This window comes from Treponema vincentii (assembly GCF_010365865.1).
Lineage (GTDB): Bacteria > Spirochaetota > Spirochaetia > Treponematales > Treponemataceae > Treponema.
Genome location: NZ_CP048020.1, coordinates 1,438,693 through 1,554,035 on the forward strand (window position 1 = coordinate 1,438,693; position 115,343 = coordinate 1,554,035).

Consider the following 115,343-nt stretch of genomic DNA (forward strand, 5'->3'; position numbering starts at 1 on the left):
CGGCTGCGCCGCTGGTTGCCATACCTTTGTTGGCTCCTACTGCTTCCGATGCAGGCGTTCTTTTTTGCCGTTGGGATACGGTCGCGCCGGATACGGTATCGATTGTCGCACCCGATACCGCATCGGGCTGCATTGCCGGTTTTGTCGGCTGCGGAGACATTGTATTGTCGGTGTGAGAATCCGCTTCTACAGCGGGTTGTTCCTGCCGCGAAGGGGTATCCTGCGGCTTTTCCGCAGCGGTCTTTGTCGTACAGGCGGTAACCGGCACGAGGAGTAATACGAGAAGGATAAGGCAGGGCGGATAGATCGATTTTTTCACGGAACACTCTCCCATAATTTGTTCATTTGCCGCTCATTTATATCGTGCAGTTTTTGCATCTGCTCCGCATCGGGAATCGTATACCAATACTGCAAATCCGAATCAGTCCAGATTTTCTTTTGTTTGCGCGAATATTGTACCGGCGGAAGTTCAAGCGGCTCGTCGGGAAGCATAAAAATCACCGGATCGATTGAAATCATTACTTCATCAGGATCGACACTCGGCTTTTTTGTTCCGCTTAGTAAAATAATCACGGAAATAATCAACATGATAATCAGTAAACCGAGTGCAGAAGCTAGAACGATGAGCTTATGCGTCCGAATCGTTTCTATGATGTTCATCCGGCTGTTCCTCCTGAATTGTATGTCGTCGTTTCGGCGGCCGCGACGGAATGTAGATACCTTCTTCAGGTTCTACATCCTCTTCTATAAAAGTATCGGCATCTTCTTCCGCTTTCTCCTGCTTTAATAACTCAATATCATTATCCAATTTGATTGCAATGAGTTTGGAGACGCCTGATTCCTCCATCGTAACACCGAGCATGGTGTTTGCGCCGAGTACCGTTTTTTTGTTATGGGTGATGACGATATATTGGCTGACATTCGCAAAGCCGGACAGGGCAGTAACGAAGCGGCTGACGTTCTGCTCGTCAAGCGCAGCATCTATCTCGTCCAAGAGACAGAACGGGGATGGTTTAACCATGTATGTTGCAAAAAGGAGCGCCACCGCCGTCATGGATTTTTCTCCGCCCGATAATAGACCGATATTCTCCAGCTTTTTCCCCGGAGGCTGCGCGAAAATCTCGATGCCCGATTCCAATACCTGCTTGGGATCGGTTAGCTTAATTTCCGCCCTGCCGCCGCCGAAGAGCCGCCTAAACATATTGTGAAAGTTCTTTTTGATCTTATTATAGGTTACAAGAAACAGCTCCGTAGACTCCGCCTTTATTTCATCCGTAATCCGCTGCAAATCCGAACGGGCTTTATCAAGGTCGTTGATTTGTCCGGTCAAAAAATCAAATCGGGTCTTTACTTCTTGGAATTCCTCCGGAGCCATCAGGTTGACACTGCCGAGGTCTTTCAGCTGTTTGCGCAACTCGGCAAGTTCCGTCCGTAAATCCATCGGGGAAGCGGTGATTTTATACATCCGCTCTTCAAATTCCATCAATTCACGCGAATGGGTTTCTCTAAAGTTGTCTTTGACGTTTTTGATTTCGATTTCAAGAGTTGCCGTATCGACATAATACTTTTCGATGAGTGAATTATGCTTGGCAAGTTCCGCATTGAGCGTTTTCAGCGTCCCTTCGTTGCTCGAAAGCTCGTTGTTGCGGGAGGTGATTTCTTTTTCCAGCTGCTCGAGCGCTTCGGTCAACTGCCGCCCCTTGCGGTCAATCGACGCAATTTCTCCTTCAATTTCGAGGAGCTGTTCTTTTACCTCGTCAAAGCGTTTTTGCTCCGTATACAGCTCGTTTTCAAGATCGCGGAGCGCGTTTTGCTGTACCGTCAATTCTTTCCGCAAAAACGCCGCTTGCTGCTCGGCAGCGTCTGATTCAGCCTTCATCTTGGTTTTATGGATACGGAGATCTTCCAACGTTTTCCGGTACTCGTTTATTTTTACTGCGAGCTGCTCGTTTTCGGTATGTAGACTTGCTATCTTTTTTCGTTTTTCTTCTATTGTATTTCGATTTGCTTCGATTGCCGCATCAATACTGCGCTTTTGAGTGATAATACCTTCCGGTGCTAAAAAATCGTCGATAAAACTTGCAGAAGATTTTTTGTACTCCTGCAAATATGTTTCCAGCGATTCGGTTAAGCCGAGCAGCTCGGTAAACGACTGTACGGCATTGTCGGCAAACAGCGCAGTCTCTTTTTCAGTATGATCGCTGAGTGCGGCAAAGTCCGAAAAGATATTCTTGCGGCCGTTTAACAGCACCTTGATTTGACTGATGCAGTCAAAAACCTGTTGTTCCAGCTTGCCGCGTCCCTGCGCCGAATAACCTGCTGCGGAAAGGTTCTTATCCAGTTCCGTAACGATGTCTTCGGTGATGGCGCGGAGCTCGGTTTCCATACCGGCGCGTTTTTTATCGAGGTCTTCAATCTGTTCCTGCAGCGTCATACGGGCGGTGTCGTTATCGGTAATTTTTTGCGACGCAAGCCGGAGACTTTCTTCAAAGTCATCGATATTTTTTTGAATATCCTGCACTTTCTTTTTAAAGTCGTGCACCTTCGCATCCTGCTCTCCGGCGTCCTCTTCAAGGTTTTCGATACGCTCTTCAAGCCCCGTCTTGCGCAGCTCCAGCTGACCGAGTTTGGTTTTAAGCTCGGTTTGCCGCTCTGCCTGTAAACGCGCCTGATTTTCCTTTCCGCGCTTTTCGATGGCAAGTCCGTAAATCTCTTTTTGATGTTCGTCGAGCTTTTTTTCCAAGCTGTTGACTTCGTCCATGTTCTCGGAAAGCATTGTATGGATGGAATCGATTTTGGTCTGTACATCATCGCGCTTAGCTTTGGCTTCTTTTATGCTTTCCTCGCGTTGTGCGTAGTCGTCGGTGAATTTTTTAAGGCGCAACAGCTGGATATCGAGGTCGTGTTCAAAGATGGCATCCCGCAGCGACCGGTGCTTGACGGTTTTTTCCGCCTGTACTTTCAGAACATCGTAGGAGCGGCGTACCTCTCCCAATACGCCTTCCACTTGACGCATATTTTCTTCGGTCTTTTGCAGTTTTCGCTCCGCTTCGGCACGGCGTACTTTAAATCGCGTAATACCGGCGGCTTCTTCAAACAAATAGCGGCGGTCTTCCGGCTTGCTGGAAAGAATTTGGTCGATCTTTCCCTGCTCCATGACTGAATACGCCGCCTTTCCGACACCCGTATCCCAAAAAAGCTCCCGCAGCTCTTTGAGCCGCACCGGCGTATTATTGATAAAATATTCGCTTTCTCCCGACCGGTAGAGCCTGCGCTTTATGGCAATTTCACTTACTTCAAGATTTAACAATCCGTTTTCGTTGCTGATAGTCAGCGTAACTTCCGCCACATTGAGCGCCTTCCGCGACTCGGTGCCGTTAAAGATAACGTCTTCCATCTTCTCCGCACGGAGCGTTTTTGACGCCTGCTCACCCAACACCCACTTCATCGCATCGACGACATTGCTTTTACCGCAGCCGTTCGGGCCGAGCAAGGCGGTAATACCTTCCGCAAATTCTATCCGCGTCCTATCCGCAAACGATTTAAATCCGAATATTTCAAGACTTTTAAGAAACACCCTGTCTATTAACTCCTCAAGAACTTGCCGTTTCCCATTCATTCAAGATAATCGGCAATCTTTTGTATTTTATACTTTTTTGAGGATATTGTGAACATCCGGCCGAAGGAAATTTTATGCTGTTATGGAAAATAGATCTAAAGGGCATCTCTAAAAACCTCAGTTTTTAGAGATGCCCTAAACTCTTACTAAGCAGGTCAAAAAGAAGTATAGTGAATATGGACGTTTATTTTCAGCCGCTGAAATAGCGCGGCTGAAAAACACTGCGAGTTTGCCATTCGGCAAACATCGTAGATTATATGTGCGCTATCGCGCACTAATTGAACAACTTCCAAAATTGACACTTTGTTCAGTTGTTCAATTTTAAGGGAGGATAGAAAGCAGCAGATGCGGAAAAAAGTACTCGGAGGGATAGGTTTTGTGTGTCTGATTTTGATGCTCTTTTTATTTGCATTCGGACGATCTTTTCCTTCGTATATACGAATAGATACACCTACATATCCGAATAGTTTCGTTTTGAACCTTGACGATAATTTATTTTACCGGCAAACACTGAATAATTGCAGCCCTTATTCGGTGATGGCTGTAATTAACGTTTTAAAAAGCGAAGTAATCTCTCCTGAACTGCTTGCAAAGGAAATGAGATGGCGAATGCATAAAAATTTAACATTCCCTATAGGATTAATAGAACTCCTACATAGATACGGTATAGGGGCAACAGAGTATATTTTAAACGGTAAAACAAGTGATACAAAGATTCATTGGATAAAAGAAACGATTGCAAAAGGTTCTCCCATAATTATGCTCATAAAAATCAATCATGTTCAACATTATGTGACAGTCTTAGGGTATGATGAGCATGGTTTTATGTTGTATGATTCACTGCAAAAGAAAAATATTGAAAATGGACGAAAAACTTTTATTGATGAAGGCTGTCTTGTTGGTAATAGATATTATTCGCATGAAGAATTAATCGATTTATGGAATAATGGCGGATATAAAATATTTTTCAAGAACTGGGCTATAGTTTGTAATCGGTATTAAATCGCTTTTTATAACGCTTACAGTGAAGATAATAATAAGTAAAAGCAAGCAAGAAAATCAACATACAGAGGCAGAACACACGATATAAAAACAATTTTCCCAAGAACTAATTGTAAGTACGGGGAGTACCCGATTTACAGTCCTCCGAGGAAGATGCCGGCAATAACTAAAATCAGGCATACGGGCACAAAGACATATTGCATATAGGGGGCGTACCACTTACCGACCTTATGCTTGGCATGAAGGTTGATATCCTCAAGTGTTCGCTGTGCCCCATATACCCAAAAGATAACAAAGGCCGCCGTAACTGCTGCGAGCGGAAAAATGATGATGGCAATGGTGTCGGTAAAGGTGCCGAATACCCTCATGTCAAAGTTGAGGGGTACGGCGATACCGGCTGCTAACACGGTGATAATAATCGCAGCCTTTTTTCTGCCGATTCTGAATTTTGACATCAGCGACTCAACCGGGACTTCAAGCATAACAATTGAAGAGGTGAGGGCGGCAAACAGTGCGCAGAGGAAGAAGAGGATGCCGAAGATATAGCCTGCCGGCATGTGTGCGATAATGTTAGGTACGGCAATAAAGAGGAGCGCGGCTCCCGCCTGCGGATTGATTCCAAGCGAATATGCGACCGGAACGGTAAACAGGGCGCACATTATCGAAGCAAGAAAATCCAAGCCTGCCGTTTGGCGGGCGGTACGAGGAACATCGGAACCCTCCGGCATATAGCTTCCGTATACAAGCATTGCAGCTCCGCCGAGACTGAGGGTAAAGAATGCCATGCCCAGCGCATATATCCAGATTCTGAAATGACCGAATACTTCCCACTTAGGTCTCAGCATTATGGCAACTCCGCGTAACGCTCCCGGCAGGGTGAGTGCACGGATAACCATCACGGTAACAACGATGTAAAAAGTTGCCATCATCACGGTGGTAAAGCGTTCGATGCCTTTTTGAATGCCGAGACTGACGATCAGCGCCGTTGCAACAAGGGCTGCGAGCGTCCACGGAATATTGGCGGGCGTTCCTGCAAAGGATTCGAAAAAAGCAGGATGCAGCACTGGAAATGTATTGGTAATCGCCAATACAAGATAACGCAGTATCCATCCGATGATAACGGTGTAGAACGATAAAATGCCGATAAGGGCTACGACCGGAAACCAGCCGATACCGCGGAGTAGGGGATTCACGGTTTTTTGCGCAATAACCGATTCAAAGGCAAGTACCGGCCCCTTACGCATCTTGCGTCCGAATGCATATTCTCCCATCAACCCAAAGGCGGAAAAGCCGAATAAAAAAATGAGGTACGGAATAAGAAACGTGATGCCGCCGAACTCCGCTAAGCGGGCGGGAAACATCCAAATATTTGCTAAGCCCATTGCCGAGCCTACGCAGGCAAGGAGCATTCCAATGTTTGTTTTAAAAAGTTCTCGTTTTTGTTTCATCCGTAACCTCAATCGGGTAAACACATCAGGCAGAGTCAAATAAATTCTACATAATAATATAGGCAATGAGACCATTTGAGCCGCGAAGTGGTTCAAATTTGGTTGAACAGCCTATATTATTATGCGGGGATAGTCAAAAGCAGCCCGATGCGTTTACCTTGCTTCTTTAAAAGCGGCGCCTACCGCATTCATATCCTCGATAAACCGAGGGTAGGATATTCTTACACAATCAAAATCTTCTATACAAGAGGTTTCGGAAAATTTTTCGGTATTTTCTCTCGTTGTATCCGATTGTTGTTCGCTGTGATAACGTGCGGCAATTCCACAGGCTGCGACGGCGAGCATCATCGCGATGCGGTGATCACCACGGCTCCGTACCCGTGCGGGATGGAGTTTCTGTCTGCCGCTGCCGTTTGCAGTGCTGCTATTTCCACCACTGCCGTCGATGCCGCCGATGCGGAGAAAATCTTCCCCTTGGGTGATATCCGCTCCTAATTTTGCGAGTTCTTCCACCGAGGCAGCAAGCCGGTCGCATTCTTTAAAGCGGCACACACCGGCGTTGAGCAGCCGTGTTTCTCCCGTACAAAACACGGCGGCAGCGGCGAGGATGGGAACCGCATCGGGGATATCCGCACAGTCGAAGCGTCCGCCTTTTAGTGTGCCGGATATGGGAAATACCGAAACCGTGCGGCGCTCCGTATCGCAGCGGATGTCCGCTCCCATTGCTTTGAGGATCGAAAGCGCCTGTGAATCTCCCTGCGTGTCTGCGGGGTCGAGGTTGGTCAACGTAAGCGCCGCATTGCAGATGACGGCTGCTGTCAGAGGAAAGAGGGCGGACGACCAATCGCCTGGTATCGTTTGCGTAAAGGCACGATAGCGCTGTCCGCCTGCAACCTCAAAATAGCAATCGCCGCGGTTTAGTACCTCGATACCGGCAACACGCAGCCAAGCACAGGTCATCCTGAGATACGGCCGTTCCCCGGCCTTGTTAAAGGTAATGCGGCTCATCCCGTTTAAAAGCGGTGCTGCAAGGAGGAGCCCCGTTACGGGTTGGGAAAAGGGGCCGTCGAGTTGATATGCTCCGGCCGGCAGCGGGCCGCAAAAACGAAGCGGCGGGACTTCCATGCTGCCTGTACCGTTTTTAATACTTGCCGCCGAGTACGGGATACCCGCCTGCCGGTATACCGAAAGGAGCGGTTCTACGGGGCGGCTCCGAAGGGATTCATCTCCAGTGAGACACACCGGGATATCAGTGGCGGCAAGGATCATGCCTAAAAAGTAGAGGAGGGAACCAGAATTGCCGAGGTCGAGGACGAGTTCTGTTGGTTTGTCACTTTGCTCGCTGTGTCCGATGTTTGTGCCAGCTGCATCGCGCTCTGCGGAGGCGAGGAGACCGCCGGATGGCGGCGTAACTTTGAGTACAAGCGGATTATTCGATACTTCCGTAATGGTAACGCCAAGCTGACGCAGTACCTGCACGGCGCTTTCCATGTCTCCGCTGATAAGGGGTGCGGTAATAAACGAAGTATCGTCCGCTAAAGAGGCGCAGATGAGGGCGCGGATCGTATGGCTTTTGGAAGAAGGCGCCGTCATCGTTCCACAAAAAGACGGCGTACTTACTCTGAGATTCATTATGGTATAGTTCGTTCCGTTATTCAGCTGTTTTCTTTGTTCGAGGCTTTTTTACCGCCGCTTTTTCGGTTTTTGTATCGGTCGTCTCTTCTGCAGCAGGCTCAGTCGCTGCTGTTCTTTTTTTGCTTACAGCGGACTTGGCTCTTGCAGGAGCCTTCGTGTCCGCAGCAGACTTAGCAGATGCAGCTTTTTTTGCCTTGGTGCTTGTAGCGGGTTTTGTTGCATCTGCTCCTTCTTCGCCTGCAATAGACTTGGCGCTTGCCCTTTTTTTTGTCTTGGTACTGCTAACGGGTTCTTCTGCATCCGCGGCGGATTTGGAAGCTCTGCTTGTTTTTTTTGCCGAGGATGTCTTCTTGGGTTTTTGTTCAGCGTTTTGCTCTGAGGCAGGCTGATCGGTTGTGCCGGTATCCTGCAAGAGGGCTTGTTCAAGCGCCTCGACACGTTCCGACGTTTCGTACTGTTTAAGCTGTACAACCTGCGCTTGTGCCTGCTCGAACCGTTTTGTGTTGCGGTACACACAGGCAAGGTCGTAATGCAGGTCGGGGCTGTCGGCAAAGGCTTCAAGTCCTGTCCGCAGTGTTACCTCTGCACGGGCATAGTCGCCTTTTTGAACGGATATGGATGCAATCAGCTGATATATCCGTACGGACGGCTGAATATCGAGCGCCTTAACCAAACCGTCATCGGCTTCGTTTAGAAGGAAGAGCGCATAGTCGTTTTCAGCCTTATCGGTGAGAAGCTCGGGATTTTTCGGATCGAGTTTTAATGCCTTATAGTACCACTGCTGCGCTTCTTCGCGGGCATCGTCGTCGGCAAATGCATTCGCTAAGGCATGGAACGCAGCTGCCCGATTCCGTTCTACCGCAAGGTCGGCAGTTCCGTTTTCAATATCGAAGAGCGGCAGGCACTTTGCAAGCTGTCCTTTCCTGCGTTGTACTTCAAGGTAGTTTACCAACAGGGATACCTCATCGGGCAGCAGCCTGCGCGCTTCCGCAACTGCCGCTTCCGCCTGTTCAATATCGTTTTCGCTCAATGCTGCTAATGCACGTAAATTATGCACCCAACCGTTTTGAGGATCGGCGGCGAGCGCTTGTTCCAATACCGGTTGATATTTTCCATTACTTAAATAGAGCGCTTCCGCTAACCGGAACTGATATAATCCGTATTCGGGTTCAAGGTCACACGCTTTTTTAAATGCTTTGACCGCCTCTTTCGGTTCATCTGTTTTGAGCAGCAGTCCGTACAGGTACCAGTCAGCGGAATCTTTTGAACCTTTTTTGCACGCCGTTTTTAATTTGAGCAAGGCATCATCGTATCTGCCCACTGCGTAAGCATATTTTCCGGCAATCGAAAGCGTTCGGGGATCATTCGGCGCTATACGTTCCAATATCGTAATAACTTCCGAGAGGTCATCGTAGGCTTCCTGCTGTAAAAACGCGCGCGCAGCCTGCATATATGCATCTACCGCTTCCGGCTTTTTCCCGCAATCGTAGAGTTCATTCGCCTGATGGAAGGCAAAAAGCCCCTGATTGGGACTGATTGTGAAAGCTCGCCGGTATGCTTCGGCCGCTTCTTGGTGCTTTCCCAGCGCATGGTATAAATGTCCTTCAAGGTTTGAGAGGAATGAGGATTGCGCCACCATCGGCTTTGGAACTTTTTGCAGTAAACGCTGTAAATCTTCATACCGTTCAGCCCGATAGTAAATGCCGCCGAGCTCCGCAAAAGCTTCCTCGTTGGAGGAATTCGCTTCCAAGACCGATTGAAATTCCCGCTCGGCTTCGTCAAGCATCCGCTGCGCAAAATAAATGCGGCCTGCCAGTATCCGATCCGCTTCTTCCGGCTCCTTTAACCGCGCTGCAGCCCGGAGCTGGAGCAGGGCAGGGACATACCGCCCCATCGCATAGAGCGTTTTTGCAAGGCTGATGCGGGCATCCGGCGGCACAGCAGAAAATTCGTTCGCTTCCGTGTATGCCGTTTCTACCGTCATCGGGATGGAGTTTAGTGAAAAGCGAGAAAGCTGCGCGGTAACCTGCGGGTAGCTTTCCCAGTTTTGAATCGCAAAGGCAATTTTTCCCGCTGCCTGAATGGTGTCATCCTCGCAGCAGGCAACCCAATGGCCGTTTATCAAAATGGTGATGGTCGTATTATTCGCGATCAGTTTTATTGAGTATGCACGTTTTGTATCCGTCTCTTCTTTATGATTTGAATGGTCTGAATAGGAATGATCTGGATCGGAGTGATCTGAACCATGATGATCGGCGTCGGAATGAGCGGAACCGGGGATTTTTACCCATCCTAGGAGGGGCATCGGAGTGCTGTTGACGACCGCATCGAGCCTTACCCATCCCGCATTGGAGATCATCAGCGCATAAAAGGTACTTTGGCTGATATAACGGAACAGGATTCCGGCAGCGAATCCTCCCGCCTTATCGGTTGGTGTATTCGACCCATCCGGCTTTTTTGCGGGTTCCGGCAAACGGATATCCGCTTCGATAATCACATCCTTATAGCGGAATACCGGATTGACCGTCCACGCATAGAGATGCTTCCGCTGCGCTTCGAGCGTGATGCTGCCCGTATTGTTTCCGGCAGGCTCAGGCGGTGTGAAAGCTGCCGTATATCCGTCACCCGTTTCAGCAGCAAACCGGCAGTTTTCAGGCTTGGAAAAATCTGCCTGCCATTGTTCTTCAACGATTTCTTCATAATCAATCGGAATTTCTTCTTTAGGCTTCCGCAGATTTTTAATCTTACTTTTAAAATAATCGATGTAAAGTTTGAACATCCCCATACATTAAAAATAGCGAAAAAGAGAAAAAAAGTCTATCGAAGAAATAAATCAGAGCAATCCCAGCAGTTATTTTTATTGGTAAATGCCTTTCATGTAAAACTTAGTCCGGTGTTTAAGTTCTAATATTTCTCAATATATTTTGCTAACAAGCGAGGTGTAATAAAAAGAAATGTACTGCCACAAGACGGAAGCCGGTCATTCCTTTTTGTTTTCTATACATCCGGTACCGAACATATTCTTTTTTTAGGAAACCTCGGGAATGGCGAAAAAGTAATAACTTTTGAGCCATCCCCTTATCAGTTAAAATTCAACTTTAGGTGCCGTTGCTGCTTGCTCATCAGCCTTAAAATATGCCTTTTCTCTAAAGCCGAACATATTGGCGAGAAACGCTTGCGGGAAACGCCTAATCTGTAGATTATATGTCTGTACCGCCTCATTAAAACGCTTTCGTTCTACGGCAATGCGGTTTTCGGTTCCTTCAAGCTGGCTTTGCAAGTCGCGGAAGTTTTCATTCGCTTTCAATTCAGGGTAATTTTCCGCAATGGCAAGCAGCCGCTGCAGTGCCCCGCCTAACTCGTTCTGTGCTTTTTGGAATTTTTCAAACGATTCGGGATTGTTGAGTACTTCGTCCGAAACATTGATAACGCCGCCTGCTCTGGAGCGCATTTCCGCAATTTCGGTAAAGACTTTTTCCTCATGGCTTGCATAGCCTTTTACGGTGTTAACAAGGTTGGGGATTAAATCAAAACGGCGCTGGTATACGTTTTCTACCTGACTCCATGCCGCTTTAACGTTTTCATCCGCCGCTACCATCGAATTATACGAACTGGTTACACAACCGTACAGCGAAAAAATAATCAGCACAATAATGCCGAGAATAATGAGTCCTGTTTTTAATCCTTTGCTCATAACCGGATGCTCCTATCAAAAAATTTAAAGTATTATTTGGCACACTGATGCATGCCAAATAATCAACGGCGAAGTATAGAGCATTTAGCGAAAAGAAACAACGTTCCGAAGTCTATAAGTGTAGGGCTTCAGCATGAAAGAAAGGCTGTAACGGCAGACGGTTTCGCCGGTACAGGTGGAAGACTGTACAGTTAAGAGGGATTCCGAAGGAGATTGGGAGGAGCTTGAATTTGCTGGGGAATAAGCAAATAGCTTTCAAATTGCATTTTAAGGAATAATCTGTTTGCATAATCAACAACCCCGACGCAAGCGTCGGGGTATTAAACCCTCCGCACGAATAAAAGTAATCCACGCTTGACATTCATTCTCCTTTTTAGTAACATTGTTATTGATTAATAGAAGAGTTATTAGAATATGAACAAGTATACGGAAAAAATATTGGCCGATAAGGATGAGCTCAACACACGGGCAAAGATTTTGCGCGCTGCAAAACAGGAGTTTTTTACCAATGGCTTTGCAGATACTAACGTGCGCGCCATTGCAGAGAAAGCAGGGGTTACAACAGGGGCGCTGTATAATCTTTTTGATAACAAGGACGGCATATTCGAAGCTCTGGTAAGCGGTGTGTTCGATGAATTTTTAGACATCGTAACGCATCACGATATATTCGATGCTGAAAATTTTGGCATGAAAACAAGCGATCTTTCTGCAATTACCGAACTATCACAACATCGGTTCTTAAAAATGGTGGATTTTTTTTATGATAATTGGGATGCGATGAAATTGATTGTCTGCTGTTCGAAGGGAAGCTCCTACGAGCATATTTTCGATAAAGCAATCGATGTAACTGAAAGAGAAACACTTCAATGGCTGAAACAAGACGGCGTTAAAATGTCGCGGCGCATACGTTTTTTTATTCATGTCATGGTAACGTCTCACTTTGAAAATCTAAAAGAAATTTTTTATCATAACTTAAAAAAATCGGAAGCAGTGGAATATATACTCGACTTTAACGTATACCATTGTGCCGGCTGGAAACAATATTGGATGGAACAAGTAAAGGGTTAAAGGTTAATGGAATAAACATTTTTGAAAATAGGTGGAGCAGATGCAAGGCGCAAGCAAAAATTAACCGGAGCCGTACTTTGTGTACGGTGAGGATTAATTTTTGTGAAGCAACGCAGCAGATGCCCGCATATTTTCAAAAAATAAAGGAGTTTATTTTATATGGATACATATAAAAGGTTGTTTAAATATACGCCGGAGAAAATACACTGTGCGTATATTTCGGTGGTGTGTGCTACGCTGGGAGTTGCTTCTCAGATGGGGGCATTTTGGTTTTTATGGAAGTTCTTGTACGCGCTTTTGGTTACCAAAAACGTTACGGACGGGTCGATGTACGCAACGGTGATTGTTTCGCTGTTGGCGGGCTATTCGGTTGTATACTTTTGTGCTTTGTGGGCGTCGCACGTGCTTGGGTTCCGGCTTGAATCGAATTTACGCAAAACGGCAATCAACCATTTGATGAATGCATCGTTTGCTTTTTTTGATATGAACCCGTCGGGAAAAATTCGTAAGCTCATTGACGACAATGCACAAGAGACGCACATGCTGGTTGCGCATTTAATTCCCGATAATATTTCCGCATTGTTTACGCCGATTTTTATGTTTATCATTGTATTTGCAGTTGATGTAAAACTCGGGCTTTTGCTGCTTGCCGTTGCTCTTATCGGTGGTGCGCAGATGATGTTTATGATGGGCAATAAAGATTTTATGCGGAAGTATCAAGCGGCGTTGGAACGGATGAATGCCGAAGCAGTTGAATATGTCCGCGGTATGCAGATTGTAAAAATCTTTAGAAGCACGGTTGAATCTTTTAAAGCGTTTTACGAAGCAATTACCGGCTATTCCGATTTAGCATATAAGTACACGCTCAGCTGCCGTACGCCGTATGTGATGTTTCAAGTGCTGTTTAACCTGTTTGCGGTGTTCACCATTCCAGCTGCTATTTATTTTATGAACAAGGGGGCGGACGCTAACCTCATCATTGCAAAGCTCGTCTTTTTTGTCTGTATCGCCGGTGTGCTTTTTTCGGCATTTATGCGCGTGATGTATGTCGGTATGTATAACTTTCAAGCAAAAAGCGTTGTAGATAAACTCGAAAATCTTTTTGCAGATATGGAAAAGGATAACCTTGAACACGGTACGGAAGAAACCTTTGAGAACTTCGGTATTGAATTTAAAAACGTATCGTTCGGTTACACGGAAGAAAAGATTTTAAATGATGTCAGTTTTACATTGGAACCGAATAAAACATACGCACTGGTCGGATCATCAGGCGGAGGAAAAAGTACAATAGCAAAATTGATTTCGGGCTTTTATAAAATAAATTCGGGTAAAATTTTAATCGGCGGAAAAAATATTTCGTCATATTCAAAAAATGCGCTGATGCGCAGTATCGCCTTTGTGTTCCAAACCTCGAAGCTCTTTAAAACAAGTATTTTTGAAAATGTTAAAATGGGGAATAAAAATGCAAGTGATGAAGAAGTGATGAATGCGCTTCGGCTTGCCCGCTGCGAAGATATTTTAGCAAAATTCCCTGAACGTGAAAAAACGATTATCGGTTCAAAGGGTGTACACTTATCTGGCGGAGAAATTCAGCGTGTTGCGATTGCCCGCGCTATTTTGAAAAATGCGGATATTATCATTCTTGATGAAGCCTCCGCCGCTGCCGACCCGGAAAATGAATACGAAATTCAGCAGGCGTTTTCCAATTTGATGAAAAACAAAACGGTTATTATGATTGCGCACCGGTTAAGCTCGATTAAAAATGTCGATGAAATCTTGGTTGTCGAAGACGGAAATATCGTTGAACGCGGCAGCGATGCGGAGCTGATGCAGAAGGGCGGAAAATACAGCCGATTGCAAAATCTATATTCTAAAGCGAATGAGTGGAGAGTATAACAATGACTAAATTACAAAAATGGTTCGGGGTAACCGAATCGGGGGCAAAAGGGATTGTTACGGCATCGGTATGGTCGATGCTTGCGGATGTCGCATTTATTCTACCGATGTTTGTGATGATGTTTTTTTTGCAAAGTTATTTTGACGGGACGCTGCAGTCGGCGGGATTTTATATCGGTATTATTGCTGCGCTTGCAGTTGTGATGTATGTGCTTGTGCATATCAATTACAATACGCTCTACACCGCGACATTCAAAGAATGTAAAGAACTGCGCGTGAATATTGCAGACCGGCTCAAGGCGCTGCCGCTTGCGTATTTTTCCAAACACGATGTTTCCGACTTATCGCAAACGGTGATGACTGATGTTGCTGCAATCGAACATGCGCTGAGCCACGCAATTCCGCAAACAATCGGTCTTGTGTTCTATTTGACTATACTTGGCGTCGTGATGATTGCAGCCCATCCGGGATTGGGCTTATGCGTATTTGTTCCGATTATTATCAGCTTTATTCTCTTAATCCTGTCGAAAAAAATTCAGATACGGGAGACAACGCGGGACTTTCATAAACAGCGTGAGCGCACGGAATTTTTTCAAGAAGCGATAGAACTGCAACAGGAAATTAAAAGCTATGGGCTGACGGAAGACACGGCTGAAAAACTAAACCGCAATGTCGATGAAGCGGAGAAATTGCACTTAACTGTGGAAGCACATCAAGCGATCCCTCTCAACATTGCACTGCTGTTTTTAAAGTTTTCCATCGGCGTTACCGTATTTTTCGGACTCAAAATGTATCTTGCAGGAACAGCCCCGCTTTTGTATCTTATCGGATATATTATTGCCGCTGCCCGTATTGTAGATGCCGTTGCAGGTGTAGAAATGAATCTTGCAGAGCTGATGTATATCGATGCACGGGTTAAACGCATAAACGAGCTGCGCGAAACAAAAACGCAGGAAGGCGAACCTGCTTCTTTGCAGCATTATGGTATTCAATTTAAAGATGTGGAGTTTTCGTATAACGATGGACAAAAGATTATCGACGGTATTTCGTTTACGGCGGAACAAAATAAAGTTACCGCGCTTGTCAGTCCCTCCGGCTGCGGAAAAACAACCGTACTCCGGCTTGCATCCCGTCTTTATGATTACGGCAAGGGACAAATCCTCATCGACGGCAAAGACATTGCAACAATTGATACCGACAGCCTTTTCGATAAAATTTCGATTGTCTTTCAGGATGTCGGGCTTTTTAATACCTCGATTATGGAAAATATCCGCGTCGGAAATAAAAACGCAAGCGATAACGACGTAAAAGAAGCTGCCCGTCTTGCAAACTGCGCCGAGTTTATCGAAGCGCTGCCGGACGGCTACAATACAGTCATCGGCGAAAACGGCAGCAGGCTTTCCGGCGGAGAGCGTCAGCGTCTTTCCATTGCGCGCGCCCTTTTGAAAAATGCGCCGATTATCATCCTTGACGAAATCAGCGCCTCGCTCGATGTTGAAAACGAAATGAAAATACAGGAGAGTCTTAACACGCTCATAAAAGGTAAAACGGTGATTATCATTTCGCACCGCTTAAAGTCAATCGAAAACGCTGATAAAATCATCGTAATGAATCAGGGCAAAGTTGATGCAGAAGGTACGCACGCAGAGCTGTTACAAAAATCGGCGCTGTACCGAAATATGATTGAGAAATCAGGGTTGACTGAACACTATACCTATTGAAAATATACGGCATATCTACTTCGCCGCTCGTTCAACGAAGTACGTTCGTGTACTTCGCTGAGCACAAGTTTGCCCTTGCAAACTTGTAGCCCAAAAATGTACACAGATGTACATTTTTTTAGCGATGGCATCCATGCCGCTGATTTCATGCAGCAGGGAGTTCGCCTAGCGAACTCGTAGCCCAAGGATGTGCAAAGACGCTTGACACAAAGGTAAAAGTGCGTATAATAATGAATGAATTATATGAAATATTCATTCATATCAACAACAGGATACAGAGATGGACGACAAAAAAGAACGGCTGACATCCGCAGCACATTCATTATTTTTAAAAAACGGCTATAAAAACACCAATATTGCTCAAATTGCAAAAAAAGCAGGTGTTGCCGTCGGATCATTCTATAACTACTATGCTTCAAAAGAAGATATATTTTTAGCGGTCTATATAGAAGAAAATGAGACGATGCGAAGTCATCTAATACAACAGATTGATTGGAAAGGGGATGTCGAGCAAATTATTGATGAGCTTTTCTCATACAGTTTTAAAAATATTATGAATAATAAAATTCTGATCGAGTGGAATAATGGCGCTGTTTCACAAATGCTGCATAGCTACTATTATTCAAAAACAGGCATAAAAAATAATTCTTTTCATCATTTTTTACAGAAAATTTTTACTAAATGGATGAGAGAACGAAGTCTCACTTCTGATGCAATCGAGAAAATATTAAAAGTATTTGATTTCATCTACTACATAGACTGTCATGTTACAGGGGATGAGTTTACGGGTTATGGCGAAGCGCTGCAAACATTTGTAAAGTATTTTGTCAAAGGCATTTTGTCGGAAGTCTCATCTAATACATAGCGGCTTAAGCCTTATTCTAAAAGATGAAAGAGAATCCTGTGTTTTTTATATCAGAAAATGAATGAATTTTAAAATTTATTCATTCATACTTAAAAAGGAGATCTGTGTGCGCAACGGAGATAAAAATTATACGGCAAGTATTTTGGTTAATTGTTTAACTATGGGAAGAATACCGCTTTCTGTTTTGGCATATATACTCGTATCTGCAGAGGAAATCAAAATGCTATCGTATCTATTCCTATTTACGGCTATTGCCGCAAGCGATTTTTTTGACGGAAAAGCTGCGCGGGCATTCCATGTGCAAAGCAATCTTGGTGCGGCAGCAGATGTGTTTTGCGATTTTTTTTATATCATAACTTCTTGCTATGCACTCTATCGAAAAGGGTTATTTCCATTATGGATGATAGCACTCATTGCACTCAAGCTAGTGGAATTTATCATGACATCCCTAGCAATACAAAATAGAAACAGCTGTCGGCATATTTTTTGCTTTGATTATATTGGGCGATATATCGCAGTTGTTTTTTATGCATTGCCGTCAATGATTATCATCTTTGATCGATTTATGCCCGCATATATCTTTTATCGCACGTCATATGTGCTATACGTTACATTGTTATTTTTTTCTATTTTTTCAAGCATCAAACGAATCAGGCTACTAGCATAATGAACATTTTCTCAGATGATCTGTTTGTAAACAGTTCCTATTTTTCTGCTATTATTCGTGCGGGGGTAATACCCCGACGGTTGCGTCGTAACAAAGGGTATTAAAGCCGACTGTAACCACCTTATGAGAACAACATACCTACAGAGTAGATTAGTATAGCCTTTTATCGCATATACGACACTACAGGATATCTTTATCATTGAATATTTTATTCAACGTTCGTTTATATGAATTGATCAAATGTTTTCTGATCATTCGTTTTGCTTTATCGGGATCGTTCTTTTTAATTGCTTCTGCAATAGCAAGATGTTCATTAAATACGGTTTGCGCATCGATCGAATTATTGTACACGGATTTATTTTCAAAGCGGAGATAGTTATCCAAGATCAATTCCGTTTCCCTATAAAGCCATTTATTGTTTGTTGCCTTTGCTATTGCTCTGTGAAATGTATGATCCAATCGATAGAGTTTTATTCCGTCTCTTGTTTCCAGTTGATCTTCAAGATTCTGTAAGCAATTAAAAATATCTTTTACACTCTGATCATTTGCCCGTGCTGCTGCGAGGTATGCATTATTCTGTTCCGTTAATAACCGTATCTCTAAAATATCTTTGGCGATTTCATCGGTAACCGGAACAACTTTTACGCCTCTCCCTCGTGCAAAAGCAACATAGCCTTCTTTTTGTAATTCTAACAAGGCTTCCCGTACAGGCGTTCTGCTGATACCGAGCTCTTCGCATATTTCATCTTGCGAGTATATGGCTCCGACTCTAAACCGGTTAAATAAAACAGCATCTTTTATAAGTTCATAAGCTTGTTCTTTGTATGTCAAAGTTTTTACAACTACACCGCCTATCAAAGACTCTTTTTTATCAGACATATAATCTCCTTCCGGAATTTTTTCACGGTTTCTCTATTTCTCCGTTGAGTTCACTATCTACGTTGAACTTAAATTGACAATCGCAGTACGGAATAACTCTTCTTCTTTTGCAGCGGGATCAATACCTTTCGCACGCATGGATTGCGCAACCGATTCTACCGTTTCTGCAGCACGCTTTCGATCGTATCCCATATTGATAAGAGCCGTGATGATATCCTCAAACTCCGATTTTTTTGCGGTTTCCGCCCGTCCCGTGTCGTGTAATCCGGTGAGTTGTCCTTTCAGAGCAAGCACCATCTTTTGCGCTGTTTTCTTGCCGATACCGGGGATGCTTTGCAGCCGTGCAACATTCCCTGCCTCAAGAGCCGCTTCCAGCGCTGCGCTGTCAAGGCCGGAAAGAATTTTCAGCGCTTGCTTCGGGCCAATCCCGTCAACCTTTGTTAAATCCAAAAAAAGACTCCGCTCCGCCGGTGTTAAAAAACCGAACAGCCTCATCTGATCTTCCCGATGATAGAGCCATGTATAGACCCGTACCGTGCTCCCCGCAGTTCCGAATCGGTCTGCACTCAGGGCAGATACAAAAACTTCCCATTCAATGCCATTGGTTTCTATGTAGATGGATTCCGCCGTTTTACCGGTCAGTGTTCCGCTGATGCTGTTAAACATAGGTTTCTCCTTTGGAAATATATCCGCTTTTAGAGATGCTCTATTCTGAAAATTGCACCGCGGAAGCGCCCTTGGTGATTTCCGTAACAAGCTGAGCAAGCTCATTGCAATATTCAAGTGGAATTGACCCGCTCAGCCGGACGGTTTGTGCAAATTCCGTTTGTGCAAAGCTGATCGGCAGGTGTGCGGCGGCGCGGAGCAGCGGGTTGTGATTCTCATAGCTGCATTCGCAGGTGAACTCCGCTTTTTGAATAAGCGGCTCCGTGTGTACTTTAGCGAGCGCCTCTTTTGCCGCCGTAGAATAGGCTTTGACTAAGCCGCCTGTTCCCAATAGAGTACCGCCGAACCAGCGGGTAACGGTTACAAGAATATTGGTAATTCCGCTTCCTTTTAAGACGGCAAGAACCGGCTGTCCCGCCGTGCCTGGCGGCTCTCCGTCATCGCTGCAACCGAGTACCGCGCCGCTTTCGCCGATAACAAAGGCGTGTACCACGTGCCGGGCATCGCGGTATTGGTCTTTTTGCCGCTTTACGGTCTCTTTAGCTTCCTGCGCATCGTCCGTATAAAACACCTCGGCACGGAACACCGATTTTTTTACGGTAAGTTCCGCCGCAGCTTCGGGTATGGGCATCGATGCTTCGGGGATAGATATCAATATGTCGGGCATAACCGCCGGTTTATCCGTTACTCCTGCGTCCGGCACTACAGTGGGTTCGTGTCGAGTGGCTTGCTCCCGGCTGCGGCTGAGAACTAGCATCCGGCGGCGCCTGTGTTAGCCTGTGCTCCGGTTTCCATTTCCGGCAAGCAGCCGTGCCGGAGCTGCGCGGCACGCAGGGTATTCCGCAACACCATTGCTACGGTTAACGGATCGACACCGCCGGGAACCGGGGTAATCCAGCCGGCTTGTTCAGCGGCGCTTTCAAAGTCAACATCGCCGGTCAGCCTGCTGCTTTTGGGTGCAGTAGGATCGGGGACGCGGTTAATCCCCACGTCGATAACTGTGGCGCCTTTTTTTATCATGCTACCGGTAATGAGCGCCGGATGTCCCGCAGCCGCAATCAAAATATCAGCCTGCCGTGTCAGTGCGGCAAGGTCTTTCGTTTTACTGTGGCAGAGTGTAACGGTTGCATCCGCTGCAGTGAGCAGGGCGGCAAGTGGTTTCCCGACAATCGCAGAGCGCCCGACAATAACCGCATGAGCGCCGCTGAGCAGTATGCCATATTGCCGCAGTGCATACATAATTCCCTGCGGTGTACAGGGGATAAAGCCTGAACTACCGGTAAGCAATCGTCCCAAATTCTCCGGTGTAAAGCCATCGACGTCTTTAGCCGGATCGAGCGGCGCTAGTATCCGTTTGCTGTCCAGCGGGTAGGGAAGGGGCAGCTGAATTAAAATGCCGTCAACGGTATCGTCAGCATTCAGGTTTTGTACGCACGCTGCCAACTCCCGCTCACTTATTGTTTCGGAATACGGAATAATCCTGCTCTGCATTCCCGCTTTTTCCAATGCCCGTACCTTCGTTTTAATGTAGACCTGTGAGGCGGGATCGCTTCCCGATGATACAATCGCAAGGCAGGGCTGCGGATGCTTTTTACAATATGCGGCATTTTCTTGTGTTACCGCTTCGGTCAATGCTTCGGCTAATTTTTTGCCGTCTATAATCTGTGCCATAATCAAGTTCTCTTATTGTAGTATATTAAAATCGCTTTGGGAATATCCGGCGCATTGTATGACGGTCTTTTTTCTGGTATACTTGCCGAGTTATGAGCTGTGTTATATTTACCGGCGGCGGTACCGGAGGGCATATATTCCCCGGTATTGCCGTTGCAGAAGTGTTAAAAAAAGAAACAGGGATACCGATTATCTGGATAGGTTCCAATAACGGCACCGATCGATCGTATGTGTGTAGTGCTGATATTCCGTTTTACGGAATACCGGCAGGAAAGCTCCGACGATATTTCAGCCTCGAAAACCTCATCGATGTGTTTAAAATTATCGGAGGATTCTTCGCTTCGTTGATTATCCTGTTAAGGCTTAAGCCCCGCTTTGTGTTTTCCAAAGGAGGCTTTGTGTCAGTGCCGCCGTGCGTTGCCGCACGGTGTTTAAAAATTCCGGTTATTACGCACGAATGTGATTTTTCACCGGGACTTGCCACAAAAATCAATATGCGGTTTGCCGATCAAGTACTCATCTCTTATGCAAAAACAGCTGAATTTTTTCCGGTTACCGTGCAGAAGAAGCTTATCGTTACCGGAAACCCTGTCCGAATGCGTTTTTATGCAGCCGATGCGGAATCTGGCAAAACTTTTATTCAATATACCGGTGATAAGCCGATCCTATTTGTACAAGGAGGAAGCCTCGGTGCACTCCAGATCAATGTATTGGTAGAGCAAACAATTTTATTTCTTGCGGAATCTTTTTTTGTTGTGCACCAAACCGGCGCTCAGCACCGTGCGCAAGGGGAACGGATTAAGCAGCGTCTAAAGGAAGAACGGCCGGATTTAAGCAGTTGCTATAAACCCTTCCCGTTCATCGTCGAGCAAATGCCCGATGTTCTTGCCGCTTCCGATCTCGTGATGTCGCGTGCAGGTGCTAATACTATCTGGGAAGCGGCTGCAGCCGGAAAGCCGATGCTCTTATTGCCGCTCGAAAAAGGCAGCAGCCGCGGTGATCAAATTGAAAATGCGGAATTTTTTACAGCGCAAGGAGCAGCTATTACACTTCATGCTAAAGATGCATCACCCACTGCGCTTTGCAGTGCATTAACTCATCTTGTAGAGAATCCGGAAAAGTTAAAAGCGATGGCTCAAGCCTCTTCCGCTCTTGCCGGAGAAAAACCTGCTGTTAAAATTGCCCGTCTATTACAACAATGGATGGCAAAATGAGCATCAATATACTTGATACCGTTCTATTGCTTTTCAGTATTGTTGTCATCATAAAAGTTACCATCCGAGGTTTTATCGACGAGTTTTTTTCAATGGCTGCCTTTTTGCTTGCAATTGCCGTCGCCTTTTGGTTTTATCGCCCGCTTTCTTTGCACACAAAGGTGAGCGGACTTTCCCCGGCGGCGATGAAGCTTATCGCTTTTTTTATGATATTTATCGTAGTATTTATAGCGGTTAAACTTTTACAATTATTGATATCTGCCGTTTTCAATAATGAAATTCTCAATAGTCTTGATCATGCGCTCGGGTTTTTTTTAGGTGTATTTGAAGCATATATCGTGCTTATTATTATAATCGCTATCCTACAGCTTCAGCCGTTTTTTAATGTTGATGAGCTTATTGCCCACAGTATTGTTGTGCGAGTACTGGTACCGCTTCCGATAGATAGCGATAATGTCTTACAGATGATCAGAAGCGGTATCTAAGGTGAGAGGCATATATGTTTGAAAATGTACTCGGGCAACCGGTTATCCAGCTGCTCAGCGATGAATCACAGCACGGTAACGTACCACCGGCATTGCTTTTTGCAGGGCCGGAAGCAAGCGGTAAACTCACCGCCGCATTGGAAACAGCACGTATTCTTTCATGTGCTACAGACGGCAGTTGGACATGTACCTGTGAATCCTGCAAACGGCATAAAGACCTATCGGCAAGCGATCTGTTAATCCTCGGAACACGGGATACCGTGCTTGAAACGAAAGCAGCTGCCCGTGCGCTCTGCACCACAAAGACTGCGGCTGCACGGTACCTTTTTATCCGTGCCATACGCAAGCTTACGTCCCGATTTGATTCTCGGTTGTGGGAAACGGACGAACCGCGGTTTGTTAAAGCGGCGCCGATCCTTGCCGACATAGAGGAAGCCTTATCAGACCTTATCAGTCAATATGATAATATGGAAAACCTATCGGGCGAAGAAGACAAAAAACTGGAAAAGCAAACAATAAAAATTGCCGATTTCTGCCAAAAGCTACAAGAAGATTGTATGTATGACACACTTCCCGTTAATCAGGTACGCAAAGCTTCCGCATGGGTGCGTTTAATGCCGGTAGGTAAAAAAAAGGTACTCATTGTCGAAAACGCTGATAAAATGCAAGAATCTGCCCGAAACGCATTTCTCAAGATATTGGAGGAGCCTCCTGAATATGCAGTTTTTATTTTAACGACAACACGCAGAGCCGCTGTTATCCCCACTATTTTATCCCGCGTACGAACCTACCCGTTTATTGAACGGGAAGCTAAGCACCAACAGGCAGTAATCGAACGGGTATTTCGCGATACGCATTTTTGTGTGGCGCTATCTCCATCGCAACCGGTTCGTATCGTTTCATACTTGCAAAGTTTTTTACCGGTTGTCCCCGAATATTTTCGGGAAGCTGCCGCGGCCTTTTGGGAGTATTGCTTAAATAGGGGAGAGCAACAAAAAAGACAATTTACAGTTCTTATTCAAAAACTTACGGCTTATCGGTCCGAACATCCGTCAACCTACGAACCGTCGATTACAGTTATACTGAAACTGCTCAATAATTGTAAACCGCGCCGAATATATATGCTTTTCTTAGAAGCGGCTATCGCTTTTTTGCAGGAAAGTATTCACACCGGCACATGCACGCCGCAGGAATTAGAGCAATACGCTGCTGTTTCTCGTTTTATCCACACGGCGATGCAGTCAGTCGATATTTTTAATGGTGCACCGCAAGCAGCACTGGAAACACTGAGCGAGCAGATTGCCTTTGCCTAAGGATGATCAAGGCAAGCATATCAAATTGGACATTTTAGATTTCCAGTGCAGGTTGCCTCGATGAGTAGGTATCTATAAAGAGGTCAGGGGGAGTTTTTAAAGATTCCCAAGCATTATAACCCGAAGGTGTTTGCCGGATTTACGCCTGCATAAAAATATAACGGATGCTTATCTTCAGGGAAGACTCCTTTCAACCGTTTAGCTTCTTCAACCAGTGCAGGAGCATCCTTAATCACGGTAGTCAGTGCATTGAGGTTCGCAAGATTTTTATTGATAATCAGTTCCGACTTGCGAGCAAGTCCCTGTAGTCGGCATGCAAGGTTGATGCCATAACCGACATAGTCGCGATATTTTAAGGCAGACGCTTCAGCAGATATCTCATACTTATATACTTTTTCCATTACTAAAGCACCGCCAAGCCCTAATTCGGGGTAGGGACTGAAAAGTTCTTCTCCGAGAAACTCGGTATAGGTTTGAAATACCATAATCGCTTCGCCTAATGTTGTCGGGGTTGTCTCGTCCCAAATAACTAAAGCACCGTCCCCAAGGAGCTTATAGTATGAGCATCCGTATCCGAATTGATTTACACAGGATAAAAAGTTTGAAGTGAACGAGGTGATAAGCGAAAACACAGCCTTTTCATCATGTGAGCAAAGAAAGTTGCTGAATCCGCGTACGTCGACACAAAGGATAAGCGCATGAGGTTTTACGTCACCGACATATACGTTATCGAATATATCGACAGGCATCTTTTTCAAACCGGCAAGAGTTGATGCATCCAGCTCAACAGATCCGTTTTCAGCATTAGAAAATACAAGGTTATTAAGCGATACTGTATCCATTTGTACAAAATTTAACATATTTTATTCAAAAAGACAAGGTAAAAATATCTTGTCTTGAATATTTTTAATATTCCTCGCATATTAATAGGGGAGGAGTAATCATATATGCGCCGAATCTCTGTTTTTATGTTTCTGTTGCCTGTATTCTGTTCATGCTGTGTAGTTGCCGACTCACTGCAAGTTATTATTCCGGCTGTTGTAGAGGAAGATGCTGTCCCTATAGACGATGGCAATCTCCTTTTTATGGGAAGCAATCCTTATAGTCCTCCTCTCGTGCTCACTTTCGCAGGAGATCTTATGGCTCATACTGTGAATTTTAATATGAAGTCGTATGATTTAATATACACTGATGTCGAAAAAATATTACATAATGATGATTTAAGTTTTGTAAATGTTGAAACACCGGTCTGCGATGTACTACCGCTTTCGACCTACCCCAGTTTTAATGTGCATACACCTTATGTGCGTGCTGCTGTTCAAGCAGGGTTTGACGTATTGAGTCTCGCGAATAATCACACCAATGATCATGGTAAGATCGGTATTGATGGAACACTTACTGCGATACGGACAGTACAGAAAGAGCGCCTCACTTCCGGCATACTTCCTTCGTTTTTGATATTTTCCGGCTTAAAAGATTCCGAGAATGACCCTATACAGGTAACACCTCTTTTTTATAAGGGATGGAATATCCTATTTTGCTCCGTTACCGAAATTTTGAATTCCTACGATTCATCAAAAGCTCGGCTGTATTACAGTGCACCGACAAAGCAGGGGAGAGAGGCGCTCCTTTCAGTCATTAAAGAGGCACGCAACAGATATCCCTGCGATCTATTTGTCTTAGGGCTCCATCTCAATGAACCTGAATACGGTAGGATTGTTTCGAAAGCGAAAAAGGCGTGGTTTAAACAGCTTGGCGAAGCAGGAGTTGATATTATTTGGGCGCATCATCCGCATGTTATGCAGACATGGGAGACAATTACGGTCGAACGACCTGCACCTTTGCAAGAAGCCACCATGACCGATAACACAACCAATCAAAAAACTTCTGATACCGATATGGCAATTGATGCTAGACATACCGACATATCCGATGTGAAAGAAATCGTTGCCTCAGAACAGTGCAAGGTCTTTTGTATGTATTCTATGGGGAATTTTATTTCTGGGCAACGCTGGCATACACGGTATGATGATCCCGCATTCTATCGTGAATATACCGGAGACGCCGTATTGCTGCAATTAACATGTACGCGAAATAAAGCGGGTAGGGCGGATTTTTCGGTTTTGCCGCTGCTTATAACGCAATACAATGAATCGGCATATCCGGTTGTCAAGCGTTTTACACAGGAATGGCTAGATACGCTCAGCGAAAAGGAAAAGAATTATTTTACGAAGCGGCTTGAACTTATGGAGGCATATCTTCCGATAAATCTAACTACCGAATAAAACACGAGCTTTAGAGCCTTGCCGTTTTCAGTTATTATTCGTTCCGCGCCTTAGAAACAAAACGGGTACATTCGCTGATAAACTCAAGGTTGACGGTAGCAACCGGTCCGTTACGTTGTTTTGCAACGATCAGCTCGGTATCAGGGCTCTCGCGTTTTTCGCGATGTAAGAACATAACGACATCAGCATCCTGTTCGATTGCGCCTGATTCCCGCAAATTTGCAAGTGTCGGAGCTGTACCTTCAGCATCACGCCCTACCTGCGATAGCGCTATGACGGGAATATTAAGTTCGCGGGCGAGGCTTTTAAGCGATTGAGAAATTTCTGCAAAGCGTTCATGGCGCGGAATAGCGTTATTTTCCGAAGCGATTAAACCGAGGTAATCGATAAAGATAATCTTTACCCCCTCTTGCAAGCAGAGTTGCCGCGCCATCGCCCGTAAATCGAGCAGCTTCATATTGGGCATATCGACGATATAGAGCGGTGCTTCATAGAGTCTGCCTGCTGCATCTTGAATTTTTTGAAAATCGGCAAGCTGCAAATTCCCGGAACGGATTTTGGAAGAGGAAACTCGCGATTCCAGAGAGAACAGTCGATGTATCAGCTGCATATTTGACATTTCAAGCGAAAAGAAAGCGGAAGGTATTTTTTTTGTTACCGAAATATAGTCGGCAATGGTAAGTGCCAGCGCAGTTTTTCCGATTGAAGGGCGTGCCCCGATGATAATAAGTTCGGAATTTTGAAAACCGCTGGTAAGGCTATCTAAAAATTCAAAGCCGGAAGGAATCCCAGAAAACTCGTCGCGATGTTGTGTACGCGCTTGGATAATCTCGATTGCTTCCAAAATAAGATCTTTCGGTGTATGAAAGGTCGCCGATTGCCCCGCATCGGTTAAATCAAAGATATTCTTCTGTGCCTGTTCCAGCACGGAAGAGTATGCAACGGTTTGGTCAAAGACATCGGCATAAATCTGCTGCGAAACTCGTAAGAGTGAACGACGAATAGCAGCATCGAGGACAATTTTTGCATAATAGGCAACGTTTGCAGTGCTTGGGACGGTATCGGTGAGTGAGGCGATATAAGCCATACCGCCTACAGAATCAAGCAAACCTTCTTGCCGCAGATGTTCGCTGATAACAAGAAGATCAACCCGATGACCTCCGTTATAAAGATCAACAACAGCTTGGAAGATTTTTTGATGGGCAATTGTATAAAAACTTTCCGCACGAACATACTGCAAAACCGTCCCGATAGAATCCGAGTCAAGCAAGATAGCTCCGAGCACAGCTTGTTCTGCTTCCGTATTATTCGGCGGTATTTTATCCTTTAATGAAGAAAGCTGCTTTATCATGTCTGACATTCTATTTTCCCTGATAATTTTTATATATGAGCATCTATAAAAACCGGCGAGTTTTTATAGATACCCTAAAAATTAAAAGAGAAGCCCCCTAATAGAACTTCTCTTTTATGATGGGTGACACACCGTTTCCTTCTCTGATAAATCAATATAAGAGAAGTAGGCTATTCTTGCGTTTTGGCAGATTCTTCTGCTTTTACTTCTTCTTGGGTAGCTTCAGCTTGCTGTCCTTCAGTTGCTTCTGCCCGAGTCTCAGCTTCGTCCCCTTCATGGTGGCGGCGAGAGCGTTTCTCCGGTTTTGCCTCGGCCGTTTTTTCAGCCTCAGGCTGTGCCTCTACCACGATGGGAAGCACCGCAACAGCCGCTTCATACAGTTTGAGGGTCGCGTTATAATGCCCCACACTTTTAAAGGTAAGGCCGGGCAATTCAATACGCTTCCGTTCAATTTCGAATCCAAGTTTCTGCAGTTCATCGGAAACGGTTTGGTTGGTAACCGCACCGTACAGCTTCCCATTGGGACCTGCGGGCATTACGATAGTCAGTGTGAGGTTTTCAAGCTGCTCTTTTAAGCCTGCTGCATTCTGCCGTTTCACCGCTTTCCGCTGCTCTATCTCCTCTTTACGGCTTTCAAAATGGGCAAGGGTAAAAGAATTGCAGGGAACTGCTAAATTCCGCGGAAACAAATAGTTACGGGCATACCCTTTGGCAACGTCCTTAATATCCCCCTCTTCTCCGAGGTGTTTGACATCTTCATTTAAAATTACTTTCATTTCAAGCTCCTTATAGGCGTACCGTTACAACGGTACATAATGATAAAACGATAGCTGACCGGTATTCCAGGAGTTGGAATCCGGCAGCAGACAATTTAAATACTCCTAAAAACCGTGTTTTTAGGAGTGTATCAACTCTTAGTCTACAACGTAAGGAAGTAACGCTAATGCGCGCGCACGCTTGATTTCAAGCGCAAGCTTACGCTGATGCTTCGCACAAGTTCCGGTAATACGGCGTGGTAAAATCTTTCCGCGTTCGGTAATAAAGCGCCGCAAAGAATCAGGGTCTTTATAATCGATTTTTGCCTTTTGCGAACAGAATCGACAAACCTTTTTACGGAAAAACATTTTTCCTTTTTTATTTACCTGGCGTTCTTCGTTTCCTCCTCCTTCGCGAGGATTTTCCTGTGTATTTGTGTCCGCTTCAACGGTATTCAGTGTCTCGTCCGACATGTTTTGTTCTCCTTAAAATGGAATATTGTCATAATTAGCATTATCAAAATCAGCTTCATAACCGTCATTAGCCGGTGACATATTTTGCCGAGCCTGATATGCCGAAGGCGCATTTGATCGCTGATATGCTTCCCGATTGCCGCTACTTGTCTGCTGACCGCTTCCGGAACCGCCTCCTAAAAGCTGAAGATTATTCGCGATAATTTCTACTTTACTGCGGGATTGCCCGTCCTGTTCCCATCGGTTTTGCCGAAGTTCACCGTCAACAGCAACCTGTTTTCCTTTCACAAGGTATTGGTTAAGCGCTTCACCCTGTCTGCCCCAAAGTACGATGTCGAAATAGTTTACTTCTTCAACCCATTCTTCACCGTTTTTCCGCCGTCGGTTAATTGCAATCGAAAACTTGCATACGGCAGCTCCTCCTTGAGTATATTTTAATTCCGCATCACGGGTAAGTCTGCCGACAAGTACGACATGGTTTATATCTGCCATCAATATCCTCCCGAATTATTCATCAATTTTGATAAATAAAAAAGTCAAAAGGTTTTGATTTAGTTTAAACTTGCGGTCTATTTCGATAATCTTATCCGGTTCGGCATGGATATTGAACAATACATAGCGCCCCTTTGTCTTTTTTTTGATTTCATACGTTAATTCACGGTCTCCGAATGGGTCTTCGGAATCAATTTGGACGTTGAAGTCCCCCAGAACGGATCGGGCTTCTTCAATCCCCTGTTTGAACTGTGCTTCCTCAATAGGAAAGACAGTCATCAACTCATACTTTCTCATGTGCCCTCCTGATGGCCATTAGCCCCGTATTTACTACGGGATGGAGTTTATTTATCGGGCTTTAAACCCCGATATAGCGTTTACCTCATCTTAGATGAATAGCAATAAAACCCATTCATAGAGAGGTAAAGCATAGATTTCAGTATAGTATAAAAAGACTTGTTCAGTCAATGCTGCATTTCATAATTAAAGAATTAACCATCATCTGATGTTAAGCGTTATGATTTTAGTTTTGTTTGCGTATTTCCTTAATCCGCTCCCAATAAAAGTCAAGTTCATCGGCTTTAAGGAGCGGTTCAGGCGGTGGCCGTTTGAGACTATTATGCCGTTTTATTTCTCCCTGCAAGTCTGAAATTGATGATCGGATTAAAAAAAGGCTCGCCAAATGCAAAGGCGGTATCCGTTTCACTATAATATAACGGGAGCGATTGTACCTTCGGATATTTTTGATTCGGATACACATCTCCAATTGCATAAGTTCCCGGTCCGCCCCCCTGTGGTATAAGCGTCAGCTGGCGCATACCATTTTTGCCATTGCTGATCGATACGGCGCCTTTTTCATAGTTTTTTAAGCCTAGACCCGTTATCGGTTACGCAGCTGTATATGGCATCATATTGCCGGATAAACTTTGGTACGGTTACTTGTAATCCGTCATCGAATGCAAACCCTGCATATTTTTCTTTGTACTCAAAATCGCCTATCCAATAGCGAAATTTGATATACTGTGTCCCATTGAAGAAAAAGGCATCAAAAAAAGCAGGAGCCTCTTGCTGATATATCAAGATGCCGTTTCGGAACCCCTGTTCAACCCAAAAACCATCCAAAATCGCTGTTTCCGGTGTAAGTACCGGTTGCAAATGGGCATCCGTTTCTGCAGACACAGAAGAAGAGAGGCTTTCTCGTCTATCGGTAACAAGATTATAAGGTCTCTTTTTATAAAATGAGGAAAATAATCCGTTATCATACACCCATACGCTTGTTGTTATCGGAGTTCTGAATCCCTGGTAACGGATATTCAGTGAATAAATATTCCTTCGATCTTCTTGTTTTACCTTGACGGGGTAGCTACCCATATCCTCATACACAAAGCGATAATGAGTCTTGAGAACTATCCGCAATGTATCTTCTGCAGCTTCGTCTGCCTTCCCGATATATTCAATAAAACGTTCCGAATTTTCCCAAATACCGGCAAGCGGCTGAGCAGGGCAGGGGAGCGAAAGAATAAAAAATAAAATGATATAAAGGTATTTAATATATCTCACAGCAACAATAGTATATCATATAGCTTGTATTTTGTTTAGCCGTCATCATAACCAATAAAACCCTTTAATGCCCTCATATTGAACACTTTAATAGCACTTTAAGAATTATCCTAGACATAACCTCATTTATATAGTAAATTGAGGAAATTTAATAAAGTTGCTGTACTTAGAATACGACAGTGTCAAGAATTAAAGGATTAATTAATTGTGAAAATTAAAGGTATAGCGTCCATTATTATACTATTTGCGCTAAGTCTTTATACCATGTCTTGTACAAAGGTCGAGCAATTGTATGTTTCAAATGGTATTTATGATATTTCGGATATTGATAAAGATATAGTTTATTCGTTAAAAGGTTCATGGGCATATGCGGAAAAAGAGTTTGTTTCTCCGATTATGCCGCTCGAGATATATACACATTTTCAGCCGATCGAATTCGGCTGGACAACATATACACCTCCACAACCGGTACAAGGATATGCTTCGTATGCAGTAAGAATCCGCGGTTTTGAGCCTCAAAAGGTATATGCGATCCATTTTACTCGTACATCGTCAGCTTTTACGGTATATCTGAATGGTAACCTATTCTATACATCTGGAACGCCCGGAAAAAATTTTAAAGAAGAAATATTTGATTGGCACGCTGATACGGTTATCTTGCCGCTTAATAATGAAACCGAAGCAACCATTGTTGTTCATTTATCGAATTTTCATGATAGAAACCCGGGGGTAGAAACACCTTTTCTTTTTGGCCTTTATTCAACATTACAAACAAAAATAGTATTGGATAAGCTTGTTTCCTCCGGCATATTTTCTATCTTATTCAGTATGGCTACTTTCTTTATTTCTTTATTTCTGTTTTATAGGAGAGAAACCACTGCAGGCCTCTTTGGATTGCTTTGCTATAGCTTTGCCATTAGGACACTTTGTTACAATGACTTTTTGTTAAGAGATTTCTTTCCGAACGTATCGACGAATATTATGTATCGACTCGGATACTTCACCTTTCCGTTTTGTGCTGTATTTACATTTCTCTTTATTCTTAATCTGTTCATCAAAAAACCGCCAAAGGTTTTTTATTTTTTAACTATTCCATTGATCTTGTATGGTTTAATAACACTCATCACTCCAATACCGGTATTCGTCGGAATATTACTTATTGTACAACTTTATATCTTATTTCTTTCGGTGATTGCATGTATAGTGGTTGCTTATGCATTAATTAAACGAAAACCATTTGCGTTAACATTTTTAATTTCATTTTTATTATTCATCAGCGCAGCAATATTTGACGGTTTAATTTCGAACGGTCTTATTAATGCCCCGTTTATTTCTCATTTTGGAGTATTACTGCTGATGATTCCGATGGCATTTATTGTCATTCGGCATTTTTCTGCAGCTTTTAAGACACAAGAGCAGATGATCGAATCGATCCAAAAGACAAATATATCTTTTCAACGATTCTTTCCAAATGAATTTTTACAATTTTTGAATAAGAAAAATGTTACGGATATTTCACTTGGTGATAATATTCATAAAAATATGTTTATTGCCTTTATCCATCTTGGTATTAAAGCAAAACTTTCATCAAGCAGTGCGCGTGAAGAACTGTTGATTTTATATAATACCGTTATCCAAGCAGCTAATCCTATTATTAAAAAATATAACGGATTCATTGATAAGTATTTAACAGATGGATTAATGGTTCTTTTTTACGGCACTGCAGAAGACACGGTGGATTGTATTATTGAGATTACACAGCTCATTAAAAAAATTAATATACATAGGCAGGAGCAATCCTTACCGCCGCTTCACATCTCTTCAGGAATTCATTATGGGAAATTAATGATGGGGACTATCGGGGAACCGGAGCGAATGGATACAACAGTTATTTCCGATGTGGTGAATATTTCTTCTCGAATGTATAGTTATGCGACTGAAAAGAATGTTAATATCATTATCAGTGAAACCGTTAGAGAACAGCTTCTTGAAAGTTATTGGCGTACACATACCTGCTTTTATTACGGAAAAATAAAATTCCACGGTAAAAGAAATTTAATAAATGTTTATGAGGTCAATTTACTATGAAAAAGATACTTGTAGGCGCTTTTCCTTTTTTTTGTATGATCCTTATGATAACATTTATTAGTAGAGAAAAACCAATACAGAATCTTCGAGAATATACAGTAACGGTACAGCATGGGCTGTTAACATTGCCAGTGCATAATGATCAAGATGTGTTTAATATTAGAGGCCAATGGTATTTTACTCCTAATCAGTTCTATTATTTTAAAGATAATACGCGGCCGTTATATGCACCGTTACCAGGTAGGCTCAGCGAAACCGCGCTGAAAACCGACTTTGGTTATGCCTCATACGGATTACGTATTGTCGGGCTTAACCCTAATAAGGTATATGCGCTTCAATTGAGTCATATTCTCTCAAGTTGTACCATTGTTATTAACGGTATTGATAGGGCAGGGCAAGGGCAACCCGGTGTATCTGCGCGGACGGAGATACCGGGGAAAACGATCAGCATTGCAACTTTCAAGCCACTAAAGAACGGTACTGCCGATATTATCATAAATATATCTAATTTTCATAATCGATATGGGGGAACAGATCAATCAATTATCCTTGGTTCCGCTGAAATGTTAAATCGATCTTTTGTATTCAATCTTTTATTTTATAATATTGCATCTACCGTACTGTTGCTGTTTAGTATCTTTTTTATCATACTGCACTTAAATTATAAAAAAATACCCTATATATTATGGTTTGCATTTGCTGCTATAACGATTAGTATTCGAATTAGTGTATTCTATCCGCATATTCTTGCTTATATTTGGCCTGCAATTCCATGGAAGTTGTATTTTATTTTGCGTTATTCTTCCATGCCATTAGCGGCATTGTTTTTCACAATATTTATTAATAAGATTTTAAATATCCGCTATACATCTGTTTATCGAAGTATTATTGTAATTTGCCTATTATCAACTACCTTTATTGTTATTGCACCAACGCTTCTCGTATCCCGTTATTTATATATGCAACAGGCACTTGTATTTATTGCTGCCATTTACGACGCGGTAATCATTATTCGTGCACTGGTTAAAAGGGAGAAGTCTGCAATATGGATTGCTATTGTATTATGTATACTTGCCGGCTTTGCGCTGTATGATACACTGGTAAGCCAATGGATTGTTTCGGGTAAATTACTCTTGCAAGAAGGCGCAATGGTCGCAATTATTATTGCCGTCATTATGAGCATCGACGGATATGCAGAAGCAATACACCAGATTGAACAGCTGGTAGAGGAACTGAAAAGGATCCAAACAGCATTGCGTCGTTTTTTCCCTAATCAATTATTGATGTTTCTCCAGAAAACCAGTATTACTGAGATAAATACCGGAGATTTCTCGGAATTGTCGATGACTGTTCTTTCAATTGATATCCGATCTTTTACCAGTATATCGGAACAACTGAGTCCTGACGAAGTTTTTATATTGCTTAATAACTATTTTGCTTTGGTAGCTCCTATTATCCGGCAGTACGGCGGGGTGATTATGAAGTTCCTTGGTGACGGTTTTACTGCATTGTTTCCCGAAAATTCCGATACAGCAGTATTATGCGGAATTGAAATCCAGAAGAAATTACAGGAAAAGTGTATACAGCTAAAGAATCTCCAATCTATTAAAATTAGGGCAGGTATCGGGATTGATACAGGGAGAATACTCTTAGGTGTCATCGGAAATGATAGCCGATTAGACAGCGTTGTTATTTCAAATACTTGTTATACAGCAGAAGAATTGCAAGCCGCGACAAAGATATATTCCAATACAATTATTATTTCTGAATCGATTTTCCGATCACTTAAGCGACCAGAAGATTTTCACATACGGTGTATTCAAGAATCGCCGATTATCGGAGAAGCGGAGCAAAGCGTACTTTATGAAGTTTACGATTGTGATATGCCTGATATACAAAATAAAAAACGACAGACAGCATCCCGTATTGAAAAAGCGCTTAAATCCATCAAAGAAAGAGATTACGCCCGAGCCCAAACATATCTTACACAATCGCTGGAAATATTTTCTGATGATCCGTTAGCACTCTATTATCAAAGATTGATAATAGGGATGTTGTCGGATAATTCTTAGAGTATTGACATAACGACTTTATGCTTTAAGATAAACATTTTAGTAGACAGAACGCTCATTATTAATAGCATATTTCAACTATTTATTATATAACGTTTTATAGAGATTTGTCTAGTAGTCGTTTTTCGATCGCATCAATGCTACTGTCAGGAGTTGAAGCGCCGGCAGCAAGGCCGATTGTTCCGTACTGATACACATCCTGAGGAATATCATCGGCGGATTCGGCAAGCCATGCAGGTTTACTGCTGTCGATGGCAGTTTGCAAAAGACGGCGGGTATTGGCGGAATTACCGCCGCCGATAACGAGTATTGCATCAACTTCTTCTACGAGCTCCATGAGCGCCTCCTGCCGTTCGTCGGTCGCCGGACAAATAGTTTCCAAAACGGTAAGGTTTGGAATTTTACTATTAAGGATTTTGGCAATTGCGCGGTATTCTTCCCGTTTAATGGTGGTTTGGGCAATCAGAACGGTAGGCGCTCCATCATATTGCAGTTTTTCCGCTTCTGCAGCCGTCTGCACGGTAATACACTTACCATTTGGAACTGACAAAGCATATCCTTTAATTCCGATTAGTTCTCCATGGTTTTTATCCCCGGCGAGGATAACCGTATAACCTTTTTTTGAATACTGTGCAGCCCTCAGTTGGCTTGCAATGACACGCGGGCAGGTTGCATCGATAATGATTGCGCCACAGTCTATCAATTCTTGCCGTTTTTTCGGAGCGATACCGTGTGCTCTGATAATAATCGGTGAGTCGGGAGTAATCTGAGATTTCAGCTCCTCATCGGGGTTTACGATGCGTACCCCCTTCGCTTCTAAAAGCCGTATCGTTACCGGATTGTGAATGAGTGGGCCATACGTATAAACCGTTTTGTCAGGATACTTGGCAAGAGCACGATATACCGCCTCAACCGCCCTTCGTACTCCCATACAGTAACCAAGTACTTTTGCACGCTTCACCTGTCGATGCTGTTCTTGCGGATGCGGTATATCGTCGAGCTTTATCATTTTACACCTTTTTTACCATAATACCGTTAATTAAAATACCGTTAATTAAAATCTGTAACGACTTCTCTCACAGCTGCAACGAATTGTTCCAAATCACTTTTTTCCGTGCTGTGTCCGATGGAAATACGTATAGCATTTTGTGCAATTTCGGGACTAACGGAAAGAGCTGCCAGTATCGGCCGAACTTTTGTCTTTGAAGAACATGCTGAACCGGCCGATACAAAGATATCGCGATCGGAAAGGCATCGTGTCATGACTTCTGCCGGAACATTCTTAAAGCTCGCTTGTATAATCCACGGTGAAAATGCATGGGCACACTTGATGTTATCCGGTACTGCGGCATTCGATATTTTTTCGACTGGTATTCTTGCGGAAGGGATAATCGAACATTCGGGGATTCGGCACAACGCTTCGATGAGGAATCGAGACAACTCCCCTGCCCGCTCAAATTTTTGCTGAAAATCCGTATATGTTTTTTCAAGACAGCGGGCAAGCGCACAGGCACCGGCAAGGTTTTCCGTTCCGGGTCGAATGTTGCGCTCCTGTGAGCCGCCGCGGATACCGGAGTTTAAGGGTTGTTTTAAGTATAAAAGGCCGATACCGCGCAGCCCGCCGATCTTATGGGCGCTCATCGAAGCGGAATGCACATCGGCAAGTCCAAGCTCCGCGACCGGTAATTTTCCGATCGATTGTACCATATCAACATGGAAATGAACGGGTCTTTTTCCGGCTGTATGTGCTTTGAGAGCTTGTGCAATATCTCGAACCGGCTGCACAGATCCAATCTCGTTGTTAACGCCCATAATTGCAACCAACACGGTATCTTCCCGCAGGGTATGCAATACCGCATCGGGGGTAATGCAGCCGCTCTTATCGGAAGGAGCTTTTAAAATCGTCCAGCCGCAGTGCTCCAATACGGCGGCTTGTTCTCGTACCGACGGGTGTTCGATATTGCTGATAATCAGACTGCCGGTTGCCGGACGGGTTAATAATGAAAGGAGTACGAGACTGTTTGATTCGGAAGCGCCGGAGGTAAAATAAAGCGTTTCTGCGGGAACACCGAGCACTGCGGCGCAGCGGCTGCGGGCTTTTTCCAGCATATTCCGTGCCTCTTTTCCGAAGCGGTGCTGTGCTGAAGGATTTGCGAACACTGCTGTCGCCTCACGATAAGCAGCTTCAATCTCATCGGTGTAGGGTATCGCCGATGCGGCCCAATCCAGATAAATCATATCAGTACCTCCCGTATTATAGAAGTATCGACTTCACGTACCTGTGTTTTGAGAATATTCTCTTGAAGAACAAGTCGAATCATCCCACCTCGGTTCTTTTTATCTTTTTTCATGCGCGCAATAATAGCATCCGCAAAAGAATCTGTATTAGATAGTATACTAAAGTAGACAGGTGTTGTACACCAGCCGTAACAGCTAAGAATTGCCGTGAGGGAGTTGGCGTAGTTTTTATCGGTAAGCTGTAGACGAAGTCCTACGGCTAAGGCGCGAGACATACCCCATGCGACGGCATCTCCATGTGGTATGGAAAAATGAGCTAAACTTTCAAGAGCATGGGCGAAGGTGTGTCCGAAATTTAAGAAAGCGCGTTCTCCTTGTTCGGTAAAGTCCCGCTCGACAACTTGCGCCTTAGCCTCCGCAGCGCGGCGTATCATCGTAGAGATACAGGCCTTATCTCTACCGATAATTTCATCATGCTGTGTTAAAAACATCTGATACAGTTCGGTATCGTAGAGGACGGCAGTTTTCAGTATTTCAGCAAGCCCCGAACGATATTCGGCCTCAGGCAAGGAACGGAGCACCGGAAAACAGAGGTGAATCGATGAAGCGGCGTAAAATGTACCGATAAGATTTTTATAACCGGAAAGATTCACTGCTGTTTTTCCGCCGATGCTTGCATCCGCCATCGCGAGTACGGTTGTCGGCACCAGAATACACTGTATGCCGCGCATATAGAGCGAAGCGGCAAGGGCGGTTATGTCGCATACTACGCCGCCGCCGAATGCGATAAAACAGGCATGCCGGTCAAGTTCGTATTCTGCAGCTTTCTCGGCAATAAGAGTAAGGGAGTCTAAGTTTTTTGCTTCATCCCCTGCCGGTAGTACTACCAGCGGTACTTGCATGGAAAAATATTCAGCTTGTCGTAAGAGCGGGAGCGTATGCTCGTCGCATACATACAATGCGTCTACACTCCCCTTTTTTTCCGAAAGTTGAGGGAGCCGGATGGTATCTGAGTACCATACCTGTGTAGTGCCGTGCGGCGTAGAAAATGAAAATGATTGCGGTAATGATTTCATAGGCGTCTGTTGTAGCCGACAAATTTAATCGGCGCGTACCGCTGTTGCAGTGGGTGTCGTTCGCGATATTTTTCTATTTTTTATTTTTAAAAAGAGCATTTTTTCAGTTTCGTAATTCGGATTTAAATCGGTTTTCCAATAAAAAAACATCCGTACGCCACGTATCATCTGTTCAACGGCTTCCGTCTCCCTTTTGCAGATGCCGTAAACGGGAATAACAATGAGACCCGGCACCTCATTTGCTTCCATTGTAAACTGAATCTTTCCTTCGGGGTCTTCGAGCTGTATCCATGAAACCTTATTAAATACATCGGTAGTGATACTGCGCTCTTTTTTTTGGTTTTCTTCGCAATCATACAGTGATAGGGAAGGCATGACGGAATCAGTTTCTTCTAATGCAATATCGATTTCAACAATAAAATAAGCGGAAAGATTAAAAGGGCTATCGTTCTTTAAAATGTATTGAACCTGCGTTCCTTCGGAAAAAAAAGTATATTGCTTACGCAGTGAAACCGGCTGTTCAATGCCGGCATCAAATAAACTTGCAGTAGACAGCTTCAGCTCAGAACGGATTGTATTAATTTCGGTTTCCTGATATGTATTATCGGAAAACACAGCTGTAAGCGCTTCGAGTTGTCCGTTTTTGAGACGCTGTAAAGCTGCTTCCGATAAAAGGTAGTCGATAAACATCCCTGAATGCTCCAACGGCATATCGGAATAGTTTTTATAGGCTGAAAACACGTCACATTCAAAAATCTTTCCGCCGTGATGATGCACATACATATTTAGAGGAGAACGTTGCGATAGGACTTCTTTAAAACCGTCCATATCGATATCATAGCGGGTGAGACCTTCGGTAAATATGCCCGGAAGCCGCGTTTGCTTTTCGGCAACAAGCAGTTTTCGGTAGGCAATTCGGCGTAATTCGTTATGGTATTCGGAAATACAAGGTTCCAGCGCGAAAAGCTCTGCATTTTGCGCTTTCCATAGTTCTTGTAAGGCATATTTTTTACGCGCCTTATCGCCTTTCATACCGTTTGCCAACATATTCACATACATCATTTTGGAATAAATTTTAAAGGCATCACGCTGTATCGTAATGGCGTGTTTTGTTGCATGTCCTGTCGGGGTATCACAGAGAATCGTATTTGGCGCAATGTACATGGGTGGGTGAGGTTGCCGCCGTTTCATCAATTCAGCCGTATGGGTAAGCCGTATGACCGATTCAGGTTGATTACACAGCTCCACAAAGGAAGAAAACCAGTTTAGCCCGTCTTTATTTTTTTCAAGGCATTTTATATAGGCTTTAACCGGTAGGAAAAGGAGATACATAGATTCGTCGGTAGAGGAGGCTGTAGCCGCTAATTTATCATAAAATTCTTGCGGTGTACGGTTTATGAAATCAGGATCATCGGGAATATACGGAAATACGGTTATTGTTTTTCCTTTATCTTCAACAATTGTAGGAGAAAAATAAGTATTTTGACTATTCTGTTCTCTATTTTGAGGAAACAGACGATAATCGAGAAGACAATATTCCATACCGCACCGAATAAACGGAGTAATTAATGACGGTGTCCATGCGGAAGCGGTTAAAAAAAGACCTCGAGGCCGTTTTCCGAAATGGGTACGGATAGCAGCAGTCATCATTTCAATTTGACCGATGACATCGGAAGCGGGTAATAAAGACAGATAAGGCTGATAATACCCGCCGCCCAGAAGCTCAATTTGTTTACGGGAAAGCATACTGTTGAGCAACATCGTATAGGCTTGACGCTTTCCTTTTTGCCATTCTAAAAAGCTACCCGTTGCAAAAATTGTCAGAGGCAGCTTTTCCTCAGCTTGAATACCGGAAAAAAAAGTTTTATACAGCGAAGCATTATCATTTTTATCAATTTGCTGTAAATAGGAGATAGAGAGCTGTACACAAAAGCATAAATGCACATTTTTTTTTGAGGTATCCACGGGAATCATCCTTACTAAAACAATAGTTATTGTATACTATTTTCAGTAATTATGGAAGTATAAAATTCCGTTACATTTTTAGATATTGGTATCTCTAAAAACTCGATGAGCTTTTAGAGATACACGATAAGTATTTTGAATGTCACTGATTATTGCTGAGGAGTGGATGAATCCGAGCTATCAGCAGCACTAGACATGCCCGCTTTATAAAGTTGCTCTTGCTCACCGGACATATCTGATGAAATAGGTATAATTTTCGATGTTTCGGAGATGGGCTGTTGCGGTAACTGAGACTCTGCCTTAATGATATCGTCAAACTCCTGTTTATCGATCGTTTCTTTTTCAAGCAAACGCTGAGCAATATACTCAAGCAGCGTCTTTTTTCCTTTTAATCGATTTACAACTACGGTATACCGCTCTTCCATAACGCGGGCAATTTCTTCATCGATATATTGCTGTGTAGTTTCAGAGTATTCACGTACCAGCTGAGGATCGCCTGCGCCGTATCCGCTACCCCGCTTTGAAAGAGCAACGTTTTTAAACCGATCACTCATACCGTAATCGGTTATCATACTGCGGATAATATCAGTAGCACGCGACAGATCGCTTGAGGCGCCGGTTGAGACAACCCCAAACTGTACAAATTCGGCAGCCCGTCCGCCAAGGAGACAGTCAACCTCTGCAAGCAGTTCCTTTTCAGTACTCAGGAAACGATCTTCTTCGGGGATGTTCAAGGTATAGCCAAGTGCTGCGATACCACGCGGTATAATAGAAACCTTATGTACCTTATCTGCTCCGTCAGTAAAAGCAGCGGTTATAGCGTGTCCCGTTTCGTGGTAAGCAACAATTTGACGTTCTTTTTCTTTAATCACCCTACTCTTTTTTTGTAAACCGGCAATAGCCTTTTCTACTGCCTCATTGAGATCTTCCGCGGCAACTTCTTTACGGCCGCCACGTACTGCGAGCAAAGCCGCCTCGTTAATCACATTTGCAAGATCAGCGCCGGAAAAGCCGCTTGTAATCCGTGCCGTATCACTAAGATCAATTCCGCTTGCAAGTTTAACATTCTTTGCATGTATCTTGAGTATCTGTTCTCGCCCTTTCATATCGGGGCGGTTCACTGCTACCTGCCGGTCAAACCGTCCGGGACGAAGCAACGCAGGGTCAAGAACATCAGGCCGGTTAGTTGCCGCCAGCAAAATAAGCCCTGTACTATTATCGAATCCGTCCATCTCTACGAGCAGCTGGTTGAGCGTTTGCTCCCGCTCGTCGTTTGAATGAATGGAATTTAAACGGGACTTACCGATGGCATCAAGCTCATCGATAAAAATGATACAGGGAGCTTTTTCCCGCGCTTGTTTAAAGAGATCACGTACACGGGAGGCACCGACACCGACAAACATCTCTACAAAGTCTGAGCCGCTAATCCGAAAGAATGGAACCCCCGATTCCCCTGCAACGGCACGTGCAAGCAGGGTTTTACCGGTTCCGGCCGGGCCGACCAACAAAACGCCGCGCGGAATCTTACCGCCTATTTCGGTATATTTTTGAGGGTATTTTAAAAAGTCTACAACTTCAACCAGTTCTTCTTTTGCCTCGTCAACACCCGCGACATCACTGAAACGAGTGGTAACTTTTCCTTCCTCAACGGCCGCCGACCGAGCCTGCCCGCCGGAAAAAATACTGCCGCCGAGACCGCCGAGATTCGAGGTAAAGCGCTTCATAACAAAATGCCAAAGAAGGAAGATAAAACCGAATGGCAGTATCCATTGTACCAAAAAGTCAACGAGAAAGTTATTTTCTTTAGGACGTACTAAATAAATGACATTGTGTTCATCCAGCAGTTGTAAAAAAGATTCCGAATATATTCCGACCGTTTGATAGGCATCTCCTGCATCCGCAGATAAAAACGGCAACTTGCTTCGTGTTTGTTCACTACTCGCTTGCGTTTTCGTTTGTCCGATAAAATATGTCAGTCCCATAATGACTTTAACGATTTCGCCTGACGCAACACGATCTTTAAACTCCGAAAAAGGAATAATATTCGCATCTTGCTTCATCAAGAACTGGTTTACAATCAGTAGAATTATAAACACGCCCGCAATAATCGCGATAAAAGGTAATCGAGGTTTCTTTTGATCCTTATTATTATTGTTATTGGACGGTTCGGGGCTCAATTTGAAAAAATTAAAGGGATCTTGTTCGTTCGGATCCTTTTTGTTCTTATCATCATTCTGATTCATAACTGCCATTGCCTCATCTTTTACTCTAGGATTCCGCTCAAAACTCCGGTGAAGGTAGTGGGGTTCCCTATTTATAAGGCATAACATACTCAAAAAAAACAATATAGACAAGCCGGCTATTCGAAAAGTCATAGCAACCGATCAAATTTTTTGCAATATACGTTCATAGAATAATGAAGGTTGTAGACATTTTATAATTGACGATACCGGTAATAGATGATAGAATTGCCCCCATGAAAACGGTTTCTGCCGCAACGGTGTTCCTTGCTATAAGCATAGTATGCAGCTTATTTTTTGTAATAAGAGCTATAAAGAATAGAAAAAGTATACAATCGACACAGTTATATAATATTATATTGGCAGTAATTATGCTCTTGTCTATAGCAGCAGCCGGCTTTTTCAGATATATTTCCTTCCCGTTCGCTTCGTTAGCACTCGGTGCCCTCTGTTTTATCCTATTAGTAGTTATTGCGTCAAACGATGCAGTCTATCGCCGGGAATATATGGCTCTCAAAACACAAATGGAGTTGGTACAAGAAGAGCTGATTAAGGCGCAACGCCCTGATGAAACCGCTATGAGAGCTAAAGAGTTGCTGCCTGTCGGTAATACCTTCTTAATAAAAGCTGCCGAAGCGATACGGCAACAAACCGATACGGCTGGCATCCTCGGTTTTATCAATAAAATTATGATCGAACAGCTCTTTGCGGATGGAGGTGTTATCCTTACCATCGGCGAATTTGAAGACGTGCTTAGTGTTAAGGCGTATAGTGGAACTTATCCGCCGCCGTATAAGTTGCCTGATGATGTACCGCACCAACAAGATCAAGTTGCTACTAATTTTAGATATGCGGAGTTCCCACTTAATAATTCATTTTTTGGTGAAGTAGCCCGTTCAGCACAATCGATCCTAATTCCACACGCACAAGAAGATAGCAGAATTGTTATCAATGGAGAAGAGCCGTTTCTCATGCCTGGATCATTACTTACCCTTCCAATGGTATATCGGGATACGGTCGAAGGATTGATTTCTTTGTCAAGAAGTGCCAATCATGCACCGTTTACCGAGTCAGACCTACAGATCGGTGAAATATTGGCCAGCTATGCAACGGCAGCGCTTAAATTGATATACGATTTGCAAGACGAGACGGAATTAAACACAATTGAAAATGAAACCGATATTGCAAGTCGTATTCAGAAAATATTACTGCCTAAAAAGCTTATCGATACTACCGATTTGAATTTTTCCGTACTTTTTAATCAAGCACGAGGCGTTTGCAGTGATTATTATGATATCATCCAGAGTCAGAGGGATCGACTTTTCTGTATTATTGCCGATGTCGCCGGGAAAAGCATTCACGCCTGTATCGTTATGGTAATGATTCGCTCATTGCTTTATCTTATCACCAATACGGCTCAGAATACTCAGAATATCCTCGATATTTTAAATAAGGGTATTACCGGGAAAATATCGATTGACCACTATGCAAGTATATCGTTATTGACGTATATTCCTGCAGAGAAAAGCATTGAATATGTAAATGCCGGAACGCAGTCTCTTCTCTTGTGGAAAGCTTTGACAAAGAAATTAATCCGGCTTGAACAAAAATCGGATCCTATCGGTGTGGATAGTAAGTCAGTTTATACCTGCAAAAAGATTCCGGTTGAAAAAGGAGATATCGCCGTTTTATTTACCGACGGTGTTATAGAAACGCTCAATGGACGTGGAGAACCGTTCGGATTAAAAGCTCTTGCTGAGATTTTGGTTGCGAACGCTTCATTATCTGCAAAGGCAATTACCGAGAAAATTAACAAGCAAATAAGGACTTTTATCGGGAAAACAGCACCTCATGATGATCAGACGGTGATGATTATTAAAGTAAAATAGAGTTAAGGAGGACAGAGTATGGAACTGAAAATCCGAAAAAATAAGGATGTATACATTATCGATGTAAGCGGCGAGATGGATTTATACAATTCGTATAAACTGAAGGAATTAATTGCAAAGATGCTTGAACGTCAGATTCAATGCATTGTACTCAATCTTGAAGAAGTGGAATATATCGATTCTTCCGGTATCGGAGCGTTGATTTATATCTGTTCAACCTTAAAAAAGAAAAACTTAAAGTTATACATTACTAATATTCATGGTTCGGTAAAGAAAGTCATCGAATTAACAAAACTGATGGGCTTTTTCCCAATTACCAATAGCCTGGAAGAGGCTCTACAAAAATTAGCCGATAGTCAATAGGAGAACGTTACAATATGATCAAAGAATTACGCGTTGACGGAAAAGACCCGTTATTTGATAAGACCGGTATGCTGTATAAAGAATTCCCTTCGGATTTCCGACAAATTCGCTATTTTACCCTTTTGATTGTTCAGTCAGCTCCGTTGGAAATCAAAGGAATTAACCTACTTGAGCAGCAAATCAGTGAGATCATCAAAAATGCTGTAAAGCATGGAAATAAATGTGATCCTAAAAAGAAAGTAAAGGTATGGTATGAATTCAGCCCCGAACACGCACACCTCATCGTCGAAGATGAAGGCTCCGGCTTCAAAGATATAGAGAAATGGAATGAATTTAACCGGAAACGGCTTGAATGCCTCCATAAGCAGGATTTTACCAATCTTGGTGATTATGTTTCTTTTAGAACGGCTCAGAGCGATGATAATGACGGCGGAAACGCGTTGTTTGCAGCACTGGAGTATTGGAATGGCGGTTTTGTATTCGGCGATAAGCGTAACTCGATCGCGATGCTGAAGCAATACCCTAAAAAACGCCACGGTATTGCAATAGAATAGTATAAAGACTTAATTTTAAACTCGCGGGGATGTCGAAAAAGTAACCAACTTTTGAGACATTCCCTTTTTCTAACAAACAAAAGATTGACGGCACATAAATTCTATGCTATCCTAAATCTATGTTAATAAAAGATATAATACATGGGATTGCAGTGCCGTTTTATTCATACAACGGTTCGGTTAAACAGCAGACATACCAGCTCAAATTAACACTTTCTTCTATAATACCCCAAGAAAATTAATAATGATAAATGGATAATTAATAATTCACCCATACCGTTTACCTTCTTCTTACCTGATAAAAGGACACACCTTATACGCAATAGCCGGAACGGACTTTCTCTGATTCATGTAGGTGTTTTCATATTTCTTTTTATATTTTGTATGCCGCTTGCAGCGCAAATGAGCGATGCCGTAAACGATAAGCGCATCGAAACCGGTGCAGCGCAAGATGTACAAAACACACAAGGCGAGCAAAGCGTGCCGGTTGCGCAAGAATCGCAAAGCGCCGTACAAGGCTCCGCTCAAGTTGCCGAGACGACCGCAGCTGATAGTTCGGATATTTCAGGGCGTTGGTATACGAATTTCTTTGTTTCGGGCGGCTTTCAAACCTTTATCCCCGTTTCCCTTTTAAAAGAATACACACAAGCAAAGCCCGGTTATAGGGCGGCGCTCGGCTATACGTTTTTCCGCTCCGGCAAACACACCATGCCGGTGTATCTGGAAACCGGACACAGCGTTATCCTCGGGACGAATCCGCTGGTACGCAGTTTTGACGCTTTTCCGATAACCGTCAATGCCGCCTATGAATACTTCCCGATACGGTATCTTTCGCTCGGCGTGTTTGCCGGAATAGGGGCAGAGGTACTGCGTATTCGCCATTATCGGACGGCGCTTGATCTATTAGCCGATAAACTGAATACACAATCGGGAGCGGAAGCAGTGCTCACAACCGGCGTAACGGTCGGAGCGGCAATACTGGAACGCAGCATCGAAGTGAAAGCTCAAGTTTCTACAGACCTTATGATGGAGCAGTCCCGTGTTATTCCACTTCCTTCTTTTCAACTTACAATGAGAGTGTATCCCGGCGCTGTTTATGCTTACACGAGAAAAAAGCGGACAGCAGAGTACCAGGCACAAGCATGTGCCGATAGGATAGAAAGCCTTAAAACATCGATTGAAACAAAACAGGAAGCATCGTTGGCGGTAGAGAAAGTGCCGACGGCGCCTGAAGGGAAAGAGGACGCTAAGATACCTGAAACAAAGCCGCTTGCACAGTTCAAGAGTATCTATGTGTATTTTGAACCTGAAAGCGCCGTGCTCGACGTAAACGCCAAAGGGGACATTAAAAAGGCTGCGGCAATCTTAAAAGAAAATGAAGACCTTTTCATCCTGTTTGAAAGCTCTGCAGCGCCGTTCGGATCGCAAGACGAAAGGCTGCAGATTGAAACAGCGCGCATCAGGTCGGTTGCCGAGTACCTCACACAAAAATGCGGTATCACGCATGACCGTATTATCTATAACGAACCGAAAGATAAAAACTTGCAAAGGGATAGCCGTAGCGGAGCAGACGAATATTACATCCAATATCGGTACGCAAAAATACGGTTTGTCAGAATACAAAGCAATCCCGATGAAGGAGCAAACAGTTGGGCGATTCCGAATGTTCAATGAGCTTTTAGAAGCCACCGTATCAATAGAACCGATAGATAAAGGAGAAAAAAGGTGAGAACGATGAAAAGTAGTATGCGTTTATATGGGCTTTTATGTGCCGCGCTGCTGCCGGTAACGGTATGTCTTTCATGTAATAAGCTGATAGGCGATCTTATTCCTTCGAACGAACAAAAACTTATCAGTTTTGATTTAAAAAACGTCGAACGATTTGTGTGCAGTACAAACACTGCTATTCGTGATCATAGCGTTACCGTAACGGTTCCGAAAGGAACCGATGTAACGCGCCTTTTGCCCGAATCGGTTGTATCTGCACAGGCGACGCTGTTTCCGGTAACGCTGCGCTACTTACAGGAAGCCTTTCCCGCAACCGATGTACTGAAAATCGGCTCTGCCATCGGCAGCTTTGAAAACATCGAAGCGATAAACAAGTGGTTTTTCGAAATGTATGCGGAAAATCCCAACTTTACCATTCCGGAGCTGATTTTTCCTATTAACTTTTTAAGCCCCGTGCCTTTTGCCGTTATCGGCGGACAGGGGAAGATAGAACTGTATACCGTAAAAGTCCTCTATGACGATGGCACCGATCCCGCTACCGGTACCCTGCCGCCGGGCGTTAATGCAGAAAAAAATATTCTTTCGTTTACGGTTGGGGAGCCGCAGATAGGCGAAAGCGTTATCGGAGAAAACACGGTGGATTTTGAAGTAACGGCGGGAACGGAAGTACGCGCGCTGACCGTAACGGCAACCGTTTCTCCGCACGCTGTTTTGATACCGCTTACCGAGTCCTACCTTGTGCCGCTTTTGCAGAGCTTAGGGATGGATCCGTTGAGCGTATTATCCGGTTACATTACTGCGCCGAATAAAGAAGCGTATTTACGCGCTCTTTTTGCGCCGGTTAACCTTTCGAGTGTAATCGTTCCGCTTAATAAACCGATTGATTTTACCAACCCCGTGCAGTTTGCCGTACTGGGTAATGATAAGGATGTAAAGCTGTACACGGCAACCTGCAAGCAGACGGTAACGGGAGCGGCGCTGAAAAACTTCGGTTTTTCAAAGGTGAAAAACCCCGGTCTGGTAAAAGACGGAACGGTTCGTATAGACCATGCGGCAAAAACCGTAACGGCAGAGCTTTTTTATCCGGTTGAATACTCAAATACCGGCTATGACGCTTTTTCGCTGTATTGCGATGTTGCTTATGCCGGAGACGAAGTAGAAATAAAATATAGGGGCAGACGGTATGCGACGAACGATAAAATACGCTTTAGACCCGAAAACCCGTCAGGAGCACAGTATCACCTCGGTACAGCCGAAGCAAAGATTATCATCACCTTCGGAACGGAGCAAACGGAGTATCGCCTATTTATCTCGTTTAAAGAAGACCCCGACACCTCGCGCAGCATTACCGACTTCCGCTTTACCAAAGACAAAAATAGCGAGCTGAAAACGCTTTCGATGGCGGCTATTGCAAACGACGGCCACGAAGGGACAATCACCGCAACGGTGCTCTACACGGGAAGCGCAAAACCCGAAAGCCTTATCCCTACCTTTATTACTCCCGGTACGGTAAGAGTAGACGGGGCCGTGCAGACATCGGGCAGTACCGCACAAGATTTTAGAAAAACACTTACCTATGTCTGTACCTCCCGCGACGGACAGTACACAAGGCGGTATACCGTAAAGATACGGTTCGTCTATGCAGAGCCTTCCCTGTCGGTTTTAAAAACTTTCCGCTTTCCTGCGGGCATCAACCCTCTTACCAAAGATTGCGAAGGCAGAATTGACCAAACGGCACGCACCGTACATATTACTGCCTGCTATGCCGGACAAAAACCTAAAAAACTGATCCCTGAATTTTCCGCAACCGGAGAGGTAACGGTAGACTCTCTTACACAGACCGGCGGTTCCAGTGTACAGGACTTTGAATACCCCGTGTACTATAAAGTAACGGCAACAGATGACCCTTCCGTATATACGGTATATCAGGTAATAGTAAACTTTGAATATTCGGCAGATTCTGGCTGCGAATTGACTGAGTTTAAGCTGTTGATGCAGGATAATCCTTCGCTGACGCAGGATGTAACAGCCTCTATCAGTGCACATTCGGGCACCGTTTATGCACTTTTGCCGCGCGGAGCGGATGTTACCAATCTTATACCTCGCTTTACCGCAAGGGGGCGGGTAACGGTTGACAATATTGAACAAACCAGCGGAGAAACGGCAGGCGATTTTTCCTCGGTGATAGAATACAAGGTAACGAGCGAAAACGGCCTTTATACCAAAACCTACCGCGTAACCTTACAGCAAGCGGGCGGCATTATCCATGTTGACCCGAAAGCGACGGGCAGACACAACGGTTCGACATGGGAAGACGCCTTTACAAACCTTGAAGCCGCCTTACAAAAGGCGAACGAAATGCCCGATGGCGTAAACGCAGAAATATGGATGAGTAAGGACTGTACCCTCAATAACAAACGCTATGAACTAAAGCGCACGCTGACCCTGCGCGGCGGGTTTTTGGGCATTGAAACCGAAGCCGACCAGCGGAACAAGGATAATAAGACCGTATTTAACGAAGTAAGATTTTTTTCTTTTGGCAGAGAACTCCGCGGTATACTTACCTTTGACAGTATTGTGTTTGATAAGCCCTGGGGTACGATGTATCCTATTTATGAAATTCAATGGAATACCGCCGGAGAAAACGCCCTTGTTATCGCGAACTGTAATATCCGCTGTAATATGGATTTTATTAGCTCCGGACAACGGTTTGCATCGGTTACGGTAAAGGATGTAGATGCTAACAGCAAATGTTCCCTGCCGCAATGCGATACCGTTACGGTACAAAATGTAAACACCGGCAGCGAGGACTTGTCCATAAGATGCGATACCGCTACCGTCGATAATTACAGCGGCGATGACCTTTACATTAATAACGGCAACGGTGTTGCACCGGCGCAAAAAGTAGTTATCAAAAACAGCCGCTGCTGGAGCATAATTTATGCAAAAGACATTGACGTTAGCAATTCGAAAATATACGGTGAGTACCATAATTTTGATGTTATCAGTCTTTACAACCTACCCGGATACTACAACATGGAGCTGTATCCTGCCGCTTCCGCTTCCATTAAGATGAAAAACTGCGACCTCGGCGATATATCGATTAAGAACGACAGCAGCGAAGTGCTGAAATTAAAAAGCGTCGATATTACTGCTGTAACCATAGCCTCTCTGTATGTAAAAAATGGCGGCAAGGTAATAACCGAACGGCTTAGCTACTCCGGGAATAGGGTGGACACGATAAAGTCCTTACAGCTCCCTGCCTGTTCGGTAACAATAAAGAATTGTAACTGCAAGGATACCATCGATGTTTCCTGCAATGCAAAGGACTTTAAGGCCATTATGGAAGCCGTACCGGTACATACGGACATAGAGAACGTATCGGCAAAAACAATAAAATGCGGGTATACAACCGAAGACTTACGGACTATCAAAAGGGAGTACAGCTGCCCTCCGTATGTATTCAAAGAAGGCCAGTGGATGAAGATGTTTTTGGAACCGGTGCCTTTTGCAAGCGGCGGCTCCCATACCCTAAAAGATGTTAAGGCGGAAAACCTGTACGTATCTTCAGGCGATTCTATTACATTAAAAGGCGGCAGCGGGTATCAGCCATTCCGGCTGGAGGGACAGTTAAAAGGCGCCCTGTCGTTCGCGTTGCGGTGGAATGAGGAAAAACAGGAGAATTATTCATATAATGCCATTAATTTCTCTTCCGTTGTGTTAAATAATGAAACGACGCCGAACAGTAAAATCGACATAGACAATATCTATGTGCAAGGGGAGTGGTTCCGGGCACGGACGAATACCCTTTCCGTACACAAAATACTGCCTGTCTGGTTGCAGCTGGGATGCGTAGAACTGCAAGGGCGTAACAGCGTAACCGTCACAGACTGCGATTTCCGCAACATAGTGCCGTTTTACGCCTACTACGACCAACGTCCTACCGAAATACGCCCCAGCTTCCTTGCCGTAGGCGGAACGGTCAGCTTGACGGGCTGCACCTTTGACGAGAGCTTTGTTCAAGTGGGTTCAGGCACGTGCTTCGACACCCACCTCAACAGTACGTTCAACTGCACGGCAGCGGTGTGGAAAAAGTAAGCGCAAAACTATTACGGTGTGGTCCGGGGATGTCGAAAAAGCAGCCGACTTTTAAGACATCCCCTGTCCGCCTGCCGCTTCTGTGGGTTCTTCATATCTGCAGTTAGAATATTAGAAAAAACATGATAACCTGCCGAGTTTCTTAGCCATTTTGCCGTTGGTGGTATATATATAGGGTATATATTTATGGAGGTAAATAGCTATGAAGAAACACAACCGTCGATATAAAGATTCTGTCTTTGTCGATCTATTCAGTGAAGATAAATATGCAAAAAACAATTTTTTAGCGTTGTATAATGCCCTGCATGATACGGACTATCGTTCTACCGGTATCCTAAAAAATATACGGCTCAAACAGGTGATGTATATGTCTTTTGCCAATGATGTATCGTATCTTATTGATAATAAGCTCATTGTATTAGCAGAGCATCAATCTACAGTAAATCTTAATATGCCGATCAGATGCCTTGAATATATCGCGCGTCTCTATGAGCAATTATATGAATCAAAAGAAAAGTATAGCCGCAAACAGTTAGTCACTCCAACGCCTGAATTTTATGTCTTTTATAATGGAAAAGAAGCTTACAGTGGCAACTCTGTATTAAAGCTATCCGATTCTTTTGTTAATAAATATAAGGCTGAATATACCCTTGAATTATCCGTAAAAGTAGTTAATATTAATTACGATAAAGATAATGTAATAATAAAGCGTTGTGAACCGTTGAAACAATATAGCCAATTTGTTGATGCGGTACGCCATCATATTGCAATCGATAGAGAACACGGGTTTGAAACCGCCATAAAAGAATGTATACAAAACGATATTTTGAGGGAATATTTACAAAGAAAATCGAAGGAGGTACTGAATATGTTAATCGGTGAATACGATTATGATACGGATATAGCAGTTCAGCGTGAGGAAAGTTTTGACATGGGACTTGCTGAAGGCGAAGCACGCGGTTCCCGCCAAAAAGCGTTTGAAACGGCACGGCTGATGCTGCAACGCGATTATCCGGAGTCTGAAATTTGTCTGATGACCGGCCTCACCAAAGAAGAAGTAGAAGGCTTGCTTGTAAGGGTGTAACCGTTGAGGATTTTCAGTAGCGGCACATACGGTAAAATACGGCTTTCCGTAAGCCTTTTGAAATAGACGATGCAGATGCTAGGAGCGTACAAAAAACACCCGCAGGCGTACTTACTGTACGTCGAGGACTGTTTTTTGTGAAGCGACAACGCAGATGCACCGTCTATTTCAAAAGGCCGAGGGACTGTATTTCTCATGGTATACCCGCTCATATAAAAAACGTTTATCTTCTTCAAAAAGATTTTCAAACACAAAACCGAGGACAGCGCAGTTGCTCTTGGGTAGAAAATGAGAAAATAAGCTGCGGCCGGTGCTATGAATGACACGATGAGGAAAATGCAGAACGAACCGAAGCGATTGCCGTTTTCCGATCGAAACGGCATAACGATCTCTGCAGCCACAGATGAGTATTTTACTGTCCACAAACAACATATACAGTCCGCCGGATGTGTAGGGGTTAAACATCATAAATGTTTGTTGTTCAAACTCATGTAGGCGGTACAAAAAAAGCGGAAAAAGATTTTGCGTTACCGGTTTTTCCGCCGTAAATTGTGCGGCTGTCTGATAGGCTGACGGCAAAAAATCTGTAAAAGCCGGGAGATACAGATCGGTATGGATAATCGAATCGAGCGGGAAATACTCGTGTTCCTGTGCAGTGATTGGAGGATTCTCCGGTATATGAATTTCCGCAAAAACATTGTTCTTTTGCTGTTCATCGGGATCGTATTTATATGCGCTATCGGGTAAAGTAAAAAAACAGCTACCGTCATCGGCATAAATAGCCGTATAAAAGACAATACTTCGTTTTTTATGATCAAAAAAAACGGCTATTTTTTTTCCGATAAATTCGGGAAGCGATTGAAAATAAAGCCTACTGTTCTTTATCGTATAGGCGCCGGACGGCAACATATAAAAAAGTGCCCCCGATTGCAAAAGAAGCGGAGGCAATTCCTGCAAAAATGTTTCAAAAACATAGCTATATTCAATCCGTGAGAGCGGAATCTGCATATTCTGCCCCCTTAAAATCAATATAAGAAATTTTCCATACAGTTTCTTCTTTTACTGCGCCGAGTTCCATCATAATAAAAAGCGGCTGTTCATCGTCGGCAAAAAGGTTCGGAACATCAGCGATATTTTCCGGCTGATCTTTGACGTCTTCCTCGATAGCTTTAGTACCTTCGGTATTTTCAATACTTTTGGTACTTTCGATAGGAAAAGCTGCCGGTTCCGTCTCCCCATTCTGCACAACCGTATCTTGCTGTATAGCTGTATCTTGATTTTTATTTGAGACTTCCGGCGCAGCCTGTTTTACAGTAAGTCGCATCAGTATTATCGCACTACCGTCCTGCTTAAATGACGGGCGTCCGTAAAAAGCATAGGAAAAATCGGGAAAATGTTCAAACATAAAACGCCCGAGATGCGGTAAAAAAGGTTTCTGTGTACTGAATAAAGCGCTGTCAATCGATTTTGCGACCATTGCAGCAGCGACCGTATCGCAAAAGCCAAGCAAATCTTCGGGGATATTCTGATAATCCAATATACCAAGCTGCGGTAATGAGGGTAAAATAGCGCCGTCATCGATGGTATCCGCATACGGAATAGGACGATTGCTTTCAATGGTATACGGTTCGGGAAGGGACGGAATGGCCAAATCGTTCAGTTCTTCCCATTGAATAGAATCAAAATACGTTTTATTTTGATCCCTGAGGGACTCCGAGCAAAGCGGCAACAGAACTAATATAAAAAAAGCTGCGCACCATTTTTTCCGCACTATTCTATACTCCCTACATCTTCCGCCGATACCCCATAGCACTCCCCTTCCCTGTCGGAATTATACGGCTCAATATGGATCACAATATCATAGACATTTCCAAGTGCATTGCGAATAACAAGTGAAGTCTTTTCTGCAATACCGTGCGCTTCGCTTACCGGCATCGATCCGTCTACCTCAATATCCAAATCGATATCCCAAAGGTTTGCCATTTTGCGTATCCGCGCTCGGTGCGGATTTTTAACTTCCGGGATGGTGGCTACAGCGCTAAAAAGTCGTTCGTAAAGCTGCTTATTGGTATTCCCGTCCATCAATTCTACATTGAGTTCGATAAAGAGCGTAATAGCCGATTTAATAATGAGGCACGAAACAAGCAATGCGACAAGCGGATCAAAATACGGCGCGTGGAATAGCAGAGAGATGATAAACCCGATGAGTACCGATGATGAAATGACGATGTCGTTTACCATATTGCGCGCGTTAGCAAGTATCATTAAACTTTGCGCTTTTTTGCCGAGGAGGTATTGGTTGAGCGCAAGTAAGAGCTTGCCGGCAATAGATACCGCTGTTACGATTATCGCAATGCGTTGCGGCATCGGAAGCAGCTCCCCCCTATAAACCTGTATCAGTTTATTGATTGAGGCGGTAAAGAGCTGGATACCGGCAAACATAATGATGAATGCCAGTACCATAGAAGCGATGGTTTCGGCACGCTGCCGTCCCCACGGATAGCGAGAGTCCGACGGTTTATTGATGATAAAGCTGACAAGTACGGCCATCACGGCGATACCGACATCAGTTGCAGTATCGATACCGTCTCCTAAAACGGCAAGACTGCCGGTCATAAGCCCGACGGCGAGTTTTAGTATGCAGAGGAATAGATTACCACCGAGCGCGATAAAAGAGGCGGTACGCACAATCTTGGTACGTGTATCTTGTGTAAGCGTATTTTGATCGGTCGGTTGCATTTAGGCGTAAAACTCTTTCATTGTGTCGGCAATATATTGAATATGTTCTTTTGTAATCCAATAGTGCGTTGTCAATCGGAAATAGCCGTCGCGGTCGCACGGATTGATTAAAATATTTTTTTCATGCATATATTCGACAAAGGCTTCGGTATCCAGTTTTGTATCTTCTTTATTTTGGAAAAACACAAAGTTAATATCTCTGCGGTCATGCGCAATCTCTATTTTATCGATATCGTTTAAGAGCTTTTCCAGCATCCCCGCATGTTGATGGTCGGTATCGAGGCGGTACCGCATCTCTTTTAAGGCGATTAAGCCCGCAGCGGCAAGGATACCTGCCTGACGCAAGCCACCGCCCATAATTTTGCGATTCCGGCGAGCTTGATCGATAAATTTGCGGCTTCCCGCTAAAATAGAGCCGACCGGTGCACATAAGCCTTTGGAAAGGCAGAACATAACCGAATCCACATGCCGCGTCAGTTCTTTCGCTTCAATGCCTAAAGAAACCGCCGCGTTAAAAAGGCGTGCGCCGTCAAGATGAATGGGAATATGATGACGATTTGCGCATCGCCTCACCTGTTCCATCTGCTCTACCGAAAACACCTTTCCGTTTGAATGAGCATTTTCCAAGCAGATAAGGCTTGTCGAAGGTTCATGAATATCATCGCCGATGCGTACCCGCGGTTCGATTGCTCCCGGCAAAAGGATAGAACCCTGCGCATCGATAGTCCGCAGCTGAACGCCCGCGATAATGCTTGCAGCGCCGCTTTCGTGCTGCACGATATGGCATTGGTCGTCTAAAATGACCTCACTGCCGCGCGGACAATGCGTGAAAAGCGCCAACTGATTTCCGAATACGCCGGAAGGCACAAAAAGCGCCGCTTCTTTTGCGGTAATACTCGCCGCATATTGTTCCAGCTCCTTAACGGTAGGATCATCTTCATACACGTCATCACCGACCGGAGCTTTCGCCATAGCTTCCCGCATCGCATCCGTCGGCCACGTAACGGTATCGCTACGCAAATCAATGTAGTTCATATATTCAAGTGTATCTCATAACCCCTTCCGATGCAATACAGACGCTTTCAATATTCAAAGATATTTTGTTAAAAGTAAACCTGTTCGGAAACTTCCGTTTCGGAACAGGTTACCTTGAAATGCGATGTTCTAAATCGTGCTATTTGTACGATTTAGAACTCGTCGACCTATTCGAAAACGCAGTTATCGAATAGGTCGAGTATTCCCGCTTGAAAGACAGACGCTGAAGCATATATTATAGGTTGCAGGGAACAATTAAAAACGGAAGTTTTTAATTGTTCCCTGCAAGAAATCTCTAAACAATCGGATAGGATGATGACGGAAGAAAAACCGGAAGCGTCGGCGGCATTTTCGCGGACTCGAGCAGATCATGCAATAGAAATACTGGAAGATTATACGGAGGCTATCGCCAAAATCAGTAAAGAAAACGGGAAATGCCGCGTTATGGATCTTGCACGATATTTCGGCGTAAGTCATGTGTCGGTCATTCAGGTACTGCAACGGCTAAAAGTCAATCATTTGATTGAAAGTGGTACCCATAAACCGATATGCCTTACCGAAGAAGGCCGTGCATTGGCGCGTGAATGTGCTATCCGGCATGGAATCGTACTTCAATTTTTACTGAAACTCGGCGTAAGCGAAAAAACAGCCCTACTCGATTCCGAAGGATTGGAACACCACATCAGTTCCGAAACATTGGAATGTATGAAGCAGTTTATAGAAAACCCCTAAACACTGGACTGCTATTATTACCATTCAAATTATGGTAATAGTCTTGACAAAATACTGTAGTATGCACTACATTTGTGGTGAAAATATGTAGTTTTTACTACATATTTTCCAAGTATTTTATGTAGTTTATACTACTAAAAATAGAAATTTTGTTCCGGAATAATTTTCCAAAGGAGCTTGTATGAAAAATCATACACAACGGACAACAATTATACTCATGATACTAACGTTTATTATCGGTATTGCCGGTATTACCGGTTGCACAAAAAAAGACGCGGCTGCGGCTGCAAGCAAAGCGGACGCTGCACGCCCCAAACGGGTAGTAACAACCTTCACTATTTTGCAGGATATGGCACAGAATATTGCAGGCGATAAGCTTCTCGTTGAATCGATTACCAAGCCGGGGGCGGAAATTCACGAGTATGAGCCGACTCCGCTTGATATTGTGAAGGCTCAATCTGCTGATTTGGTACTGCGCAACGGTTTGGGGCTTGAACGCTGGTTTGAAAAATTCATGGGCAATGTAAAAGATGTACCGAGCGTTACGCTCAGCGATGGAATTGAGCCGATGGGTATCGGGGAAGGACCGTACAACGGGATGCCGAACCCGCATTCGTGGATGTCGCCGAAAAATGCGCTCATCTATGTGGAAAATATCCGGAAAGCCTTTGTGAGTTTAGACCCTGCGAATGCGGAAACCTACAATGCCAATGCGGCTGCGTACAGTGAAAGCATCAAAAAGATAGATACCTTCCTCACTGAAAAGCTGTCTGAAATCCCCGAATCGCAGCGGTGGCTCGTAACCTGTGAAGGGCCTTTTTCGTACCTTATCCGCGACTGCAATATGAAAGAATTGTACCTGTGGCCGGTTAACGCCGATGAAGAAGGCAGCCCTCAGCAAATTCAAAAGGTGGTAGATACCATCCGGCTGCATCATATTCCCGTTGCCTTTTCCGAAAGTACCATCAGCAATAAGCCGCAGCTGCAAGTCTGTAAGGAGACAGGTGCCTATTACGGCGGGGTTTTATATGTCGACTCTTTGACGTATGAAGACGGAGATGCCCCGACTTATCTGAAAATGCTGGAATACAATGCCAATGCAATCGTGAAGGGATTCCAGGATAGTCTTTCACGGTAAGCCGCAGAGTGAGCATTACCCCTCCGCACGAATAATAAGGAAAGAATTATGGACGGTAAGCAGGAATATCCCGTTGAACTTACAGTAAAGGATGTCAGTGTTGCCTATAACAACGGACATGTCGCCCTATATGATGCGTCGTTTTCTCTGCAAAAGGGGACGATTACGGCATTAGTCGGGGTAAACGGCAGCGGAAAGTCCACGCTTTTTAAGACAATCATGGGCTTTATTAAACCGATGAGCGGACAGGTAACAATCTGCGGAAAACCGATTGGTATGGCACAAAAACAGCACTTACTTGCATACGTGCCGCAGTCTGAAGATGTGGACTGGTCGTTTCCGGTTAGTGTGTGGGATGTGGTGATGATGGGGCGGTACGGCTATATGAATTTTCTCCGTATTCCGAGCAAAGAGGATAAAGAAATGGCCGAGCGCAGTTTAGAGCGGGTACAGATGCTCGATTTTAAAGACCGGCAGATTGGTGAACTTTCAGGCGGGCAAAAAAAACGAGTATTCCTTGCGCGGGCGCTTGCGCAGCAGGGAAAAATCATATTGCTCGATGAGCCGTTTACCGGAGTCGATGTTAAAACGGAAACAGCGATTATCGAGCTGCTGCGTGAGCTGAAAAACGAAGGGCATCTAATCTTTGTTTCCACACACGATTTAGGTTCCATCCCGGAGTTTTGCGACCATGTTGTAATCATCAATCGGACGGTGATTGCCTCCGGCGCGACGGAAACCACCTTCACCGCCGAAAACCTGATCAAAGCCTTTGGAGGCGCTCTGCGGAGTATTAAGATTGATCATACCGATAATCCGGAAGACACTGCTCACGAAATAAGAGTATTTACCGATGACGAGGGGGCTTTGATTACCAAGCAGGAAGGCAAACCGTACCTCAAGGGCATAAGAAATGTTGTTGAGTAGTGGCGGTTCTGAAAAAGCAACCGCGCCCGATATATTTAAAGCGGTTGCGTCCCTTTCTGTGGAAAATTTTATTAAAAATTTTCCACAGTTTATTCTGAAGAGAAAGGCAAACACATTAGACAAATATATAAAAATCGCAGAATAATGGAGGTTGTGAGACCATTTGAACTGCAAAGCAGTTCAACTCTGGTCGAACAGCCCCATTATTCTGCGGGGTGTTAAAAAAATAGTCTGATGCGTTTGCCTTGATGGAGTGATATGTTATTAATTCCTTTTCAGTATGAATACATGGTGAAAGCGATTGTGGTAAGTGGAGGTGTCGGCGGGGTATGTGCCCTGCTGTCATGCTTTGTTGTGCTGAAAGGCTGGTCGCTTTTGGGAGATGCGCTGTCCCATGCGGTGGTGCCGGGAGTCGCAGTTGCTTACATTATCGGTATTCCGTTTTCAGTCGGCGCGTTTATCAGCGGAATGCTTGCGGCATTGGTTATGGGCTTTGTTAAAAACAAGACCCGGATTCGCGAAGATGCAGTTATCGGTATTGTCTATACCACGTTTTTTGCGCTCGGTGTGCTGCTGATCTCACTGTACCCAAGTAACATCAGCCTTACGACAATCATTATGGGAAATATTCTCGGTATTGCCGACAGAGATATTGTGCAAACGCTGATTATTGCAGGCGGAAGTCTTATCATCATCTTGCTGAAATGGAAAGATTTGCGGCTTTTCTCTTTTGATCCGTCGCACGCCCGCTCGATAGGACTGAACACCAATGCGCTCTACCTGTTGCTGCTCACTCTTCTTGCGGTTACGGCGATTGCGGCGCTGCAAACGGTAGGCAGTGTGCTTGTTGTGGCAATGCTGGTAACGCCGGGTGCTGCCGCATATCTGCTCACAGACAGATTTCCCATGATGATGGGGCTTGCGGCAATAATCGGGACACTCACCGCTTCAGCAGGAGCCTATATCAGCTATTATCTGAACGGCTCGGCAGGCGGGTGTATCGTTGCATTGCAGTTTTTCCTATTTTTAGCGATTCTGTTCTTTGCGCCGCATCACGGAATCCTCGCTGCACGGCGGACGGCAGCACGTTCGATAAAAGCCTTTTTTGCACAAAACTGAGGAGAGGTCTATGTGGTTAATGTCGGTTTTAGAGCCGTTTACGTATGGATTTATGATAAAAGCGCTTGTGATAGCGGCGTTGGTCGGGGGTGTTTGCGCTCTGATTTCCTGTTATCTGATCTTAAAGGGCTGGTCGCTGATGGGGGATGCGATTTCTCATGCGGTGTTGCCGGGAATTGTGGGGGCGTATCTTTTGCATATTCCGCTTGGGGTTGGGGCGTTTGCGGCAGGGCTATTGAATGCGGCTGCGACGGGGTGGATAAAAGACCGGAGCCGTATCCATGAAGATTCGGTAATGGGGGTGGTGTTTACAGGGCTGATGGCGATCGGGCTGATTTTGGTCACAAAGGTGAGTTCGAATATTCATTTTATGCATATTTTGTTCGGGAGTCTTTTGGGAATTGAAAGGGGCGATATGATACAGGCGGTTGTATGTTCGGTGGTGACGCTGGTTGTACTGATTGCCAAGCGGAAGGATATTCTGCTGTACTTGTTTGATAAAAACCATGCGCAGGCGGTGGGTTTGAACGTGCAGGCTATTCATTACCTGTTTCTTTCGCTGACGGCGCTGACCATTGTTGCGTCGCTGCAGGCGGCAGGGATTTTGCTGACGGTTGCAATGCTGATTATTCCCGGTTGTATCGCCTACCTTTTGACGGACAGACTGAACCGGATGCTCCTTATTTCCGCCTGCTCCGCGGTGATGAGTTCCTTGATTGGTACTTACGTGAGTTATTACCTGAACGGAGCGACCGGCGCCTGTATCATTTTAACGGAGTCGTTCTTTTTTGCCTGCGCGATGGTATTTGCGCCTAAATACGGTATGCTTGCGCACCGCCGAGCAGCGCGGAAAGCACGTTTAGCGCTCGCTTAGGACTCGCTTAGTGCGTCAAACAACGTAAAGGGAGATCGATATCGCTCCATTCTTCTTCGGTCATTACGGTTATCCCATTTTTCATAAGTAAATCTGCCGTTTTCCCATTTCCTGCAGTGAGTATTCCGGAAAAAGTCCCGTCATAAACCAAACCTTTTCCGCATGAAGGGGAACGGGCTTTAAGCAGTGCATCCGTACAACCATACTGCTGTGCTATTTCTAAAACTACAGCAGCACCTTTTTCAAATGCTTCGGTTACGTCATCGCCGTCAGTGTTAATGACTTTTCCTGCTTTTATTTCTGCTGCCGAACGCGGTGTCGGTAAGCCTCCAAGCTGCTCCGGACAGACCGGTATTGCTTTTCCTTCTCTTACAAGCTGCTGCACGTCAGGATTTATTGCTTTCTTTCCGTCATACCTACAGGGGAATCCTGCAAGGCAGGCGCTTACAATGAGCATAAGCGGAACGCTCCTCTTCACAGGTGTATCTCCGGCATTTTCGACGCTTCCGATAATACCGGCAACGCTGTTGTTTTAGCTACCTTTCCTGCGGTTCCGTAGAGACGGCAGGGAGTACGGTGATAGTTGTTTCAGAAATTGACTGTCTAACAGCTTGAATGCTTATCGTAAGCGCGTTTCCGTCAGCATCGATGACGGCGGTCGTATCGGGAGTAAAGTCGCCTGCGATAATTTTGACGGCAAGAGCATCTTCTATTTCGGTTTGCAGCAGCCTGCGCATCGGGCGCGCTCCGAGCAAGGGATCGTAACCGTGTTTGATACAATAGGCACGAGCCTCGTCGGTGATTTGCAGCTGCAGCTTCTTTGCTTCAAGGCGGCCGGTTAATTTGGAAAGCTCCAACTCGAAAATAGATTCTATTTCTTTTTCGGAAAGCGGGGTAAAGACAATTAATGAATCGAGCCGATTCAGAAACTCAGGGCTAAAGATTTTTTTTGCCTCCAGCTCCGCCGACTTTTTCATGCTTTGATAGTCGATAGTGCGGTTTTCTACCTGTGCAAAACCGAGCGGTTCTTCCATCAAATCCCTGGTACCGACATTACCGGTGAGGATGATCACCGTATTCCGAAAGCTCACCGTATGGCCGAGGCTGTCCCTCAGCTCCCCCTCCTCCAGCACCTGCAGCAACAGGTTAAAGACATCGGGGTGTGCTTTTTCGATTTCATCGAATAGGATAACGGAATACGGATTTCGCCTAATTTTTTCCGTCAGCATTCCGCCGTTTTCAAACCCAATATACCCGGGAGGCGCTCCAACCAACCGTGCAACGGCATGTTTTTCCATGTAATCGCTCATATCGACCCTAATAAGGGATTCCGCAGAGCCGAAGAGGAATTCGGCAAGCGCCTTTGCCAGCAGCGTCTTCCCTACCCCTGTCAGTCCTAAAAAGAGGAATGAGCCGATAGGCCGATCCGCCGATGCAATACCCGCACGAGAACGACGCAATGCATTTGAGATAATGCCGATAGCTTCATCCTGCCCAATAATGGTTTTATGCAGCTCTTTTTCGATATGCGCAAGGCGCTTCGCTTCATCGGAGCCAACACTTTTGAGCGGAATATCCGTCATCAAAGAAACGGTTTCGGCAATATCGGCAGGATCAACTTCAAGCATTGTTTTGTTTTCCTGATTAAGCCAATGCAGTTTAATCTTTTCCAGCTGAATCTTTAGGACATTTACTTCATCACGCACCGCAGCTGCCCGCTCATAATCCTGTACGGCAACCAAGTCTTTTTTTTCGCCGACAAGCTCGGTAATCCGCTGTTCGATAGCGGTTATATTTTGAGGCAGTTCAGTCGTATCCATCGTTTTCAAAGCTCCCGCCTCATCCATCACATCGATTGCCTTATCGGGGAAAAAACGGTCGGGAATGTAGCGAGATGAAAGCTCTACAATCTTCTTAATCGTCTCGTCCGAATAATGCACGTGATGATGCTGCTCATACTTTGCTTTAAGCCCTCCGAGAATAGCGCACGTTTCTTCTTTTGTCGGCTCTTTAATCAGTACGGATTGAAAACGCCGTTCAAGAGCGGAATCTTTTTCAAAATACTTGCGGTATTCATCTAATGTCGTTGCACCGATACACTGTATCTCTCCGCGGGCAAGCGCCGGTTTTAAGATATTGGCCGCATCGAGCGCCCCTTGAGAACCGCCGGTACCGATGAGGGTATGTAGTTCGTCGATAAACAGGATGATATTTTTACTTTCGCTTACTTCTTTAATAATACGTTTGATGCGCTCCTCGAACTGCCCGCGGTACTTGGTGCCGGCGACAATAGAGGCAAGATCAAGCGCAATAACCCGCTTTCCGAACAGAGACCGAGGTACTTGCTCATTCACAATCGCCGCCGCGAGTCCTTCAACGATGGAAGTCTTGCCGACGCCGGGTTCTCCAATCAATACGGGATTATTCTTGCTGCGGCGGGATAAAATCTGCATAACGCGGCGCATCTCCCGCACTCTGCCGATAACCGGATCAAGGAGGCCTTCGCGGGTTATCTTGGTCAGATCTCTGCTGAATTCCGATAATACGCTGTGTTTCTTTTTTTCTTGCTGTGGTTTATCGCGCCGAGTATCCGTACCGTGCAGTTGATTCAATGTCTGCTGCACATCATCCAGAAAAATTCCCTGCTGTAAAAAGAAATGCGCAAGAATACTCTCTTGTATCTGAGCAAAGGCCAGAATAAGATGCTCCGTACCGGCTGCATCCTGCTGCATGATCCGGGCTTGGGCAGCGGCGGTATCGACAAGCTGTTTAACCCTACTTGATGAAGGAATGTCTCCTTTTATCGGTTCCCCTTCTCGTATCGGCGTACTTTGTTCCAGCCGTAGCTGCAGTGTCAAAAAATTGACATGGAGATTCTCCAACAACCGATATCCGCGCCCCAGTTTTTTTGTGATGAGCGCAAGCAATATATGTTCAGGCTCTACCGTGTCGGCATTCACCCGCCGAGCCTCTTGCTGGCTAAAGATCGTTAACAATTCATAAAGATTTTGTGAAAGAGTATGCATCATGTACCTCTCGTTTCTACAGTCCGTTTTTTGCGGAGCTTTGTATCCGCAGTTCAGCTCGTTTTAAGATCTCCTGTACTAAAATCGCACGGATACGCTCAATACGGATCTCATCGAGCTGGAAAGGTTCTTCAAGATGAAACGTACCGTTTAGCATCAAAAAGGCAATATGGGCGGTTTGGGTTTGATACAGAAGCGCAAGGCAGGCTTCGGGGCTTAAACCTTCGATAAAGCCGAGATTGATGCCGAGTTTTATCTTGAACACAAGGTCTATCGTATCTTTTACATCGAGCAAGTATGCATTTTTAGCAATACTGAACGCTTTAATGACATCATCTTGAATACGCCACAGCTGCGTCCTTACCAATGAATCCCGCAATTCCCGCTCCTCATTGATAAGCGTTCTAATGGCGGTCATTATCATACCAATTTGTACCTCATCGGTATAGCCCGCGGAGCTTTTCGTAGAAATGAGGTATAGATAACCGAGCATCCGCTTTGTATTTTGCGCATAATATGCGTGCACTTCAAAATTCTGCTTTGTAAGCGCCTCTATCTTTTCCTGTATCTTGTTTGTTAACGAATGACCTGGCAGCGAACACAATACTGAATACTTTATACCGCTCCCAATATTCATCACATCAGAAGAAAGATAGCCGAAATCCTGGACTGCGCTGAATTCCAGCGTTTCAGCCAAGGTATCGATGATGTTTTTTCCCAGCGTAAAGCATTTTTGAAGTTCAAAGCCTGCATAGAACGCCGAAAGCCTGATGTGGTCTTTGATATTCACGGTTGCCGAAAGGATACCGTCATCACGAACAATGACCCCCGTACCGAAATTCCGCTCCAGATTTGCTGGGATAATATTCCGCTCTTCAAAAATCTTTTTTGCTATTGCATCCAACGTATCGAGCCTAATGGGATGAAAGCCGTCAACAGGAGGCAGCGTTTGGAATGCGGAAACTACAGTTCGATATACTGTTTCAGCATCTTCTTTACCGAGTGTCGGAGGAAAGCGGTAGTTCTTTAAGTTCCGTACAATACGTACCCGCGAAGAAAGCACCGTATCGTTGTCGTGTCCCGAATAGGTATACCATGCGTTTGAAGCAGCAAACATCCTAGGACGAAACCTCCTGCTCTTTTATCTTATCGCGGAGGTATGCAGCCAGCTCATATTCTTCATTCTCTACCGCTTTTTGCAGTTCATCTTCAAGATGTTGCAACGAGACTGCCACGTCCGAAAATGTCTCCGGTTGCAACGGCAAATTTCCAGCGTAAAAGATCTCTCCGGAACCTTCCTGCATAAACTTTAATACGGTATCGCGAAAATAAAAAAAACAACGAGGGCAGCCGATCACTTTTTTTTCTTTGACACGGCTGAGCGGCATTCCGCAATCGGGACACGCAAGAGGGTGGGCACTCTCATTTACCTTTTCTCGAGCGTCCAATTTAGGTACAAGGCCGTCAAAAATTGCTTTGAGCGAAAGAGACATTTCCTTATCATCGGAATAAATATGGTGTTTTTTAGCACATGCTCTGCAAAGATACAACTCTTTTGTCTTTCCGCCTACAATCTGCCGCACAAGCATAGAGGCATTATGTTTTCCGCATATTTGACATATCATGCTGCCTTCCTCATTCCCTTCTAATATTTTTCCAAGGTTTGTAATTTCCTTAGAAGCATACAGACAATGATTGATAAAATCAAGGACTAAGCTAAGGGTTGTTCTTTTATGTCGCGGGAGGCAGTATGCCGTTGACGTTTGCGGACAAAGGTTGCATGAGACATCCCGAGACTTTCTGCCGCAAGCCGTACATTGCCGTAGGTCTTATACGCAAAGTCGATGTACTCTGCTTCTATATCCGCGAGCGCAGCCTTTAGATCGTGGATACTGTCAGGCTGCTTTACCGGTATGTACAAGGGCTCCGTCTGCGGCTTACACGGGGTAATAAACGTATTCATGGCCGTAATTTCATCGCTGTCGGTAACGATAACAGCCCGTTCCACAATATTCCGCAGCTCGCGGATATTACCGGGCCATTCGTAACCAACCATCAGCCGGAGCGCTGCATCGGAAAAGTATTTATGGAATGCATATTTCCGGTTAAGCTGTTCGAGAAAAAGCTGCGCCAGCGGGATGATGTCGTTACGGCGTTCGCGGAGCGGCGGAATGTGCAGCGGGAACACCATCATTCGGTAATACAGGTCTTTTCGGAATTTCTTTTTCTTAACCATTTCTTCCAAATTACGGTTCGTTGCCGCAATGACGCGTATATCTACCGGAATGGGCTTTGTTCCACCGATACGCTTTACCTCATGCTCTTGCAGCACCCGCAGTAGCTTTACCTGCATATTCAGCGGCAGCTCGCCGATTTCATCGAGGAAAATCGTCCCTTGGTCGGCTACCTCGAAAAGTCCTGCTTTGCCGTTCTTATCAGCGCCGGTAAAAGCACCTCGTTCATAGCCGAATAGCTCGCTTTCTATCAGATTTGCGGGAATGGCACCACAATTCACGCTGATAAATGATTTTTTACTGCGGCGGCTTTGGCTGTGAACATATTGTGCAAACACTTCTTTACCGACACCTGTTTCACCGCTAATCATCACCGTTGTATCGAGCGGGGCAACCTTATCGGCCATACGGATAATCGAAAGTGTTACTTTATCGGCGGCAATAAAATCGGTTTTATCAAGGAACTGAGTCCTGATATGTTCCAACTCTTTATGAAGACGCAACCGCTCCTCGTTTCTGGATTCAATTTCTTCTCTCAGATGATGGATCTCGGTCATATCACGGACATTAGTGATGACCATTTCGATCTTATCGTCGGGGCCGAACACCGGCGTACTGGTAATCAACGCCTGCCGCCCCGTGCTAAATTTTTGCTGCAGTGTTACCGGCTTGCCGGTTCGGATAGCGATTAAGAACCCCGACTGAGAGATTGTACCGCTCTCTTCAAGCTGTTTCATGTTACAACCCATCACATCGTCGCGACAAATACCGGTAATCATCTCGTACGCTTTATTTGCCCGCAGCGTATTAGCCTGTCCATCGGTGATATAAATACCGTCAAACATATTTTCAATGATGGAATCGAGCTGCTTTTCCGCATCCAGCCGGATCGGACAAGAATCTTTTCTTAAACATTCATACTCAGACATAGCACCACCCTCCCACTATCTTTTATGATTTGAGCGGAGTTATTCTAATATGTCGGATAAGTTCTCCTTCCATATCATATACTTGAAACATATATTCACCGATTTGAGCTTCACATCCAACCGTCGGCGTTTTTCCTATTGCCTGTAAATAATTGAATAGATACCCCGCAACGGTGTGCCCGTAAGATTCATCGAAGTCTGCATCGAGCCTCTTATTAACCTCTTTCATACTGATACCGCCGTTTACGATATAGTCCCCACCGGTTTCATGATTATGTACTTCAGGATCATTGAAATACTTACGGACGGCAAAAAGGATTGCGATAGCGATAACACCTAACAGAGAGCTCTGCATACTGCTGTGATCCATAATGAGCGCACGAGCAATCGTATACAAAAGTACCTCGATAGCGCTGCCCGGCGTATGCTTTGTGAGCATCTTTACAAACTCGATACCGATAACCAGCTCGAATACCGTTGAAAGAAATTCCGCAAACGAGGGAATCTCCGTACCTGCAAACGTACTGATGATAAAGCCTTTCAGCTGTACAAGAACGCGAATACAGAGAAGCAAAATTCCGATAATGACTACAAGGGCAAGCAAAATTTCCGTATAGCTTGCCAGCAAACCTAAATATCGCCTAAGGTTTTGTTTGTTCAGTTTCGCTTTTAATTTATTCATTATCGAATATTATACACTGAAATGCTCAAAAGAAAAGAGTTAATTGACAATAAGTGGGCAAATTAATGGATAATGGGTAATCGCCGACTTAATTACACATACCAAATCAAATTACACGCGTTGACAGGCCGGACTAATTGCGTTACCATTTAAGCAAATGTAATAAATAACTTACATTGGGAGCATTGTATATGGAAAAGTTAAGCGCATTAAAAGAAAAGACAAAAGCGAAAGTTATCGAAATACTCGGAGACACGCATTTTCAAAGCAGAATAATATCCATCGGTATAACGGTTGGAAGCGAAATCGAAGTAATTCAGAATTATAAAAAACAGCCGGTGCTTATGTATTGCAGAAACACCGCGATTGCAGTCAATAAAAAAGAGGCTGATAAGATTATGATGGAGATATTATAGCTATGAAAAAAATAACCATTGCGCTGCTTGGTCAACCGAATTCGGGGAAATCAACATTATTTAACGGACTTACAGGTGCAAATCAGCATGTCGGCAACTGGCCGGGAAAAACCGTAGAGAAAAAGGAAGGAGACTTTTCGCATAAGGGTACCGACTATACAATCGTCGATTTACCCGGCTCTTACGGCTTGTCGGCACACTCCGAAGAAGAAGTCATTACACGAGAATACATAGCGAATGGAAAGGCCGACCTTGTTGCGATTATGGCGGATGCATCGCAGTTAAACCGGAGTCTTTTTATGCTATCCGATTATGCCGGTATACAAGTTCCCGTTGTCCTTATTATGAATATGATGGATATTGCGCATCAGCAAGGTAAGATGGTGGATATTGACGGATTGCAGAAAGCGCTGAATATACCGGTTATCCCGATTATCGCAGCAGACAAAAAAGAATACGCTTCCCTGTATGACTTTTTAGAACACCGGAACGGAGCGCTTTTAAAAGATGAAGTGCTGAAAACATTATACGAAGATACGATTGGCGAAAAATATCGTACGTTGGAAACGTATATTCCGAAAGACGGCATCGGCGTTTTTTCACAAACGTGGATTATAAGTAAACTTGTTGAAAAAGATCAAAAAGCGATTGAATTGGTACAAACAGCGGTCGATGCAACGCAATTTAAAAATATCGAAAGCATATTACAGGACATAAAAGACGGCAATTTATATACCGGACAATGTAAATTTAATTGGGTAGATTCGCTCATTAAAAAATACGTTACGGAAAATCGGCATACTTTTACCAGAAGCACATTCGATAGGCTCGCGACAAGTAAAACATGGGGTAAACCGATTGCTGTCGGCATTATCATTGCGGGATTAATTGTTTCGATGCTAATCGGTTTTCCGTTAATGGGAATATTTTGGGTTGCTATTCCGCCGCTTTCCGGTTTACTGGCGAAAGGGCTTATGCTCCTTGGCGCTGCAAATTGGATAATCTCGCTTGTGTGCGGCGCAGTTATGACTGCCGTTACGTTTGCGTTTATGATGGTCAGCTATGTATTCGGCGTCAGTTTAGTGTTCGGATTTATGGAAGATGTCGGCTATATGGCACGGGTTTCCTATGTGTTTGATAACACGATGTCTAAATTGGGATTGCAGGGAAAAGCGATTATGCCTTTCTTGGTGAGCTTCGGCTGCAATATCGGAGGCGTTACCGGATCGAGGATTATCGACTCATGGGGGCAGCGGGTTATGACGATAGCGCTTTCGTGGGTGGTGCCGTGCGGGGCGACATGGGGCGTTGTGGGTGTCGTCAGCGGAGCCTTCTTCGGTAAGCAAGCGGTTTTTGTTGTTTTGAGCTTATTTGCCGTTGCATTTTTACACCTCTTAGTTACATACCGGATTTTCAGAAAATCGCTTTATAAAGGTGATGAAAATCTTGGCATGATTATGGAGCTGCCCCCTTATCATAAACCGCATTGGAAAAATCTCTTTGCTTCCGTTTTGAATAAAATGGGCAATGTGTTTAAAAGAGCGTTGAGTGTTATCGTACTTATTTCCGTGGTATTTTGGGCGCTTGCGTACACGCCGGACGGAAACATAACAAACAGCATCATTTATAAAATCGGTATGTTTATAGAACCCGTCACAAAAATCTTCGGATTACCGTGGCAGCTTTTTATGGCATTTGTTGCCTCGGCGATGGGGAAAGAATCCGCGCTGGGAGTGCTGGCATCCCTGTTTACGTCATCCGGTATCTGGAATGCCGTTGCAACGCGGGGTACCGTTGATACGGCGGTTTTGAGCAACACGATGCTCGCGGCTATTTCAAAACCCGAAGCACTTGCATTCCTCTTTGCGTTTTTCTTTAATATGCCGTGCTTGATGGCGCTTGCCGCTACCGCACAGGAAACGCACTCTAAAAAATGGACGATAACCATTGCGGTGTATTATATTTTTTCCGCACTTGTAATTGCCGCTATCGCGTATCACATCGGGATGCTTATCTTTTAGAAAATAGCCCTGTTCCGAAACGGAAGTTTTCGAACGGGTTTAGCGGTCGTAACATGCTCATACGCTTATTGGAATTGTTAAAATCGGGAAAAACATATACGATTCAGGAACTCGCCGAGCTTGCGGATATGGATGCCGCAAGCGTCAAGGCGGAAATAGAATATCTTGAACACACCGGTTATATTAAACCCGGAGCTATTCAAAAAGAAGAAACAAAAAAACACAACGCTTGCCATCATCACTGCAAAGGATGTAATGGGTGCGGCTGATAGCACAGCCTGTTATGAACCAAGAAAATTGAAATTTTGCTCCAAAGCTCTGCAGCGGAATTTGCGCTTTTTACCGTTTTGCATTATACTTGCCGCATGAGAGAATTTATGAGTCGCGCATTGCAAAAACTGCCGCGTATGAACGATTCGCAACTGCGCTCTTTTATTCAATTGATTGCCGATGACTACGCACTGTTTGATGCGATGATGGATTCGCTTACAAGCGGCGTCATCATTCTGGATTCCGATCATACCATTATAAAAACTAACCGTGCAGCTTTGCGTATTCTCGGTATCCCGCTTTCTGAAAGCCCCGAACGGCCGCTGTGGGCGTCTATTCCCGACACCAAGCTGGCGGATTTTATCCATACGGTGATAAAAAATGAAGAGACATGTACCGCAGAGGAATTTGTCATTGTTGCCGATGAGGGAAATCACTACATTGAGCTTTCGGTACTGCCGCTTGTAAAAGAAAAAAGGGTGCGCGGTACGATTATCACCGTTGAAGATATTACGCAGCGAAAGCGAGAAGAAATCAACAACCGACGGCTTGAAAACCTCGCAAGCCTTACCAATCTTGCAGCCGCGGTTGCGCACGAAATAAAAAATCCGCTTGCGGCCATCAGTATCCACGTCCAACTGCTGCGGAAGAACTTTAAAGCATGCAATTTGGAAATTAACGCAAAGGCGCAAAAGCACCTCGATGTAGTAGAAGAAGAAATTGAGCGATTAAATAAGATTGTGGTGGACTTTCTCTTTGCCGTTCGACCGCTCCAGTGTGAATTTGCACCGGTCGATGTAAACGAACTTATTAAAAATCTTTTTGCTACCTTTCAGGAAGAATTTTCCGCAGCCGGCATCTCTTTTGTCCCTCAGCTCGACGGCGAACTGCCGATTATTCAAGCGGACGAACGCTTTTTACGCCAAGCACTGATGAACATTCTAACCAATGCAAAAGCGGCGATGATGCCTGCGGGCGGAGAACTCGGCATTACGACACGGTATGACGAAGAAAACGTATATATCGCTATTACCGATACGGGAAAAGGCATTCCGCCCGACATACTGCATAAGATTTTTGAGCCATATTTTACAACAAAGCCGGACGGAAGCGGGCTCGGCCTTACCATGACGTATAAGGTGATTAAAGAGCACGGCGGTGATATTCAGGTTCATTCGGAGATCGGCAAGGGAACCCGTTTTACGCTAATCTTGCCTATTACTCACAGTGAGAGACCGCTTCTATTGGAAGCACATACTGCATACGATAATAGTACAAAACCTCAATTTGAGAGCATAAAAGATGAAATTTAAGATTTTAGTTATCGACGACGAAAAGAATATCCGCGAAGGGCTCCAGATGGCGCTCGAGGACGAAGGTTACGAGGTACTGACTGCGGAAGACGGGGCAGACGGACTGCATAAAGCGCTGTCGGAGATGGTAGACCTTGTCATCACCGATCTGCGAATGCCGGGCATCGGTGGGCAAGAAATTCTCCGCAGGGTAACTTCGGAAACGCCGGGCGTACCGGTTATCGTGTTGACCGGCCACGGTACCGTCGAAACCGCCGTCGAAGCGATGCGCATGGGCGCGTATGATTTTTTAACCAAGCCGCTCGACCTTGACCGGCTTTCCCTGTTGGTTAAACGCGCCCTCCAGAACCGCGAGCTGGTGCTGCAGCACCGCGAACTTGTCGAACAAATGCAGTCGGATAAAACATTCGAGCACATCATCGGGAAAAGCGCGGCGATGGAGCATGTCTTTGAGATGATCAGAAAGGTTGCTCCCTCACGGGCATCCGTGCTTATCACCGGCGAAAGCGGTGTGGGGAAAGAGCTTATTGCAAGCGCAATCCACAACCTTTCCCCGCGAAAAAACAACAGCTATATCAAGGTGCACTGCGCCGCGCTTGCGGAAAGCTTACTGGAAAGCGAACTGTTCGGGCACGAAAAGGGTGCATATACCGGCGCGGTCAGTCAAAAACGGGGACGATTTGAACTTGCCGACGGCGGCACGATCTTTTTGGACGAAATCGGAGAAATCAATCAGAGTTTGCAGATAAAAATACTGCGCGTACTGCAGGAAAAGCAGTTCGAGCGGGTGGGCGGCGAAAAGTCAATCACGGTAGATACTCGTCTTATTACGGCAACCAACCGCGATCTTGAAAAGGAAGTCGCCGCCGGTACATTCCGCAGCGATCTGTATTACCGCCTGAATGTGGTACATATCCACGTGCCGCCGCTTCGGGAACGGAAAGAGGATATCCCGCTGCTAATTGCCGCCTTTATCAAAGAATTTACGGAAGAAAACGCAAAACAGATTACCACCATCGAACCGAAAGCCCGCGCAGCGCTCTATGCCTACGATTGGCCCGGCAATATCCGGCAGCTGAGGAACTGTCTGGAAAGCGCAGTCGTGATGAGCTCGGACGATACCATCCGCCTGTCCGATTTACCCGAACCGGTACGTGAAGCGGAACAAAATTCTTCCATCCGCATCCAAATCGGCACTCCCCCTCGCCGAAGCGGAACGGCACATCATCATGGAAACGCTCGCCGCCTATAATGGAAATAAGTCGAAAACCGCCGATATACTCGGCATCGGACGCAAAACCTTGCATAGAAAACTCGATGAATTTGCGGCACATGCTACTGATGCCACCGATTCTAGTGCGGAGTAAAACGGGTCGCACGGGGGTAAACCAACAGGCAGTATTAAAAAAAAGCTTTGTTACAGATTTACGCCGATGACAAATCGGAAAACTCCCGGCCGTAAAAACGTTCGAACCGGATGCATATACTCTCCACCAATCTCCACCGATCTGTTTAATGCCACAAGGCAGTTTACATAGAGGGTGTCCAAATAGAGGTAGCCGCCGGTATGCGCTTTTGAAGCGAAATTCCCTGTCAGTATCCATGCATAGCCGGTATGAAAGGATATACGGTTTATAAACAGCGGTAAGAAAGAGCTGCCGTTTTGCACGTCATAGCTAAAAAATGTAAGATCGCATACACCGGATATTCCTCCCGATACTTTGCCTGTTCCAAGCGAAGCAAATTTTTTCCGCATTGCATCAGTATTATATGCCGCAAAAGAGGGAAAATAATTAGTTTCCGTAACAGGGTAATGAGCGGCAATATGCGAATATGTTCCGTTTAAAGGATTAAACTGTGCATTGAATCCAAGATAACCGCTCAAAGTAAAGCGAAGCGGTACTACAGGAATATAGCCGTCAAACGATGCCTGAAAAACGGCAGCATTGGCTTTTTGTTCAACGCAGTATGCATGAGCAAGAGAGCTTGATATGGAGACACCTTGAAGATCCTTTGCAAAGAAAGGAGACCGTATTATGCGGGAACTGCGGACATTTCGGTAATAAAGCTGCCCTTCATGTGCAAGTACCGTATACTTGTATGGAAACGGATAGAAGGTTTTACCGGTATCGGATAAAGGCGCTATCCATGCTGCCGTTGCCAGATAAGAGAGTTTAAACATTTCCCATGAATAGGAAAGCGGAATAACGCTGCTTGCACCGACGCCAAATCCGGTTTTACGGTAGGTAAACGTCTTTGTATCAAGTTGATCAAAGACATTCATATTTAACGAAATAGGCCTAAAGTGATAGGCGGCATCGGCTTTTATTTGTGTAAAAAAAGGCTTTAGCAGAAATAGCAATGAAGAATTAACTTCGATTGTCTCCGTAGGATCAAGCATAGCCAGTTTTATCCCGATACCGTATCCTCCGTAACGCCGTATATCGGCAGGGATATTGGCTGTTGGCCGTACCTTTGCCCGCCACAGCCATGTGAGTGGCTGATACCGGCTCGGATTGAGAAGCTCAAGGTTAGGAAGCTTGGTCGATGCCGGTATATCCGGTTGAACAGTTATAGCTGTCGGTTGGATAGTTTTTACCGTAAGCTCCGATTCTTGCATAGTATATAAACGGTGATAGGTACCATGCTGCCCTACGTAAATGATGGAATGATTGCCGACTTCATTCGATAGCTGCTGTTTCTCCGGCAGTAGAATGGGAAAGAACACGCCGCCGGAAATATCGGTTTGCTGTGTTTTTATGATGCCGCTTTTAGGATAATAAAGACCGAGCCGATAGAGCATATTCATCTCAGCCCAAGAGAAAGCAAGGATATACTCATTACCGCTTTTTACCGATTGTAAGTAGCGGATTGCGTAGGGGGTATCTTGTTCAGGCAACGACGAAAGACGGCCTGTTTCGGTATCGATACGTAAAATAGTACGTTTTACCCCATTTGCTGCGATAAGGGCAACCTGCCCTTCTCCGATATAACAAGGACTATACAATGAGGCAAAGGATTGACCGGGACCAGCCGTATATAAAACTTTCTTAACTTCCTGTGTAGTACGATCAATCAATACTGCGGAAAATGATTGATTCTTTAGCCTTATGGAACAAAGTGTCTGATTGTCAACAAAACACGCCGCCATACTTGATGGTATCGGTTTACCGATAAATCGACGTTTTTTCATATCAAAAATACGTGAGCGCTTTTGCGAAGTTTTATTACTTGTTTCAACTGAATCCGAGACAACGAGAAGAGAGCCGTCCTCCGAAAAAGACAGTTGATTTAACGAAAAATCCGCTGTAAAAAGCTTGACGGGTGTGGAAGCTGCAATGGTATTGTCTGTATTATCGATATTTACGTGTGTAAAATATACCGCTTGACTGTCAAAATCATAATAGGCAAAACCGTCATGGGAAGCTGCAAGAGCGCTATATCCAGACTTCTTTGTCTGAGAAGCAAAGGGAGCAGGTTCATTCAGTTTTTCCGGCAGTGGAATAGTGTTGATAAATTGATTCCATGCGGCGCTTACCCCTTTATCATAAATGGACTTGAATTTTCCCGGTATAAAAAGTCGCCAGCTCAATTTCCACAACTTTGAATACGACTCCATCCCATACGTTTTTTGTAAATAGTCAGCGAAATAACCGCCATAGATATACGGCCACAATCCGGTCGGATACATATCCCGCGAACTTGCAGCTTCTGTCCACGTCGGAGTGATACCATCGATTTTATTCTGAATCAAATACTGTTTAATCAACGGATCATTTAAACGACCTTGTCCATGCAAACTTTCAAATGAAACAGCCGCTCCTTCTACAAAAGACATCGGTAAAATATTTAAAAGGGAAAAAGGAACGTCAAGCGTGAGAGCGTGAGTAAGTTCATGGTAAAAAACTTGTAAGAGTGTGTCGGGCAAATTACCGAGTGTCCCATCCGTAATCCCGGTATCGTAAAGGACAATGCGGCGATGCGGTGTCCGGGTAAAATATCCATTAAGTTCTTCCGTATCGGATACAAGGTATACCGGTATACGTCCTTTGATTTTCTGTTGCAGAGCGGTACATATTTCTTCGGCATAACCGTCGGCATATTCTGTCAGCAGTGCTGCAGAAGGAGCCGATGCTTCCCTATAGATAATTTCAAAATACTTGGTTTTAACAGACTGCAGCGGTTCTGTAAAAGCCGGAGCTATGGCGACAATGAAAAAAAAGAATATTCCTAAAAGTTTTGCTTTATTATTCCTATGCTGTTTCATGATTAATCAATCCTCAAGTTCCGAATAAAACCGATCAATAAGCTGCTGTTCACACTCGGCATACTGTCCATTGATAAAGAGCGGTAAATAGGTATCTTTAAACTCAAACCAGCTTTCAGCTTCTTTTTCAGGAATAATCGGATAAAAGGACACGGTATTACTTTGCGCAGCCTGTAAATCGCCGGGAGCATCACCGATTTTTAATATACATCCGTCTTTATATCTGCCGGTCTGTTTCAATGAGGCAATCACTTGCTTTTTGCTGCCGTTTTCTTGCGTAAAAATACCGTCCACAAACTTGATTAAACCGGCTTGCTCCCATTCGGCAGTCACGGCAGCATTATTGGCAGAACTGACAACAGCTATATCGGCAACGGCATAAATAGCTTCGATGCTTTCATAAACATACGGGAAAGGGATGCGGTCTTCCAGCGGTATTGCAGCAATAGTCTTATTGACATTTATCGACCATTGCTCGGCAAGTGCAAAAATAGGATGACCGACACTTTGATATGCCTGCCTGATGCCTTCATTCGACAACTTTCCGCCCGAATTAAGGAAATGTTCATAGGCTTCCAATCCGTCAACAGGAATAAAGTGCTTATCGATATACCGGCATACCTCAAAAAAGCCTTTAAAGCGATTTATTGCACGCTTTTTGCTGAAGAGATTTATCTTATTCCAATAATGTAAAATCGGTTCCGCATGATCGCGCAAATTGAATATGTTTACCAGCTCCGGCCCGAAAGCGCGGTAATGCTTGAGGTTCATCGTATCCATAGCACAGCCGTCGCTGTCGATACAGACTAAAAAATCCTTCTTCCGTTGGAAATCCATCGCGGCCTCTCTCTTTAAGGAACTTTTTTTAAGAATGCATCCTTAAAGCCTAATTTTTGGAAGTTTTCCAATATTGCACCCCGTTCATCTTTTTTCAGCGGTCCGATATAGACCTTATAAAAAATTCCCTTTGTCATAGGAGACTTTTCTACTGCGATGGGATACTGTTTACCATACCGCTGTACAAAACTTTCTACATTCAGCATATCCTTAAACCAACCGATTTGTACATAAAACGCTCCCTTTGTAAGGACATTGGCAGTATAGAGCTCTTCGGCAGGCTGTGTAACAACCGGTGACGCAGGCAAAGCCGGTTGTTCGGGTTCTTTGGGCGCAGGGATATATTCTTTCATCGGTACCCGGGGCTCCGATGGTACGAGCATAACATGATTTTCTGTAATCAAGTCATCTTCCGTAGTGTCATCCTTAGGCTCTTTCCCTGCAAGAGCTTCCTTAGCGATAACAACTTCCGGTTCGTCTTGCAACTCCTCCGATTCTTCTACCGGTTCTTCCTTAGGTTCAACGGCAGGAAGCTCTGGCTCAACTGTAGGCTTTTCCATATCTTTTTCAGACTCAGCTTCATCGACTGTTACCGGTTCCGGTTCAATCGGAGTTGACACTTCCGGCACCGGTGAAAGTAATGCATCTAAACCCGAAGCAGTCTCCGGAACGGCTATTTCCGCGACTTGCACTACCGGTTTTGTATACTCGGCGGAAGACTCGCTCTCTTCTTCTATCGGCGCTTCTTGAATAGGGGGGGCATCCAATACCGGTTTTTCAGCCTCTGCGGAATATTCGGATGATGCAGAAAATTCTACGGGTTCGGTTACCTCAGAAACGGCAGCAGGAGCCGGTACGATTTCCGGTTCCGGTAAAACAGGTTCCGATACTTCAGCTACAGGTGCGGCAGGTGCTGCCGGTGTCTTTTCGGGTTGGGAAGGTTCTTCCACTTCAGCGATCGGAGCCATCGGTTCTTCCGGTGCCTTTTCGGGTTGGGTAGGCTCTTCAACTTCGGCAATCGGAGACACCGGTTCTTCCGGTTCCGGTTGTACCGGCGTTTCAATTTCAGCTACCGTCATCGGTGCAACTTCTTCGTTTTTTTCTCCTTTGGGTTCGACTGCCGGCTTCACCGGTTCGGCTACCTCCGGAGGTACAGGTTCATTCTGAATAACTGCTTCATTTTGAATAGGTTCTTCATACGGGTCTTTTCGGTTGTTATCCTCTTGTATCGGTTTTTCTGCTGGTTGTACCGGTTCCTCTATGGGGACAGCCTCTACAGGGGAAGTTTGAGGAGCCTCTTCTGCCGGTTTTTCAGGTACCGCCGTTGGGGTAGGCTGCCTCTCTTCAACTTTACCTAACAGCACAGGATCGGCGCCTTCCTCGGCTACAAGTGGAGGTATGGAAACGCGGATGCGCACAGTACTATCTTCTTTAATTGCCAAAACCCTTGCTAAATCAGGCGACACCTTTACCAATACTCCCTGTGCCCCCTCATTATCGATAACAACTGCACGGGATGTTATATTTTGTTCCAAATTGGTGATTTCGATAAGCGTATACTTAGGGAATAAATCACTGGAAGCAAAGAGGCCTGCAGGGAATTCTTCCTGTGATCCGGCAACAGCATTACCTTCCCATACTGCCCATATCAGTGCAGTGCTTAGTATTAACATACTCAGGACAGTCATTATTTTTTTGATCATCTGTATCCCCTTTTCCTCTATAAATTTTCCAACATACTTGTACCGATAGATTGACCGGCGCTTTTGATTTTCTGTTTCAATTCGTTTTCCGGCATTGTTTTCGGATCGATATTTTCTTCAAAAATGATTTTTTGGGAGGAAAAATCGATGAGCTTCCATTCAAGATTCTTCCATTCAATTACCGGTGTCTGTCTCTTCGCGATATTGTCCGAGGCCTGATTATATTCGCAATATAGTGCAACTAAACAGTCGATCGCTGAATCGAAACGTTTTATCAGTGCAGTATTATTTTTGTATTGCTCATAGTTTCCTACTATACATTCGACACTGGTTGCTATCATCCCTTGATCAAAACAGAAGTCAAAAAGCTCGGTTTCGAGCGCCATAGTCAGTTCGGTTGCCCCGGCCGGTGCATCGGAATTATAGATACAAGCAAAACCGATTGTTTTCGCATATACCGCACCATACAGCATAGTGCAGCATAAAAGCACTATCGGTATCCGCTTTTTCATAGTATATTCTCCGTAATCAATATCGGCAAAATAAAAAAAGGATAAAGGATAAATGAGACAGGGTGAAACGCATCAGGCCGCTTTTTTAATATCCCCGCGAAAAAATTGAGACTATTCGACCAGAGTTGAACCTCTTCGCGGAGCAAAAAGCTCAGCATAGTGCTGCGCATCCTGCTTGGACTGCTGCACAAAGGCATTGTCTTCTACGTGACCGAGTACCGCATCCCGCTCCGCCCTATTCCGGTAGGTAATATCGCGGAAGTGATTGGTGTAGTCTTTTTTCTTGGAGATAAGAACCTGCGCTTCGATGTAGCGGTTCAAGCGGAGCGCTTCGTCAAGGTAGGTTCGCCAGTGTGATTCGGCAAGAACGGAAACTCCGGCGAGCCGGCAGAGTACGCTGTAGGCATGTTCTGCACGGTCAAAGGGATACCGTTCCCAGAGCCGGTCGTATTCGGCGTGGATTGCGTGCCACGAAGTAAGCTCCCCTGCCCCGATTCTATTGCGGAGGCGGTCATATTCATCTTCGCGTATCAGCTGCCCGCCTGCATTGACCCACGGGATTGTTCCGTTTTGAAGATTAAACCGGCTGCATACACCACTGCGGCTAAACACCTCACCGTCGCTACCGGTTTCATCGATGTATTTTGCCAAAACGGTTACCCCGTACCATACGAGCATATCGCGGTATGCATACCACGCATCCACGCCATGCAGAATTTTCACCGGGCGGGCGGAATGCTCGATGTTTTCGGCAGTAAGGGGCAGTTTTTTCAGCTCGTCTCGTTTATGAGTCAAAAGATAGCGAGCACTTTCGGGTTGATTTCCTGCCGCCGTCCATGCCGTTTCAAAAATGTGCTCCAGCAATTCCATCGCGTGCATAATTTCCCCAGCGGTATCGCAGGCAAGCACCTCGGTTTCAATCTTTTGCATCTTTGTTTTCCGTTTATCCCGTTTTTTGAATTTATCGTTATTGCGGGCAAGCGCATACATATTATACATCCAAAAATAGGCAGGCATAATATCGAGGCAATTTTCTCGCAGATTATCGCTGACCAAGCTAAACGGAAAAGGAATATCGAGCTCGGCAGGATAATTGCCTTTATTCAACAGCACAAAGGACGCAAACCGGCAGTTATGCTTGAGCGTCGCAGAAAGTCCCGGCCAAAATCCCCGACCGGCGATAATCTCTCCATCATTGCCGCGGGTATTGTGGTTTGAACCTACCGTAGCGGCGGCCGCCATATTAGACTGCCCCTGAATCATCGCGGCGATAAGGAATGAGTTGTTATGATGCTGCTCATGGTAGGGAAAGATCAGCGCATTTAATACTTCGCAGCAAGAGATGGTTGAATTATCTCCCATCACGGAGTGAATGAGGCGGGCGCCGTATTTGAGCGTACAGTTATTTCCGAGCACAAAGCGCACTGCCTTAACGCCGTAGAACACGCGGCAGCCGTATCCGATAATTCCGTTGACCAGCTCAACGCCTTCCCCGATCTGCGTCGCTTCTGCTGCAGAAGACCGGATGGTTAGATTTTTTAGCTTATTGGCGCCCTTAATATAGACCGCCTCACCGAATCGGACATCCTTGATAATCCTACAGCTTTTAATCACTGCGTTATCGCCGACGGTACCGTAATAACCGCGGGCGGAGTCGCAAGAATCCTGCGTCAGCTTTTTCAGCTGCGCCATCAGCTTTGCATCATCGCGGTACCGCGCCCACATAAACGCATCGGCGCAAATCATATCCGCAAAGGGAAGAATTTCCCGTCCGCCCGCTTCGTTCATCACATCGATTGTAACGCGGACTGCTTCATCTTCCCCGTCTTTAATGACCCCTTCGCCGAATTTGGCATGATCGGTTGCCGCCATTTCATCTATTCTGCTTAAAATGACGGTATTCCCGACAATATAGTGCGCAAGATAGGCGCAGTCGTGCACAGCGCAGTTCGCTCCGATATCGCAGGAGATAATTTTGCTGTTGGTAATCCCCGCGGGGACAATAAAATCATGGTAGCGCAGATAACATTCGGTTAAAGAGGAAATCCTCACCAATCCCGCAAAAAGCGAGTTTTTAATGAGCGATGGTGTAAAAGGATCTTCCACCAAAAAAGTATTCCAGTTAGTACAGGTATTTCCATTCTTGATGAGCGTTTCAACTTCGTTAAAGGTAAGCGGCCGCCATCGATGCTTTTCGGCAGGATTCTGGGTAAAACGGACGGTATATTCATCCCGTCCGGAAGTAAGAAAAGATTTATTGACAAAATTAACCCCAAAGTCATCCGCTGTTATAACACGTACCGGCATACTTCCTCCAAGCTGCTGGAGCAAACACATTAGACGTTCTTCTGAATACCCCGCAGAATAATGGGGCTGTTCAACCAGAGTTGAACCTCTTCGCGGTTCAAATGGTTGCCCAGCCTCATTATTCTGCGAAATTTGATTTGTCTGTCTAATGTGTTTGCTCTTTTTCCGAAATAAACTGTGCGAAATTTTAAGCAAAATTTCGCACAAAAGGAAGGCAACCGCTTAAAATATTTACGATGCGGTTGCCGTATTTTTCCTCTCAAATCTAACACGAAACCGAAGCACTACGATTTTCGGCTGTGAACGCGAAGCTTCTTTTTGAGGTTTTTAAACCAAAATGCCCGTAACTGTTCGGCACACGAGTAGAGGCGATAGCGGAAGCCTCGTACTGGAATATCAAGTGTTCCCACCCGATGAATAATAGTTCCGCCGAATCCCGTTTTGAACCGATACAGGCCGTACATGGGATGGTGCGAATCATCGGTTGGCGGAATCCCGTAAAAATCATAGGATGGACAACCGTACTTTTGCGCATCTTGGATTGCCTGCCATTGCAACAGATATGCAGGCATAAGGTTGCGGTGTTCATTTGAAGAAGCGCCGTACAGATAGACAGCTCCGCTCGGAGAAAAAAGCGTAATAATCGCGGCAAGCGGTTTTTCTTCAAAATAAGCAATATAGATTGAAATAAGAATACGTTCGGTATCGAATGCAGGATCGACAGCAAGCCGACAAAGCGAGTGGTAATAGTTTTCGCTATGGATAGCAATGCCATCCCTCGCTGCAGTTTCACGATAAAGCCGATAAAAGATCGGTATGACGTCTTCAGCTTGGCTTCCGGGAAAACAACGAACTTGTACGCCTTTTTTTTCGGCAAGCCGGATATTGTAACGCCACTTAGGTTTACACTGAGCGAGCAAGGCGTCAAGCGGCTGTCCTAAATCGAGCAGAACGGTATCGGGCGGCTGAATATCGGAAGCTGCTTTACGCAGGCTGCACGGCGTTCTTCCTCCGGTACAGGGAATAAGCGGAAAATCTTGGCGAGAGAATGCCTGCGTGTTTCCGCTTCTTATTACGCATTCCCACGGAGGATCAAAGCGAATTAAAAAAACATAAGTAGGCAGCAAGGGAACGAGCTTTTCCGCTAGGTTTACCAGGAAAAGCTTCCGTTTTTCCGCCGTTTCGGGGAGCTGTGAATTATAATCGGTTAAGATAGATGGCCCCATCGGAATATAGGCAAGGAAGCCGAAAGGACTCAATTGCCGCAATAACACCGTGAGTAAAAAAGAACGGGTACCGGCAGCGTGTACCTCATATTGCTGATATGACCAACCTTGCTCCTTTTTAAACTCCGCCCAAAAGCGGCTCTGCAAAAAATGCTGAGCAGGAGTTTTTACCGTCATATCGGTACATTCTTTTATCGTCAATGTATTCATAGTTGAAAGGAACGATAGCGGAAAAACAGGCTTTTGTCAAAGGATTGGCTCTCGGTTTATAGCATCGAGGTGTTCGGACTGTAGAAAAACAATCTGCTTACACTCCCCTACCCCACCCGCGCCATTTTTCTGCAAGCGAGGTTTGTGCTTCCGATGCGGAGTGTGAAGAAGTAGCATCGGAATCCGCTGGAGCAGAAGAAATTTTAGCAGGAGTACCGGTATTGCAGACGCTTTCGATATCGGCACTCTTTAATTCCTGTAAGAAAGCGGCTAATTCCTCCGGGGGCATGGTCTTTTTTAATGTATTGATTGTACGGATTAAATCTTGTTGGGCGCCGCTCGCGGTTTCTTTTGTCAGTTGAGCATTGTTTTTTCCCACCTTTTCGCGGAGCCGTTTTGCATATTCGCGTCCGTCGATAGGTTGTGCGACAGGGATACCTGCCGTCACACCGACAACTGCAAGCACTAATTTAAGTCCGACAAGTCCGCCCGCACTGCTCGCATATTCAAAAGAAGCGCCGGTAAGATAAGCGGTTTTAAACGCCTCATAATAGAAAATAGTAAGCGCACTGTATGCGATAAGAAGTATAAACGCCGCAGCAAGCCGCCTTTTGGTGTACCATCCCATCGGCTGAATAAACAAATAGATAATCGCTGCAATCAAAACCAACCCAAAAAAGAGTTCGGCGCTCCACGGCATCATAACAAAAGAAAAAGAATCCGTATGAATTACATTGCGTAACAGATAGAACTGTCCGATAAGAATTACAAGAAAACAGATAACCGTCACCCCGCCCCGCGCACGGGTATTTGTTTTATTTTGTTTCATTTTATATATTCCCTCGTGAATAGCCATCTCTATGCGAAGTTTTATTTGAAACTTCGCACATTTTTTCTAGCAGACGGCAAACACATCAGGCAGATTAGATGAAAAGCGCAGAATAAAGAGGTTATGAGACCATTTGAACCGCGCAGAGGTTCAACTCTGGTCGAATAACATCTCTTATTCTGCGGGGGTATTCAAAGAAGTACCTGATGCGTTTACACCGTCAGCCTAGCAGGTTTCTATTGACGAGTCAACGGAACTACGGTACAAAAGGTACGGAGGATTTATGCTGCAATTCAATCCGGTACATCTTGCTTTCGCCGTTATGATAATCGGCGTTATTTTTACCTTTGTATTATCAAAAAAAGAGATCAAACAACTTCGCTCGCTTGCCGATTCCTTTGCAATCCCTTTCGTCAAACTTTCAAACTATATTGCACCGCAAAAGCCTGCAAGCTCATTGTTGACAGAAAAAACGGAATCCGGCGGTATTAGACCGCTGCCGGCAGAAGGACAATCAAAAGAAATGCGTGAAATCATTAAACGAGCGGGAAATACTAAAGCGGTAAAGCTTTTCCGTGAAATGGTGGAAGCCGAAGATGCGCTGAAAGAAGCTGCAGGGAAGAACCGCCGCAAATGCTATCAATTTGCCGATCCCGTCGCCCGCATCCTATATATGACGCATACCTTTCTTACCGGCTGCGAAAACCTTGCTCTCATCGACACGGAAAGCAAGCTGGATGAATTTAACAGCTTTTTGAATGAACAAGTGCAACACCGCATGACTTTACTGCGACTGATCAGCGGTTCCCTTGCCGAGGAATACAGAACGCTAAATAGGGTATACGCCGCAGAGATGGAGCAAATCGAACGGGAACAAATGCCGTTTATTAAGCGGAATGCCCAATGATGCAACAACTGCCAAAGTTTATACTTTGTTCAGTTGTTGCATTTTAAGGAAGGTATAACTTCGACCGCTCAAATAGCGCGGTCTCGTTAACCGTCGAGTTTGCCGTTCGGCAAACATCGCTTATTGACGTGTGCGCTGCCGCGCACCAATGCAACAGTTTCCAAAGTTCAAACTTTGTTCAACTGTTGCATTTTAAGGAAATTCAAAACAATCCCTCTCTATAATATATCCGATTATTTCCACAAGAATTCGGGATAATAGTTTTCTTTAATTTTTTGTGCTATTTCTTTTTTCACGATTTCGCGGTCTTCGGGATAGGTCATGCCGAACCAACGTTCATCGGTGGTATAACATTTGATTGTGCCAAGTCCTTGTGTAACCAGCATGCTGGCTCCTTCCGGCAAGAGGCATTCGGCTTTCTCGCTCGCGATATTCTTTTTGATAAATTCCTCAAAGAATATATGGAAACCTTCAAAGGCCTTGAGACTAAAACCGAAAAGATTCATAGAAACGGTCTCTTTACCGGTCAGATGCACTACTCCATTTTCAAGTTGAGATAGAATCACCCGTTTACCGTTTTCTTCACCGTAAGAAATCTTGGTATGTTCCTTCATAGAAACCAGCATTCCGTTCTCAACCTTGCATACGCCCCGCGATACGGAACCGGATTCACTCATCGTATTTTCCAAAATATAACCGACCATCGCATGGTTTGGAGAATAATTGTCTAGAGTTGACAAATGTCCGGCCATTGTTTTGTAGGCCTTGCGCCCGTAATAGTCATCTGCATTGATAATAGCAAAGGGAGTTTTCACGAAATTCTCCGTACAAAGAACAGCGTGGATAGTACCCCACGGTTTTTTACGGTTTACCGTCTGAGGGAGCTCTTTAGGATCAATCAGTGAATCAATGGATTGAAACAGGTATTCTGCATCGCAATTACGGGCAATTCGATCAAATAAACGGGCGCGGAAATCGGTTTCAATATCTTTTCTAATAACAAATACCACTTTTCCAAAACCGTTATGGACAGCATCGTAAACTGCATAATCCAGCAATGTTTCATTATGCAGTCCAACCGCATCTATTTGCTTAACACCGCCGTAACGGCTCCCCATTCCTCCTGCTAAAACCAACAATGTAGGTTTCATTCTATTGTACCTCCATAAATACTCGCTTCCATACATCAACGCTTCAAAGAAAACGCCGATTAACCCATTGCAGGATCAATCAGCGTTCTAAAAGTTCATTAATCACACTATAAAAGCACTCTAAATACACATAAGGTTAAAGGCAACCTCTAAAAATTCAAGATTTTAGAGGTTTTCGTGCATTTACCGTTTATTTACGTGGCGGAAAATAACACGTTTTTCCATCGTTGTCATTGTCTTACCGATGGAGGCGCCTTTTAAATCTTCAACTTCGACGGAAGAAAAGCCTTTATCCCGTTTATAATTTGAAAAGAATTCATACATGACCTTTTCAGCTTCATTCTCGTCAAAAGTGTTCTTATCTTCTTCGTATACGCAATAGTATTCCGCCCAGTTATCGGTCTTATAAATTTCGGTTAGATAAAGCGAGGCATTTGCACGACCTTCAACCTTAATCTTTTGCTTTTTAGTCTGTACAGTCTGTGCAGACAGGACAACAGCGAGCAGCATAAATGCGCACAGCGCAAGTATTTTCTTGTTCATTATAGATCCTCCTATAAAGTAATAAACAGAATGTAATATATACGGAAAACCCGTTCTTTGCAATATCGACTGTCAGGGCAAACGCATCAGGCATTTTTTATCTACCCTACCTGATGCGTTTACCCTATTCCACATTATTCACAGAGGGCGATCGGAGCAAAGGTTTCGGCTTTAAGGGCAGCGCCACCGATTAAACCACCGTCGATATTCTCTTTGGCAAGCAAAGCCTTAGCATTTTCGGCTTTCATCGAACCGCCGTACTGAATGACCATTGCATCGGCAGCAGCTTTTCCGTATAACTTCGCAATGACGGATCTGATATGCGCATGAATCGCATCGGCATCTTCCGGAGTTGCCGTTTTTCCGGTACCGATTGCCCAGACCGGCTCATACGCAATAGTAACCCGGGCCAGTTCTTGTGCGGTTACGCCTTCCAATCCTTTTCCGGTTTGAGTTGCGCAGACAGTTTCCGCCTGACCTGCTTCGCGTTCCTCCAGTAACTCGCCGACGCAAAGGATAACTTCCAGCCCATGCTGCAATGCAAGCCGCACCTTTTTGTTGATCATTGCATCGGTTTCCCCGTAAATATGGCGTCGTTCCGAATGGCCAAGGATAACAACCTGTACCCCGAGGTCTTTGAGCTGCAATACGGACACCTCACCCGTGTGAGCGCCCTGCTCGTCGGTACTCATATTCTGCGCACCAAGCAAAACATTGGTTCCTTTTACTACCTGAGAAACGGCATCAAGGGCGGTAAAGGAAGGGGCTATCATATATTTGTGCTTTCCTCCTTTGACAGCCTCTACCACGCCTTTCGCCAGTTCAACAGCCTCACCCTTTGTTTTGTGCATTTTCCAGTTGCCTGCAATAAAATATCTCCGCATACCTTCTCCTATAAAAACTTTTGTAGGATGTTTCAACATCCGAAAAGGTTTTTAGCCGTGCGCGCATTACGCGCACATGTAAATAATCAAGTTTGCACCGCAAACTTGCGATAAAAAGCATCGACGCAATTTTAGGCGATGCTTTTTATCATAGCTCCTATAAAAACTTTTGCAGGAAATATCAGAGCCTTCGGCTCTGTTCTGCAAAGAAATTCATTAACTTGTCCGCTTAAGCGGACAGCGAATCAACATCCGAAAAGGTTTTTAGCCGTGCGCGCATTGCGCGCACATGTAAATAATCAAGTTTGCACCGCAAACTTGTGATAAAAAGTACCGGCGACATCTCAGACGGTACTTTTTATCTCATCTCCTAATCAAGTTTGCATTGCAAACTTGCGATAAAAGTTTTCAGATATTTCATTATACCGTACCTTTACCGATTTTTAAAGGGTACCGTTCTGCAGCACAGAATAAACACATCGAACTCTTTCTGCGATTTCTAATTATGAATTACTTATCTTTTTTTTTATTATATATTCTCGGTTATAATAGACCTGTCCAATAACTGCGTTGTCGAACAGGTTTAAGAAACAAAAGAAGGATGATACAATGAATGTATTTGATATAATCGGTCCTATCATGATCGGACCCTCCAGCTCCCATACCGCAGGGGCGGTGCGGATTGGTTTAATGAGCAGGCTACTGTTGGGTGCCCCCTGCAGTAAAAGCATATATCAGACTGCATGGCTCTTTTGCGCAGACTTACAAAGGACACGGAACCGATCGTGCACTTGCGGCAGGGATTATGGGAATGCAGACCGATGATGAGCGTATCAGAAAAAGCTTGCAAATTGCCAAAGAAACGGGGCTTGCCATTACTTTCGAGCCAACCGTTATCCTCAATGCCCATCCGAATACAGCAGAAATCACCCTAACCGATGCAAACGGAAAAACAGTGTGTGTTCAAGGAGCGTCCATCGGGGGCGGCAACATTGTTATTACCCAAATAGACGGTAGAGAAGTAAAAATTACCGGCCAATCTCCAACGATTATTGTCGTACACAATGATATTCCGGGGATGATTGCTGCCGTAACGGCAGTGATGGCGCAGTATAAACTTAATGTCTACAAATTCAATCTTGCACGGGACAAAAAGGGGGGGACGGCAATTATGACATTACAGATCGATGGACGCTCCCTTGGAGAAGACTTGCAAACGACTATTGAAAAAATACCCGGTGTTACAAAGGTGATTTTTGTTAGACCGTTCTAAATGGAGTCCTATATGCTTAGTTATGAATCAGTTAACGAATTATATAAAACAGCGGAAGCGCAGCATAAGCGTATCAGGGAGATTGTATTAGAAGATCAAGCGGCACAGCTTGAACTGCCGGAAGAAGCACTGGTCAAGCGGATGGAAGAAAACTTGACAGTCATGCTAGAGGCAATTGAAAATGGCAGTAAACCGGGAGTTAAATCTACAAGTGGATTAACAGGGGGAGATGCATATCGGTTAAAACAGACGATTGCAGAAGGCAAACATCTCTGCGGAGACCTTATATCAAACGCCATCCAGATGGCGATGGCAGTATCTGAAATAAATGCCGCGATGGGGAAAATTGTTGCAACCCCAACGGCCGGCTCCTGTGGAATCCTCCCCGGTGCATTGGGTTCTTTGCTAAAAACGCGCGGCGTTCCGCGGGAAGAAGCGGTACTGTCCCTATTTACCGCCGGAGCTATCGGTATGGTGGTAGCAAACAAAGCATCAATTGCCGGTGCGTCAGGTGGCTGCCAGGCTGAGTGTGGCACTGCTTCTGCGATGGCAGCTGCCTGCATTGTAGAACTTTTAGGCGGCACACCGGAGATGGCAGCGCATGCTGTCGCAATAGCAATCAAGTGCATCTTGGGACTAGTGTGCGACCCCGTTGCCGGCCTTGTAGAAATCCCCTGCATTAAACGGAATGCCTCCGGCGTCACACTTGCCTTCACCGCTGCGGAACTAGCACTTGCAGGTATTAAAAGCGCAATTCCTGTTGACGAAACCATCGAGTCCCTCAAGCGGGTTGGCGACGGACTTCCGGCAGCGCTACGTGAAACTGCCCAAGGAGGTTTAGCAATAACACCGACTGGCCAGGCCTTTGAACGGCAGGTATTTGGTACGCGGTCACCACTTACCGGCAATCCGTGCAGTACTTGTGGCTCATGTGGATCATGCGGCAGTTAATACGGATGGCCTTATATTACCTTCAAAAAGCTCAATACAAAGACAATCCCGAAAATGGTAATACACGACACTATCGTCGAGAAAATAACGACTTGAGCGGCAAGTTCATGATCACAGCCGAGTTGTTCAGCCATAACTGCTGAAATAACGGCTGTAGGAGAACCGTAAAGAGCAATGAGCGCCACAATCTCATTGGTTCGAAATCCAAGATAAATGGCTAGCGTAATAAAGATCAATGGCATACCGATGAGTTTGCCCGCAACAGTGATTGACAGATTTTTAAAATTTGCTGAAACTTTTGAAAAGTCCAGCATTGCGCCTAGTACAATAATTGGAAATACACCTCCCATTTTTCCGATATCCGTCAATGACTTATCTAAAAAATGCGGAATAGGAGGATGCACCAAAGACATAATAATCCCTAAACCAGATGCAATGACCATGTGATTCCTCAATACATCCGATACTAATTTCTTTTTATTGACAGTGCATCCACCATAGATTGAAAATATAACAACAGCAGCAGCATTAAAAATGGGAACAATAACCATAACAAGCATCGATGCCAACGCTGCACTATTTTCCCCTGCAATATAGGAAGAAAGAGGAATACCGAGCATCACAAAATTACTTCTAAATATTCCCTGTATAATAACGCCTTGTTTCTTTTTATCTTTTTCGAAAAGAGGGACGATAACAACGAGTAGGAAAATAGCAGCTAAAATACTTCCTGCGGCATACAGAACGAACCGCAAATCGAAAACTTCGTTTAAATTTATCTTCCTGATATTATTAAATGTTACGATTGGTAAGAGTAAGTCAAAGCATAACTTATTTAACGGAGTAATCGTTGCCTTGCTGAAATAACCTTGTCGTTTAAGGAAATAACCGAAACCGACTAAGAGGACGACCGGTATGACTGCATTAAATGCTATAAAGAAACTCCCCATGTATGCTCCTCTTACGATACCGATTTTGAATTATCAAAGTGCCTGTTTACCTAAATTAGGCACTTTGATGGACTGCCTCCTTATACCCTGAACTTTCCGATTTCTCCGGTAACGCTTGCCACATTTTTTTGATTATTCATTGCGATAGTATTTACTTCTTTCATGGCGTTGTTAACTTCTGCGATCCCCGTCGCCATTTCTGCCATACTTTGTGTAATAATCTCTGAAAGATTGGCAAGCTTTTGGATACCGGTGGAAATATCGGCGGCTTCGGTTAGAATCTCCTCTGAATCTGCTTTTACCTTTGAGGTTATGGTATTCATTCCATTCATCACATTCAAGACTTCTTCACCGTCATGCATTTGTTCCTTCATTGTACGGATCATGCCATCTTCCTGTCGATAGATAAAGTCCATCATAGCACTGATTTTTTCGAACTGCTCTGCTACCAGAGGTCCGGCACCGTTAAGGCTCTCGATTTTATGTTTAAGCTCCTCCAAAACTTTCGTAATACTCGTACCTTGGGCGCCCGATTCCTCTGCCAACTTCCGTATCTCATCGGCGACGACCGCAAAGCCCTTCCCCGCTTCTCCCGCATGAGCTGCCTCAATCGCCGCATTCATCGCAAGAAGGTTTGTTTGACTTGCCGTATTTTGAATAACTGTAATGGCATCAAGAAGGCCTTCAGATTGCTCCGTCACTACTTTTGTTACCTCAACAACCATAGCAACGGTTTCTTTACCTGTATGGGTTGTTTTTTCAAGGGTTTTAATCGATTGTAGGTTTTTTTCAGCCCTTTCCTGTACAGCCTGGATATTTTTGACGATTTCTCCAATTGACAGTGATGAACCGGAAATACTTTGGGCTTGAGCCCCGATGTGAGAATCAAGGCTTGAAATAGTTTCAGTAATAGCATCTATCTTCGCTGCTGTTTCATTAACTTCCGTATGCTGCACCATTACTCTATCTTTTACACTTTCAATATTTCCTGTTATCTGATTAAGTGCCTCGGTAGAATCTATCATACGTGTAGACAATGTCTGGCTGACAGCTTTCATGCTATTTGCCGTTTCCGCGATAACCAAAAAAGAAGTACGGATTTTTTCTATTGCATTATTCATCGATAGTGCAATAGACCCGAGTTCGTCGGAATGTACTACAGCCTGAACGGTAAAATCTCCTTCTGCAACTTTATTAAAAATAGTATGGAGTTTAATAAATCGGCCGAATAAGTAGCGGAGCATAAACTGATTAACCGCGATCATAAGTATTAAAAGAACTGCTGTCCATAAAACAGAATACCCTAAAATCGGAAGGATAGGCGGTATAAAATCTTTTATAGGAACTGCCATGATAGTAGAATAAGGTAAATCTGCGAGCTGTTTTTTGACAACGACGACCCTACCGAGCGAAGCATCTTCATAGTATTGAAGCCCGTCATATCCTATTAAATCGGAAAGTGTTCCTACAACGGTATTGATTTTCTTATTAGTGAAATCAGCATTTGAACATAACGATATTGTATCGGTATTGTCAATGATACCAATCCATGATTGCGGACTAGGTAATGAGTTATTTATTTTAGCTGCGGCTTGTTGTAAATTAACTGCCATGCCGGCAAAACCGATCGCTTCTCCGGCTGTATTAAAAATTTTAACATTAAACCAAAAATTGGTTTTATGGAGTGTCCTATTATAATCAACATTATAAAATAACGTCTGTGGCCTTTTCATCATAGAAAAAAACCAATCATCAACAGCTTCGGTGAGTACATCTTTTTTTATCTGTTTATTATTATCGACAACATAATAACTGCCGGTTAATTTTGAAGCAGCAAAGCAGGTGGAAAATTGTTCATCTTCGCTAAGCTTAATAAGTTTTTCGGTAACTTTAACACGGTTTTCATTATCTTTTTCATAATTCTCAAACCAATCTATCAAATAAGGCTCTTCCGCTAAATCTTGTGAAATCGCTAACCCAACAGCAAGATTCGTCTGTAATTCGGAAGACGAAGCATCCAACATAAACGGTACGGTCTTATAAAAATTACTTTCAATATATGTCCTCGCTTGTATAACGCTAAAAGCCAAGGCACCACAGACAGCAATAATAAGAGTTGTTACCAGAAATAAGTTAACTGATGTCCGTATTTTCATAGGGTCTCTCCAGCATAGTAAAGAAAATTTAGATGTCTGATAAGTGTACCGTATTTTCATTTTTATAGCTAGATAGCGCATTGCACACAAGGTAAACGCATCAATATATGTACCCTGTGCTCGATTTGTTGTTTTACTCCATATTTTTTGATACAATGCCTCACCATCTATGAGTACCATCTATACGCCTGATCAGGCGGCGCAAGAATGCCTGAATACTTCCATTATACAGCTTTCGTTTTCCCGCCCGCGCAAGGGAATCGACGAGGCAAAGGCACGGCTTCGGCATATCACGATAAAAGGGAAGGCCGCGTATCAGCTGGAAACCGTCAAAAACAAGCAAGCATTTCAGAAAACGATTGAACCGGAGGCATTATCCGGCACAATAGCGGAATATTTTACCCGTTTTAAAGCTGCGGAATGCCGCGGTCAAAAAGAACAGCTCTTTTTTTTACAGAACAACAAGGGAACCATCGCCCTGACCAAGCGGATATCCTGCTCCGCTCCGCTCACGGAAAACAACTGCGGCGGGCACAACAAGATAAAGAACTATCTTATTCCCGAAGGAACACCGCTTGCGTTCTTAATCGAACAGGGAGTGATGAATGCGGAAGGCTCCGTCTTAAAGCAAAAATACCATAAGTTTAGGCAAATCAATAAATACCTCGAATTTATCGCCGGGGTTGAACCCTTTATACGGGATACGGTTGCCCGTTCCGGCAAGCCTTTTTCCATTACCGATTTCGGCTGCGGCAAGGCCTATTTGAGTTTTGCGCTTTATTATTATCTGCATGAACGGCAAGCGCTTCCGGTACGGATTCACGGGTTGGATTTAAAGACCGAGGTTATCGAACACTGTTCCGCGCTGGCAAAACGGTGCGGCTACACGAATTTGGACTTTGCGGAAGGGAACATCGGCGACCATCCGCTGCCGGACGGTACCGGAATGATGGTATGCCTCCATGCCTGCAATACGGCGACCGATTTAGCGCTTGCTCAAGCTGTCCACGCGCAGGTACCGATTATCTTTGCAGTTCCGTGCTGCCAGCATGAACTGTATGCCCAGCTTAAAACCCGAAAAGAAACGTTCCGCACGGAAGATCACTTGATGCTCCCCTTTATGGAGCACGGCATTATCACCGAGCGGTTTGCATCGCTTTTAACCGACACTGTGCGGGCGCTCCTTTTACAAGCCTGCGGCTATACCGTGCAGATTATGGAATTTATCGAAACGGAACATACCCCTAAAAATATCCTGATCCATGCGGTAAAAAAAACACAAAGCGCCGGCCAAGCGGAACGGCTGAAAGAAACAGCGCTCCGGCAATACCGCCGCATCAAAGAAAGCTTTTGCATCGAACCGACTCTGGAACAGCTATTGAAGGATATGATTCCGGCAAAACAACAGGAGAACTTATGATACAACCCAACAATACCGGCAAAAACGAACAAGACTCAGCCGTTCATCCCCATACTGCGGCGATAGCGGCGCAGCCGGAAACAACAGCCGCTGCAGAAGCATTCGCTGCACTCTTTACCACGATTAAACGGCTGCGGGCGCCGGGCGGCTGTCCGTGGGACATCGAGCAAACTCCGATGACGCTGCGTTCAACGCTCCTTGAAGAAACGTATGAAACAATTGAGGCGCTGGAAGAAGCCTCCGCGGACAGCGCGAAAGCCGTCCATGCGGCGGAAGAACTCGGCGATGTGCTTTTAAACATCGTAATGATTGCGTATATGTTTGAGCAGGAGGGAGCTTTTTCCGTCGCGAAGATGATCGACGAGCTCAACGAAAAACTGATCAGGCGGCATCCCCACGTATTCGGACAAACGGCAGGCTTTCCTGACCCCGACGATGCAAAAAAGCCGGTTACGGCGGAAAAAGTGCTTGCGCAATGGGATACTATCAAGGATACCGTAGAAGGCCGTGCAAGCGTCTCCGCACTGGATTCTATTCCGAAAACCTTTCCGCCGCTCACCCGCGCATACAAACTGCAAAAACGGGCGGCGAAAAAAGGCTTTGACTGGGATACGGCGGACGGACCGCAGAAAAAAACGGAAGAAGAACTTGCGGAATTTACGGAAGCGCTTGCGCACGGCACGCATGAAGAAGCGGAAGCGGAATTCGGAGACTTACTGTTCAGTTTGGTGAACACCGCGCGGCATTTACATATCGACCCCGCAATTGCGCTCGGCCGTACCAATGCAAAGTTTGAACGCCGCTTCCGCTTTGTCGAAAAACGCATGGCAGAATCCGGTATCCCGTGCTCCCACGAAACCTTAACCCAGATGGACGGCTTTTGGGAAGAAGCCAAGCGCATGGAAGCGCAAAGTTCTTCCGCCCCATGCAGTAACGATAATGCCGCACTATAATTGCGCCGTAGTATTAGGCGCTACGGCAACGGGAAAAACGGCGCTTGCCGTCAAACTTGCGCAAGCGAAACACGGGGAAATCATCTCCTCAGATTCACGGCAAGTATACCGCGGGCTCGATTTGGGCACAGGGAAGGATTTGCAGGAATACGGCAGCATTCCCTACCACCTTATCGATGTCTGCGATTTAAGCTGCGAGTTTACGGTCTTTCATTTTCAGCAGGAGGTGTACCGCATCTTTCCGCAGCTCGTTGAAAAAGGTACCTTGCCGATTATCGCAGGGGGGACGGGGCTGTATCTCGACGCCATCCTTCGCGGCTATGAGCTCATCCCCGTGCCCGAAGATCCCGCATTGCGTGAAGCGCTGGCTACAAAAACACTGCCGGAGCTGCAAGCTATGCTCATAGCGCTCAAGCCGGATATTCACAATAAAACCGACTTGGAACAGCCCGACCGCCTTGTCCGCGCTATCGAAATTGCCCGTTACCGGCAGGAGCATCCCGAATCCGCCGCCGCGCATCTGCATGCGGTGCCGCCTATCAAGCCGAAAATCTACGGTATTTCGTTTGAGCGCAGTGCCTTACGCGAACGTATCCGCCGCCGTCTCATTGCCCGCATCGATGCCGGTATGATAGAAGAAACCGAACAAATCCATGCGCAGGGCTATTCGTGGGAGCGGCTCGAAAGCCTCGGTTTGGAATACCGCTTTACGGCGCAGTATCTGCAGGGGAAAATCGAAAGTAAAGAAGCCTATATCGAGCAGCTCTATCGGGCAATCGGACAATTTGCAAAACGGCAGGAAACATGGTTCCGGCGCATGGAGCGGAACGGCATCGAAATAGAATGGATTGACGGCAACAAGGCGGCTCAGCTGACAGCAGAAGGTATTTCAAAGATTGAGCCGGTAAATTGAACCACACATTTTGCTAAATGCCCAACAGTAACCCGGTGATTGACATTTCGCGGTCAAGTTGGTACAGTTATCTACTATAAATCTAAAAAGTAAGAATATTAAAAATTAAATAGAGAAAATCTATAATTAAGGAAACAAAACTATGGCAGGCTTCAAAAAAAATACTTTAGCAATCGGAAGTATTATTATTCTGGTATTTTCAGTAATCGCGTTTGTTTTTGTTCCGGCCGCAGGTGGGCAATCGAACGACGGTTCAAAAACAATGATCGGTAAATGGAAAAATAAACAGCTTGACTATACGGCTGACGGACTTTTTTTCAGGGAATACCAACAGCTTCATCGATCTGCCGAACTACGCGGATATCTAAGAAATGACAATAATAACAAAGCTCAGCAGGAATTTATAGAACGGCAGATTATGCGAACCGCATTTAATTCTTCCATGATTCAGCTTGCTGCGCGAGAAGAAGCCCTGAATGCAGGTTTTTATCTGCCGAATAAAAATATCAATAAAGCGCTTATTTCCTTTTATACTGACTCAACAGGCGCTTATTCTGAAAAATTATACAATCGGACATCGGAACAGCAGCGTCTTGCCAATAGGCGGCAAGTAATCGATTATCTTACCGCACAACGATATATCGAAGATAACTTCGGCACCTATGATAATATATTCGGGCTAAAAACGAGCTCTGCGGAAACAGCTTTTGTGCAGAAGATGGCAGAAAAAGAGCGCATTTTTAAATATGTCGTATTTGAAGAAAGTCAATTTCCTCAAGATAAAATTCGTGCGTATGGCGAAGAACACGCGGAGATGTTTGCAGAGCATAACTTACTAATGTTGACCTTTGCCTCTCAAGAGGATGCAAATAAAACCGCTCAAGCACTCCAAAAAGGAGAGATCACGTTTGAAGATGCGGTGGTAACAAATTCTACCAAAATGGGTACCGATGCTAACGGAAAACTGTTATCTCCATACCGAACAACGGTAAACCGGACATTCCCCGAATCAAAGGATCTTGATACCGTACTTAAACTCGGAGTCGATGAAATGAGTCCTGTCGTTAAAACTTCATCAGGATATGCGATCGTAAAATGCACCGCTCCGGCTAAAGCTGCCGATTTTACGCTACCTGAAACGCAAGATCGTGTACTTTCCTATATGAAATCGAATGAACGAGGTATTATCGAAGATTACCTTGAGCAAAAGGCAAAAACCTTTATCGAAGCAGCAAAAATCGGCGGATTTGCGCATGAAGCTTCCATAAACGACTTGGTTGTACAGACAAGCAACCCGATAACACTGAACTACGGTAATGCCGCTATCTTACCGCAAATTTCTTATCAGTCGGATAGTTTCTTTACGGCCGGTGTACGGAATGAAACCTTCTTTAAAAAAGCCTTTGCACTTAAGCAGGGGGAAATTTCGGATCCGATTTTGCTGGGGGCAAACGTACTGGTTTTGCAGCTCGATGAAGAAAAAAACAGCTCGGAAGAGACACAAAATAATATTGCGAACTCATATCGACAGTTCGCATCGGTTTGGTATTACGAATACCCACTCGCCATGCTTGCCTATCAACAACTTTCATGGGGACAGCAGACTTTTATTGATTTTGTCTTAAACAGCAAAAACTTTACCGACAATTTTAATGCGGTATTCAACCAAAAAGATTGATTAGCGACAACAAAGATGAAAAGCCTCTGCTAATACAAACAAGCAGGGGCTTTTCCGTTTTATATCGAAATAAATATCTCTATTCAAAATACAATCCTCAAGCAGCCATTATAGCGCAGATTGCATCGTTGCAGATACCCAATTCTACATTAATACTCTGCCTTTCGCCGGTACTGGGCTACGGACTTAAAGAATTGACGGAAAAGCTACCGGCTTCTTCCTATATTCTCGCGCTGGAATGCGATCAAATGCTGATGCGGTTCTCGCTCGATCATTGTGATTTCTCTCCGTTTGCACAGCAGCGATTTTCTTATATCCGGACGGATTCGGTTGCAGAGGTGCTGAAAAAGATAGAATCCTTGCCGTTGTTTCCCTTTAAAAAGTGTCTTGTGCTTTCCTGTTCAGGCGGGGTACAGCTCAATCAAGTCTTTTATGATGAAGTGCGTTTGTATGCCGATGAGGTTATTTCACGGTTTTGGAAAAACCGGATAACGCTGATGCATCTCGGCAGGAATTACGCACATAATACGTTCCGCAACCTCCTCTCGCTTGCGAGATCGCTTGCAAAATCACCGGCGAGACAAATGACGGGATCGCTGACGAGATCACTCGTAAGATCGCCGGAGAGTTCCCCAGCGGAATCATCTGCGTGGGAGGCGCCATCGAGTAAGAGGAATTTCCAGTTGCTCACCGGCGATGAGCGTATCCGCAAGCCTCTTTTGGTTGTAGGTGCCGGTCCTTCGCTGGATACTGCACGAGATTTTATCATCAAGAATAGAAATTCTTTTTTTTTGCTTACGGTGGATGCCGCAGCCGCAGCACTGTTACCCGATATTCGACCTGACGCAATCGTATTGGTGGAATCGCAGTACTGGATTGATTCGGCGTTCATCGGCTTGCGCAAATACGGCATACCGGTCTTTGCCGATCTGACGGCTTCCCCCCGTGCGCTGCAAGCATGCGGCGGAAGTGTACACTTTTTTTGCACCGAGTACGCACGGCTGAAGTATTTGGAACATCTCTATCAAACGCTGCAGCCGCTTATTCTTCCGCCGATGGGATCGGTAGGATTGACAGCACTACAGCTTGCTTTAGCGCTGGGCGCCCCTCACCTGCCCGTACTGCATACCGGCTTGGATTTTGCATGGCAAAACGGTCTTACCCATGCCGCCGGAAGCAGCCCTATAAAAAAACTCTTTGCGGAAATAAACCGTACCGAATCGCCGTATAAGCTCAGTCTCTCTACCGGTATGCAGCGTATTGTCGGAAAGAAAGGGGTTTCCTATTGGACAACTCCGGTACTATCCGGCTATGCGGAACTGTACCGCCATGCCTTCTCCGGAAATGAGCGGGTTATCGACATTGGAACGGAAGGCTGCTTTTTGAACGGCCGGCAGGCTGATATAACTGAAGCGGAGCGGATACTTACCGATGCCTGTGCCTCGGATGCGGACAGTACAGCTATCGGAACCGGTTGCTCACAGACAAATGCAGCCGATACTTTTTTTGATTCCGTTTGTGAATCAGACACTGCAAACGAACGATATGAAGCGCTCTCCGGCTATCTTGCCCGTGAAGCCGAAGCGTTGACTATGCTGAATGACCATTTACAGGGCAAGCGCTCGATATCGGAACACATGATGGAACAACTCTTTTCAGTGCGCGACTATCTGTACAGCCACTTCCCCGATGCAGCACGGGGCTATTCGCTTGACCTCGGTTTTCTAAAGCGGGCAGGTATCGAGCTGCGGTATCTGCTGAAGATTCTCGGCTAACAAAGGATGGATGCAAAAATGGCTAAAGAAACGAAGCAAGCTAAGCTGTCATTTACACAGAATTTATGACAGGGTCGTTTTTAATTACAAAATCCTATTACAATACGTTCTGCACCGGCTGATTGCGACGTACACCAACACACGGGTAATATGCAGAGTATACTCTGCTTCGTCCCATTCGGTGTCTTAAAAAACGATAATTCTCAAGTGTAATATGGCGTTCTATAAAATATGGAAAGCTTCGCTTTCAGGCTCCTTCTACATCCGCTTTGCTTAATCCGGTAACCTGCATGATCTTTTGTACAGAATCGCCAAGCTGTTTTAATAATTTTGCAGTTTCGAGCTTTGCCTGGTGGGAACCTTGCGATATTCCTTGCTCTCTGCCCTCCGCAAAAGCTATTCTGCCTGCTTCTGCTCGCTGTACGGCAATGTCAGTATCATAGTCATATTCAGCTACTAAGATATTGATTACCTCCTTTTTTGAAAATATACGGCGCATCTACTGCGTCGTACGGCAAAAAAGTGTCCTCAACGTATTAAAATACGCCTGCGGTACTTTTTTGCCTAACTTCTTGTATCTGCACCATCTATTTTCAAAAGTCATTTCAGTACCGCAATGGATGGCGGAGGTTCTACGCAGCAGCGACGTTTTTGCGTAAGCAAAAACTCGCGTCCAAGAATTGACAAGGACGTCAATTCTTGGACATAGCCACACGAAACCCAAGAAAGTCGAGGCTGATGTCGGGGCCGTCGAGCCGTCTACCGACGACGCAGTCCCCCGCGAGATTGTACCAGCTGCCGCCGCGTATGACGCGGTCATCACCGGAAGCAGCACCTTATTAATGTCCCTACCGTTTTTTAGTCAAAAAATTTTCGAGCCGCTAAAGCGGCTACTCGGTGCCGCTTTAACTTACTTTCAAACCTATACTGCACCTCACAACACATTTTGCCGGTTCGGTTTCGCCGCATACCGCCACGGATGGTGGTGGTTCCAAACAGTAGTAAGTTTTTCGCTAGAAAAACTTATCGTTGAGCAGTGTACACGGACGTACACTGCTCAACAGCCCGTAGCTGCTCAACCTCACAGGCAAAAGCGGCATGGATGCCGCTGGTTCCACGCAACAGCGACGTTTGAGGCTTCGCCTCAAACTCGTCGATGAAAAATGTACACGGATGTACATTTTTCATCAGGGGCGACAAGCCACACGAAAGCCAAGATCGACGCTGACGTAGCCAGGGCTGCTGTTGCCCCGCCAACCGACGACGCAGCTCTCCGCGTAGTCGTGCACGCCGCCACCGCGTTCGATGCGGATAGAACCGGAACCAGCACCCTGCGGGTCAACTACAAATCCGCCGGATGTATAAGCAGCATCATTTGCTCTAGGATTAGCATCATACCCATCAAAACACCATTCCCATACATTCCCGCTCATATCGTGTAAGCCTAGTGCATTCTTCCGTTTTTCCCCTACAGGATGGGTCTTATAGTCTATAGTATTATCACGATACCACGCAACCGCTTTTGTCTCAGCCGCATTATTCCAGTTAGCTTTCGCTCCGCTCGCGCTGTTCAGTTTGGTAAGCCATACTTCTCCGTATTTCTCAGCATTGGTGTTGTCGCTTCCCTGCCACCGAGCTGCATACTCCCATTCCGCTTCCGTCGGCAGTCTAAAGCCTTTTTTACTCATATCGGCATACGCATCATCACACTCACTACCCTTCATTGCGTCTTTTAATACGACGGTATGATCGTCCTTTTTGCGGTAGACGCATTCCCCTTCCCCTTTGATTTTCTGGGTATACGCATTGCACCATACAATACAGTCTCGCCAGCTTATCATTGTTACAGGATGATTTTTATTCGCTGTAGGAGACTTGCCGATATTTGTATAATTAGGATAACTACCTCCGCCGCCGCCTGAGCCGTCCCAACCTTCGAGACCCTTGTTTGCAAAGGTGTAGCCTTTAGTTTCTGCCCATGTCCTCACCTCATACCATACCTCATACGGCACTTCCGTTTTGCCAAGCTTATAAGGGCTCAATTTTACCTTCCGCCCTTCGCGGAATACGCCTTTCCAATGATCTTGCGTTCCCGGCAATGTATATGTCGGATCTTTACCGGTAATCCCCGCTGCAGGCGGACTTATCGTTACAAAATTGCCGGAAGGCGGTGTAGGCGGGACGCTGTTGCTTTCAAAGCTCACCTTAACCTCGACGCCTTTTATAACGGTAAACGAATAGAAAGCGTTCGTGCCGTTTACGGCTTCTCCATCACGCATCCAGCCCTTTACCCTGTAGCCTGAATCAGGCGTCGCCCTAAAGGTTACTGTTTTACCCTGTTCAATGGTTATAGGGCTCGTCTCCGTTTCCGCTATGCCTTCCGCCTTTGCTTTAAGCGTACCGTGTTCCCCGGCGCTAAACGTTACTGCAAACGTTTCCGGTTTAACCGTTATCTTATTCGGACATCCGGTAAACAAGGCCATTGCAGCAAGCATCAACACTGCTGCCCATTTAAAGACTTTTGTCTTTTTGTTCTTTCCTTCCATAAAATTTCTCCTCTATATATTATTTTGCCTCAAAGCGCCAAAGGCTTCGCTTATGCCTTGCATCCATTACCTATTACAAATTACCAATTACGGCTCCGTTTACCCTGAATCAAACCACACGGCCGGACGGCTTCGACGATAAAATGCTGAAAATAATGGATAATTTATAATGCATAATGTGTAATTATGTGGTACAAAATTTATACTTGAATCTTGGGAATAGGGAATGTGCTTTGCAGTTCTTTTTCTTAATGCGCCCGCGAAGCTCGCAGAAAATGGTAAGGTTTTAGAAGGAATATCCTTATCAACTCTCCTCTCTATCTTTCTCCGCATACTTAGCGCCCTTTGCGGTTTAAAATAAAAAAGCCTAACAGCACGGTTGCCGTCTGCAAAAGTTGATGAGAAAAAATAATGATGTCGTTGCTTAAATGAAAAAATCGCCCGTTTTTCAGGGCACAGTCTACTTGCTGAGTTGCTGAGTTGCTGAGTTGCTGAGTTGCTGAGTTGCTGAGTTGCTGAGTTGCTGAGTGATTATGCCGACAAAGCTATGTATGTCAACTATCTTTTGAAAATATTCCGCTACTGAAAATAGCAACTGCACTTTGGAAAGAGGCGGTTGGTGCTGCGGTAATACGGTAAATCGATTCAGCATATAGGCTATTATATGGTAAGAAGGAGTAAAAAGCAAGTTTGCTTTTGCAAATAGTCGGCGCAGCTGAGTTGCCGATATGCTCACGTAAGCCGGGGAAGTTTGGCTATCAAGCTCTTATTGAGAAATTTGTAGAATTTTTTGTTGCATTTCCTTGAAAGGTGGTGTAAGCTTATATTATGATATGTAATATATTACATATCATAATATAAGCTAAGTAGAGGAGAAATCAGTATGTTAATTGCAACATGGATCATTACATTTTTAATTGTTGTCGGTATCGGCATTTATGCCGGAACAACCATTAAGTCGTCCGCACAGTGGTCGGGAGGTGATAAGTCCCTGAGCGCCGTTTCACTCGGTGCTATTTTTGCCGCATGGCAAATCGGCGGCATGGCAATTGTCGGGGCAGCTCAAAACGGATATAACCTCGGCATCGCCGGGTCGTGGTATTCAATAGCCGGATCGTTTTACTTTATTGCATTAGCTGTTTTTGCAAAAATAATCCGAAATAATATGCCCGGTGAATCGGTTCCTGTATACTTACAATCCAGATTCGACACTAAAACGGCAAAACTGTACTCATACGCATGGATTGTCTACGGTTTTCTCTATATTCCCATTCAGTTAAAAACGGTTTCGTCCATCATTCAAATTGTATTACCCAATATAAACTTCATGGCGGCAATGATAATCGGTGTAACGGTTGCCGTCGTTTACACCGGTTTTTCGGGTATGAAAGGAGCATCAGCGGTAGGAAGAATCGTCTGTATCGGTATTTATATCTTACTCATTATTTTTGTTGTAACGACACTGCCTAAATTTGAAGGCTTTAGCGGATTGCTGGCAAAATTACCGCAAGGATATGACAGTATGAAAAATATGCCGCTGCACAGAATCATCGCGTGGATATTCGGAGGGTGTATCAGTACGGCTGTTATGCAATCGGTACTTCAGCCGTTATTGGCGGCAAAAACCCCGCAAGCTGCCCGCACCGGTTCCATCCTCGGATATCTTATTGCAGCACCGATTTGTTTCTTTACGGCAACCTGCGGAATGCTTGCAAAAGCTTCGGGAGCTGATTTAGGTGATGGAACAAGCGCATTTGCCTATGCTATTAAAACCTTTACCTCACCGTTCTTCGGCGGTATTATCTTTGCATTCGTTACAATGATTATCGCTGCAACGATGGCAACAATGATGCTGGCCACCGGTACGATTATCACCAACGTATATAAAACGGATATCAATCCAAATGCCGATGATAAAAAGGTTCTCAGCATTTCCAAAAAGATTACATTTATTTTTGCATATCTTACGCTGATACCTGCACTTTTTATCCCAAGCCGTTCGCTTACGAATCTCTTTTTAACGCTCCAGCATGTTGCCGCTGCTCCTATCAGTTTTTCCATCTTAGTCGGTTTAACATGGAAAAAGGTTACCAAGCAAGGTGCTTTCTGGAGTATCCTCTGCGGTATGCTGGTTGGGATAGCTTGGATGTTACTACGCTTGAGCGATAAACTTGAAGCAATTTATCCGGTTGTCATCGTTACATACGGCGTTGGAATAATCGTTTCGTTACTGACATATAAAGAAGGCGGTAAATAATCGTATGCAGGAAAAGAAAATGTATATGTGGCCGTCTGCATGGAATCGGCCGTCTATCAACGGAACATACGGGGCAATCAGCAGTAATAATGCGTATGCCACTCAAGCAGGACTGAATGTTTTGAGAAACGGCGGAAATGCTTTTGACGCTGCCGTTGCGGTTTCGTTGGTATTATCCGTTGTCGAACCGCATCATTCGGGAATCGGCGGGGGCTGCTTTACACTGGCGTACTCAAAGCAGGAAAATGCAGTCTATGCATTGGACGGGAGAGGAATAGCCCCGCGGAATGCGACAAAAGATTTATTTTTAAAAGACGGAAAGGTGTGCGACGAATGGAAGGATATAGGCGGAAGATCGGTTGCCGTTCCGGGATTATTGAAAAGCTTAGATGTCTTGCTAAAAAAATTCGGTACAATGACAATGCAAGCGGTTGCACAAGATGCAATCAAGTTGTCGTTCAACGGTTTTAGGACAAGCTTTACCGGCTCGATCACCGGTACGGATGACTCGGTTATCAGAAAACGGAATACCTATCCCGCCTTTAAAAAGAATTTTATGAACGGAGATAAGGGATATGAATTCGGCGCTATGCAAAAAAATGAAAAACTGGGACGGCTTTTAGAAAAAATCGCAACAGTCGGAGTTGATTATTTTTATAGCGGAGAAGCAGCAAAGACAATCATCAACACAATAAATGAACATGACGGTTGTTTTTCCTATGAAGATATGTCCGAGTATCAACCTAAATTCCGTGAACCCGTAAGTATCAATTATCGAAATGCCGCCGTATATTCCTTTCCTCCCCCCGGAGGAGGCTGTACCGTACTCGAAATGCTGAATATCCTTGAAAATGCGGATATAAAAAAAGCTGGACATAATTCGGCACAGTACATACATCTATTGGCGGAAGCAATGAAGATTGCTTTTGCAGACAGAAGTATCGGATTAGGTGATCCCGATTTTATCAAAATCGACACGCATAAAATTCTCAGCAAAGATTATGCAAAATTACAATATCAGCATATCAATAAAACGGCACAAGAGTATAAACCGGGCATCGACACTGCATTCGATGAGCATAAAGGAAACACCTCTCATTTTTCCATTATGGATCGATATGGGAATACGGTATCGCAAACGCAGACCATCAGAGACTGGTTCGGAAGCGGTATTGTTGTAGATGCCTACGGTTTTGTACTGAATAATGCAATGTCGGATTTTTCCGCAACGGAAGGGGGCACTTACCAGTCAAGGATTATCGTACGGCAGCTCTAATGCGATAGCCGGCGGAAAAACACCGATTTCCAGTATGTCGCCGACTATTGTTTTTAAAGAAGGAGTACCGTTTATGGCCATCGGTTCTGCCGGAGGTCCGTCCGAGAATTATTACCGGCGTGCTGCAAGGGATAGTAAATGCAATCGATTTTGATATGGAACCTGAGCAGCTGGTAGATATGCCGTATATCAACTGTCTCAGTAAACAACAAGGCATAGAAACCGAATTCGGTATTTCACCCGATACTGTTGCTCAGCTTCAAGTAGCACTGCATACCATACATCAGGTTCCCGTACATCAGGCAATGAGTACAATGGTAAATTGCGTGATGAAAAAACAGGATAGGTTTTATGCAGGGCGGACAAAGCGAGTCGATGGCTGCGCAGGAGTTCTTTTTTCCTCCGGCGCAAGCTTTGACGGCATAGGATTTGCGGAAATATAGTAGAGCATCTCTAAAAGCTAACCGAGTTTTTAGAGATGCCCGGTATTCGGCTTTAACATACGGGGATGTCTCAAAAGTTGGTTACTTTTTTGCGAGCCCCATTCAGCAGCAGGGCTTAGTTTAAGCTCTGTTCCCGTGCTCATGTCAATCGAGGGAAAGCGGCTGCTGTCCGCTTACGCTGAACATACGCCAGAACCACACAGCATACCCCAACCGCAAACGCCGCTGCCGAAAATAGCACACGCTGCATTCCGCTTTCCGGTGCAATAACCGGAAGCCGTGCAAAAAAATCCGCTGCTACAAAAATTATTCGATATGCGGCGTTCAATCCGTATCCAAGCAGCGGGCTCGTGAAAGGGAAAATAAGCGCAAGCGGAATGCAGATAAGCCCCGCAATGAGGAAAACCGAAACAAGCGGGTTAACCACACATGAAGCAATTACCCCCGCCGCTGCGATATTCCCGATTGCAGAGATAACAATCGGGGCGGTGAAAAGCTGTGCGCCGACGGATGCGGAAATACTGCCTGCAAAAGACGACGGTATTTTTCCAGCCATGAGACGAGCGCACGCATCGCCAAAGATGATAATCCCTGCACAGGCTCCATACGAAAGCATAAACCCGAGCGTTATTGCTTCAGCGCCGGCGATTGCGATATGTACGGTTAGCATGGCGCACAGCACGGACAAGGGCGGCGGTTTTAAACCGAGTGCTCTCCCTGCGGCGGTGATACATACCATTCCCAATGCGCGGTTTAACGAAGGAGCAGCGCCCGCAAACCAGACAAACAGGAAAACCGCCGCAAGCGAAAACCATACTGCCCTGCTCTTATGCCCAAACATCCTGCCGCCCTGCAGCGCCGCTGTCCCGATTAGCGAAAGGTGCATCCCCGACAAGGCAAGGATATGAGCAAGTCCGGCGTTGCGGAACGCTGCAATGCATCCTGCCGGTAAGAACGCCTTATCTGCAGCAAGCAGCGCAAGCAAAAGTCCGCCCGCCTCTCCCCAACCGTATAGCATCCGCATAAAGGCAAAGCGGAAAAACGCACGAAGGCGGTTGAGCGGAGAATTCCAGCCGAGAAATACCGGCTGCACCTGCCGCGCATAAAACACCGTTCCCGTCTTACCGAACTTTCCTTGAACTGCAAGCTTCATTCCACAGACATAAAACCGACATTCTTGCTGATTTTGCAAAGCCTCTGCAAATACAGCCGTACTGGACAGTAGCGGCGCTGCCGCTTTGGATTGTTCCGCTTCGCCGATGCGGGTAATACCTCCTGAATATGTTCCGCGGACAAGCGCTGCCGGAACAAAAAGCTGCACGGAACCCGATGCGGAAAACTGCTCATTGCGGCCGGCGCCGCACGCAATCAATTTGACCGGTATGCGGTAATAATCAGTACCTGTCGGAACAGCCTCACCGGTTAACTCTGCAATAAGCGTCCGTACCGTAGACGGCGAAGCAAGCGTTTGAGGAGGGCGCTGCTCTCTTTGCAGAGTACGCGCAGCATACGAGCCGATCGCAGCTCCCGCAATCACACAAAGCGCAAACCGTACCATGGCTCGCACTCGTTTCTGACGACAGTGCTGCGGTTGGAATTTTCGGTGCGTCAACTGAGCGGCTATCGGTACTGCCGCTAAGAACAGCAAGAAAGCACACAGTAGTAAAAATGCCGTTATAAAAACAAAAGATATAATTTTACTGTCAGTTTGAGCAAATACATACAACCCGTAAAAAAACGCCGCCACCGCAACGGCTATGATCGTAACAGGCGGAACAACATGTCTATCCATACTTACCTCTTACGATTTCTTATACGACACAAGGCGCAAAATGGCTACAAATCAGCGGCAGCGGCAAAGGAAATCTGAGAAAAACATAACTGCCCAAAAGTTACGTTTTCAAGGATTCCTTTAATTTGGTATTTTTATATGATAAAGCGTATGATTTTCAGGATTTCCCTTAAATCGTATTTGCTGTTTCTGTACGGTATCGGTAACAGAAAGGATGGTACGTTTAATGGAACGGTTATTAAAAAGAATCTGAGAGATAACGATCTCATTCGAAAGCGCAGTGTTTTTTATATCGGCGGCAGTATTAACAGTCAGTCCAACATAATTAAGCCGGTTATTCAAGGTTACCACCAATACCGAACCGCTATGCAAACCCATTTTAATTTCCAACCGTTCGCTTATCGGCTTATTTTGACTATACTTTGTCAATTGTCGCAGTGCTTTCACAGCAGCATTAAAGGCCTTACAAGGATCGATAAAAGCCCCCATAACAACATTGCCGTTTTTCATAATCGGTACGCCGCTGTACTTTTCAATCGTACTCAAAAGAAGCTTTACATATCCTTTTATCAATAAAAATGCTTTTTTATTACCTAATGATGCGTAAAGCCTTGTCGAATTTGTAATATCTGCAAAGAGAATTGTCATATTTGTCAGTGGAAGTGATTGGTCACCAATCAGAATTTCAGAACTCATCAATTCGCGGTACAAATTATTTTGAATAATCTCCACACCTCGTACTGCATCAGGTGTGTCCCACGTCCGATACTTTCCGCTCCGAATATTTTTGCCTATATCAGCAATATAATTCATTTTAAACGTAGGATCGAGCATCTTGAGCCGCGGGTGAATCGAAAAGCAAACCTCAATATTGGTGTCAAGCGTATTATTAAAGACCTTATTACAAACCGTACAAAAATTTTGTGACGAAGCTTGATGAAGAGACGGAGCTTCATAGGCAATATGTCCGCAAGTAGGGCAATGATAAATCCATTCTAATATAAATACTCCGTCATAAACTCCTTGAATAAAAATATCCAATATTTTTTCACGCGATATACCGAAAGCTTTACCGATTTCATAGAGAGGAATATGAAAAAGTAACCGATCCGACACATTTGTTAAAAAGGCTGCAATTTTATCAGCCTCTTTCTGATTTACTTTAGAGCGTAATTTCACACTCATAACTCTCTCCTTCTATAATCAACAACTCCGACGCAGAGCATCGGGGTACAGTGCCCAACGTTTCGCACAGTATAGGATATCCGGCACGGATGCAGGTGATTCCAAACAGGAACGAGTTTTTTGCAAGGCAAAAAACTCGCAGTCAAAAATGTACAACGATGTACATTTTTGACGAGATGGTTGCAGTCAGCTTTAATACCCTTTGTTACGACGTAGAGCGTTGCCGAGAACGGCGGGTATTAAACCGCACGAATAAAAACCTTCATGATGAAAGAAAAGCAAGGAGAGTACAAGAATCATGGCAGGTGGTACAAAATATTTTTTAACGCACTATGCTAAACAGTCGGCTTTTAAAATGGTTATAAAAATTTTGATGAATATTTTGATGAATATTTGACAAACCATTTTTTTTCATGTTATAGTAAATAAAGATCGGTGGTATTACCACATACCGCTATTCTAAATATGAGATTATATGAAAAGGAAAAAACGAACAACGGCTAAAAGCAATAAAGAACGTTTTATCGAGCAGATGGAGACACTGCTGTTGATGCACCTTATCCTGCCGGGAGAGCTGTTACCGCCCGAACGGGAATTGGCACAGCAGATGGGTGTCTCTCGGCCGGTCATCCACGAGGGGCTTTTGGAACTTGGCGCGAGAGGGCTTATTTCCATTCGGCCGCGGCATGGCTGGATTGTCAATAACTTCACAGAAGAAGGTGCGCTGCCCCTGCTTTCAAGCCTTTATCGTTTTTCGGCACCTCAGTCTGCCGCCCGTATCGATGCCGATTTGGAAGAAGTCCGCCGGATGATTTTGACAAAATCATTGATGCAGTATTTTGCTACCGATACGGTGCAGAAACAAACAAATTCGCCGCTCATTGAGAAATTACATAAGATACACAGAGAAGAACATAAAAATATCGAGGCCCATTTACGACCTGCTGAAATACGGCGGCTGACCGAATTGGATTTTCTCTTTTACCGTGCAATTATCGAGGCGGGTGGCAATACGATATTTCTCCTTCTCTTTAACTCGGCACGAGAATTGTACCATCAAAAACTGGAGCAGTTTTTTACGGAAAATACCGAGAGCATTCGGACAGCAGCCGCCTTAAAATCACGGTTGATTGCCTATATCACGGAGAATAAACGGAATGAAGCGTTCGCCTTACTGGAAAAAATGATCTCAACGAATGCATACATTCATACGGAAGCAGTCGGACGGGAAAGTCCGCCGATTATGAGGGAACAGCATTATGAAGAACTATCTTCAAAAGCTTGAGCGGAAGATAAAGGAACGGTACCCGCAGCTGAAACTTTCGGCAGAATGGGACGGTCGGTCGGTAATATTGACCGGAGATGCTCCTACCGTTGAAGAACGGTACACCGTCGGCGCCTTTTTTGCAAGAAAATGTAAAAAGCTCCCGGGATATAAGGGTTTGGTTAATGATATAACCGTTGCTGGAAAGGGTGAGCCGCCGATGCGGATGCCGGAAGTGCGGGATAATCTTTTAGCAGGTAAAACATTCGATATCGTGATTATCGGCGCGGGTGTTGTCGGATGTGCAATCGCACGGGAACTATCCCGCTATGATTTAACAATCGCCGTGCTCGAAAAAGAGTGCGATTGCGCCATGCAGGCGTCCTCCCGCAACGACGGCATGATTCATCCCGGCTTTGCAGATAGTCCTTCAAAGATAAAAGGCAGACTGAACACTCGCGGTAACCGCCTGTACCGCAAGCTCGACAAAGAACTCGGCTTTCAAACCGAATGGCCGGGCAGCTTTATGCTATTTGATTCCCCGCTCCTAAAACCGCTTGTGCCCTTTATGCACCGACGGGCGGCAAAAAACGGCGTTGAAGGTCGCGTCGGTTATATGAATAAAAAAACGATACAAAACATGGAACCGAACCTGAGTACGGAATACTACGGCGGTTTTTGGATGCCCTACTCCGGCATTGCCTCTCCTTTTAAGGTAACGATTGCCTTTGCGGAAAACGCTGCGGCAAACGGCGTATCTTTTTTCTTTGAAACCGCTGTAACCGGTTTTGACAAAACGAACGACTTGATTTCGGCAGTGTACACAAACCGCGGTACGCTGAACGCCCGCCTGATTATCAACGCAGCGGGCGTATGGTCTGATAAAATTGCGGAATTTGCCGGAGACCGTTTTTTTTCCATTCATCCTCGAAAGGGCATGGATATCATCCTCGATAAAAGGAAAAAGGGAGCGCAGCATACCATTATCGGAAAACCTAATCTTCTAAACTCTTCAAAACAGCACTCAAAAGGCGGCGGCATTATCCCCTGTATAGAAGGGAATATCCTTGTCGGGACGACTGCGCATGAGGTATATGACCGTGAAGACTACGGTACCGACTCCGAAGATGAACGAGCCTTGCTTGAGCAAATGTCTATGAATAAAACGCTTTCGCGGGGCGACATCATCGCGTATTATAGCGGTATCCGAGCAGCGACGTGGGAGGAAGACTTTATCGTTGAAATGTCCGAAAAGGTACCCAACTTGATTCATGCAGCGGGCATTCAATCGCCGGGTTTTGCTTCGGCTCCGGCAATCGCGGAAGATATTACAGCGCTTGCACTCCGGCGCTTTCCCGCCGGCCTCAAAAAAAAACCGAACTTTATATCTCGCCGCGCCGCACCCCGCGAAACAGCTTCGATGCACGATGCCGAGCGGCATACGCTTATCAAACGAGATCCGCTCTATGGTAAAATCGTCTGCCGCTGCGAGCAAATCTCCGAGGGAGAAATACGGGATGCGGTACGCAGCTGCCGTGCACTCGGTATGCAGCATATCAGCCTTGATGCGGTAAAACGGAGGTGCCGCGCAGGAATGGGGCGGTGCCACGGCGGTTTTTGTACGCCGCGGGTAATGGAAATCATCAGCAGGGAAGCCGGCATTCCGCTTGAACGCATTACTAAAAAAGGCGGCTCCTCGTACATACTGAACAACCCACTGTCGGCAGATGAGGGGAAGGCGGCATTATGAAACGCTTTTATGATATCATTGTGATTGGAGCGGGACCCGCCGGTATGGCTGCCGCTCTTGCCGCCGCCGAAAAAGCTCCGCAGTGCAGCATCGCACTGATAGAGCGGGAAGAGCATATCGGCGGTATTTTAAAGCAGTGCATTCACGACGGCTTCGGACTTATTCGGTTTAAAGAGCGGCTGACCGGTCCCGAATATGCATGGCGGTACCGCGATATGCTCGCTCAGCATTCCAACATCGACATATTCGTATCCACCTTTGTTATCCGTATCGTGCAGCAGAACGGCGGCGGCTTTGAACTGACCTTTACCAATCCGAAAAACGGCATTTTTACCCTTTCCTGCACGGCGCTCATTTCCGCAACGGGTTGCAGAGAACGTACCGACCGGCAGGTGTTTATCCATGGCGACCGGCCTTCGGGCGTATTCACCGCAGGGCAGGCGCAAGCCTTTATCAATTTAAAAGGGTATCTGCCCGGCAAGCGGTTTGTCATTTTGGGCAGCGGAGACATCGGGCTTATTATGGCGCGGCGGCTCACCCTCGAAACCGCAAGTGTCGGCGGCAGTGTGGAAGGTGTCTACGAGGTAAAAAGCGAACCGTCGGGACTTACCCGCAATATTGTGCAATGCCTTGAAGACTACGGTATTCCGCTCCACCTTTCTACGACGGTGAGCGCCTTGCACGGGGCAGGACGCTTGGAGGGCGTAACCGTTACGCAGGTTGACGGACGGATGCAGCCGGTCGCCGATACGGAGCGGTATATCCCCTGCGACACCCTCATTTTGAGCGTCGGGCTTATCCCCGAAAACGACATCCTCGACAGTCTCGCGCCGAAAATGGATACGCGGACAAAGGGACCGCAGGTTAATCAATATATGGAAACAACCGTACCGGGACTTTTCTCCTGTGGGAATGCCCTGCACGTCAATGACCTCGTAGACTATGTTTCCGAATCGGGCAGTATTGCCGGGGAACAGGCTGCCTTACTCTGCAGCGGAACAGCGTTTGAAGGCAATACCGCCTCAGAAAGAGCTGCGGCAACGGAAATACAGCCGGCGGCGCAGGCTGAGCTATGTAAAAATCCTGCTGAAATTCCCATCTATGCCGATAAAACGCTGCTATACCAAACACCCGCCCGCATCGCACCGGACGGGAAGCAGGCGGTTCTGTACTTCCGGTCTGCGGCACAGCGGGAGCAAGCGGTATTGACAATTAGAGCGGAAACAAAAACAGGCTCAAAGACTCTTTTCAAAAAAACATTCCGGTTGTTAAAACCGCCGGAGATGGAACGGATTATCGTGGATACCGCATCGATACCGGCCTACACGCAGCAACTGTCTGTTTCGTTGACAGACGCAGAACCGGCGCATCAGGCAAAGGAGGCTGAATGATCAAAGAGCTGACTTGTATTGCATGCCCGCGCGGCTGTGCATTAACCGTGACAATCGACGATGCAACGAATATAATAGTAGTAAGCGGAAACAGCTGTCCTAAAGGAATCAGCTACGGCAAACAGGAAGTGCTGTGCCCTATGAGAACGCTCACCACCACCGTTGCCTGCAAGCCGACTCGGCATAATGGAGAAACGACAGGATTCGGTGAGCCTGAGTTTATTCGCCTGCCGGTAAAAACCGGATGTGAAATTCCGCTTGAGGAGATGACATCTATGATAGAAAAAATACGCACTATTATCGCCTCCGCGCCGGTGCGATACGGAGACTGTCTTGCCCAGCTTACCACTGAAAACGGAACTAAAATACCGATTCTCGCCTGTGCAAGTACGGAGGCTGAATGATTATGACCGATCAATCGACGATTATCTCAATTGACTGCGGTACCCAGAGCCTGCGTGTTATCATCTTTGCGGAAGACGGTTCGGTACTTGCAAAGAAGCAGATTATGTATAAACCGTGCGTCAGTCCGCGGCCGGGATGGGCGGAACAAGATCCCGCAGTGTGGTGGGGTGCGCTGTGCACAGGTGTAGCGGCACTCAAAAACAGTCATCCCGATTTAATGGCTCGCGCAAAGGGAATCGGCGTAACAGCTCAGCGGGACACCGTCATCCTCATCGGTAAAGACGGAAACGTGCTGCGCCCTGCGATTACGTGGCTCGATACCCGAAAGGCACGCGGCCGGTATCATCCGAATTTCATTATGAAGGCTGCGCTGAAAGCCGTTGATTACTACGAAAAAATCATGCATTCCCAAAGCGACGGTCAGTGCAACTGGATACAGGAAAACGAGCCGGAAATTTGGAAAAAAACTTGGCGGGTACTGATGGTATCGGGCTATCTGCAATACCGGCTTACGGGAATTGCTGCCGATTCCCCTTCATCGCTGGTCGGACACATTCCCTTTGATCATAAAAAGCAAAAGTGGGCATCGCCCGGACACATCACGGCAAAGATATTTCCGATAGATGATAATAAAAAATGCAGTGTTGTCCAAAGCGGGAAAGAGATCGGACGGGTTTCCGCTCAAGGCGCTCTGGAAACGGGGCTTCCTGTCGGTATACCGGTCATCGCCTGCGGCAGTGATAAGGCATGCGAAACGCTCGGTATGGGATGTCTCGATGCGAAAACCGCGTCCCTCAGCTTCGGAACAACGGCAACGGTGGAAATATGCACCGACCGCTACACGGAACCGATCCGCTTCCTGCCCGCATACAGCGCCGCCTATCCCGGGCGTTGGGTACCGGAAATCGAAATATTCCGCGGCTACTGGATGATCAGCTGGTTTAAGGACGAGCTCGGCTATGAAGAACGGGCAAAGGCGACGGCAACCGGTATTATTCCGGAGCAAATTATGGATCGTCTCCTCGACTCCTCCCCGCCCGGCTGCTACGGCCTGATGCTGCAACCGTATTGGGGCGCCAGCCTTAAAGATCACTATGCGAAAGGCTCGATGATCGGGTTCGGCGACGTACACGGACGGCACGCAATATACCGCGCAATCGTCGAAGGGCTCGCCTACTCGCTGCGGGAAGGACTGGAACAACTGCAACGGCAAAGCGGTGTTCCCGTACAAAAGGTTGCCGTTTCGGGCGGAGCCTCGCAGAGCGACCGTATCTGCACTATCACGGCGGATATCTTAAACAAGCCGCTCGTCCGCGGTGCGACAACGGAAACTTCTGCACTGGGAGCCGCGATCTTAACGGCGTACGGGACGGGGTGTTATTCAAGTATCGAAGAAAGCACCAAAAACATGGTTCATATCGCGCAGGAATTTACCCCCTCACCGGATAACCGCGAATTATATGATGAACTCTATCAAATATACACACAGATATATCCTATCTTAAAGCACGTGTATAAACGGATACGGGAAGTAACCGGTTATCCGTCATAAAAAGTAGCATCGAGAGCATCTAAAAATCTCATCGAGTTTTAAGAGGTGTTCTATCATAAATTCAAATAGGAGATGACTATGGCAGAACGTAAGGTATACAAGAATTTTAAACCGGAATGGGAGCAAGTTCCCCCGCCGCCGGCTTCATTCCGTTCGATTTTAAAATGGGGAGACCCCAACGAATTTAAGGAACCGAATGAAAGGCTTTTTACCTTTATGAAAGGTGAGCTCGGCTTAACCGATGCGGATTTTCAGCGGAAGGGCGCCGACGGACATGAAGCGGTACCCGAAACATTAGCGACGCCGCCGCTCGAACCGGAGCATGTCGCGTTCTTTGAATCCGTGTGCGGTAAAGAGAATGTCAGTACCAAGGGATACAACCGGCTTTCCGTAGCTTACGGCAAAACCATGTACGACCTCTACCGGC

General features: G+C 45.2%; 95 protein-coding genes and 2 pseudogenes (2 of these 97 only partly in view). 47 read left to right on the top strand and 50 right to left on the bottom strand.

Annotation, left to right across the window (positions count from 1 at the left end; translation table 11 throughout):
* The 3 genes in view from GWP43_RS06800 to GWP43_RS06810 are tightly spaced (each overlapping or abutting the next) and all read right to left on the bottom strand, a layout consistent with a single transcriptional unit that may run on beyond the window.
* Nucleotides 1-319 carry the 5' portion of an outer membrane protein assembly factor BamD gene (locus GWP43_RS06800; RefSeq protein ID WP_162663532.1) on the bottom strand. It extends 1,562 nt beyond the left edge of the window, so only the first 319 of its 1,881 coding nucleotides appear in the window; it begins with the start codon at nucleotides 317-319; the stop codon falls past the left edge of the window.
* The gene (locus tag GWP43_RS06805) at nucleotides 316-660 is read right to left on the bottom strand and encodes a hypothetical protein (RefSeq protein ID WP_162663533.1); all 345 of its coding nucleotides are present in this window, start codon (nucleotides 658-660) and stop codon (nucleotides 316-318) included. The genes GWP43_RS06800 and GWP43_RS06805 overlap by 4 nt, the downstream gene beginning before the upstream one ends.
* Nucleotides 629-3,577: a chromosome segregation SMC family protein gene (locus GWP43_RS06810; RefSeq protein ID WP_162664786.1), complete on the bottom strand. Its 2,949-nt coding sequence runs from the start codon at nucleotides 3,575-3,577 to the stop codon at nucleotides 629-631. The genes GWP43_RS06805 and GWP43_RS06810 overlap by 32 nt, the downstream gene beginning before the upstream one ends.
* 387 nt (nucleotides 3,578-3,964) lie before the next feature.
* Here GWP43_RS06810 and GWP43_RS06815 point away from each other — a divergent pair, with 387 nt between their 5' ends.
* On the top strand, nucleotides 3,965-4,621 hold the full coding sequence (locus GWP43_RS06815) for a C39 family peptidase (protein ID WP_162663534.1): 657 nt from the start codon (nucleotides 3,965-3,967) through the stop codon (nucleotides 4,619-4,621).
* Between the two features lie 134 nt (nucleotides 4,622-4,755).
* On the opposite strand, the gene GWP43_RS06820 is transcribed toward GWP43_RS06815, so the two are convergent.
* The 4 genes from GWP43_RS06820 to GWP43_RS06835 all read right to left on the bottom strand — a co-directional run bounded on the left by GWP43_RS06820 (nucleotide 4,756) and on the right by GWP43_RS06835 (nucleotide 11,398).
* Nucleotides 4,756-6,069 carry a sodium-dependent transporter gene (locus tag GWP43_RS06820; RefSeq protein WP_162663535.1) on the bottom strand — a complete coding sequence of 438 codons (1,314 nt, stop codon included), beginning with the start codon at nucleotides 6,067-6,069 and terminating at the stop codon, nucleotides 4,756-4,758.
* 153 nt (nucleotides 6,070-6,222) lie between these two features.
* A complete protein-coding gene (gene aroA, locus GWP43_RS06825; protein ID WP_162663536.1) occupies nucleotides 6,223-7,701 on the bottom strand; it encodes a 3-phosphoshikimate 1-carboxyvinyltransferase in 1,479 nt (492 codons plus the stop codon).
* A gap of 19 nt (nucleotides 7,702-7,720) precedes the next feature.
* Nucleotides 7,721-10,483: a tetratricopeptide repeat protein gene (locus GWP43_RS06830; RefSeq protein ID WP_230978129.1), complete on the bottom strand. Its 2,763-nt coding sequence runs from the start codon at nucleotides 10,481-10,483 to the stop codon at nucleotides 7,721-7,723.
* Nucleotides 10,484-10,789: 306 nt separating this feature from the next.
* The gene (locus GWP43_RS06835; RefSeq protein ID WP_162663538.1) at nucleotides 10,790-11,398 is read right to left on the bottom strand and encodes a LemA family protein; all 609 of its coding nucleotides are present in this window, start codon (nucleotides 11,396-11,398) and stop codon (nucleotides 10,790-10,792) included.
* Between the two features lie 414 nt (nucleotides 11,399-11,812).
* Between GWP43_RS06835 and GWP43_RS06840 the strand changes: the two genes are divergently transcribed.
* The 5 genes from GWP43_RS06840 to GWP43_RS06860 all read left to right on the top strand — a co-directional run bounded on the left by GWP43_RS06840 (nucleotide 11,813) and on the right by GWP43_RS06860 (nucleotide 17,615).
* On the top strand, nucleotides 11,813-12,466 hold the full coding sequence (locus tag GWP43_RS06840) for a TetR/AcrR family transcriptional regulator (RefSeq protein ID WP_162663539.1): 654 nt from the start codon (nucleotides 11,813-11,815) through the stop codon (nucleotides 12,464-12,466).
* Between the two features lie 159 nt (nucleotides 12,467-12,625).
* Entirely contained in the window at nucleotides 12,626-14,362 is a 1,737-nt protein-coding gene (locus GWP43_RS06845) for an ABC transporter ATP-binding protein (protein ID WP_162663540.1), read from the top strand.
* Between the two features lie 2 nt (nucleotides 14,363-14,364).
* Nucleotides 14,365-16,083: an ABC transporter ATP-binding protein gene (locus GWP43_RS06850; RefSeq protein WP_162663541.1), complete on the top strand. Its 1,719-nt coding sequence runs from the start codon at nucleotides 14,365-14,367 to the stop codon at nucleotides 16,081-16,083.
* A gap of 280 nt (nucleotides 16,084-16,363) precedes the next feature.
* Nucleotides 16,364-16,948, top strand: coding sequence for a TetR/AcrR family transcriptional regulator (locus GWP43_RS06855; protein ID WP_162663542.1), 585 nt, complete (start codon nucleotides 16,364-16,366; stop codon nucleotides 16,946-16,948).
* Between the two features lie 106 nt (nucleotides 16,949-17,054).
* Nucleotides 17,055-17,615, top strand: coding sequence for a CDP-alcohol phosphatidyltransferase family protein (locus GWP43_RS06860; RefSeq protein WP_230978130.1), 561 nt, complete (start codon nucleotides 17,055-17,057; stop codon nucleotides 17,613-17,615).
* Nucleotides 17,616-17,795: 180 nt separating this feature from the next.
* Here GWP43_RS06860 and GWP43_RS06865 read toward each other — a convergent pair whose 3' ends face one another.
* From GWP43_RS06865 to GWP43_RS06880, 4 genes are all read right to left on the bottom strand, one after another.
* The gene (locus tag GWP43_RS06865) at nucleotides 17,796-18,494 is read right to left on the bottom strand and encodes a GntR family transcriptional regulator (RefSeq protein WP_044016458.1); all 699 of its coding nucleotides are present in this window, start codon (nucleotides 18,492-18,494) and stop codon (nucleotides 17,796-17,798) included.
* 57 nt (nucleotides 18,495-18,551) lie between these two features.
* Nucleotides 18,552-19,160: a Holliday junction branch migration protein RuvA gene (gene ruvA, locus GWP43_RS06870; RefSeq protein ID WP_162663544.1), complete on the bottom strand. Its 609-nt coding sequence runs from the start codon at nucleotides 19,158-19,160 to the stop codon at nucleotides 18,552-18,554.
* A gap of 40 nt (nucleotides 19,161-19,200) precedes the next feature.
* Nucleotides 19,201-19,791, bottom strand: coding sequence for an IMPACT family protein (locus GWP43_RS06875; protein WP_414162731.1), 591 nt, complete (start codon nucleotides 19,789-19,791; stop codon nucleotides 19,201-19,203).
* A gap of 119 nt (nucleotides 19,792-19,910) precedes the next feature.
* On the bottom strand, nucleotides 19,911-20,831 hold the full coding sequence (locus tag GWP43_RS06880) for a bifunctional 5,10-methylenetetrahydrofolate dehydrogenase/5,10-methenyltetrahydrofolate cyclohydrolase (protein WP_162663546.1): 921 nt from the start codon (nucleotides 20,829-20,831) through the stop codon (nucleotides 19,911-19,913).
* Between the two features lie 92 nt (nucleotides 20,832-20,923).
* On the opposite strand from GWP43_RS06880, the gene murG reads away from it, so the two are divergent.
* From murG to GWP43_RS06895, 3 genes are read left to right on the top strand one after another with little or no spacing between them, the layout of a single operon-like run.
* Nucleotides 20,924-22,045 carry an undecaprenyldiphospho-muramoylpentapeptide beta-N-acetylglucosaminyltransferase gene (gene murG, locus GWP43_RS06885; RefSeq protein ID WP_162663547.1) on the top strand — a complete coding sequence of 374 codons (1,122 nt, stop codon included), beginning with the start codon at nucleotides 20,924-20,926 and terminating at the stop codon, nucleotides 22,043-22,045.
* Complete coding sequence (locus tag GWP43_RS06890; RefSeq protein WP_162663548.1) at nucleotides 22,042-22,530, top strand: CvpA family protein; 489 nt, start codon at nucleotides 22,042-22,044, stop codon at nucleotides 22,528-22,530. Before murG ends, GWP43_RS06890 begins: the two co-directional genes overlap by 4 nt.
* Before the next feature lie 14 nt (nucleotides 22,531-22,544).
* Entirely contained in the window at nucleotides 22,545-23,843 is a 1,299-nt protein-coding gene (locus tag GWP43_RS06895) for a hypothetical protein (RefSeq protein WP_162663549.1), read from the top strand.
* 113 nt (nucleotides 23,844-23,956) lie between these two features.
* Here the strand turns inward: GWP43_RS06895 and GWP43_RS06900 are convergent, their stop codons facing one another.
* Nucleotides 23,957-24,703, bottom strand: coding sequence for a hypothetical protein (locus GWP43_RS06900; RefSeq protein ID WP_230978131.1), 747 nt, complete (start codon nucleotides 24,701-24,703; stop codon nucleotides 23,957-23,959).
* Nucleotides 24,704-24,790: 87 nt separating this feature from the next.
* Between GWP43_RS06900 and GWP43_RS06905 the strand changes: the two genes are divergently transcribed.
* Nucleotides 24,791-26,128 (top strand): CapA family protein, encoded by a 1,338-nt coding sequence (locus tag GWP43_RS06905; protein WP_162663550.1) that lies wholly within the window; start codon nucleotides 24,791-24,793, stop codon nucleotides 26,126-26,128.
* Between the two features lie 34 nt (nucleotides 26,129-26,162).
* Here GWP43_RS06905 and dnaB read toward each other — a convergent pair whose 3' ends face one another.
* From dnaB to GWP43_RS06935, 7 genes are all read right to left on the bottom strand, one after another.
* Nucleotides 26,163-27,488 (bottom strand): replicative DNA helicase, encoded by a 1,326-nt coding sequence (dnaB, locus tag GWP43_RS06910; protein ID WP_162663551.1) that lies wholly within the window; start codon nucleotides 27,486-27,488, stop codon nucleotides 26,163-26,165.
* 161 nt (nucleotides 27,489-27,649) lie between these two features.
* The gene (rplI, locus tag GWP43_RS06915) at nucleotides 27,650-28,255 is read right to left on the bottom strand and encodes a 50S ribosomal protein L9 (RefSeq protein WP_162663552.1); all 606 of its coding nucleotides are present in this window, start codon (nucleotides 28,253-28,255) and stop codon (nucleotides 27,650-27,652) included.
* A gap of 138 nt (nucleotides 28,256-28,393) precedes the next feature.
* Nucleotides 28,394-28,708: a 30S ribosomal protein S18 gene (gene rpsR, locus GWP43_RS06920; protein WP_162663553.1), complete on the bottom strand. Its 315-nt coding sequence runs from the start codon at nucleotides 28,706-28,708 to the stop codon at nucleotides 28,394-28,396.
* A gap of 12 nt (nucleotides 28,709-28,720) precedes the next feature.
* A complete protein-coding gene (gene ssb, locus GWP43_RS06925; protein WP_162663554.1) occupies nucleotides 28,721-29,200 on the bottom strand; it encodes a single-stranded DNA-binding protein in 480 nt (159 codons plus the stop codon).
* 15 nt (nucleotides 29,201-29,215) lie between these two features.
* A complete protein-coding gene (rpsF, locus tag GWP43_RS06930; RefSeq protein ID WP_162663555.1) occupies nucleotides 29,216-29,497 on the bottom strand; it encodes a 30S ribosomal protein S6 in 282 nt (93 codons plus the stop codon).
* 320 nt (nucleotides 29,498-29,817) lie between these two features.
* A complete protein-coding gene (locus GWP43_RS14785) occupies nucleotides 29,818-30,018 on the bottom strand; it encodes a hypothetical protein (protein WP_230978132.1) in 201 nt (66 codons plus the stop codon).
* 37 nt (nucleotides 30,019-30,055) lie between these two features.
* Complete coding sequence (locus GWP43_RS06935; protein ID WP_230978133.1) at nucleotides 30,056-30,760, bottom strand: hypothetical protein; 705 nt, start codon at nucleotides 30,758-30,760, stop codon at nucleotides 30,056-30,058.
* Between the two features lie 207 nt (nucleotides 30,761-30,967).
* Here GWP43_RS06935 and GWP43_RS06940 point away from each other — a divergent pair, with 207 nt between their 5' ends.
* Entirely contained in the window at nucleotides 30,968-32,848 is a 1,881-nt protein-coding gene (locus GWP43_RS06940) for an adenylate/guanylate cyclase domain-containing protein (protein WP_162663556.1), read from the top strand.
* On the top strand, nucleotides 32,845-34,920 hold the full coding sequence (locus GWP43_RS06945; RefSeq protein WP_162663557.1) for an adenylate/guanylate cyclase domain-containing protein: 2,076 nt from the start codon (nucleotides 32,845-32,847) through the stop codon (nucleotides 34,918-34,920). Before GWP43_RS06940 ends, GWP43_RS06945 begins: the two co-directional genes overlap by 4 nt.
* 97 nt (nucleotides 34,921-35,017) lie before the next feature.
* On the opposite strand, the gene ispH is transcribed toward GWP43_RS06945, so the two are convergent.
* The 5 genes from ispH to ftsH all read right to left on the bottom strand — a co-directional run bounded on the left by ispH (nucleotide 35,018) and on the right by ftsH (nucleotide 42,442).
* Nucleotides 35,018-35,929 carry a 4-hydroxy-3-methylbut-2-enyl diphosphate reductase gene (gene ispH, locus GWP43_RS06950; protein WP_162663558.1) on the bottom strand — a complete coding sequence of 304 codons (912 nt, stop codon included), beginning with the start codon at nucleotides 35,927-35,929 and terminating at the stop codon, nucleotides 35,018-35,020.
* 41 nt (nucleotides 35,930-35,970) lie between these two features.
* Entirely contained in the window at nucleotides 35,971-37,158 is a 1,188-nt protein-coding gene (locus GWP43_RS06955; RefSeq protein ID WP_162663559.1) for a cysteine desulfurase family protein, read from the bottom strand.
* On the bottom strand, nucleotides 37,155-38,234 hold the full coding sequence (locus GWP43_RS06960; protein ID WP_162663560.1) for a 3-dehydroquinate synthase: 1,080 nt from the start codon (nucleotides 38,232-38,234) through the stop codon (nucleotides 37,155-37,157). Before GWP43_RS06960 ends, GWP43_RS06955 begins: the two co-directional genes overlap by 4 nt.
* Before the next feature lie 24 nt (nucleotides 38,235-38,258).
* Nucleotides 38,259-40,199, bottom strand: a complete 1,941-nt coding sequence (locus GWP43_RS06965; protein ID WP_162663561.1) for an alpha-amylase/4-alpha-glucanotransferase domain-containing protein — start codon at nucleotides 40,197-40,199, stop codon at nucleotides 38,259-38,261.
* Between the two features lie 149 nt (nucleotides 40,200-40,348).
* Complete coding sequence (gene ftsH / locus GWP43_RS06970; protein WP_414162722.1) at nucleotides 40,349-42,442, bottom strand: ATP-dependent zinc metalloprotease FtsH; 2,094 nt, start codon at nucleotides 42,440-42,442, stop codon at nucleotides 40,349-40,351.
* Between the two features lie 368 nt (nucleotides 42,443-42,810).
* Between ftsH and GWP43_RS06975 the strand changes: the two genes are divergently transcribed.
* The 6 genes from GWP43_RS06975 (at nucleotide 42,811) to GWP43_RS07000 (ending at nucleotide 52,155) form a co-directional block, all read left to right on the top strand.
* Complete coding sequence (locus GWP43_RS06975; RefSeq protein ID WP_230978134.1) at nucleotides 42,811-44,328, top strand: PP2C family protein-serine/threonine phosphatase; 1,518 nt, start codon at nucleotides 42,811-42,813, stop codon at nucleotides 44,326-44,328.
* A gap of 18 nt (nucleotides 44,329-44,346) precedes the next feature.
* Nucleotides 44,347-44,691 carry an STAS domain-containing protein gene (locus GWP43_RS06980; RefSeq protein ID WP_162663563.1) on the top strand — a complete coding sequence of 115 codons (345 nt, stop codon included), beginning with the start codon at nucleotides 44,347-44,349 and terminating at the stop codon, nucleotides 44,689-44,691.
* Between the two features lie 14 nt (nucleotides 44,692-44,705).
* Nucleotides 44,706-45,245: an ATP-binding protein gene (locus GWP43_RS06985; RefSeq protein WP_162663564.1), complete on the top strand. Its 540-nt coding sequence runs from the start codon at nucleotides 44,706-44,708 to the stop codon at nucleotides 45,243-45,245.
* Between the two features lie 402 nt (nucleotides 45,246-45,647).
* Nucleotides 45,648-46,919, top strand: coding sequence for an OmpA family protein (locus tag GWP43_RS06990; protein WP_162663565.1), 1,272 nt, complete (start codon nucleotides 45,648-45,650; stop codon nucleotides 46,917-46,919).
* A gap of 51 nt (nucleotides 46,920-46,970) precedes the next feature.
* Nucleotides 46,971-51,071, top strand: coding sequence for a hypothetical protein (locus tag GWP43_RS06995; protein WP_162663566.1), 4,101 nt, complete (start codon nucleotides 46,971-46,973; stop codon nucleotides 51,069-51,071).
* Nucleotides 51,072-51,273: 202 nt separating this feature from the next.
* Complete coding sequence (locus GWP43_RS07000) at nucleotides 51,274-52,155, top strand: Rpn family recombination-promoting nuclease/putative transposase (protein WP_162663567.1); 882 nt, start codon at nucleotides 51,274-51,276, stop codon at nucleotides 52,153-52,155.
* Between the two features lie 168 nt (nucleotides 52,156-52,323).
* Here the strand turns inward: GWP43_RS07000 and GWP43_RS07005 are convergent, their stop codons facing one another.
* Genes GWP43_RS07005 through ltaE form a run of 4 tightly spaced genes read right to left on the bottom strand, consistent with a single transcriptional unit; the run spans nucleotide 52,324 to nucleotide 55,929 of the window.
* Nucleotides 52,324-53,163: a hypothetical protein gene (locus GWP43_RS07005; protein WP_162663568.1), complete on the bottom strand. Its 840-nt coding sequence runs from the start codon at nucleotides 53,161-53,163 to the stop codon at nucleotides 52,324-52,326.
* On the bottom strand, nucleotides 53,138-53,926 hold the full coding sequence (locus GWP43_RS07010; RefSeq protein ID WP_162663569.1) for a hypothetical protein: 789 nt from the start codon (nucleotides 53,924-53,926) through the stop codon (nucleotides 53,138-53,140). Before GWP43_RS07010 ends, GWP43_RS07005 begins: the two co-directional genes overlap by 26 nt.
* The gene (locus tag GWP43_RS07015; RefSeq protein WP_162663570.1) at nucleotides 53,926-54,894 is read right to left on the bottom strand and encodes a cation diffusion facilitator family transporter; all 969 of its coding nucleotides are present in this window, start codon (nucleotides 54,892-54,894) and stop codon (nucleotides 53,926-53,928) included. Before GWP43_RS07015 ends, GWP43_RS07010 begins: the two co-directional genes overlap by 1 nt.
* The gene (ltaE, locus tag GWP43_RS07020) at nucleotides 54,895-55,929 is read right to left on the bottom strand and encodes a low-specificity L-threonine aldolase (RefSeq protein ID WP_162663571.1); all 1,035 of its coding nucleotides are present in this window, start codon (nucleotides 55,927-55,929) and stop codon (nucleotides 54,895-54,897) included.
* A gap of 315 nt (nucleotides 55,930-56,244) precedes the next feature.
* Here ltaE and GWP43_RS07025 point away from each other — a divergent pair, with 315 nt between their 5' ends.
* The 5 genes from GWP43_RS07025 to GWP43_RS07045 all read left to right on the top strand — a co-directional run bounded on the left by GWP43_RS07025 (nucleotide 56,245) and on the right by GWP43_RS07045 (nucleotide 60,719).
* A complete protein-coding gene (locus tag GWP43_RS07025) occupies nucleotides 56,245-56,661 on the top strand; it encodes an iron dependent repressor, metal binding and dimerization domain protein (protein ID WP_162664790.1) in 417 nt (138 codons plus the stop codon).
* A gap of 181 nt (nucleotides 56,662-56,842) precedes the next feature.
* Nucleotides 56,843-57,799 (top strand): metal ABC transporter substrate-binding protein, encoded by a 957-nt coding sequence (locus tag GWP43_RS07030; protein WP_162663572.1) that lies wholly within the window; start codon nucleotides 56,843-56,845, stop codon nucleotides 57,797-57,799.
* 48 nt (nucleotides 57,800-57,847) lie between these two features.
* Complete coding sequence (locus GWP43_RS07035; RefSeq protein ID WP_162663573.1) at nucleotides 57,848-58,726, top strand: metal ABC transporter ATP-binding protein; 879 nt, start codon at nucleotides 57,848-57,850, stop codon at nucleotides 58,724-58,726.
* Between the two features lie 258 nt (nucleotides 58,727-58,984).
* The gene (locus tag GWP43_RS07040; protein ID WP_162663574.1) at nucleotides 58,985-59,845 is read left to right on the top strand and encodes a metal ABC transporter permease; all 861 of its coding nucleotides are present in this window, start codon (nucleotides 58,985-58,987) and stop codon (nucleotides 59,843-59,845) included.
* A 10-nt stretch (nucleotides 59,846-59,855) separates the two neighbouring features.
* A complete protein-coding gene (locus GWP43_RS07045; RefSeq protein WP_044016519.1) occupies nucleotides 59,856-60,719 on the top strand; it encodes a metal ABC transporter permease in 864 nt (287 codons plus the stop codon).
* A gap of 7 nt (nucleotides 60,720-60,726) precedes the next feature.
* On the opposite strand, the gene GWP43_RS07050 is transcribed toward GWP43_RS07045, so the two are convergent.
* The 6 genes from GWP43_RS07050 to GWP43_RS07075 all read right to left on the bottom strand — a co-directional run bounded on the left by GWP43_RS07050 (nucleotide 60,727) and on the right by GWP43_RS07075 (nucleotide 67,590).
* On the bottom strand, nucleotides 60,727-61,176 hold the full coding sequence (locus GWP43_RS07050; protein WP_162663575.1) for a 2-thiouracil desulfurase family protein: 450 nt from the start codon (nucleotides 61,174-61,176) through the stop codon (nucleotides 60,727-60,729).
* Nucleotides 61,177-61,255: 79 nt separating this feature from the next.
* On the bottom strand, nucleotides 61,256-63,745 hold the full coding sequence (locus GWP43_RS07055) for an ATP-dependent Clp protease ATP-binding subunit (protein WP_162664792.1): 2,490 nt from the start codon (nucleotides 63,743-63,745) through the stop codon (nucleotides 61,256-61,258).
* 16 nt (nucleotides 63,746-63,761) lie between these two features.
* On the bottom strand, nucleotides 63,762-64,862 hold the full coding sequence (locus GWP43_RS07060; RefSeq protein ID WP_162663576.1) for an ATP--guanido phosphotransferase: 1,101 nt from the start codon (nucleotides 64,860-64,862) through the stop codon (nucleotides 63,762-63,764).
* 1 nt (nucleotide 64,863) lies between these two features.
* On the bottom strand, nucleotides 64,864-65,370 hold the full coding sequence (locus tag GWP43_RS07065; RefSeq protein WP_162663577.1) for a UvrB/UvrC motif-containing protein: 507 nt from the start codon (nucleotides 65,368-65,370) through the stop codon (nucleotides 64,864-64,866).
* Nucleotides 65,371-65,456: 86 nt separating this feature from the next.
* Nucleotides 65,457-66,908, bottom strand: a complete 1,452-nt coding sequence (locus GWP43_RS07070) for a sigma-54 interaction domain-containing protein (protein ID WP_162663578.1) — start codon at nucleotides 66,906-66,908, stop codon at nucleotides 65,457-65,459.
* 22 nt (nucleotides 66,909-66,930) lie between these two features.
* The gene (locus GWP43_RS07075) at nucleotides 66,931-67,590 is read right to left on the bottom strand and encodes a transporter associated domain-containing protein (RefSeq protein ID WP_162663579.1); all 660 of its coding nucleotides are present in this window, start codon (nucleotides 67,588-67,590) and stop codon (nucleotides 66,931-66,933) included.
* A gap of 191 nt (nucleotides 67,591-67,781) precedes the next feature.
* Here GWP43_RS07075 and GWP43_RS07080 point away from each other — a divergent pair, with 191 nt between their 5' ends.
* From GWP43_RS07080 to GWP43_RS07100, 5 genes and pseudogenes are all read left to right on the top strand, one after another.
* Complete coding sequence (locus tag GWP43_RS07080) at nucleotides 67,782-68,006, top strand: FeoA family protein (RefSeq protein WP_162663580.1); 225 nt, start codon at nucleotides 67,782-67,784, stop codon at nucleotides 68,004-68,006.
* A 2-nt stretch (nucleotides 68,007-68,008) separates the two neighbouring features.
* Complete coding sequence (feoB, locus tag GWP43_RS07085; RefSeq protein ID WP_162663581.1) at nucleotides 68,009-70,027, top strand: ferrous iron transport protein B; 2,019 nt, start codon at nucleotides 68,009-68,011, stop codon at nucleotides 70,025-70,027.
* A 53-nt stretch (nucleotides 70,028-70,080) separates the two neighbouring features.
* Nucleotides 70,081-70,296, top strand: coding sequence for a transcriptional regulator (locus tag GWP43_RS07090; protein ID WP_162663582.1), 216 nt, complete (start codon nucleotides 70,081-70,083; stop codon nucleotides 70,294-70,296).
* 96 nt (nucleotides 70,297-70,392) lie between these two features.
* Complete coding sequence (locus GWP43_RS07095) at nucleotides 70,393-71,610, top strand: two-component system sensor histidine kinase NtrB (protein WP_315450632.1); 1,218 nt, start codon at nucleotides 70,393-70,395, stop codon at nucleotides 71,608-71,610.
* Nucleotides 71,600-72,977: pseudogene (locus tag GWP43_RS07100) on the top strand (sigma-54-dependent transcriptional regulator). Before GWP43_RS07095 ends, GWP43_RS07100 begins: the two are co-directional and overlap by 11 nt.
* A 50-nt stretch (nucleotides 72,978-73,027) precedes the next feature.
* Here GWP43_RS07100 and GWP43_RS07105 read toward each other — a convergent pair.
* The 7 genes from GWP43_RS07105 to GWP43_RS07135 all read right to left on the bottom strand — a co-directional run bounded on the left by GWP43_RS07105 (nucleotide 73,028) and on the right by GWP43_RS07135 (nucleotide 83,501).
* A complete protein-coding gene (locus tag GWP43_RS07105; protein ID WP_162663584.1) occupies nucleotides 73,028-75,877 on the bottom strand; it encodes a hypothetical protein in 2,850 nt (949 codons plus the stop codon).
* 6 nt (nucleotides 75,878-75,883) lie between these two features.
* The gene (locus GWP43_RS07110; protein WP_162663585.1) at nucleotides 75,884-76,714 is read right to left on the bottom strand and encodes an HAD family hydrolase; all 831 of its coding nucleotides are present in this window, start codon (nucleotides 76,712-76,714) and stop codon (nucleotides 75,884-75,886) included.
* Between the two features lie 14 nt (nucleotides 76,715-76,728).
* On the bottom strand, nucleotides 76,729-78,417 hold the full coding sequence (locus GWP43_RS07115; RefSeq protein WP_162663586.1) for an SPOR domain-containing protein: 1,689 nt from the start codon (nucleotides 78,415-78,417) through the stop codon (nucleotides 76,729-76,731).
* Between the two features lie 17 nt (nucleotides 78,418-78,434).
* On the bottom strand, nucleotides 78,435-78,929 hold the full coding sequence (locus GWP43_RS07120; RefSeq protein ID WP_162663587.1) for a hypothetical protein: 495 nt from the start codon (nucleotides 78,927-78,929) through the stop codon (nucleotides 78,435-78,437).
* A gap of 111 nt (nucleotides 78,930-79,040) precedes the next feature.
* The gene (locus GWP43_RS07125; protein ID WP_162663588.1) at nucleotides 79,041-81,236 is read right to left on the bottom strand and encodes a DUF4954 family protein; all 2,196 of its coding nucleotides are present in this window, start codon (nucleotides 81,234-81,236) and stop codon (nucleotides 79,041-79,043) included.
* A gap of 284 nt (nucleotides 81,237-81,520) precedes the next feature.
* A complete protein-coding gene (locus tag GWP43_RS07130) occupies nucleotides 81,521-82,672 on the bottom strand; it encodes a lipid II:glycine glycyltransferase FemX (RefSeq protein ID WP_162663589.1) in 1,152 nt (383 codons plus the stop codon).
* Between the two features lie 97 nt (nucleotides 82,673-82,769).
* On the bottom strand, nucleotides 82,770-83,501 hold the full coding sequence (locus tag GWP43_RS07135; RefSeq protein WP_162663590.1) for a hypothetical protein: 732 nt from the start codon (nucleotides 83,499-83,501) through the stop codon (nucleotides 82,770-82,772).
* A 283-nt stretch (nucleotides 83,502-83,784) separates the two neighbouring features.
* Here GWP43_RS07135 and GWP43_RS07140 point away from each other — a divergent pair, with 283 nt between their 5' ends.
* A complete protein-coding gene (locus GWP43_RS07140; protein ID WP_162663591.1) occupies nucleotides 83,785-84,408 on the top strand; it encodes a hypothetical protein in 624 nt (207 codons plus the stop codon).
* Between the two features lie 233 nt (nucleotides 84,409-84,641).
* On the opposite strand, the gene GWP43_RS07145 is transcribed toward GWP43_RS07140, so the two are convergent.
* The 3 genes from GWP43_RS07145 to tpiA all read right to left on the bottom strand — a co-directional run bounded on the left by GWP43_RS07145 (nucleotide 84,642) and on the right by tpiA (nucleotide 86,986).
* Complete coding sequence (locus GWP43_RS07145) at nucleotides 84,642-85,559, bottom strand: nucleotidyltransferase family protein (RefSeq protein WP_162663592.1); 918 nt, start codon at nucleotides 85,557-85,559, stop codon at nucleotides 84,642-84,644.
* 183 nt (nucleotides 85,560-85,742) lie between these two features.
* On the bottom strand, nucleotides 85,743-86,102 hold the full coding sequence (locus GWP43_RS07150) for a hypothetical protein (RefSeq protein WP_162663593.1): 360 nt from the start codon (nucleotides 86,100-86,102) through the stop codon (nucleotides 85,743-85,745).
* A 134-nt stretch (nucleotides 86,103-86,236) separates the two neighbouring features.
* On the bottom strand, nucleotides 86,237-86,986 hold the full coding sequence (gene tpiA / locus GWP43_RS07155; RefSeq protein WP_162663594.1) for a triose-phosphate isomerase: 750 nt from the start codon (nucleotides 86,984-86,986) through the stop codon (nucleotides 86,237-86,239).
* Between the two features lie 709 nt (nucleotides 86,987-87,695).
* On the opposite strand from tpiA, the gene sdaAB reads away from it, so the two are divergent.
* Together sdaAB and sdaAA are read left to right on the top strand one after the other, a co-directional pair.
* The gene (sdaAB, locus tag GWP43_RS07160) at nucleotides 87,696-88,259 is read left to right on the top strand and encodes an L-serine ammonia-lyase, iron-sulfur-dependent subunit beta (protein ID WP_230977582.1); all 564 of its coding nucleotides are present in this window, start codon (nucleotides 87,696-87,698) and stop codon (nucleotides 88,257-88,259) included.
* Between the two features lie 12 nt (nucleotides 88,260-88,271).
* On the top strand, nucleotides 88,272-89,210 hold the full coding sequence (gene sdaAA / locus GWP43_RS07165) for an L-serine ammonia-lyase, iron-sulfur-dependent, subunit alpha (protein WP_162663595.1): 939 nt from the start codon (nucleotides 88,272-88,274) through the stop codon (nucleotides 89,208-89,210).
* 11 nt (nucleotides 89,211-89,221) lie between these two features.
* On the opposite strand, the gene GWP43_RS07170 is transcribed toward sdaAA, so the two are convergent.
* On the bottom strand, nucleotides 89,222-90,160 hold the full coding sequence (locus GWP43_RS07170) for an AEC family transporter (protein WP_162663596.1): 939 nt from the start codon (nucleotides 90,158-90,160) through the stop codon (nucleotides 89,222-89,224).
* Nucleotides 90,161-90,240: 80 nt separating this feature from the next.
* Entirely contained in the window at nucleotides 90,241-92,316 is a 2,076-nt protein-coding gene (locus GWP43_RS07175) for a methyl-accepting chemotaxis protein (protein WP_162663597.1), read from the bottom strand.
* Nucleotides 92,317-92,485: 169 nt separating this feature from the next.
* On the opposite strand from GWP43_RS07175, the gene GWP43_RS07180 reads away from it, so the two are divergent.
* The 5 genes from GWP43_RS07180 (at nucleotide 92,486) to GWP43_RS07200 (ending at nucleotide 99,055) form a co-directional block, all read left to right on the top strand.
* Nucleotides 92,486-93,736 (top strand): class I SAM-dependent methyltransferase, encoded by a 1,251-nt coding sequence (locus GWP43_RS07180; RefSeq protein WP_162663598.1) that lies wholly within the window; start codon nucleotides 92,486-92,488, stop codon nucleotides 93,734-93,736.
* Nucleotides 93,733-94,689 carry a nucleoside triphosphate pyrophosphohydrolase gene (gene mazG / locus GWP43_RS07185; RefSeq protein ID WP_162663599.1) on the top strand — a complete coding sequence of 319 codons (957 nt, stop codon included), beginning with the start codon at nucleotides 93,733-93,735 and terminating at the stop codon, nucleotides 94,687-94,689. Before GWP43_RS07180 ends, mazG begins: the two co-directional genes overlap by 4 nt.
* Nucleotides 94,676-95,602, top strand: coding sequence for a tRNA (adenosine(37)-N6)-dimethylallyltransferase MiaA (gene miaA, locus GWP43_RS07190; RefSeq protein WP_162663600.1), 927 nt, complete (start codon nucleotides 94,676-94,678; stop codon nucleotides 95,600-95,602). Before mazG ends, miaA begins: the two co-directional genes overlap by 14 nt.
* Nucleotides 95,603-95,744: 142 nt before the next feature.
* On the top strand, nucleotides 95,745-97,280 hold the full coding sequence (locus tag GWP43_RS07195; RefSeq protein ID WP_162663601.1) for a peptidyl-prolyl cis-trans isomerase: 1,536 nt from the start codon (nucleotides 95,745-95,747) through the stop codon (nucleotides 97,278-97,280).
* Nucleotides 97,281-97,408: 128 nt separating this feature from the next.
* A complete protein-coding gene (locus GWP43_RS07200; protein WP_230977583.1) occupies nucleotides 97,409-99,055 on the top strand; it encodes a 6-hydroxymethylpterin diphosphokinase MptE-like protein in 1,647 nt (548 codons plus the stop codon).
* A 247-nt stretch (nucleotides 99,056-99,302) separates the two neighbouring features.
* On the opposite strand, the pseudogene GWP43_RS07205 reads toward GWP43_RS07200, so the two are convergent.
* Nucleotides 99,303-99,533: pseudogene (locus GWP43_RS07205) on the bottom strand (hypothetical protein); the annotation flags it as partial.
* A gap of 202 nt (nucleotides 99,534-99,735) precedes the next feature.
* On the opposite strand from GWP43_RS07205, the gene GWP43_RS07210 reads away from it, so the two are divergent.
* A complete protein-coding gene (locus GWP43_RS07210) occupies nucleotides 99,736-100,215 on the top strand; it encodes a hypothetical protein (protein WP_162663602.1) in 480 nt (159 codons plus the stop codon).
* Nucleotides 100,216-100,242: 27 nt separating this feature from the next.
* On the opposite strand, the gene GWP43_RS07215 is transcribed toward GWP43_RS07210, so the two are convergent.
* Nucleotides 100,243-101,601, bottom strand: coding sequence for an SUMF1/EgtB/PvdO family nonheme iron enzyme (locus tag GWP43_RS07215; protein WP_230977584.1), 1,359 nt, complete (start codon nucleotides 101,599-101,601; stop codon nucleotides 100,243-100,245).
* 883 nt (nucleotides 101,602-102,484) lie between these two features.
* Here GWP43_RS07215 and GWP43_RS07220 point away from each other — a divergent pair.
* Genes GWP43_RS07220 through GWP43_RS14235 form a run of 4 tightly spaced genes read left to right on the top strand, consistent with a single transcriptional unit; the run spans nucleotide 102,485 to nucleotide 105,577 of the window.
* Nucleotides 102,485-103,858 carry a sodium:solute symporter family protein gene (locus GWP43_RS07220; RefSeq protein ID WP_162663603.1) on the top strand — a complete coding sequence of 458 codons (1,374 nt, stop codon included), beginning with the start codon at nucleotides 102,485-102,487 and terminating at the stop codon, nucleotides 103,856-103,858.
* Between the two features lie 4 nt (nucleotides 103,859-103,862).
* Nucleotides 103,863-105,134 carry a gamma-glutamyltransferase family protein gene (locus GWP43_RS07225; RefSeq protein ID WP_203232386.1) on the top strand — a complete coding sequence of 424 codons (1,272 nt, stop codon included), beginning with the start codon at nucleotides 103,863-103,865 and terminating at the stop codon, nucleotides 105,132-105,134.
* Nucleotides 105,064-105,288, top strand: coding sequence for a gamma-glutamyltransferase (locus GWP43_RS15615; RefSeq protein WP_203232387.1), 225 nt, complete (start codon nucleotides 105,064-105,066; stop codon nucleotides 105,286-105,288). Before GWP43_RS07225 ends, GWP43_RS15615 begins: the two co-directional genes overlap by 71 nt.
* Nucleotides 105,182-105,577: a gamma-glutamyltransferase gene (locus GWP43_RS14235; RefSeq protein ID WP_230977585.1), complete on the top strand. Its 396-nt coding sequence runs from the start codon at nucleotides 105,182-105,184 to the stop codon at nucleotides 105,575-105,577. Before GWP43_RS15615 ends, GWP43_RS14235 begins: the two co-directional genes overlap by 107 nt.
* Nucleotides 105,578-105,716: 139 nt before the next feature.
* Here GWP43_RS14235 and GWP43_RS07230 read toward each other — a convergent pair whose 3' ends face one another.
* Together GWP43_RS07230 and GWP43_RS07235 are read right to left on the bottom strand one after the other, a co-directional pair.
* Nucleotides 105,717-107,369, bottom strand: a complete 1,653-nt coding sequence (locus GWP43_RS07230; RefSeq protein WP_162663604.1) for a ComEC/Rec2 family competence protein — start codon at nucleotides 107,367-107,369, stop codon at nucleotides 105,717-105,719.
* Between the two features lie 120 nt (nucleotides 107,370-107,489).
* A complete protein-coding gene (locus GWP43_RS07235; protein ID WP_162663605.1) occupies nucleotides 107,490-108,554 on the bottom strand; it encodes an adenylate/guanylate cyclase domain-containing protein in 1,065 nt (354 codons plus the stop codon).
* Between the two features lie 475 nt (nucleotides 108,555-109,029).
* Between GWP43_RS07235 and GWP43_RS07240 the strand changes: the two genes are divergently transcribed.
* The 6 genes from GWP43_RS07240 to GWP43_RS14790 all read left to right on the top strand — a co-directional run.
* Nucleotides 109,030-109,839 (top strand): FadR/GntR family transcriptional regulator, encoded by an 810-nt coding sequence (locus GWP43_RS07240; protein ID WP_162663606.1) that lies wholly within the window; start codon nucleotides 109,030-109,032, stop codon nucleotides 109,837-109,839.
* Nucleotides 109,814-111,568, top strand: coding sequence for an NAD(P)/FAD-dependent oxidoreductase (locus tag GWP43_RS07245; protein ID WP_162663607.1), 1,755 nt, complete (start codon nucleotides 109,814-109,816; stop codon nucleotides 111,566-111,568). The genes GWP43_RS07240 and GWP43_RS07245 overlap by 26 nt, the downstream gene beginning before the upstream one ends.
* Nucleotides 111,565-112,959 (top strand): NAD(P)/FAD-dependent oxidoreductase, encoded by a 1,395-nt coding sequence (locus GWP43_RS07250; RefSeq protein WP_162663608.1) that lies wholly within the window; start codon nucleotides 111,565-111,567, stop codon nucleotides 112,957-112,959. Before GWP43_RS07245 ends, GWP43_RS07250 begins: the two co-directional genes overlap by 4 nt.
* Entirely contained in the window at nucleotides 112,956-113,363 is a 408-nt protein-coding gene (locus GWP43_RS07255) for a DUF1667 domain-containing protein (RefSeq protein ID WP_162663609.1), read from the top strand. The genes GWP43_RS07250 and GWP43_RS07255 overlap by 4 nt, the downstream gene beginning before the upstream one ends.
* Nucleotides 113,360-114,916, top strand: a complete 1,557-nt coding sequence (locus tag GWP43_RS07260) for an FGGY-family carbohydrate kinase (protein ID WP_162663610.1) — start codon at nucleotides 113,360-113,362, stop codon at nucleotides 114,914-114,916. The genes GWP43_RS07255 and GWP43_RS07260 overlap by 4 nt, the downstream gene beginning before the upstream one ends.
* A 78-nt stretch (nucleotides 114,917-114,994) precedes the next feature.
* Nucleotides 114,995-115,343, top strand: the start of a protein-coding gene (locus tag GWP43_RS14790) for an FAD-binding oxidoreductase (protein WP_230977586.1). 464 nt of this gene lie beyond the right edge of the window; the window shows 349 of its 813 coding nt (coding positions 1-349); the start codon lies at nucleotides 114,995-114,997; the stop codon falls past the right edge of the window.

Excerpts from the sequence above, each read along its gene's own strand:
- GWP43_RS06855 (WP_162663542.1), top strand. The coding sequence starts at position 16,364 with ATGGACGACAAAAAAGAACGGCTGACATCCGCAGCACATTCATTATTT.
- GWP43_RS07080 (WP_162663580.1), top strand. The coding sequence starts at position 67,782 with ATGGAAAAGTTAAGCGCATTAAAAGAAAAGACAAAAGCGAAAGTTATC.
- GWP43_RS07170 (WP_162663596.1), bottom strand. The coding sequence starts at position 90,160 with ATGGGGAGTTTCTTTATAGCATTTAATGCAGTCATACCGGTCGTCCTC.
- GWP43_RS06895 (WP_162663549.1), top strand. The coding sequence starts at position 22,545 with ATGTTTGAAAATGTACTCGGGCAACCGGTTATCCAGCTGCTCAGCGAT.
- murG (WP_162663547.1), top strand. The coding sequence starts at position 20,924 with ATGAGCTGTGTTATATTTACCGGCGGCGGTACCGGAGGGCATATATTC.
- GWP43_RS07255 (WP_162663609.1), top strand. The coding sequence starts at position 112,956 with ATGATCAAAGAGCTGACTTGTATTGCATGCCCGCGCGGCTGTGCATTA.
- feoB (WP_162663581.1), top strand. The coding sequence starts at position 68,009 with ATGAAAAAAATAACCATTGCGCTGCTTGGTCAACCGAATTCGGGGAAA.
- GWP43_RS06960 (WP_162663560.1), bottom strand. The coding sequence starts at position 38,234 with ATGAAATCATTACCGCAATCATTTTCATTTTCTACGCCGCACGGCACT.
- GWP43_RS07040 (WP_162663574.1), top strand. The coding sequence starts at position 58,985 with ATGTTATTAATTCCTTTTCAGTATGAATACATGGTGAAAGCGATTGTG.
- GWP43_RS06985 (WP_162663564.1), top strand. The coding sequence starts at position 44,706 with ATGATCAAAGAATTACGCGTTGACGGAAAAGACCCGTTATTTGATAAG.
- GWP43_RS07015 (WP_162663570.1), bottom strand. The coding sequence starts at position 54,894 with ATGCAACCGACCGATCAAAATACGCTTACACAAGATACACGTACCAAG.
- ispH (WP_162663558.1), bottom strand. The coding sequence starts at position 35,929 with ATGATAAAGCTCGACGATATACCGCATCCGCAAGAACAGCATCGACAG.
- GWP43_RS06880 (WP_162663546.1), bottom strand. The coding sequence starts at position 20,831 with ATGGCACAGATTATAGACGGCAAAAAATTAGCCGAAGCATTGACCGAA.
- GWP43_RS15615 (WP_203232387.1), top strand. The coding sequence starts at position 105,064 with ATGCAATGTCGGATTTTTCCGCAACGGAAGGGGGCACTTACCAGTCAA.
- GWP43_RS06990 (WP_162663565.1), top strand. The coding sequence starts at position 45,648 with ATGAGCGATGCCGTAAACGATAAGCGCATCGAAACCGGTGCAGCGCAA.
- GWP43_RS06835 (WP_162663538.1), bottom strand. The coding sequence starts at position 11,398 with ATGAGCAAAGGATTAAAAACAGGACTCATTATTCTCGGCATTATTGTG.
- GWP43_RS07055 (WP_162664792.1), bottom strand. The coding sequence starts at position 63,745 with ATGCATACTCTTTCACAAAATCTTTATGAATTGTTAACGATCTTTAGC.
- GWP43_RS07250 (WP_162663608.1), top strand. The coding sequence starts at position 111,565 with ATGAAACGCTTTTATGATATCATTGTGATTGGAGCGGGACCCGCCGGT.
- GWP43_RS07195 (WP_162663601.1), top strand. The coding sequence starts at position 95,745 with ATGGCAGGCTTCAAAAAAAATACTTTAGCAATCGGAAGTATTATTATT.
- GWP43_RS07070 (WP_162663578.1), bottom strand. The coding sequence starts at position 66,908 with ATGTCTGAGTATGAATGTTTAAGAAAAGATTCTTGTCCGATCCGGCTG.
- GWP43_RS07035 (WP_162663573.1), top strand. The coding sequence starts at position 57,848 with ATGGACGGTAAGCAGGAATATCCCGTTGAACTTACAGTAAAGGATGTC.
- GWP43_RS07060 (WP_162663576.1), bottom strand. The coding sequence starts at position 64,862 with ATGTTTGCTGCTTCAAACGCATGGTATACCTATTCGGGACACGACAAC.
- GWP43_RS07180 (WP_162663598.1), top strand. The coding sequence starts at position 92,486 with ATGAGTACCATCTATACGCCTGATCAGGCGGCGCAAGAATGCCTGAAT.
- GWP43_RS06875 (WP_414162731.1), bottom strand. The coding sequence starts at position 19,791 with ATGCCCATACCCGAAGCTGCGGCGGAACTTACCGTAAAAAAATCGGTG.
- GWP43_RS07095 (WP_315450632.1), top strand. The coding sequence starts at position 70,393 with ATGAGAGAATTTATGAGTCGCGCATTGCAAAAACTGCCGCGTATGAAC.
- ruvA (WP_162663544.1), bottom strand. The coding sequence starts at position 19,160 with ATGTTTAACAGCATCAGCGGAACACTGACCGGTAAAACGGCGGAATCC.
- GWP43_RS06850 (WP_162663541.1), top strand. The coding sequence starts at position 14,365 with ATGACTAAATTACAAAAATGGTTCGGGGTAACCGAATCGGGGGCAAAA.
- GWP43_RS06905 (WP_162663550.1), top strand. The coding sequence starts at position 24,791 with ATGCGCCGAATCTCTGTTTTTATGTTTCTGTTGCCTGTATTCTGTTCA.
- ssb (WP_162663554.1), bottom strand. The coding sequence starts at position 29,200 with ATGGCAGATATAAACCATGTCGTACTTGTCGGCAGACTTACCCGTGAT.
- GWP43_RS07150 (WP_162663593.1), bottom strand. The coding sequence starts at position 86,102 with ATGAACAAGAAAATACTTGCGCTGTGCGCATTTATGCTGCTCGCTGTT.
- GWP43_RS07140 (WP_162663591.1), top strand. The coding sequence starts at position 83,785 with ATGCTGCAATTCAATCCGGTACATCTTGCTTTCGCCGTTATGATAATC.
- sdaAA (WP_162663595.1), top strand. The coding sequence starts at position 88,272 with ATGCTTAGTTATGAATCAGTTAACGAATTATATAAAACAGCGGAAGCG.
- GWP43_RS07215 (WP_230977584.1), bottom strand. The coding sequence starts at position 101,601 with ATGGAAGGAAAGAACAAAAAGACAAAAGTCTTTAAATGGGCAGCAGTG.
- aroA (WP_162663536.1), bottom strand. The coding sequence starts at position 7,701 with ATGAATCTCAGAGTAAGTACGCCGTCTTTTTGTGGAACGATGACGGCG.
- rpsF (WP_162663555.1), bottom strand. The coding sequence starts at position 29,497 with ATGAGAAAGTATGAGTTGATGACTGTCTTTCCTATTGAGGAAGCACAG.
- ltaE (WP_162663571.1), bottom strand. The coding sequence starts at position 55,929 with ATGAACTACATTGATTTGCGTAGCGATACCGTTACGTGGCCGACGGAT.
- GWP43_RS07225 (WP_203232386.1), top strand. The coding sequence starts at position 103,863 with ATGCAGGAAAAGAAAATGTATATGTGGCCGTCTGCATGGAATCGGCCG.
- rpsR (WP_162663553.1), bottom strand. The coding sequence starts at position 28,708 with ATGTCGGACGAGACACTGAATACCGTTGAAGCGGACACAAATACACAG.
- GWP43_RS06975 (WP_230978134.1), top strand. The coding sequence starts at position 42,811 with ATGCTCTTGTCTATAGCAGCAGCCGGCTTTTTCAGATATATTTCCTTC.
- GWP43_RS06890 (WP_162663548.1), top strand. The coding sequence starts at position 22,042 with ATGAGCATCAATATACTTGATACCGTTCTATTGCTTTTCAGTATTGTT.
- GWP43_RS07075 (WP_162663579.1), bottom strand. The coding sequence starts at position 67,590 with ATGAATAAATTAAAAGCGAAACTGAACAAACAAAACCTTAGGCGATAT.
- mazG (WP_162663599.1), top strand. The coding sequence starts at position 93,733 with ATGATACAACCCAACAATACCGGCAAAAACGAACAAGACTCAGCCGTT.
- GWP43_RS06845 (WP_162663540.1), top strand. The coding sequence starts at position 12,626 with ATGGATACATATAAAAGGTTGTTTAAATATACGCCGGAGAAAATACAC.
- GWP43_RS07105 (WP_162663584.1), bottom strand. The coding sequence starts at position 75,877 with ATGAAACAGCATAGGAATAATAAAGCAAAACTTTTAGGAATATTCTTT.
- GWP43_RS14785 (WP_230978132.1), bottom strand. The coding sequence starts at position 30,018 with ATGCGCCAGCTGACGCTTATACCACAGGGGGGCGGACCGGGAACTTAT.
- GWP43_RS07000 (WP_162663567.1), top strand. The coding sequence starts at position 51,274 with ATGAAGAAACACAACCGTCGATATAAAGATTCTGTCTTTGTCGATCTA.
- GWP43_RS06865 (WP_044016458.1), bottom strand. The coding sequence starts at position 18,494 with ATGTCTGATAAAAAAGAGTCTTTGATAGGCGGTGTAGTTGTAAAAACT.
- GWP43_RS06830 (WP_230978129.1), bottom strand. The coding sequence starts at position 10,483 with ATGTTCAAACTTTACATCGATTATTTTAAAAGTAAGATTAAAAATCTG.
- tpiA (WP_162663594.1), bottom strand. The coding sequence starts at position 86,986 with ATGCGGAGATATTTTATTGCAGGCAACTGGAAAATGCACAAAACAAAG.
- GWP43_RS06980 (WP_162663563.1), top strand. The coding sequence starts at position 44,347 with ATGGAACTGAAAATCCGAAAAAATAAGGATGTATACATTATCGATGTA.
- GWP43_RS07120 (WP_162663587.1), bottom strand. The coding sequence starts at position 78,929 with ATGAAAAAGCGGATACCGATAGTGCTTTTATGCTGCACTATGCTGTAT.
- GWP43_RS06820 (WP_162663535.1), bottom strand. The coding sequence starts at position 6,069 with ATGAAACAAAAACGAGAACTTTTTAAAACAAACATTGGAATGCTCCTT.
- GWP43_RS07220 (WP_162663603.1), top strand. The coding sequence starts at position 102,485 with ATGTTAATTGCAACATGGATCATTACATTTTTAATTGTTGTCGGTATC.
- GWP43_RS07130 (WP_162663589.1), bottom strand. The coding sequence starts at position 82,672 with ATGAATACATTGACGATAAAAGAATGTACCGATATGACGGTAAAAACT.
- GWP43_RS07005 (WP_162663568.1), bottom strand. The coding sequence starts at position 53,163 with ATGCAGATTCCGCTCTCACGGATTGAATATAGCTATGTTTTTGAAACA.
- GWP43_RS07065 (WP_162663577.1), bottom strand. The coding sequence starts at position 65,370 with ATGATATGTCAAATATGCGGAAAACATAATGCCTCTATGCTTGTGCGG.
- GWP43_RS07235 (WP_162663605.1), bottom strand. The coding sequence starts at position 108,554 with ATGAGTGTGAAATTACGCTCTAAAGTAAATCAGAAAGAGGCTGATAAA.
- GWP43_RS07145 (WP_162663592.1), bottom strand. The coding sequence starts at position 85,559 with ATGAAACCTACATTGTTGGTTTTAGCAGGAGGAATGGGGAGCCGTTAC.
- GWP43_RS07115 (WP_162663586.1), bottom strand. The coding sequence starts at position 78,417 with ATGATCAAAAAAATAATGACTGTCCTGAGTATGTTAATACTAAGCACT.
- GWP43_RS07260 (WP_162663610.1), top strand. The coding sequence starts at position 113,360 with ATGATTATGACCGATCAATCGACGATTATCTCAATTGACTGCGGTACC.
- GWP43_RS06815 (WP_162663534.1), top strand. The coding sequence starts at position 3,965 with ATGCGGAAAAAAGTACTCGGAGGGATAGGTTTTGTGTGTCTGATTTTG.
- dnaB (WP_162663551.1), bottom strand. The coding sequence starts at position 27,488 with ATGTCAGACATGATAAAGCAGCTTTCTTCATTAAAGGATAAAATACCG.
- rplI (WP_162663552.1), bottom strand. The coding sequence starts at position 28,255 with ATGAAAGTAATTTTAAATGAAGATGTCAAACACCTCGGAGAAGAGGGG.
- GWP43_RS06900 (WP_230978131.1), bottom strand. The coding sequence starts at position 24,703 with ATGTTAAATTTTGTACAAATGGATACAGTATCGCTTAATAACCTTGTA.
- GWP43_RS07110 (WP_162663585.1), bottom strand. The coding sequence starts at position 76,714 with ATGGATTTCCAACGGAAGAAGGATTTTTTAGTCTGTATCGACAGCGAC.
- GWP43_RS07175 (WP_162663597.1), bottom strand. The coding sequence starts at position 92,316 with ATGAAAATACGGACATCAGTTAACTTATTTCTGGTAACAACTCTTATT.
- GWP43_RS07125 (WP_162663588.1), bottom strand. The coding sequence starts at position 81,236 with ATGCCGGTACGTGTTATAACAGCGGATGACTTTGGGGTTAATTTTGTC.
- GWP43_RS07135 (WP_162663590.1), bottom strand. The coding sequence starts at position 83,501 with ATGAAACAAAATAAAACAAATACCCGTGCGCGGGGCGGGGTGACGGTT.
- GWP43_RS07025 (WP_162664790.1), top strand. The coding sequence starts at position 56,245 with ATGACGGAAGAAAAACCGGAAGCGTCGGCGGCATTTTCGCGGACTCGA.
- GWP43_RS07245 (WP_162663607.1), top strand. The coding sequence starts at position 109,814 with ATGAAGAACTATCTTCAAAAGCTTGAGCGGAAGATAAAGGAACGGTAC.
- GWP43_RS07045 (WP_044016519.1), top strand. The coding sequence starts at position 59,856 with ATGTGGTTAATGTCGGTTTTAGAGCCGTTTACGTATGGATTTATGATA.
- GWP43_RS07090 (WP_162663582.1), top strand. The coding sequence starts at position 70,081 with ATGCTCATACGCTTATTGGAATTGTTAAAATCGGGAAAAACATATACG.
- GWP43_RS06945 (WP_162663557.1), top strand. The coding sequence starts at position 32,845 with ATGAAAAAGATACTTGTAGGCGCTTTTCCTTTTTTTTGTATGATCCTT.
- GWP43_RS07030 (WP_162663572.1), top strand. The coding sequence starts at position 56,843 with ATGAAAAATCATACACAACGGACAACAATTATACTCATGATACTAACG.
- miaA (WP_162663600.1), top strand. The coding sequence starts at position 94,676 with ATGCCGCACTATAATTGCGCCGTAGTATTAGGCGCTACGGCAACGGGA.
- GWP43_RS06955 (WP_162663559.1), bottom strand. The coding sequence starts at position 37,158 with ATGATTTATCTGGATTGGGCCGCATCGGCGATACCCTACACCGATGAG.
- GWP43_RS07050 (WP_162663575.1), bottom strand. The coding sequence starts at position 61,176 with ATGCTCATTGTAAGCGCCTGCCTTGCAGGATTCCCCTGTAGGTATGAC.
- GWP43_RS07240 (WP_162663606.1), top strand. The coding sequence starts at position 109,030 with ATGAAAAGGAAAAAACGAACAACGGCTAAAAGCAATAAAGAACGTTTT.
- GWP43_RS06840 (WP_162663539.1), top strand. The coding sequence starts at position 11,813 with ATGAACAAGTATACGGAAAAAATATTGGCCGATAAGGATGAGCTCAAC.
- GWP43_RS07230 (WP_162663604.1), bottom strand. The coding sequence starts at position 107,369 with ATGGATAGACATGTTGTTCCGCCTGTTACGATCATAGCCGTTGCGGTG.
- ftsH (WP_414162722.1), bottom strand. The coding sequence starts at position 42,442 with ATGAATCAGAATGATGATAAGAACAAAAAGGATCCGAACGAACAAGAT.
- GWP43_RS06805 (WP_162663533.1), bottom strand. The coding sequence starts at position 660 with ATGAACATCATAGAAACGATTCGGACGCATAAGCTCATCGTTCTAGCT.